This window comes from Streptomyces sp. NBC_01465 (genome assembly GCF_036227325.1).
Taxonomy (GTDB): Bacteria; Actinomycetota; Actinomycetes; order Streptomycetales; family Streptomycetaceae; genus Streptomyces.
This window is the reverse complement of the sequence record NZ_CP109467.1, coordinates 5,087,976-5,201,929: the sequence shown is the minus strand read 5'-3', so window position 1 is coordinate 5,201,929 and position 113,954 is coordinate 5,087,976. Positions and strand designations below refer to the sequence as shown.

Below are 113,954 nucleotides of genomic sequence, written 5' to 3'. Positions count from 1 at the left end.
CTACGACACCTGGGACGGACTCTCCGCCGGGCTCTTCGCCCCGCTGGCCGCGGGCGCGTCCGTCGTCCTCTGCCGCCACCTCGGCGAGCTCGGCGCGGACGGACTGGCGAAGCGGACCGAGAGCGAGCGGGTCACGCACACCGCCGCGTAGGCGATTCCGGCCGTACGGGCTTCCGTCCACCCGTACGGCCCACCCTGAGCGGGCTCCCCGGGCCCGCTCGCCCACTCCGCTGCATGATCGGAAGCAGGGGGCAGCCGCTCCGCCGCCGAGACCGCCGACGCAGCGAGGGATGGACGCAGACGTGACCGACAGCGCGGGGACGCCCGGGGACGACGAGACGCCGCAGGCCGAAGAGGCGGACACCGCCTCCGAGACGCCCGCCGTCGCGCCATCCGCTCCCCCGGCCCGGCGCAAGAAGCGGCACTGGCTGCGCTGGACGGCGGCCGGGGTCTCGCTCGTCGTGCTGGCGGGGGCCGGGGCCGGCTGGTGGTACTACGACAAGCTCGACGCGAACATCAAGACCGACCTCACCGCCGCCGAGGAGCTCCGCGCGTACGAGAAGGAGCGGCCGACCCCGCTCGTCGTCAACGCGCAGAACATCCTGCTCATCGGCTCCGACTCGCGCTCCGGCAGCAACAAGAAGTACGGCAGGGACGAGGGCACCCAGCGCTCGGACACCACGATCCTGCTGCATCTGTCGGCGGACCGGCAGCGGGCGACGGCCATGTCGATCCCGCGCGACCTGATGGTGCAGATCCCCGCCTGCCACAAAGCGGACAACACGCTCAGTGAGCCTCAATTCGCCCAGTTCAACTGGGCGTTCGAGTTCGGCGGCACCGCCTGCACCATCCGTACGGTCGAGAAGCTCACCGGAATCCGCATCGACCACCAGATGGTCATCGACTTCAACGGCTTCAAGGACATGGTGGACGCCGTCGACGGCGTCGAGATCTGCCTCACCAAGCCCATCAACGACACCGAGGCGCATCTGAAGCTCCCGGCCGGGCGCCAGACGCTGCGCGGGGAGCAGGCGCTCGGTTTCGTACGGGCACGGCACAGCATCGGCAACGGCAGCGACACCGAACGCATGGGGCGCCAGCAGCAGTTCCTCGGCGCTCTGGTGAAGAAGGTGCAGTCCAGCGGCGTACTCCTGAACCCGACACGGCTGCTGCCCGTCCTCGACGCGGCCACCAAGTCGCTCACCACCGACCCGGGCCTGGACTCCCTGAAGGACCTCTACGACCTGACGCGCAGGGTGCGCGACATCCCCACTGACCAGGTGCAGTTCCTGACGCTGCCCCGGGAGTCGTACGCCTACGACGCGAACCGCGACCAGCTCGTCGAGCCCGACGCGGAGAACCTCTTCGCGCAGCTGCGTACGGACGTCCCCATCAAGGTGAGCCCCACTCCCCCGGCCACCGACGCGGCCTCCGGCGACGACTCCGCGGACTACTCCTCGGACGACGGCTCGTCGGACGGCGAATACAGCGAGGACGAATACGCGTACGACGGCGACTGGTCGGGCGACGAAAAGCCGGGCCGCAGGGCCCCCCGACCAGGGCCCACTTTCCACGGAACGAGTGCCGCGGTCGGCATGTGCGGGTAAAGCGGACCCCAAGGTAAACCCACCCCGGCAAGGGAATTGGGCGTATTGCCCGGTTGTAAGCGACGTGGAATATCTCACGGCCGTCGCCCGATCTGCGAGCGGGCAGATAGTGTGACGCGATCCGGTGCATGCGACCGACAAGGCCGTGCACCGCTGGACCGATTGCCAGGCGCCTGGGGGGAGGCGCTTCAGGTGGCACCCGACGGAGGACTCAAGCAACCGTGGATGCGCAAGGCCGTGGGCGGGCGGACGACATCGACCCCGCAGACCAGTGGGTGCTCAACCCGAATACCGGCAATTACGAACTGCGACTGAACCCCTCCGCACCGCAATCGGCGCGTGTTCCGAGGCCATCGGCCCCGCGGACCCCGACGGCGAATCCGGCGGCTCCGTCGGACCGCCGCGATGTGCCTCCGCAGCGCAGCCGGCGTGCCGGGCAGCGCGGTTCGGGCGGCAGCGGCAATGGCGGTCCGCCGCAGAACTCCGGGCGCCGCAAGGCCAAGCCGAAGAAGTCGGGCAAGAAGAAGGCTCTGCTGTGGATCGGCGGGGTGATGGCCTTCGTCGTCGTCGCCGGATCCGTCGGTGTCTATCTGGTCTACAAGCACCTCGCCGGCAATATCTCCAGCGTCGACGTCGGCAACGCCGGCACCGGCAGCCTGAAGAAGGACGAGGCGCTCAACATCCTGGTGATCGGCACGGACAAGCGGACCGGTTCGGGCAACGGCGGTTACGGGGACAAGGGGAGCGTCGGCCACGCCGACACGAATATCCTCTTCCACCTTTCCAAGGACCGTACGAACGCCACCGCGATGTCCATCCCGCGCGACCTGATCACGGACGTCCCCGACTGCCCCACCAAGCAGGAGGACGGCTCCACCAAGACCATCCCGGGCACGAAGAACGTCCGGTTCAACACCAGTCTCGGCCAGGACGGCCGCGACCCCGGCTGCACCATGCGCACGGTCAAGGCCATAACGGGCATCCAGGTCGACCACTTCATGATGGCCGACTTCAACGCGGTCAAGACGCTCTCCACCGCGGTCGGCGGAGTCGACATCTGCCTGGCCAAGAACATCAACGACCCGGACTCGCACCTCAATCTCACGGCGGGCCCCCACAACGTGAAGGGCGAGCAGGCACTCGCGTTCGTCCGTACCCGCCACTCGGTCGGCTTCGGCGGCGACCTCAGCCGCATCGAGCTCCAGCAGCAGTTCCTGAGCTCGCTGATCCGCAAGATGAAGTCCGACAACATACTCACCAACCCCACCAAGCTGTACGGCCTGGCGGACGCCGCGACGAAGGCCCTGACGGTCGACTCCGCGATCAAGAGTGTCGGCAAGCTCAAGGACCTCGGCATGGAGCTGAAGAAGGTCGACACCAAGAACATCACCTTCACCACGCTCCCCGTCCTGGACAACCCCGCCGACGGTAAGATCCACAAGACGGTCATCGTCAAGCCGGCCCAGGCCGATCCGCTGTTCGCGATGATGCGCGAGGACGTCTCGCTCACCGAGGTCAAGCAGAAGGCGAGCGCCTCCAAGAAGGCCCAGGACGCGCTCCTCAAGGGGACGCAGGCCAAGGCCTCCGACGTACGGGTGCGGATCCTCAACAGCACCGCGCCTCCCGGATCGGCGTCCGCGACGCTGACCTGGCTGCAGAACACCGAGGGCGTGCTGAAGTCGAGCAACGACGGCAACTCGCCGTCGAAGGTCACCAAGACGACGCTGACGTACGGACCGAACCAGGCCGACCAGGCCCGCAAGCTGGCGGACATCATGGGTCTGCCCGCCTCGGCGCTCAAGCCGGACACCAAGGACTCGGTCGGCCGTACGCCGATGACGCTCACGCTCGGCGCGGACTTCAAGACCGCGGGAACACCGATCGCTGCTCCGACGAAGGCGCCGGAGGACATTCAGCGAGTAGAAGCAGACAAGTCGGTGTGCGCCAAGTGACACTTCGTCACTTTCCTTTGCGCGCACCGGAATAACAGGGGGGACCTGGGGTGGGGCAGAACAGTGTGCGTGGGGAGGAGGCACGGGGCGCCCGTGCCTCGCGCGCCGATCAACTCGGCTGGGACGAGAGCCTGTACGCGAACGGCGGCCGGCCGCCGGCCGTGGACGCGTCCGCGGGCGCGGGTGGCGACGGCGGTGGACATCGCCGCGGAGGCTCGCGCAAACGCGCGAAACGGGGCAAGTACCGAATACTGAAGTGGGTGGCGGCCGTGGTGTCGCTGCTCATACTCGGCACGGCCGGCGCCGGTTACGCGTACTACCGCCACCTCAACGGCAACATCAAGAAGGACGCCCTCAACCTGGGCGAGAGCAAGGCCCCGAAGGCGAAGGCCAACGCGGCCGGGCAGACCCCGATGAACATCCTGCTGATCGGGTCGGACGCGCGGGACAGCAAGGAGAACCAGAAGCTCGGCGGGGCGAAGAGCACCTTCGGGGGTGTGCCGCTCGCCGACGTACAGATGCTGCTCCATGTCTCCGCCGACCGCAGCAACATGTCGGTGGTCAGCATGCCGCGCGACACCCTGGTGAAGATCCCCAAGTGCACCGACAAGAAGGGGAAGGTGTACCCGGCGTCGACGCAGTTCCACCTGACCAACGAGTCGCTCGGACGCGGGGGGCCCGGCTGCACGGTCGCGACCTGGGAGTCGATCACCAACATCCACATCGATCACTTCATGATGATCGACTTCTCGGGTGTGGTCTCCATGGCGGACGCCATCGGCGGTGTGCCGGTCTGTGTCGACGCCAATGTCTACTCGCACACCCGTGACGGTCACGGCTCGGGGCTGCGGCTGGAGGAGGGCACGACCTCCATCAAGGGCAAGCAGGCCCTGCAGTGGCTGCGTACCCGCTACGGCTTCAAGGACGGCACCGACCTGGCGCGCGCCGAAGCCCAGCACCAGTACATGAGCTCGATGGTCCGCCAGCTGCGCAAGGGCACCAAGCTGACCAACCCCGGTCAGCTGATGGACCTCGCCGAGGCGGCCACGGACGCGCTCACCGTGGATGACGGCCTCGGTACGGTGAAGAAGCTCTACGACCTCGGGGAGGACCTCAAGAAGGTCCCGACCAAGCGCATCTCGATGACCACGATGCCGAACATGTACTCCCAGGACCCGAACTTCAAGGGCAAGGTCGTGCCCATCCCGGGCGACGCCGAGAAGCTGTGGTCGATGGTCCGTGACGACGTCCCGCTCGACGGGAAGCCCGCGGCGAAGAAGAAGGTCGAGCAGGTCTCCAAGGACCCGGCGGCCCCGGTCGCCGACACCGGAGTCCTGGTGCGCAACGGCACCGGGACGGACTCCGAGGCGCCGGCCGAGGGGCGGGCGACCGCGGTGGCGTCGGTGCTGCAGGCGGCGGGCTACACGCGGGCGAAGGCCGACCACACGCTGAACCCGCAGGCGAAGACCGTCATCAACTTCCCCAGCGCCGATCTGGAGGGGGACGCACAGGCCCTCGCCAAGGCCCTTGGCATTCCGCTGAGTTCGGTGAAGAAGTCGACCGATGTCTCGGGTGTCACGCTGACCGTGGGCGCGGACTGGCGCAAGGGGGACGCGTACCCCAAGGCGGACGACAAGACGCCCTCCACCGCGAGCTTGCTCAACGGCGAGAAGGTCTCGTGCATGCACGTACAGCCCGGCTACAGCTTCTAGTTCCGGCGCGGTGAGTACGACGAAGGGCCCCTCCGCCGGTGCGGAGGGGCCCTTCGCGTGATGTCAGACCGTCGCCCGCACCGCGGGTCGGCGGCTCGCGATGACCTTGCGCGCCAGCGCGCGGGGGCTCGTCAGGAAGCCGTAGCCCCAGGACATGTGCATCGTGGCCAGGGCGACGGGGATCTGGGCGCGCGCCTTCAGCGAGAGGCCCTTGCCGGCCGGGAGCGAGCCCGCGACGATCGCCGCGGCGTAGCCGGCCGGGATCACGAACGCCCAGGGGGTGACCGCCGCGCCCACCACGATGCCTGCCGCGATCGCGCAGACCGCGGTCGGCGGGGCGAGGTAGCGGAGGTTGATCGAGCCCTCGTGGTAGCGGGCCACGACGTGGCGCCAGCGGCCGTACTCCTTGTACTGCTTGGAGAGCGCGCGCACCGACGGCCTCGGGCGGTACTGGACCTTCAGCTCCGGCGAGAACCAGATCAGGCCGCCCGCCTCGCGGATGCGGAAGTTCAGCTCCCAGTCCTGGGCGCGGATGAACTCCTCGTTGTAGCCGCCCTGTTGCTCCAGAGCCTCGCGGCGGAAGACACCCAGGTACACGGTGTCCGCCGGGCCCGCCTCGCCGCCCGTGTGGAAGGCCGCGTTGCCGACGCCGATCTTGGAGGTCATGGCGGCCGCGACCGCGTCCTCCCAGGCGTTCTCGCCCTCGGCGTGCATGATGCCGCCGACGTTCATCGCGCCGGTCTCGCCGAGGAGGCGGACGGCGGTGGCGATGTAGTTCGGGGAGAGCATGCCGTGGCCGTCGACCCGCACCACGATGGGGTGCCGGGAGGCCTTGATCGCGGCGTTCAGCGCTGCGGGGGTGCGGCCCGTGGGGTTCGGGACGGTGTGGACGCGGGGGTCTTCGCGTACGAGCTCGGCGGCGATCTCCTCCGTACGGTCGGAGGACGGGCCGATGGCGATCACCACCTCCATCTCGCCGTCGTAATCCTGCTCGAGGATGTGCCGGACCGAGCTGCGCAGATGCCGTTCCTCATTGAGGACCGGCATGATCACGGAGACGGCTGGATGCGGGGCGGGAGTGGCGTTCATCGGAGTTCACGTTACAGCGAACGGGGGAACCGGGCGCGCGGCGGCCGGTCCATTGCCCAGCTCATCCGATCTTGTCCGCCTACGGTGCTCGCGTCCCCTGCCCCGGAGGAGTCCGCCGTGCCCCAGCCCCGTCGCCGAACGCAGGACGCACGCCCCCGCTGGGGGCTTCGTGTGGCCACTTCGCTCTCCGTACTGGTCCTGGGCGCATCCGGCGTCGGCCATGCGGTCGTCAACAGCGTGGACTCCGGGATCGACCGGGTCGACCCCTTCAAGGACATGAAGGACCGGCCCGAGGAGAGCCGCGGGATGAACCTGCTGCTCGTCGGCACCGACGGCCGCGACAAGATCACTCCGGAGCAGAAGCGCCTCTACCACCTGGGCGGCGCCCCCTGTCACTGCACCGACACGATCATGATCGTGCACCTCTCGGAGGACCGGTCGCGGGCGAGTGTGGTGAGCCTGCCGCGCGACAGTTACGCGGAGGCGCCCGAGCACACGGACGAGTCGACGGGGCAGCACCACCACATGCACCCGATCAAGATCAACGCGGCGTACGCGGAGGGCGGCCCGAACTTGGCCGTGCGCACCGTCGAGCACATGACCGGCGTGAAGATCGACCACTATCTGGAGGTCGACTTCACCAGCTTCATGAAGACGGTCGACGTCCTGGGCGGGGTCGACGTCTGCACGGCCCGTCCGCTCAAGGACTCCTACACCGGCCTCGACCTGCCCGTGGGGACCACCGCTCTCACCGGCGGGCAGGCCCTTCAGTACGTACGCTCCCGCCATATCGACGGGGCCGCCGACCTCGGCCGGATGCAGCGCCAGCAGCGCTTCCTGGCCTCCCTGATCGCCAAGGCCAGCAGCAGCGGGGTGCTGCTCAACCCGATCAGGTTCCGTGAGGTGACCGGCGCGATGCTCGGCTCGGTCCGGGCCGACAAGGGCTTCGGGGCCGAGCAGATGCTCGCCCTCGGCCAGGCGATGCACAGCTTCACACCCGCGTCGTCGGAGTTCACGTCCGTGCCGATCGGGCAGATCAGCTTCCCCGTGAAGGGCATCGGATCGACCGTGAAGTGGGACGACGCCAAGTCCAAGAAGCTCTTCCAGCTGCTGCGCGACGACAAGCCGCTCGCCCCGCACCGGCCGAAGCAGCCGAAGGCGACGCCCGTGGACGTCTCGCCGCAGCAGATCAGGGTGAAGGTCTACAACGGGACGGCGTCGGACGGCCTCGGCGCCCGCGTCGACAAGGGGCTGCGCGCCACCGGTTTCCGTACGACCGGGGCCTCGGCCGCCTCGCTCGCGCACGACGTACGGAAGACCTTCATCGAGTACGACCCGGGCTGGGACCGCTCGGCGCAGTCCCTGGCGACCGCCCTGCCGGGCGCGGAGCTGCGGCCGGTGAAGGGGCTCGGGCGGACGCTGAAGGTGACGGCGGGGTCGGACTTCAAGAAGGTCGTGCGGGTGCGGGCCGAGGACCAGTACCAGGGTGAGTTCGGGGCGGTCACCGGGGATCAGGTCGTCTGTCCGTAGGACCTGGGGCGGTCAGTCGTCGAAGCCGTCCGCCGCGCGCTGCTCGCGCAGCTCCTTGATCGCGCGCCGCCGTGCGAGGCGGTGCGTGCGGCGGATCTGGGCCTCCTGGTAGCGGCGCTTGTCCTGCTCGGTCTCGGGCTCCACGGGCGGGACCGTGCGGGGCTTGCCGTCCTCGTCGACCGCCGCGAAGACCAGATAGGCGGAGCCGACCTGCGTCGCGGGGGTGGACTCGTTCCACCGCTCGGCCAGGACCCGTACGCCGACCTCCATGGAGGACCGGCCCGTCCAGTTGACCTGCGCCTTCACATGGACGAGGTCGCCGACGCGGACCGGCTCCAGGAACGCCATCTCGTCCATGGACGCGGTGACGGCGGGCCCGCCGGAGTGCCGGCCGGCGACCGCACCCGCGGCGTCGTCCACCAGCTTCATGATCACGCCGCCGTGCACCGTGCCGAGGAGGTTGGTGTCATTGCCGGTCATGATGTGGGAGAGGGTGGTTCGCGAGGCTGAGGTGGGCTTGCCCGGAAGATCGGTCATACGTTCCAGATTAAGCGCTGGCCGATTGCATCAGCTCTGCAACAGCCCTGCTCCGGTTTCCCACCCTCCCTGTCAAGCACACAGCCGGTGACTGCACACTGGCTTCCATGAGCGACAGGGACAGGTACGGACGCGGCAGCTACGACGCGCAGCCGGAAGGCGCGCGGTCGATGCCGCACGTGCAGCGCCGGCCGTCCGTGCCCGCGCAGCAGCCGCAGGGGTACCAGGGGTACGACGACCCGGCTCCGTACGACAGCGGCTACAGCTCCGGCCAGGTCTACGGCGGCAACAACTCCGGAGGCGGCGGCCAGGGCGGTCAGCCCCCGGCCCCGCGCCGCAGCCCGTCCGCCGCCCCGAACTGGCGCAAGCGGATCAAGATCGGCGCGCTGGTGCTGGTCGTGGGCTTCCTGTGCGTCTCGATCGGCACGTACTTCTGGGCCGACTCCAAGCTCAAGCGCGAAGTCGACCTGTCGAAGGTCATCGAGCGCCCGGACACCGGTAAGGGCACCAACTACCTGATCGTCGGCTCCGACAGCCGCGCGGGCATGAGCGCCGCCGACAAGAAGAAGCTGCACACCGGGTCCGCCGAGGGCAAGCGCACGGACTCGATGATGATCCTGCACACCGGCGACAACGGTGACTCCCTGATCTCGCTGCCGCGCGACTCGAACGTGACGATCCCCTCCTTCAAGGGCTCGGAGTCCGGGAAGCTCTACCCGAACACCGGCCGCACGACGAAGCTGAACGCCGCGTACGCCATGGACGGCCCCGAGCTGCTGGTGCGCACCGTGGAGTACAACACCGGACTGCACATCGACCACTACGCGGAGATCGGCTTCGGCGGCTTCGCCAACCTGGTCGACGCGGTCGGCGGCGTCGAGATGAACCTGCCGCAGGGCTTCAAGGACAAGGACGCGGGCGCCGACTTCAAGGCGGGCAAGCAGACGCTCAACGGGCAGCAGGCGCTCGCCTACGTCCGTACGCGCCACGCCTTCGCCGCCAGCGACCTGCAGCGCACCAAGAACCAGCAGAAGTTCCTGTCGGCGCTCGCCTCGAAGGTGGCCAGCCCGACGACGGTGATGAACCCGTTCGCGATCTACCCGGCGATGAGCGCGGGCCTGGACACGGTGACGGTCGACAAGGACATGAGCCTGTGGAACCTGGGCTCGATGTTCCTGGCGCTGAAGGGCGTGACGGGCGGCGACGGGAAGTCGATGAACATCCCGCTCACGGGGCAGTCGGTCAACGGCAACCTGATCTGGGACAAGACCAAGGTCAAGCAGCTGGTGGACGAGCTGAAGAACGACGACGAGGTCACCGTCACCGGGAACTGAGGACGGCATACGGCACCATCCGGCGCGGTACGACGCAGCAGTGCGTCGTACCGCGCCGCGCTGCGTTCACCGGACGTTGCCCCGGCCGCAAGCCGCAGGTACCTGCACCACACATCTTCCGCACCGAAGCTCAATTGCGTTCGAAACAACGGCACTTACGACAGAAAGTTGCATGCCGATGGCTCCTCTCGATCGCCGCCGCCTCCTCCAGCTCGGTGGGGTCTCCGCCGTCGCCGCAGCCGGGCTCGACGCCCTGCCCGGCGCGATAGGCCAGGCCATGGCCCTCCCCGCGATCTCCCGCCACCGCTCGATCAAGGACGTCGAGCACGTCGTGATCCTGATGCAGGAGAACCGCTCCTTCGACCACTACTTCGGCACCCTCCGCGGGGTACGCGGTTTCGGCGACCCCCGCCCCGCCCTGCTGCCGAACGGCAAGCCGGTCTGGCACCAGCCCGCCGCGACCACCAAGGTCCCCGGCCGCTTCAACGCCCGCGGCCTGCCGGACAGCGAGAGCGAGGTGCTGCCCTGGTACATCGACCCGCGGGCGACGACCGAGTACACCGACGGCACCGATCACGGGTGGGCCAGCGGCCACCAGGCCTGGCGGGAGGGGCGCTGGGACTCCTGGGTGACGCAGAAGCAGGACGTCCTGACCATGGGCCACCTCAAGCGGCAGGACCTGGCGTACCACTTCGCGCTCGCCGAGTCCTTCACCCTCTGCGACTCCTACTTCTGCTCCGTGCACGCCGACACCGCGCCCAACCGGCTCTACCTCTGGTCGGGCACCATGGACCCGCGCAACGCCCTGGGCCGCAAGCCCAACGGGCCCGGCACCGACGAGCGCAACGACACCAACGGCTACACCTGGACCACCTACGCTGAGCGTCTGGAGGCGGCCGGGGTCAGCTGGAAGCTGTACCAGGGCGGCACCGGCGACCCCGGCAGTCCGACGGACAACTTCACCGACAACTCCCTGATGTTCTTCGAGAACTTCCAGCCGGCGATGGGCGCGAGCGGACCGCTGGTCGACAAGGGCGCGAGCAACCACACGCTGCGGGAGTTCGCCGCCGACGTGAAGGCCGGGACGCTGCCGCAGGTCACCTGGATCGTGCCGCCGTACAAGTACTCCGAGCACCCCTCCGCGTCGCCGACGGACGGCGCCTTCTACATCAACCGGGTCATCGAGTCGCTGACCGCCAACCCCGAGGTGTGGGGCCGTACCGTCCTGATCGTCAACTACGACGAGAACGACGGCCTGTTCGACCACGTCGTGCCCCCGGTGCCGCCGATCAGCAGCGCCCCCGGCAGCGCGGGCATGGTCTCCGACGACCTGCTCGCCTCGCTCCCCGACGAGATGCTCGACATGACCTCGCGCCCCGGCTGGAAGAGCCCCGCGGGCACGACTGGGCCGGGCGGACCGCAGCCCGTCGGTCTCGGACCGCGCGTCCCGGCGATGGTCATCTCGCCCTGGTCCAGGGGTGGTTGGGTCTGCTCGGAGACCTTCGACCACAGCTCGGTGGTGCGCTTCCTGGAGGCGAGATTCGGCGTACGGGAACCCAACATCTCCGCCTGGCGCCGCTCGGTCTGCGGCGACCTCACCTCGGCGCTCGACTTCAGGTCCACCGACCCGGCGCCACCCGTCTTCCAGGTGCCCGCCCCGGTCGTCTCCGCGCACAAGCCGTACCAGGTGCCGCTGCCGCAGACCATGCCCGCCCAGGAGCCGGGAGTGCGGCGTGCGCGCCCACTGCCGTACGACGTGACCGTCAATGAACACCCGGGCCGCAAGGGCAGGTTCGAGCTCGCCCTCGCCAACCGGGGCCGGGCCGGAGCCGCGTTCGCCGTCCACGACCGTACGCAGCCCGACGCCGCGCCCCGCCGCTACACGGTCTCCGCCCACGACACGCTCACCGACCACTGGGAGCTGCCGGCCGGCGGGGCGTACCACCTGGCCGCGTACGGGCCCAACGGCGGCCTCTTCGAGTTCGAGGGCGACGGCGTCGGCGGGCTGCGCGCCACCGCCGCCCACCACCGCTCCGGCGGCTCCGTGAGCGTGCGGGTCACCAACCACGACCGTCGCGCCACGCACACCGTCCGGCTCACGGACGCCTACGGCTCGACCGGCGCGAAGCAGCACCGCCTGCGCCCGGGCGCTTCCTTCACCGTCGAGGTGCCGGTGCACCGGCGCGACGGCTGGTACGACATCACCGTGACCGCCGAGGACGCGGGCGCCTTCCGCCGCCGCTGGGCCGGTCACCTGGAGAACGGCCGCCCGAGCACGACGGACCCGGGTCCGCGCGGCTGATCAGCGCGGAGGGGGCCCGGGTTTCATCGTCCGGGCCCTTTCCGTTACGGCAGGTTGCGCGCCATGACGATGCGCTGGACCTGGTTCGTGCCTTCGTAGATCTGCGTGATTTTGGCGTCGCGCATCATGCGCTCCACCGGGTAGTCACGCGTGTAGCCGTAGCCGCCGAGCAGCTGGATCGCGTCGATCGTGACCTCCATGGCCACGTCCGAGGCGAAGCACTTGGCTGCCGCGCCCGCGAACGTCAGGTCGCTGTCGCCGCGCTCGGACTTCGCCGCTGCGGAGTACGTCAGCTGGCGGGCGGCCTCGATCTTCATCGCCATGTCGGCGAGCATGAACTGGACGCCCTGGAAGTCGGCGATCGGCTTGCCGAACTGCTTGCGCTCCTGGACGTAGCCCTTGGCGTAGTCGAAGGCTCCCTGGGCGATGCCGAGCGCCTGGGCCGCGATGGTGATGCGGGTGTGGTCCAGGGTCTTCATCGCCGTGGCGAAGCCGGTGCCCTCCTCGCCGATCATGCGGTCGGCGGGGATGCGGACGTTGTCGAGATAGACCTCGCGGGTCGGGGAGCCCTTGATGCCGAGCTTCTTCTCGGGGGCGCCGAAGGAGACGCCCTCGTCGGACTTCTCGACGACGAAGGCGGAGATGCCCTTCGAGCGCTTGGTGGGGTCGGTGACCGCCATGACCGTGTAGTACTCGGACTCGCCGGCGTTGGTGATCCAGCGCTTCACGCCGTTGAGCACCCAGAAGTCGCCGTCGCGGACCGCGCGGGTCTTCATGCCGGCCGCGTCGGAGCCCGCGTCGGGCTCGGAGAGGCAGTACGAGAACATGCCCTCGCCCTTGGCCAGGGGGCCCATGTACTTCTTCTTCAGCTCCTCGGAGCCGGAGAGGATCACGGGGAGCGAGCCGAGCTTGTTGACGGCGGGGATGAGGGAGGAGGAGGCGCAGACGCGGGCCACCTCCTCGATCACGATGACCGTGGCGAGCGCGTCGGCGCCCGCGCCGCCGTACTCCTCGGGGACGTGGACCGCGTGCAGGTCGTTGGCGGTGAGGGCGTCGAGCGCCTCCTGCGGGAAGCGGGCCTCCTCGTCGACCGCGGCCGCGAAGGGAGCGATCTTGGCCTCCGCGAGGGAGCGGATCGCGTCGCGGAGCATGTCGTGCTCCTCGGCCGGGCGGTACAGGTCGAATTCGGGCGAACCTGCCAAGGTTGTTCACTCCCCAAAAGATGTTAACTACCGTTTAGTAACTTCATTTTAATGCGGACGCAAGAGGGAGGTATACGTGAGCTTGGATACAGGGGGAAACGTGTCCGGTGAGGCGCCCGGATATGCTCGGGCCCGCACTCTTGTCCGTACGTCCCAGGAGCACCGCATGGCCCTCAAGATCACCGTGATCGGCACCGGATACCTCGGCGCCACGCACGCCGCGGCCATGGCCGAGCTGGGATTCGAGGTGCTCGGGCTCGATGTCGTACCCGAGAAGATCGAGATGCTGTCGCAGGGGCGCGTGCCCATGTACGAGCCCGGCCTCGAGGAGATCCTGCAGCGGCACGTCGCCGGGATCGAGGGGTCGAGCGGTCGGCTGCGGTTCACGACCTCGTGGGAAGAGGTCGGGGAGTTCGGGGACGTTCATTTTGTCTGCGTGAACACGCCGCAGAAGCACGGCGAGTACGCGTGCGACATGAGTTTTGTGGATTCTGCTTTTGCTTCGCTCGTGCCGCATCTGCGGGCGGGCGCGCTGGTCGTCGGCAAGTCCACCGTGCCCGTCGGGTCCGCGGCGCGGCTGGCGAAGACGCTCGGCGAGGGGGTCGAGCTCGCCTGGAACCCGGAGTTCCTGCGGGAAGGGTTCGCCGTCAAGGACACCCTGCACCCCGACCGGATCGTGGTCGGGGTGGAGAGCGAGCGGGCCGAGAAGCTGCTGCGCGAGGTGTACGCGGGGCCGGTGGGGGAAGGGTCGCCGTTCGTGGTGACGGACTTCCCCACCGCTGAGCTCGTGAAGACCTCTGCCAATTCGTTCCTGGCGACGAAGATCTCGTTCATCAACGCCATGGCCGAGGTGTGCGAGGCGGCTGACGGTGACGTCGTGAAGCTGGCCGAGGCCATCGGGCACGACGAGCGCATCGGGAAGAAGTTCCTGCGGGCCGGTATCGGCTTCGGGGGCGGGTGCCTGCCGAAGGACATCCGGGCCTTCATGGCGCGGGCCGGCGAGCTGGGTGCCGATCAGGCGCTGACCTTCCTGCGGGAGGTCGACTCGATCAACATGCGGCGGCGCGGGCACATGGTGGAGCTGGCGCGGGAGGCCGTGGGCGGCGACTCCTTCCTGGGGAAGCGGGTCGCGGTGCTGGGCGCCACGTTCAAGCCGGACTCGGACGACGTACGGGACTCGCCCGCGCTGAACGTGGCGGGGCAGATCCATCTCCAGGGCGGTCAGGTGACCGTGTACGACCCGAAGGGGATGGAGAACGCCCGCCGCCTCTTCCCGACGCTGGCGTACGCGGAGAGCGCGCTCGAGGCGGTGCGCGGGGCGGACGTGGTGCTGCACCTGACGGAGTGGCAGGAGTTCCGGGAGCTGGACGCGGTGGCGCTGGGTGAGGTCGCCGGGGAGCGGATCATTCTGGACGGCCGCAATGCGCTGGACGCTGTGGCGTGGCGGGATGCGGGCTGGACGTTTCGGGCCATGGGGCGGCCGCGGGCGTAGGTGGGTGGGCACGCGACCTTCGGCCGCGTTGTCCTCAATCGCCGGACGGGCTTGATGTGCCCGTCGGGCTTGAAACGCCCTTCCGCGCCCGGTAGGCGCGCATCTTGGCTCGGCTGCCGCAGACCGACATCGTGCACCAGCGGCTGCGGCCCGCCGGGCTGCGGTCGTAGTACGCCCAGTGGCAGTCCTCCGCCTCGCATGCCTTGAGGCGCGGCCAGGTGCCGTCCGCCGCCGCCGTCGCTATCGCCGCCGCGATACGGGACGGGAGTGCGGCCGGGTCGGCGGGGGTCAGCGTTGCCGTGCCCTCCGCGTCGATCGTCAGGAGCAGCGGGGCCTTCGACAGCAGGCGTGTCAGGGCGGCTCCGGTGTCCGGGGCGCCGTGGCCGGCGTGGGCGCGGCAGACCGCCCGTAGCGCTTCGCGCAGCTCCGTCGCCTCTGCGAGGGCGGGGCCGGTCAGGGAGAACTCCGCGGCGAGGCGGTCTTCGCCGGTGTCGAGGCTGAGCGTGTTCACCAGCGTCTCGATCAGGGCGAGGCCGCCGGGTGCGGGAGCTCTGTCATTCATATTGCGACGTTACCTCTTGTGCGGGAGTATGCAGTAACGGTTACCGGTGAACGGCAAGCACTGGTAACACTCTCGGAGAGGCGGAATCATGGCTGTCGCCAGGCTCGGCACGATCGCACTGGACTGTCCCGACCCGCGCGCGCTCGCCGCGTTCTACATGGCGGTGCTCGGCGGCACGGTCAAGGACGGGGACGGGGACGACGACGAGTGGGTCGAGACCGCGGGGTACGAGGGGACGCCGCTCGCGTTCCAGCGGGTGGAGGGGCACGTACCGCCGGAGTGGCCCTCGTCCGAGAAGTCCCAGCAGTTCCACCTGGACCTGACCGTCGAGGACCAGGACGCAGCGGAGACCGAGGTGCTCGCGCTCGGCGCGACGCTGCTCGACAAGGGCGAGGCGGGGCGCACGTGGCGGGTGTACGCGGACCCGGCTGGGCATCCGTTCTGCCTGTGCGCCTGCTGACCCCTCCACCGTCACCCACCACAACCGACGGACGGAGTCCGGCGCAGCCGCACGAAGCCCGAGAGGCCCCCAAGGGCCGAACGGCGCGAGCGCGGCGTCGAAAAGCAGTCCCCGCGGGGCATCCGTTCTGCCTGTGCGCCTGCTGAAAAGCAGCGGCGGGGGTACGGAACCCGGTTCCGTACCCCCGCCGCCAACTGCCGTGCTCAGCCGTCCAGTTGGTCCAGCGTCGCGTTCGAGGGGCCGCGCTGCGACTGCAGGTCGCGGGACACGTCCTCGGCCGCGCGCAGGGTGCGGACCGCGTTCTGCCAGGTGAGCTTCGCCAGGTCGGGCTTGGACCAGCCGCGGCCGATGAGCTCCGCGATCAGGTTCGGGTAGCCCGCGACGTCCTCGAGTCCGGCCGGGGTGAAGGCCGTTCCGTCGTAGTCGCCGCCGATGCCGATGTGGTCGACGCCCGCGACCTCGCGCATGTGGTCGAGGTGGTCGGCGATCGTGGAGACCGTCGCCATCGGGCGGGGGTTCGCCGCCTCGAACTCGGCGTGGATCTTCATCGCCTCGGGGGTCGTGTCGAGGTGGTGCAGACCGTGCGCGCGCATGTTGTCGTCCGCACGGTTCGTCCAGGCCACCGCCTCGGGGAGCACGAACTTCGGGACGAAAGTCGCCATCGCCGTACCGCCGTTGGCGGGCAGCAGCGCCAGGACGTCGTCCGGGATGTTGCGCGGGTGGTCGCAGATCGCCCGCGACGAGGAGTGCGAGAAGATCACCGGCGCCACGGAGGTGGCGATCGCGTCGCGCATCGTCGTCGCCGCCACGTGCGAGAGGTCCACCAGCATGCCGCTGCGGTTCATCTCCCGTACGACCTCGTGGCCGAAGGCCGTCAGCCCGCCGGCCTTCGGCTCGTCCGTCGCCGAGTCCGCCCACGGGGTGTTGTCGTTGTGCGTGAGCGTCATGTAGCGGACGCCCAGCGCGTGGAAGGCGCGGAGCGTGGCGAGGGAGTTGTTGATCGAGTGGCCGCCCTCGGCGCCCATGAGGGACGCGATACGGCCCCCCGCCCGTGCCGTCTCCATGTCGTCGGCGGTCCATGCACGGACCAGGTCGCTCGGGTAGCGGGTGAGCAACTGGTCGACGCAGTCGATCTGTTCGAGCGTCGCGCTGACCGCCTCGTCGCCGGTCAGGTCGGTCTGTACGTACACCGACCAGAACTGCGCCCCGACCCCGCCCTTGCGCAGCCGGTGGATGTCGGTGTGCAGGGAGCCCTGCTGGTCGCGGGCGATGTCGAGCTTGTCGAGGTCGTAGCGGACCAGCTTGCGCAGCGCCCAGGGGAGGTCGTTGTGGCCGTCGACGACCGGGTACTCGGAGAGGAGGTCGAGGGCTTCGGTGAGGTGCGGGGGCAGGGTCGTCATCGCGGGTCGCCTACTTTCCGAATCCGAAGGAGCCCGCGCCTTCGACCTTCGTACGCAGCCGCTTGCCCTTCTCCGTCGCCTGGTCGTTCAGCTCCTGCTGGAACTCCCGCATCTTCACCATGAGTTCGGGGTCCTGCGTGGCGAGGATCCGCGCCGCGAGCAGACCCGCGTTGCGTGCGCCGCCGACCGAGACCGTGGCGACCGGGACGCCCGCCGGCATCTGCACGATGGAGAGCAGGGAGTCCATGCCGTCGAGGTACTTCAGCGGGACGGGGACGCCGATCACCGGCAGCGGGGTGACGGAGGCCAGCATGCCCGGGAGGTGGGCCGCTCCCCCGGCGCCCGCGATGATCGCCTTGAGGCCGCGCCCGGCGGCCTCCTCGCCGTACGCGATCATCTCGCGCGGCATGCGGTGCGCCGAGACGACGTCGACCTCGTACGGGATCTCGAACTCTGCGAGGGCCTGGGCCGCGGCCTCCATCACGGGCCAGTCGGAGTCCGAGCCCATGACGATGCCGATGAGGGGGTTGCTCATTCTGTGATCGTTCCTCGCAGGTAGCCGGCTGCGTGACGGGCGCGCTCCAGCACGTCGTCCAGGTCGTCGCCGTAGGTGTTGACGTGCCCGACCTTGCGGCCCGGCTTCACGTCCTTGCCGTACATGTGGATCTTGAGCTGTGGATCGCGGGCCATGCAGTGCAGATACGCCTGGTACATGTCCGGGAAGTCGCCGCCCAGGACATTGGCCATGACCGTCCAGGTCGACCTCGGGCGCGGATCGCCCAGCGGGAGGTCGAGGACGGCGCGGACGTGGTTGGCGAACTGCGAGGTGATCGCGCCGTCCATCGTCCAGTGGCCGGAGTTGTGCGGGCGCATCGCCAGCTCGTTGACGAGGATGCGCCCGTCGCGGGTCTCGAAGAGCTCGACCGCGAGGTGGCCGACGACACCGAGCTCGTCCGCGATGCGCAGCGCCAGCTGCTGGGCTTCGCCGGAGAGGGTCTCGTCGAGATCGGGCGCGGGGGCGATGACCGTGTCGCAGACACCGTCGACCTGCTGGGACTCCACGACGGGGTACGCGACCGCCTGGCCGTGCGGCGAGCGGACGACATTGGCCGCCAGCTCCCGTACGAAGTCCACCTTCTCCTCCGCGAGGACGGGCACGCCCGCCCGGAAGGGGTCCTGTGCGTCGGCGGCCGTGCGGACGAACCACACGCCCTTGCCGTCGTAGCCGCCCGTGACCGTCTTGAGGATCACCGGGAAGCCGCCCACCTCCTCCGCGAAGGCCGCCACGTCCGCCGGATCGCGCACGATCCGGTGGCGGGGGCAGGGCGCGCCGATCTCGCTGAGCTTCGCGCGCATCACCCCCTTGTCGTGGGCGTGCACCAGCGCGTCGGGCCCCGGGCGGACGACGACGCCGTCCGCTTCCAGGGCCCGCAGGTGCTCGGTGGGTACGTGCTCGTGATCAAAAGTGATCACGTCGCAGCCGCGCGCGAAGGCGCGCAGCGTGTCCAGGTCGCGATAGTCGCCGATGACGACTTCGCTCACCACCTGGGCCGCCGAGTCCTGGGGGGTGTCACTGAGGAGCTTGAATCTGATGCCGAGGGGGATGCCCGCCTCGTGGGTCATTCGGGCGAGCTGACCGCCACCGACCATGCCGACTACCGGGAACGTCACGTACTCCAGGGTATCCGCCGTGCGGACAGCTCCCCGACTCGGTCGCTGGTTACAGTGGAAGGGCTGACCACATACATCTGCCTATCCGGACGGGGCCCCCACCATGAGCGAACGCGGCGCCCTGCGGACGCGGCTGGACCTGCTCGCCCGCGAGATCGCCAAGTTCGGGGCGGTCGGCGCGATCGGGTTTGTGGTCAACCTGATCGTTTTCAATATCTGCGTGCACGCTTTTGACCTGGCGGTTGTCCGTTCCGGGGTCATCGCCACGATCGTCGCCATCGCCACGAACTACATCGGCAACCGCTACTGGACGTACCGGCACACCGACAAGAACAAGCGCAGCCGCGAGCTGATGCTCTTCCTGCTCTTCAGCGGCATCGGCCTGGTCATCGAGAACGGCATCCTCGCCCTTTCGCACTACGGCTTCGGCTTTACCTCGACGCTCGCCGACAACATGGCGAAGAACGTCGTCGGGCTCGGCATCGGCACGGTGTTCCGCTTCTGGTCGTACCGCACCTGGGTCTTCAAGGCGCTGCCCGCCCGGGACGCCGTACAGACTGCTGAATCCTTTCTGGAGAGCCCTGAGGCCCAGGCCCACCAGGCTCAGGTGAACAGCTCCACTACCTGATCGTCGGCTCCGGCTCGGAGTCGTTCAGAGGGCGTACGACCTTGCCGTCCCGGCTCAGGAAGAGCGCGAAGACCGGCGGCTGCTGCTGCAGCATCTCCAGCCTCCCGCCGTCCGCCTCCGCCAGGTCGCGGGCCACGGCGAGACCGATGCCGGTGGAGTTCCGGCCGCTGATGGTCCGCTCGAAGATCCGGGCGCCGAGGTCGGGCGGGACACCGGGGCCCTCGTCCGTGACCTCGATCACGGCCTGGTTGCCGGTGACGCGGGTGCGGACCGCGACCGTTCCCCCGCCGTGCATCAGCGAGTTCTCGATCAGCGCGGCCATCACCTGGGCGACCGCGCCCGGCGTTCCGACCGCCCGCAGATTTGTCTTCCCCGACCGTACGATCGCCCGCCCCGAGCTCCGGTAGGCAGGCCGCCACTCCTCCAGCTGCTGCTTGACGACCTCGTCGAGGTCGAAGGTGACGGCCGAGCCCGTACGCGGGTCGCGGGAGTTGGTGAGCAGGCGCTCCACGACGTCGGTGAGCCGCTCGACCTGCGTGAGCGCGATCGTCGCCTCCTCCTTCACCGTGTCGAGGTCCTCGGTGAGGGTGATCTCCTCCAGGCGCATGGAGAGGGCCGTGAGCGGCGTACGGAGCTGGTGCGAGGCATCGGCCGCGAGCCGGCGCTCGGCGGTCAGCATGCGGGCGATGCGCTCGGCGGAGGAGTCGAGGACGTCGGCGACGCGGTCCAGCTCGGGGACCGCGTACCGCTTGTGGCGGGGACGCGGGTCGCCCGAGCCGAGGCGCTCGGCGGTCTCGGCGAGGTCGGTCAGCGGGGCGGCGAGCTTGTTGGCCTGCCGTACGGCGAGGAGCGTCGCGGCCACGATGGCGAGCAGCGCGACCGCGCCGATGATCAGCAGGGTCTTGCCGACCTCGCGGGTGACCGAGGAGCGGGACTCCTCGACCGAGACCTTCTCGCCGCTCTCCCCGTCGGCGGTGCCCCGGATGACACCGCCCTCGGGCTTGGTGCCGATGCGGATGGTGTCGCGGCCGGGGATCTCGATGACCGCGTACCGGGTGGAGACGTCGATCTGGCCCTGCAGTATCTCCGTGGAGACCTTCTCGTGGCCGACCAGACGGCTGTCCACGATGGAGGCGAGGCGCTGCGCCTCGGAGTCCACGCTCTCCTGGGCGCTGCTGCTGATGGTGCGCGTCTCGACGATGACGAGCGATACGCCGAAGACCGCGATGACGACGAGGACAACGGCGAGCGTGGAATTGATCAGTCGGCGGCGCATGGCTGTGGGTCTACGTCAGCTCTTCTCGAAGCGGAAGCCGACGCCCCGGACCGTGGCGATGTAGCGCGGATTGGCCGCGTCGTCGCCGAGCTTCTTGCGCAGCCAGGAGATGTGCATGTCGAGGGTCTTGGTCGACGACCACCAGGTGGTGTCCCAGACCTCGCGCATCAGCTGGTCGCGGGTGACGACCCGTCCTGCGTCGCGCACGAGCACGCGCAGGAGGTCGAACTCCTTTGCCGTGAGCTGGAGTTCCTCGTCGCCCATCCAGGCGCGGTGCGACTCGACGTCGATCCGCACGCCGTGCGTGGCGGGTGCGGGGGCCGGGTCGCTGGAGCCGCGCCGCAGGAGGGCGCGGACGCGGGCGAGGAGTTCGGCCAGGCGGAAGGGCTTGGTGACGTAGTCGTCGGCGCCGGCGTCCAGGCCGACGACCGTGTCGACCTCGTCGGCGCGGGCGGTGAGCACCAGGATGGGCACGGTGTGCCCTTCGGAGCGCAGCCTCCGGGCCACCTCCAGGCCGTCCATGCCGGGAAGGCCCAGGTCGAGGACGACCAGGTCGACGCCTCCCTGGAGGCCGGCGTCGAGCGCGGTGGGACCGTCTTCCCGCACCTCGACCTCGTAACCCTCCCGACGCAAGGCGCGGGCCAGGGGCTCCGAGATGGATGCGTCGTCCTCGGCGAGCAGTACACGGGTCATGAGTGTGATGGTAGACCGCGCAGGGGCCGGGCCGGGAGGTGATCGACAGACCCTGCGGGTCAGGGATGAGATCCTGGTTCCCGCCTTCGAATGTGGGCTGTTGGTTCCGTACGGGCCTGTGATCGATGTCTCAAGCTCTTCCATATGCCGCTTAGATGCTCTTAAGGTGTCCGGACGCCTATAGCACTACTCAGGGGACTTTCGGCGGTTATGACTCGCCAAAGGTCCCTTTTTCTGTACGAGGTCGGCTTGCCGACCTACTGCACTGTGAATGACCTATCGGCCGGGCCCCGCGTTCGATGTTGAACGCGGAGCGTGGATCCCGGTGTGGTCTTCCCCCTCGGTACGGAGTCATTCCGACTGAACCCTCAGGGCGTGAGGAGGGGACGAACGCACGCCGGTGCCGGCCACCCCCCACAGGGCGCGTCCCCGCTTACCCAGCGGCGCGTCCCTAGCAAGCAAGGATTGACCCATGGCGACCAGCCTGACGAAGGACTCCACCGGGGCACCCTCGGCCGACACGTCCTTCTTCGGCCACCCCCGCGGTCTGGCCACTCTGTTCATGACCGAGATGTGGGAGCGTTTCTCCTACTACGGCATGCGAGCACTTCTGGTGCTCTATCTCGTCTCCGGCGGCGCGGACGCGGCGACCGGCAGCCAGGGCGGCGGGCTCGCGTACACCGCGGCGGCCGCCACGGCCATCTACTCCGTCTACGTGGCCATGGTCTACCTCATGGCCATGCCCGGTGGCTGGTTCGGCGACCGTGTCTGGGGCGCCCGCAAGACCGTGGCCATCGCGAGCTTCGTGATCGTCGCCGGTCACCTGTGCCTGGCCGTCCCGAGCTCGGCGATGTTCTTCGTCGGTCTGGTACTGGTAGCAGTCGGCTCGGGTCTGCTGAAGGCCAACATCTCCACGATGGTCGGTCAGCTCTACAAGGACCCGAAGGACCTCCGTCGCGACGGAGGCTTCACGATCTTCTACATGGGCATCAACCTCGGTGCCTTCGCCGCCCCCTTCGCCATCGGCATCCTCGGTGAGAAGGTCAACTGGCACCTGGGCTTCGGCCTGGCCGCGGTCGGCATGGCGCTGGGCGCGATCCAGTTCATGGTCGGCTCCCGCCACCTGTCCGAGGAGAGCAACCGGGTCCCGAACCCGCTGACGTCCCCGGAGAAGCGCGCCGTCATCACCAAGGTGCTCGTGGCCGTCGCCGTGATCGCGGCGTTCTACCTCGTCGTGGCCTTCACCGACGTCTACCGCCTCACCCTGAACTGGGCGCTGCTCCCGATCACTGTCGCCGGTCTGGTGATCCCGGTCGCCGTGCTGGTCAAGATCAAGCGGGACAAGGACCTCGACAGCAACGAGCAGACCAAGATGACGGCGTTCATCTACTTCTTCGTCGCCGCCGCCATCTTCTGGATGATCTACGACCAGGGTGCGTCCACGCTGTCGCTCTTCGGTGACACCAGCACCGAGCGGTCCATCTTCGGCTGGGAGATGCCGAACACCCTGTTCCAGGCGCTGAACCCCGGCTTCATCATGCTGCTCGCGCCGGTCTTCGCCGCCATCTGGATCTCGCTGGCCCGTAAGGGCCGCGAGCCCAGCACGATCGTGAAGTTCTCCCTCGGTCTGCTCGGTATCGGCGCCTCGTTCTTCGTCTTCCTCATCCCGATGGGCATGGCGGACGACGGCACGAAGGTCACCATGTGGTGGCTGGTGCTGATCTTCCTGATGCACACCGTGGCGGAACTGTGCCTCTCCCCGGTGGGTCTTTCGCTGACCACGAAGATGGCGCCGGCGAAGTACGGCTCCCAGATGATGGGTGTCTTCTTCCTCGCCGTCACCGCCGGTGACAGCGTGACGGGCCTGCTCGCCATCGCCGGTGTCGACCTCAACGGTCAGGGCGTCGTCGCCCTGGAGGCCGCGTCCGCCGTGATCGCCGCGATCGCGGTCTACATGTACCGCAACAAGGTCCAGTCGCTCATGGGCGACGTCCGCTGACGTCTCCCCCGCACGACGGAGGGCCCCGCACCGTTTCCGGTGCGGGGCTCTTTCCGTACGTGAGGAAGCCGTGCCTCAGCGCGTCCCGCGCAGCCTCCGCCACGGGGTGAAGGTGAACACCGCGCCGCCCAGCAGGATCACCGTGCCGGCCACCAGGCCCAGCGCCTGCAGGGCGCCGTGGTCCTCGGCGCCCGTTGCCGCGAGGCCGCCGTCCGTGCCCGCCGAGCCTCCGGCGGCGCCCGACGTGGTCGCGCCGGAGACTCCGCCCGCCTGCTTCTTGACGTCGAGCGTCAGGGAGACCGCCGTCTTCGTCGCCTTGCAGGGGATGGTGATCGGGTCGGCACCGGCGCTCAGCTTCACGACGATCGTCAGATCACCGGGGCTGAGCGTGGCCTTGCCGTCCGCTCCGGGCTTGTACGTGCCCTTCATGTCGTTGAGCGAGACCGGGTCGCCCGCGTTGAGCGCTGTCGTGTTGGCAGCACCCACCACCTTGACCGAGCCGTTGTCCGCGCCGCCGACCTTGATCACCATGGAGGGTGTCAGGGCGCCCGCGGGAAGCGGTGCGGGGCTGTTCATGACGCCCTTGCCCGTCTTCACCGTCAGGTCGTAACCGCCGCCGTTCGCCTTGGCGTTGATGGTCGCCGTGCCGTCGATCTTGGCGGGGCCGGGTGACGTGCAGGCGAAGCCGGTGGTGACGGTCTTGCCCGCGAAGTCGGTCTGGCCACCGGTACCGCCGGTCGTGCCCCCGGTCGTGGTGCCGGTGGTCGTGCCGCCCGTGGTGGTCCCGGTCGTCGTGCCGCCGGTGGTCGTGCCCGTGGTGGTACCGCCGGTCGTGGTGCCGGTGGTCGTGCCCCCGGTGGTGGTGCCGGTCGTCGTACCGCCGGTGGTCGTCCCGCCCGTGGTCGTGCCGCCCGTCGTCGTACCGCCGCCGCCGTCCGTGACCTTGATGGTCAGCGAGGGCGTCACCGCCGCCTTGGGCGAGCACTTGGTGTCCGTCGAGATCGGCTTCGAGACGTTGATGTTGTACTTGTCTGCGGTGAGCGTGACATCGCCCGCCTTCGTCAGCTTCAGCTTGCCCTTCATGTCGGAGAGCACCATCGGGCTCTTCTTGGGGATCGCCGGATTGGTACGGGTGCCCGTCACCGCGAGATCCGCCGTCTGGGCCCCGGCCACCTTGACCGTGCCGGTCGGCAGGACGGTGTCCTTGTCCAGGTCGAGGACGTCGGGGTTGCTGGACGCGGCCTGGGTGGTCTTCCAGACCACGTCGACCTCGTCACCCACCTTCGCCGTCGTGGGCGCGGTGATCTCCACCTTGGTCGTGCCCTCCACGGGCGGCAGACCGGAGATCGACGGCGGTATGCACTCGGTTGCGTACGAGACTTCTGCGGCCTGAGCGGGACTGGCGGCCAGCAGGATCCCCGCGCCGCCGAGCATCAGCGCAACTCCCGCCGCGCTCATCCTCCGTTGGCGTATCACGTGTTTCCCTTCGTCGTCGGATGGGTCTCAGACGGTGCGGTGTCCGGGGTGAACCACGGCAGGACCGTGGTGGTACGCGTCGCCTCCGGTGTCGGGGCGGAGGGCGGCGGCGGCTGCTGCCGGTCCCTCGGGCCCGTCTTCCCCGGAGTGCGGAACTTGGGGAGTTTTACGGTCAGTTCGGAGATCCGTACGGTCCGGTGGCGGCCCGCGCCGCCGCCCTGGGGTCGTACGCGGTCGACGATCGCCATGCCGATGCGGAAGATCGCCGCGGGCACGACCAGACAGAGCAGGATCCAGAAGAAGGTGACGCCCCAGGGGCGGCCGACCCCCCACGGCTCCTTGATGACCACGGTGGAGCCGTACTTCATCGCGATCTCGTAGTCGCCGTGCGCGCCGGCGGCGAGCTGGACGTCCAGCTTGATCTCCGCCTTCTTGCCCGGCTCGATGGTGCCGTGCCACTGCTGCTCCTCCCACTGGGGCGCGAACACGCCGTGGGAGGTGCCGAGTTGGAAGACCGGGTCCTTGACGGGGGCCGAGCCCATATTGCCCACCGTGAAGACGAGCTTGCGGCTGGGCGGGGCGCCGAACCAGGTCAGGATCCCGCTGGAGCCCTCAAGACGGGCGGCCGCGAGGACCCCCAGCTTCCCTCCTGCGGTGGCGGAGGGCAGAGGCGCGGTGGGGTGTCCCGCGACCGTGAACACGGCGTCCTTGGTGACCGACTGGCCGGTGACCGTCGCCACGTGCACCACGCAGGGGCAGGGCTTCGGAGGCTCGGTGACCGGCATCTTCCGGGAGAAGGAGCCCTTGGCGTCGGTGGTGACCGCGCGGCCGTCGGAGTTGGCGCAGGAGTTGGTGCCGCCGATCACGCCCCGGGTGAGGTCTGACTGGCCGCAGATGAGCATGGCGAGCAGGGTGTTGGGCCGCCAGCCCTTGCCGGTGACGGTGATGTCCCCGCCCTTGCCCGCCTGTTGGGCGGAGAGGGAGACGGTGGGGCCTTCGGCGGCGGTGGCTGTCGCGGGCGTCAGCAGGGCGCCGGCCAGGGCGGCCAGCAGGATCAGCACCAGGGTGCGGTGGATGGTGCCCGGGGTGGACCGGCGGGGCCCAGGGGTCTTCACGTTGCTGCTCCCGTCTCTGCCAATTCCCGTTCGGCTGCGTCCGGTTCACCCGGCGCACGCCTCCGTCGTACGAACCAGAACGCACCGCCCGCCGCTCCGGCCACCCCAAGACCCGCCCCCGCCAGCAGCCCCCACGGCACGAACGTCGCCGAGGTGGTGCCGCTCGCCGGGGTCGCGCCCTCCGCGGTCGCCGTCAGACGGACGTCCACCGAGTCGAGCAGCGGCGTCCCCGGCCACTTCTCGGTGAGCGCCACCCGCTGGGCCGGGAGGAGTTCCAGCGGGAGGGTGCGGGCCGGGCGGTTCAGTACGCGGCCGAGCACGCCGTCCGCCCGGACCGCCAGACGCGGGGTGAGCGTGGTGTTGCCCCGGTTGACCAGGGTGTAGCGGATGAGGCCCGCCCCCTTGTCCACCGAGACGTCCTCCACGGTCAGCGCCGACAACGTCGGGCCGCTGACGCGGAGTTGGATCCGTACGCCCACCTCACGCCCGCCCGCCGTCGCCACGATCGCCGCCGGATGGTCGCCCGGCTCCGCCCCCGACGGGACGGTCACGGAGAAGGGGATGTCCGCGCGGGTGTGCGCGGGGACCTTCGCCGAGGTGACCAGCGGGGTGATCCAGCTGTCGGAGGACGGGCGCACGGCGAAGGAGCCGCCCGCCGTGTTGTACGCCTGGGCGCCGCGCAGCCGTACCGTCACCGGTTTCGCCCCCGGGTTCGTCAGGGACAGCGTGTCCTGCAGTACGGTCCCGGGCGCGCCCTCCAGATAGAAGTACGGCCTGCCGTCGGTGCTGGGCCTGGACCCGCCGCCCGAGGCGGGAGCCAGCGTCCACTGCGGGTCCGCGGCGAAGGCGGGGGTGACGGCGAGCGCGAGGAACAGGGACAACGCCAGGAGCACGGCACGACGCACAGCGACAACTCCCCGGTCAGACCCGCTGGTTGCGGCGCGTCAGCCAGAGCACACCCGCCGCGCCCGTCAGCAGGACCGTGCCGCCGAGCGTGCCGAGTGCCACGGCGGAGTCCAGCGGACCGGTCTTCGGGAGGGAGCCGCCGGAGTCGGAGGAGGTGTTCGTGGTGCCGCCACTGGACGACCCGCCGCCCGATCCGGTCACCGTGAGCTCCAGTGACGGCTTCGGGCTGTTGGTCGGGGTGCAGGTGGTGGTCGTGCCCATCGCCTTGATGGTCAGGATCGAGGCGGTGAAGGTGACCTTGCCGCTGGCCTTCGGCGTGTACGTACCCGACAAGTCACTGATCTGGATGGGGGTGTTGGCGGGTATCTCCGCCGAGTTCGACGGCCCGGAGACCGCGACCGTACCGCTGTCGGCTCCGCCCACCTTCAGCACCGCGCTCGGGTTCATCGCACCCTTGCCGAGCGCCAGCGGGCTGGAGGAGACGCCCTTCTTGAAGGACATGGTGAGTTTGTAGCCGCTGCCGCTCTTCACACTCGTGATGTCGATGGGCGACACCGCGGCTTTCTTTCCGATGGGGGTCTTGCAGCTGTAGTTGACATCCACGACGGCGGCGTGGGCTGCCGGGGCGGCCATCAGCACCACCGAGCCCGCGACCGCAGCTGCCAGCGACATTGCTGTCCGCTTCTGGTACGACACCTCGAGTTCCCCTCATAAGTTACTGACGACACATCAGATTGGGCGCTCAAGGTACGCCGGACGCCTTGGGAGGGGAAGACAAAGAGCGCACCGGATCGGCGCGCTCTCCATACCTTCAAAAAGTGTGCGATTGCGTTACGCGGGTGCGGCGAGCTCCGCCCACACCGTCTTGCCCGGCCGGCCGGGAGTCCGTACAACTCCCCAGTCCAGACAGAGCCGTTCCACGATGAACATGCCGTGGCCGCCGGGGCGTCCCGCCCGGTGCGGGGTGCGCGGGGCGGGCTGGCCCGCGCCGCGGTCCGTGACCTCGAGGCGGAGCATCTTGGGACCGCAGACGACGCGCAGCTCCTCGGGGCCCTCCGCATGGAGGCAGGCGTTGGTGACCAGCTCGGAGACGACCAGCAGTACGTCCTCCGCGGCGGCGCGGCGGTCGGCGGTGGCCGCGGGCAGCCACCCCCAGTCGTGCAGCGCCTGGCGGGTGAAGTCGCGTGCGAGCGGCACGATGCCGCTGGCGCTCTCCAGCGAGAGCGTGCGCACGGTGGAAGCCGCACTGACACCGGCGCCGTCCGGCTCGGGGCCGAGGTCGCCCGGCGGATGCTGCCGGGTGGTGCTCATCAGCGATTCACCTCACCGATTCACGGGTCATTTCGGGGGCTCCTGCCCCGCCGAATGGTGACAACACTCATTTCACTCGTCGAGTGCGTCGCTGAGGGCGTCTTCGAGGGAGTCGTGCACGGTGAAGACCGCTTCGGCTCCGGTGATCTCGAACACCCTGGCCACCACCGGAAGCATCCCGGCAAGATGGACCCCGCCCCCGGCCGCCTCGGCCCGCAGACGGGCGCCGAGCAGCACGTTCAGGCCGGTGGAGTCGCAGAATTCCAGCTGTGAGCAGTCGACCACGAGCCGTGTGCGGCCCGCGTCGAGCGCCGCGGACAGCGGTTCGCTGAGCAGATCGGCCGTGTGGTGATCCAGCTCACCTGCCGGTGTCACGATCTCGCTCAGACCCTCGGTCCGGCTCTCGACGTGAAGCCGGCCCCGGTTCGCGCTGCCGACCGTGCCGCGGTCCATGCCCGTCCTCTTCGCCGTGTCTTAACTGCTCTTGACGTGCGAAGAACTCTACGCCTTCCGTACGCACTCCGGTAGCCGATCAACTCCAATAAGCCTCGCAATTCGGACAATTGACACTTGCAACTGTCTGAGTAAAGCGGGTAGGGGTAGTAGAGACACAAACGCATCGACCGGCTTTGGAGGCGCCGCACCACCCACGGACCACGGATGAGGCACCGGCTGCCATATGCCGAGAACGATGGAGGAGACCCATGTCACCCCGGCTCGACGAATCCCGCAGTGAGACGTCGACACACCAGACCCCCCTGCCCAGCCAGATCGAGAACGGCCTGGAGGATCTCGCGGAGATCCTGCCGAACCAGCCGTACGACGAGGTGGGCCCGCTGGATGCCAGGGCCCTGTCGAAGACGCTCTTCGCGCGTCTCGGCTCCCTCGAAGAGGGAACGCACGAATACGCATACGTACGCAACACCCTGGTCGAACTGAACCTGGCACTGGTGAAGTTCGCCGCATCGCGCTTCCGCTCCCGCAGCGAGCCGATGGAGGACATCATCCAGGTCGGCACCATCGGCCTGATCAAGGCGATCGACCGCTTCGACCTCAGCAGGGGCGTCGAGTTCCCGACCTTCGCCATGCCGACCATCGTCGGCGAGATCAAGCGCTTCTTCCGCGACACCTCCTGGTCGGTGCGCGTACCCCGCCGCCTCCAGGAACTGCGCCTCGACCTCGCCAAGGCAGGTGACGAACTCGCGCAGAAGCTCGACCGCGCCCCCACAGTGGCCGAACTCGCCGAGCGCCTGGACCTGTCGAAGGAAGAGATCGTCGAGGGCATGTCGGCGAGCAACGCGTACACCGCGAGCTCGCTGGACGCCCAGCCCGAGGAGGACGACTCCGAAGGCGCGCTGGCCGACCGCATCGGCTACGAGGACCACGACCTCGAAGGCGTCGAGAACATCGAGTCGCTCAAGCCGCTGATCGCCGAACTCCCTGCGCGCGACCGGCAGATCCTCTCTCTGCGCTTCGTCGCCAACATGACGCAGTCGGAGATCGGCGAGGAGCTGGGCATCTCGCAGATGCATGTGTCGCGACTGCTGTCGCGCACGCTGGTGAAGCTCCGCAGGGGACTGACCCTGGAGGAATGACCGGCCCGCTGCGACAAGGCCCGTCCCGGCGTGTGGGACGGGCCTTGTCACGCTTTCCGCCCAGTTATCCACAGGCCTGTTCGCATCATTGACGAATCACCCCAACTTGAGCCATCTTGACCCAAGGGGCTCAGGGGGGATCAGTCATGGCGCTCGGGGTTGTCAACACGGGGGGCCGGGCAGCGGGGATCGAGCAGTCGATGCGCCGCAGACTCGGCCGGGAATGTCTCTACGTACCGTCGTGCCGCATCGGGCTGTACCTGGCGTTACGCCAGTGGTGCCGGCCCGGGGCACGGGTGCTGATGTCGCCGGTCAACGACGACGTGATCTTCTTCGTGGTGCTGGCCGCGGGCCTCAGACCCGTCCAGGCGCCGCTCAGAGCGCGCGACGGCTCCCTCGACCTGGACGCCGTGCCCGACGAGGTGTGGTCCTCGCTCGGCTGCGTACTGACCACCAATCTCTACGGGAATCCCGATCCCGCTCCCGAACTGCGCGCCCGCTGCGACCAGTTGGGCATTCCCCTCATCGAGGACGCGGCCCACGCGATCGGCTCCACCGTCGGCGGCCGCCCGGTCGGCTCCTTCGGCGAGGCGTCCGTCTTCTCCCTCTCCAAGCATGTGCACGCGAAGGCCGGCGGCATCCTCGCCGTCGCCGATCCGGCGCTGCGGGGCGAGTTGGAGCGGGCCAGGGACGAGCTCCTCGCGCCGGTGCGGGTGACGGCCGAGGCGGCGTACACGATCCGTCCGTACGCGGAAGCGCTCGTACGCGGACTGCGGCTCACCTCCGCCGCGCACGCCACCCTGCGGATCCTGGGGATGCAGGAGCGCGAGTCGATCCGGATGCCGCTGCTGCCCGACGCGCTGAAGCAGGCCGTCGCCACCGCGCCCTCGCTGACCGACTTCGACCCCTGGGTGCGGGTCGACATGCACGACTACCGCGTCGCGTCGGGCGGGGTGCGGCTCGGCCGGATCGCCCGGCTCACGGGGCGCCTCGACGCCAAGCTCGCCGCCCATCTCGCCGGTACGAAGCGGCTGTTGGAGACACGGTGGGCGCAGCCGGGGCCGGGACCCGTGCAGCCGCTCTTCCGGGTGCCGCTCCTTGTCGCCGACCGGGACGCGGCCATCGCGGCGCTCGCCCGCCACCGGATCACGGTGGGGTACCTCTACGATCCGCCGCTCGACGAGTACGCGGGCGCGGACTTCACCGATGTGTCCCCCGCGCCCGACCGGGCCCGCTGGTTCGCCCAGCACGCGCTGCCCGTTGACCCGCTGCGGGCGGAGAAGGTCATATCCGTGCTGAACGCGATCGGCGCCGAACCGGCCCGGGGTCCGGACGGTGTCTGACTCGACCCGGACCAGGGAGCAGTCCGGCACCGAGGTCGAGCCGCCCGCCCAGGCCGCGCCCGCGGCACCCAGTGGCGACTCGATGTTCCGCAACGCCTATGCGCTGATGCTCTCCACCGGCGTCTCCGCCGCCCTCGGCCTGGGCTTCTGGCTGGTCGCCGCGCGGTACTACACGGAGGCGGCCGTCGGGCAGGGCTCCGCCGCGATCGCCGCGATGCGGCTGCTCGCCTCCATCACAGCGACGACGATGATCGGGGCGGTCGTCCGGTACGTACCGAGGGCGGGCCGGTCCACCGGCATGCTCGTCCGGCGTGCGTACGCGGGGAGTTCGGTCGTCGTCTGCGTCGGCTGCGGCATCTTCTTCCTGACGCTGGACCTGTGGGGGCCCTCGTACGCCCCGCTCGGCACGCTCACCGCCGGGCTGATCTTCACGGGGTCGTGCGTCGCCTGGGCGATCCTCACCCTTCAGGACGGGGTGCTCACCGGTCTGCGCAAAGCCGTCTGGGTGCCGGTCGGCAACGCGGTCTTCTCCATCGGCAAGCTGCTGCTGCTCGCCGTCTTCGCCACCGCCATGCCCGTCCTCGGCATCTTCGTCTCCTGGGCGGCGGCGATCGGCATCTCGGTGCTCCCGCTCGGCTGGCTGATCTTCCGCAAGCTCATCCCGCGCCAGGAGAAGGCGGAGGCCGACCGCGAACCGCCCGCGTTGCGGGAGATCGGGCGCTTCCTGGCGGGCGACTCGGTCGGGGCGCTCTTCTCGCTCGCGATGATCAACCTGGTGCCGGTGGTCGTCGCGGTCCGCTTCGAAGCCGCGCAGAACGGCTACTTCTACATCGCGTACACGGTCGGCGGGACGATGGAGTACATGGCCATCAACATGGCCTCGTCCCTCACCGCGCACGCCTCGCACAGCCCGGGCCAACTGGCGGAAGGGGTAAGGGGAGCGCTCCGGCGGATGGCGTATCTGCTCATCCCCGTCGTCGTCTTCCTGATCGTCTTCGCCCCGCAGATCCTGCAGCCCTTCGGCGACCACTACGCCTCGCACGGCACCACGGTGCTGCGGCTGCTCGCGGCCGCCGCGCTCCCCCGCGTGGTCGTCGAGCTGTACATCGGCGTCCTGCGGGTGCAGGGGCGGACGGGTGCGCTCGCCGTCGTCCAGGGTGTGATGTGCACGCTGGTGCTCGGCTCGACGATGGTCCTGCTCGGGCAGGTCGGCATCAACGGGGCCGGGTGGGCGGTCCTGACGTCGATGACGGGGATGGCGCTGGCCTGCGCGGTCGGGCTGCGGCGGGCGCTCGCCCCGGGTGCGTCCTCGTCGCGTACCGTACGGGACTCCAAGTCGCCCGCGTACGGCACCCGTTGGGCCCGCGACAGCGCGGAGGGCCGGCCCTCCGAGTTCGGCACGCAGTGGGCGAGGGACACGCTGGTGCTGCGCGGGGTGCACGACACGGCGACTCCCGCGCTGGGCATACCGATATTCGTCCCCGACGAACCGCGCGCCGGGTCGGCTGCTCCCCCGGCCCCCGAGGAGTCGAACGAGTCCCTGCTCACGGACACCCTCTGGCTCCTGCTCGGCCTGGCCGCGGGCCTGTTCTGGGTCCCGCTCTCGCGCGCCACGGACCTGCACCACAAGCATCTGACGGGCCCGGAGCTGATCGACGCACTGCCCCCGGTGACGCTCACGGCGGCGGTGCTGCTGATCGTGGTCTACAGCGCGGCCGTGTCCCTGTACCGGTCACGCCCGGCACTGCTCGTCTCGGGCCTGCTGGTGACGATGGCGGCCCTGCACACGGCCCCGCTCTTCGTGGGCATCCGTCCGCATCCGGCGCCCGAGCGCTGGCACGGGACTCTGGCGTCGTTCTTCGCGGACGTGGCCGGCCTGGACAGCTCCGCCGGGGTGCTGCGGGTCATGCCGGTGGCGCTGCAGCTGCTCTGCCTGGGCCTGGTCGCGGTGCTGATGGGGGCGCTGGGCGCGCACTGGCGGATCACCGCGAGTGCCGTCTGGGCGCTGGCCGTTGTGGGCTGGGCGGCACAGGACGTCTTCGCGGTGGCGGGCATGCCGGTGTTCCTGGCGCTGGGGGCGGTGACGGCGGTGGTGCTGGCCGTGAAGCACTACGTACCGGGCTTCTCCCAGACGAGGGAGTAGCGCCAGAGGAGGTGGCGGCGGTAGCGGCGGCCGGGGAGCAGGCGCTGGGATTCTGTTCGGATCTGCTGCCAGTCCATGCCGGGGGACTCGATGCGCATGCCGGCGGGTTCCGACTCGTTGCGCAGGCGGCGGAGGATGCGGTTGGCGGGGACGCCAGCTCCGCTGATCAGCCAGTCCAGCCAGGTGCGGTTGTTGGCCAGGCCCACGATCACCAGGCGTCCGCCGGGGGCCAGGAGGCGCTGCATCGCGCGTACCGCCTGCTCGAAATCGACGTGGTGGACGACGGCGACCGCGCTGACGAAGTCGTACGTTCCCTCGGCGAGCAGGTCGTGGGCGGGGTCCAGGAAGTCGGCCTCGGCGAAGGTCGTCGTGGGGAAGTCGGTGCTCCGGGCGCGAGCAGTTGTGATCATTTCCGTGTGGCGGTCCACGCCTGTTGCGGTCTTGGCCAGGGCCGACAGCTTGCGGGTCAGCAGGCCGTCCCCGCAGCCGATGTCGAGGGCAGCGCCACACCCCTCGGGCACGGCGGCGAGCACGAGGGGGTGGTAGTGGACGTTGTGGTTCCAGTACGTCTCGGCGTTCATCGGGGCACGGTAGCCGCTGTCAGCGCGTGGGCACCTGCTGGTTGAAGTAGCTGTCCTTGCCTGCTTGCTTGTAACCGGCCAGACCCTCGCCCGCGTTGACCGTCAGATCGCAGGCCTCGCCGGGGACCGACCGGTTCCACATCACCAGTGCCTTCGCGTCGGGAAGGGTGCGGGCCACCGACGGGATCTCGGTGTACCAGTCGCGCTGGCGGGACGGGTCCGAGGGGTCGGGCACTGTGGCGAACTCCGCGAACATGATGGGCTTGGACGAGGAGATCTCCGACTTCAGCCAGTCGTACGTGGGGCGCTGGCTGCGGTCGAAGTCCTTCCAGTCCGAGGTGTTGTGACAGGCGAAGTAGTTGTACTGGTCCATGCCCAGCCAGTCCACGTAGGCGTCGCCGGGATAGAGGGACTTGATCGTCTTGTCGTTGCCCTGGTCCAGGTAGCCGGAGACCGTCCAGACCCAGACCACGTTCGTGACGCCCAGCTCCTTGAAGCGGTCGTGGATGTGGCGGTACGCCGCGACGTATTCGGCCGGTGTCCCTGCGCCCTCCTTGATGCGGGCGTCGACCTCCTGGTCGAAGGAGAAGAAGACGCGCTTGCCGTACGCCTTGATGCGTTCCGCGCCCTTGTCGATGATCGACGCGTCGTACTTGCCCGCCGCCACGTTCTTCCAGCCGAGCTGGTCCTCCGTGTAGTTGGCGTGGTGCGGCTCGCGCCAGACCGTCGACTCCCAGGCCAGCATCAGGAGCCGGTCCTTGCCGAGCTCCTGCTCGTCGGGGGTGAGGAGCTGGCCGTCCAGCTGGGTGTTGGACATGTCGTGGTACGTGTAGAGGAGGTCCAGCTTGCGGCCGATCTTTGACTCGAAGCCGTGCACCGCGTCCTTGAGCGAGCCGTTCGCCGCATAGGGGACGTACGCGCCCCACCATGCCCCGCACGCCGGGACCAGTTTCGCCGAGGGGGCGCAACGGCCGGTGGGGGCCGGGCCCGAAGCCGCGTTCTTGGGCAGGCTGTTCGCGGTGGGGGTGGTGCGCTTGCCGTCGCCGTTCGCATCCGGCTGGGACAGCCATACGCCCAGGCCGGCGAGGAGCGCCGCCACCCCCAGCAGCGTCAGCACGGAGTACATCCGGGGGCGGCGGCCGCGTAGGAGCGCGTGGCGGCCCGTCATCGGCGCTTGACCGGTTTACGGCTTCGCTCGATGGCGCCTCTGGTCGCCGCCGGCAGAGGCAGGCCCGGGAGGAGCGCGGCGATGGTCGTGAACGCCGCGAGGGAGACCATGAAAGACGTGCCCGAGAAGCCCTTCACCAGGAAGAGGCTGGTGGAGACCAGGGCCGCGAGCGAGAGGCTGACCGGGGCCGTCAGCGCCAGGGCCTCCAGTCTCGCCGCCGGGCGGAGGTTGCCGGGCTGGGGGAACAGCAGGGCGAAGCCCGGACCGAAGCAGACGAAGAGCAGGACCGGGATCCAGCGGAGCGGGGAGGCGGCAGGGGCGGCCGTCGCCGCCACCGCCAGCCAGCCGGAGATCGCCATCGCCACCCGTGCGTGGGTCGTCGTGAAGGTCATGGTCATGGTCATGGCTCGGCAACTCCCGTGATCAGGCGTGGTATTCGAGGACGACGCCGTACTGGTTGCGGTCGATCACGTGGTACTTCGGCGACGCCTCGAGCTTGCTGCGCAGCTCGGCGAAGCCGCCCGCGGGCAGCAGCCCCTCGGCCGCCGTGAAGGTCTCCTGGGTACGGGTGAGGATGACGATGGCCGTCGTGCCCTTGGATATCTGCTTGCCGAGGTACCCCGCCGGGTCCTTCAGCATCTTGATGTTCTCCGGCTCCTCCTGCTCGACGAAGAACCAGTGCTCCAGCTCGTCGTAGCGGTCCAGCGCCATCGGGTAGGACCCCGTCGCGGAGAGGATCAGCGCGTCCTTCGGGGCGTTGTTGATGGCCTTGGTGACCATCGCCGTCTCGGCGGGCGGCGTGTAGTAGCTCTGCTCCTTGCCGTAGTACGACGGGAAGAAGCCCGCTACCAGCGCGATCAGTGCGAGAGGCAGCGCGACGGCGGTGATGCGGCGGTACGCGACCTTGTGCTTGCCGGTGTTCGCCGCCGCCGGGACCAGGGCGGCCGCCGCGAAGAAGGCGGCGCCCGGGAGGCCGAAGAGGTAGACGCGGAAGAGCATTTCGCCGCCGTAGTCGTTGACGGCGAACATCGGGACCGGGGCGGCGGAGACCAGGAGCAGCGGCAGTGCGCTCTTCACCAGTCGGCGGCGCAGCAGCAGGGCCGCCGCCGCGAGGACGACGACCGCGAGCACCATGACCACGTTGGCCTCGCCCTGGAGGACCGGTCCTGCGCCGGTGAGCTGGCCCGCGTACCCCGGGCGCGAGTTGTTGAGGAGGTTGCCCGCCGACTCCTTGAGCGACTCGACCGTCTCGACGAAGAGCGGGCGGCCCATCGTCAGGTCCCAGATCAGCATGATGATGCCGGTGACGACGAGCAGTCCCCAGTTGCGGTACCGCTTGGTGAGGCTGAGGGCGACCAGCGCCACGCAGAGCATCACCGGGGTGAGCTGGTGCGAGAAGTTGATGGCGGCGATCAGCGGGGCGATGATCGCGACGCAGACGGCGCGCTGGCGGACCGTCGTGGGCGGCGGGACAGCTGCTGCCGCCGGGTCGAGGTTGTGGCGCGAGCGCAGGGCGCCGGCCGATCCGGGGCGTACGAAGTGGCGCAGGACGACGGCCAGGATCGCGAGGTAGAGGATGTACGACATGCCCTGCGGCGAGAAGTAGTCCTGGCCCACCCAGTTGGCGAGCTCGAAGATCCATACGCCGGTCCAGACGAGCCGCCAGTCCTCGGTGAAGGTGCGGTAGATGAGGACGAGCACCGGGATGAGGAGGACGCCGTAGACGATCGAGGCCCAGTTGAGGTACGAGGCGGTCGAGGTCACGCCGAAGGCCTTCACCAGGCCCGCGTTGAGCGTGAAGAAGCCGGGCCACTGGTCGTACGCCGACATGTTCCCCGACAGCGCCTCGTGCGGGTGGAGTTCGCCGAGGCGCAGCATGTGGTGGACGACCGCGTCGTGCTTGGACGCCCAGGGGTAGCGCACCGAGTCGTACAGGATCGCCGTCGGCGCCTTGATCGCCATCAGCAGCGCGATGCAGTAGGCCGCCGGCCACCAGGGGGCCGTCCCGGCGCGGCGCAGGCTGATGACGAAGCCCGCGGTCAGCGGGACGAAGGAGAAGTAGAAGAGCGGGGAGAACTTGTCGAGCAGGCCGTAGGTGCCCATGTGCCGGAAGTCGGTCATCGGCAGCGAGACCGACCACAGGACGGCGGCCAGGACCAACAGGCCGTAGGTCAGCCACTGTTGGAGCTCGATGTCGGCGATGCGGCGGGACAGCGGGACCCTCGGCTCGTCGTCCTGTCCCTGTCTCGCCCGGGTGTCCTGCGTCTCCGGTGTCCCGGCGGGCGGTGATTCGGCGCTCCCCGTGACCGGTGTGGGCATGCGTTGCTGCACCGTGCGACTCCCCCCACAGATGTGGTCGCGGCCGTCACGCCGCTGTCCCCTTCGACGAAGTATAGGAACAACCTTCGCCTTTGTGTGCCTCTCCAACCCCCTTGTTGCACAAGGGTTTTTCCGTCCTATTCGTACACGATCTACCCCGCGAAGACCGGGCCGCGCAGCGCCGCCCGCCCGCGCCGGTAGAGCCGCCAGCCCACCGTGGGCAGCGAGTCCGGATAGGGCGCGACGCGTGCGCCGCCCCCGGCCATCCAGGCCTCGATGTCCTGCACCGTGTGCGTACGGCGCAGGATCAGACGGGCGATGCGGTACGTCTCGTCGCCGGCGGAGCTGAGCGCGTGACGGACCGCGACCGCGCTGTCGTACCCGGCCCGGGCGGCGGCCCTGCGGACGGCGCGGCTGTTGTAACCGTGCGGGTAGGCGAGGTGGCCGACACGGTGTCCCAGTACCTCTTCCAACGCACGCTTGGACTCCGTGAGTTCCCGGTCCAGGTCGGCAGCCGTGAGCGTGTCCAGCTGGGGGTGGGAGACGGTGTGCGCGCCCACCTCCATCCCGTACTGCTCCAGGAGCGGCGCCTGGGCGAGGTCCATCATGGGCGCGGGCGGCAGCAGGCTCCGGCCGCCCGCCGTGATGGCCCCGGTCGTGAGGTACGCGGTCGCCGGAATGTCCCGCCCGGCCAGGGCCTCGGCGGTCGGGCCCGGCAGGTCGGCGAAGCCGTCGTCGAAGGTGATGGCGACGGGGCGGGGCGGCAGCGAGGCACGCCCCGCGAGGTGTTCGGCGATCGCGCCGATCCGCACCGGGGTGCGGCCGCTGGCGACGATCGCATCCAGCTGGGCACCCAACTGCCGGGGCGTGACGGTGAATTCGGCGATCCAGGACGGCGGGTCGTCCATCACCGCGTGGTAGAGGAGGACAGGGATGCGCTCGTCGGTGCGGCTCACCGGTCCTCCTCCCACGGCAGCGGGTTCCCGCGGACGCTGCGGCGGGCCCGGAGATAGCCGATCGGTCCGTACAGCATCCCCCTGCGCTCCAGGCGCGAGAGGCTGCGCGGCCACGGGTAGTCCTGGGTGCCGTGCTCGCCCGGCACCGATTCGCCTGTGGTGGACGCCCTGGCCGCCGTGATCGACAGCGCGTGCGCGAGGCCGCGCGGGAGGCGGGCGAGGAGTCCGGGGAGCAGTCCGGGGCGGCGGACGATGATCGCGGTGAGGTACGCGGTGAGGCCCGCCCCGTAGCCGTACGCCTGGTTCTCCAGGTCCTTCCACGTCTCGCGGTGGTGGTGCCAGACGACCGCCTGCGGTGTGTAGCGCAGCCGGTGTCCGCCGACCACGATCCGGGCGAAGGCGTAGAGGTCGTCACCGCCCTTGGCGAGGGTGCCGACTCCCGTGCCGGGGTCGAATCCGCCGACCGCGCGCAGCGGTGCCGCGCGGAACGCCATGTTCGCCCCGGAGCCGAACTCCCCTGCGGTGAAAGGGAAGAGCGGCTCGTCGGCGGGCGGCGCCGCCGGGTCGAAGAGCCGCGGCGCGAAGCCCTTGGCGAAGCCGCCGTGGCTCTCCAGGAGGATCTGCGCGGGGGTGTTGAGCAGCGCGGGGAGGATCAGTCCGGTGACGCAGGCGAGCCGTTCGTCGGCCGCGAAGGGTGCGGCGAGCGCGGTGAGCCAGTGCGGGTCGGCGACGACGTCGTCGTCGGTGAAGGCGAGGACCTCGCCCTCGGCGGCGGCGACGCCCCTGTTGTGCGCGGAGGCCAGACCGGGGACCGGTTCGAGGACGTAACGGACGCCCTTGGGCGCGTAGTTCTCCTCGACGAGGTCGCGGGTCGCGGTGGTGGCGGGTGCGTTGTCGACGACGACGATCTCGTAGTCCGGGTGGTCCTGGACGAGCAGCGAGTCGAGGGCGCGGGCCAGCTGGCCGGCGCGCTCGCGGGAGGCCACGATGATCGACGCCCTGGGTAAGTCGCCCGGCTTCACGGGCGGCGCGGGCCCGTCCTGCCCGAACGGCGCCAGCTGCCTGCGGGCCGCCGCGGCGAGCACCCCGGCGGGCTGCTCCCCCGGTGCGACATGTGCCAGGACGGCACCGACAGGGGTGCCCCACAGCCGTACGAGTGCGTAGATGTCGCCGGACGTCAGGGGCGCCCCGCCGGGCGCGGGCCGCAGTGAGATCACCTCCCCGTCGAGTCCGGCGAGGTCCAGCTCTGCGATTCTGATCGCGCTGAGCTGGTGCGGTGTCTGCGGCATACGACTCCCCCGTCTCTGCCTGCTGCCGTCGGGCGGTCTCACCCCTGCGTCATCGGTCACGGAGACGCCCCGCCCTCTCCAGGGCGGACTGCGCGAAGGCGGCGAGCTTCGGCCTTGCCCTTACGAAACTGTGCGCGCGCCGGGCCGGCTCCCGTCCGGCCCAGTGCAGCACCGCCCCCGCCCCCGGTCGTAGGGACGCCCCCTCGTACACGGGCAGTTCCCCGGTCTTCAGCGAGTCCTTGTACTCGGCGGCCCCGCGCCCCATGTCGAGCATCCCGATGCCGGCCGCCGCGGCCCCCTCGGCCATCCGCAGGTGGAGGATGAGCCCGGGCGAGTACTTGGCGAACTCCGGCGCGTACGCCGGAAACCAGCACGCCAGCACGGTCCGCGAGCGCAGCCCGAAGTGCGCGGCGACGGGCTGGTCGTTCGCGTACAGGACGGAGAGGATCCCCGAGCAGCCGGGCGAGCGCAGATGCGCCAGGTACTGGACGAGGCTGCTGATCCACTCCTTGGCGAAGCGGTCACCGCGCCCCGTCCTGCGGTACTGCGCCGACTTCCACGCCATCAGCTGCCGCAGCGCGGCCGGATCGCGCTCGTCGAAGACGAAGCGCAGCTCGCCGATCTGGCGCCCCATGCGGCGCTCCTTGGCGAGGGTGGTCTTGAGGAATTTGGGCGACTGGGTGCGCAGGACGTTCTCGTACGCCTCGTAGCCGTGCCCGATATCAATGACGTACGAGGAATACGTCTCGGCGGCGTCGGGCACGAACAGCCCCTGCTGCGCCTCCAGGTTGTCGAACTCCCAGGAGGAGATCCCGCACGCCTTCATCAACTCCCGGGCGCCTAGCGCGATCCCGGGCCTGAGCACGGCGCCCTGGCTGTCGGAGACCCCGAAGCCGATGGCCCTCCCCCGCCCCAGCAGCCCCTTCTCGTACGGGAAGAACCCGGCGGCCTCCCCGTCCTCCCGCAGCACCGCGACGCGCGCCCCCGACCGCTCGCGGGCCACGGCGAGGGTGAACTCGGGCTCCATGAAGGGGTTTGCGGGCGCCCCCGATTTGGCCCGTAACTCGCGCCAGCTCTCGATCTCTCCGGCGTTCAGCTCACCCGGTTTGACGACACGGATCCGTACATCGCTCAACTCGACCCCCCGGTCTCCCCCTGAGCAACCCTGGAAGGGACGGTACCGGTCGCATTCGCCGCACGGTAGGGACTATCGCCGTTCTTGTGACCGATCAGTGAAACTGGTGACAACTACGACACATCCGTTACCCGCCCAGCGCGGCGGCGACGGCTGCCTCGGCGTGCAGGCGAGTGGTCGGGAAGACCGGAACGGGGCTGTCCTTCTCGCCGATCAGCAGCTCGATCTCGGTGCAGCCGAGGACGACGCCCTGAGCGCCCGCGTCGACGAGGCCCCGGATCACGTCCTGGTAGGCGGCCCTGGACTCGTCGCGTACGACGCCGAGGCAGAGCTCCTCGTAGATGACACGGTGGACGAGCGCGCGCCCCTCAGGGTCGGGTGTGAGGACGTCGAGGCCGTGGGCGGCCAGGCGGTCCTTGTAGAACGCCTGCTCCATGGTGAAGGCCGTGCCGAGCAGGCCGATGCGCGTCAGGCCCTGCGCGCGTACCGCGTCGGCGGTCGCGTCCGCGAGGTGCAGCAGGGGCACGGAGACCGCCTGCTGCACCTGGTCGGCGACCTTGTGCATGGTGTTGGTGCAGATCAGCAGGAGGTCGGCCCCGGCGGCTTCGAGGCCTCGGGCGGCCCCGGCGAGGACCTCGCCGGCCTGCTCCCACTCGCCCGCGACCTGCAGCTGCTCGATCTCGGCGAAGTCGACGGAGTGCAGGACGCAGCGGGTGGAGTGGAGGCCGCCGAGGCGTTCCCGTACGAGCTCATTGAGCAGCCGGTAGTACTCCGCGCTGGATTCCCAGCTCATGCCGCCGATGAGGCCGATCGTCTTCATCGCAGCACCTTCGCACATGCCGGAGGGTGCGGAGCAGGCCATAGGGTGCGTACTCGAACAGAGGAGCGCGCGCCATGAGCCTGACGGTACGGACGATCACCACCGAGGAGCACCTCGGTCACCTCGCCCTGTACCCGTCCGCCAGTCCGCTGCAGACGCCGGCCTGGGGCCGGGTCAAGCAGGGGTGGGACGCGGAGAGCGTCGGGTGGTTCGACGCGGGCGGTGTGCAGCGGGACGCGGCGCTGGTGCTGTACCGGCAGGCGCCGGGGACGCGGCGGTCCCTCGCGTATGTGCCGGAGGGGCCCGCGGTGGACTGGTTCCTGCCGCATCTGGTGGAGGGGCGGCTGCGGCCGCTGCTGAACCATGCGCGCGAGCGGGGCGCTTTTGCGGTGCGGATGGGGCCGCCGGTCGTCGTACGGCACTGGGAGGCGTCCACCGTCGAGGCGGCGCTGGCCGATCCTGCGGTGGGGCGGGCGCGGCGGCTCGGCGAGGTGCCGGCCGACTGGACCGATCCGCGGGCGCTGGCGCTGACCGAGCGGCTGCGGGCGCTGGGGTGGCGGCCTGTGGAGGACGGGGTGGGGCAGCCGGGGTTCGTGGTGCGGGTGGGGCTTGCGGGGCGCGAGGTGGAGGAACTCCGGGCGGGGCTCGGTGCGTTCTGGAGGAAAGGCATCGAGGTCGCGGACGAGAGCGGGGTGCGGGTCGGGTGGGGAACCGAGGCTGATCTGGGTGATTTCCATGCCCTGTACGCGCGCGACGCCGCCCGCGGAGGCCGCTCGGCCCGCCCGGTGGAGTACTTCCGGCGGATGTGGGAGGCGCTGAACGCGGACGGGGCCGACGGGCTGCGGTTGTATCTCGCCGAGTACGAGGGCGAGGTGGTGGCGGCCGCGCTGATGACCCTCTCCGGGCCGGTGGTCCGGCATGCGTACACCGGTCCCGCCGTACGCCACCGGGAGCTGCGGCCCAGCTGCGCGCTGCACTGGCGGATGCTGTGCGACGCGCATGCGATGGGGGCCGAGTTCTATGAACTGGGCGGCGTGACGGACGGGTTGGAGGAGGGGTCGGTCGCAGGCGGTCCCGGGCTCGGGCGGCTGCGCTTCAAGGTGGGGTCGGGCGGGCGGGTGGAGGAACTGCTCGGCGAGTGGGAGTTCTCGCTGGGGCGGATGCTGCACAAGGCGCTGGACGTGTATCTCGCGCGGCGTTGAGCTGCTTTACAGCTGGGCTGCGCCCGCGCGCCAGACCTGTGAGACCAGGGGTACGCCGGGTCGGTACGCGAGGTGGACGTGCGAGGGGGCGTCGAGGAGCGTGAGGTCGGCGCGGGCTCCTTCGCGTACGACACCGATGTCGGTGCGGCGCAGGGCCTGGGCCCCGCCGGCCGTGGCGGACCAGATCGCCTCGTCGGGGGTCATGCCCATGTCCCGTACCGCCAGGGCGATGCAGAACGGCATCGAGGACGTGAAGGACGAGCCCGGGTTGCAGTCCGTGGAGAGCGCGACGGTCGCGCCGGCGTCGAGGAGGCGGCGGGCGTCGGGCCAGGTGGCGCGGGTGGAGAACTCTGCGCCGGGGAGCAGCGTGGCGACGGTGTTTCCCTGGGCGAGGGCTTCCACGTCGGCGTCCGTGAGGTGGGTGCAGTGGTCGGCGCTCGCCGCGTCGAGTTCGACCGCGAGCTGGACGCCGGGGCCGTAGGAGAGCTGGTTGGCGTGGATGCGCGGGAGGAGGCCCTTGGCCTTGCCGGCGGTGAGGACGGCGCGGGCCTGGTCGCCGTCGAAGGCGCCCTTCTCGCAGAAGACGTCGATCCAGCGGGCGTGGGGGGCGCAGGCTTCGAGCATCTCGCCGGTGACGAGGTCCACGTAGGCGGCCGGATCGTCGGCGTAGTCGGGCGAGACGATGTGGGCGCCGAGGTAGGTGACTTCGTCGGTGTGGGTGGCGGCGATGCGCAGGGCGCGGGCCTCGTCCTCGACCGTGAGGCCGTAGCCGGACTTGGTCTCCAGGGTGGTGGTGCCCTGGCGGAGCGCCTCGTGGAGGTACTTCGCCACGTTGGCGGAGAGCTGGTCGTCGGTGGCGGCGCGGGTGGCGGCGACGGTGGTGCGGATGCCGCCGGCCGAATAACTCTGGCCCGACATGCGGGCGTTGAACTCGGCGGTGCGGTCGCCTGCGAAGACCAGGTGGGAGTGGGAGTCGACGAAGCCCGGAATCACGGCCTTTCCGGCTGCGTCGACGGCATTGTCAGTGGCGGGTGCTTTGCTTGATTCACCGACCCAGACGATGCGGTCGCCGTCGATGACGACGGCCGCGTCCTGGATCAGGCCGATGGGGGAACCGTCACCGAGGGAGGGGTCGTTGGTGACCAGACTGGCGATGTGGGTGATGGCGGTGGTGGTCATCGCAGTGGTGATCTCTTTCAGCCGTGTCAGGCGTGCAGGGCGGCGATGGACTCGGCCAGGGCGCGGGGGACGTCCTGGACCAGGGCGTGCACTCCGTCGCGTACGACATGACGGCCGCCCACGATCGTGTGGCGCACGTCCGCCGCGGAGGCGGCGAATACGGCGGTCTCCGCGCCGAGTCGGGGCACCGGGCCTGCTGTCCTGACGGAGTCCAGCGCGATCGTCGTGAAGTCGGCGAGCGCTCCGGGCTCGATGGCGCCCGCGTCGTCCCAGCCGAGGGCCGCGTGGCCGTCGGTGGTCGCGGCCCGCAGGAGGGCTGCCGCCGTCCAGTGACCGCGGGTGCGCGAGCGGAGGCGCTCGTTGAGCTCCATCGCGCGCGCCTCTTCGAGGATGTCGATGACGGCGTGGCTGTCGCTGCCGAGCGACAACGGGGATCCGGCGCGCTGGAGTTGGAGGGCAGGTCCGATGCCGTCGGCGAGGTCGCGCTCGGTGGTGGGGCACATGCAGGTGCCGGTGGAGGACGTCCCGAGGAGGGAGATGTCCTCGGCGGTGAGGTGCGTGTTGTGGACGCCGGTCGTGCGCGGGCCGAGCACCCCGTGGTCGGCGAGGAGCCGGGTGGGGGTGCGGCCGTGGGCGGCCAGGCAGGCCTCGTTCTCGGCGGTCTGCTCCGAAAGGTGCACATGGAGCGGGGCCCGCCGCTCCTCGGCCCACTGCGCCACGGTCTCCAACTGGTCCGCGGGCACGGCCCGTACGGAGTGGATGGCCGCACCGATCCGCGCGTGATCCCGGTCCTTGAGAACTGAAGAGCGAGTGGCCCACGCCTCCGCGGTCCCGTCGGAGAACCGCTGCTGGTGACGGTCGGGGGCAGCCCCGAAGCCGGAGGAGAGGTAGACGGTATCGAGGAGGGTGATCCGGATCCCCGCCTCCGCTGCCGCCGCGATGAGCGCCTCGCCCATGGCGTTCGGGTCGTCGTAGGGCGTGCCGCCGGGCGCGTGGTGGAGGTAGTGGAACTCGCCCACGGCGGTGATGCCGGCGAGCGCCATCTCCGCGTACACGGCGCGCGCGAGGGTGAAGTACGAATCCGGGGTGAGGCGGGAGGCCACCCCGTACATCACCTCGCGCCAGGTCCAGAAGGTGCCCGACCCCACCTGGACGGTGGAGCGCAGGGCGCGGTGGAACGCATGGCTGTGGGCGTTGGCGAGCCCGGGGACGGTCAGCCCGCGCAGGACGGTCGCGCCCGGGGGCGGGGTGGCGACCTCCGTGCGCAGCGTGGTGATCCGGCCCTCGTCCGACACGTCCAGGGCGACGCCCGGCTCGACATGAGTGCCGAGCCAGGCGTGCTCCAGCCAGTACGTCACCTGCACGCCAGTCCCTCCAGAACATCGGCCAGTGCGCTGACCCCGGCGACGCAGTCGTCCTCGCCGGCGTTCTCCGCCGGGGAGTGCGAGACGCCCGTGGGGTTGCGTACGAACAGCATGGCGGTCGGGACGGACGCGGAGAGGATTCCGGCGTCGTGTCCCGCTCCCGTACCGAGGACGGGCACGTCCGCCCCGTCCCGGCCGAGGATCTTGGCGAGCTCGTCGCGCAGGGCGTGCTCGAACTCGACCACGGGAGTGAAGGACTCCCGGGTGACCCGGACGTCCACACCGTCGCGCTCGCCGCGCTCCTTGGCCGCCTGCTCGATCCCGGCGATGACGGTGTCGAGGGTGGACTGGTCGGCGGCGCGGGAGTCGAGCCAGCCGCGGACCAGCGAGGGGATCGCGTTGACGCCGTTGGGCTCGACGGAGATCTTCCCGAAGGTGGCGACCGCACCGGCGAGTTCGGCCTCGCGGCGGGCGGCGAGCACGGTCTCCGCGTAGGTCAGCATCGGGTCGCGCCGGTCCACGAGCCGGGTCGTGCCGGCGTGGTTGGCCTCACCGTGGAAGTCGTACCGCCAGCGGCCGTGCGGCCAGATCGCCGAGGCGATGCCGACCGCGTCGCCGCTCAGGTCGAGGGCGCGGCCCTGCTCCACATGGAGCTCGACGAACGCTCCGATGCGGGCGAGGCGCTCCGGGTCGGCCCCGATGGTCTCGGGGTCGTACCCGGCCTTCTCCATGGCCTGCGGGAGCGAGATGCCGTCCCCGTCGCGCAGCTGGTGCGCCTTGTCCACGGTCAGCTGGCCGGCGGCCAGCCGTGAGCCCACACAGGCGAGCCCGAAGCGGGCGCCCTCCTCGTCGCCGAAGTTGCTGATGGCCAGCGGTCGGCTGAACTCCACTCCCCTCCGGAGGAGTTCGTCCAGGGCGGCGAAGGAGGACACCACGCCCAGCGGCCCGTCGAACGCGCCGCCGTCCGGTACGGAGTCCAGGTGCGACCCGGTGACCACGGCGTCCCCCGCGAGGGGGTCGCCGAGCCAGGCCCACTGGTTTCCGTTCCGGTCGATCTCGTACGTCAGCCCGCGCGCGGCGGCCTGCGCCTTGAACCACTCCCGGCAGTCGGCGTCGGCGGCGGTCCAGGCGTACCGCCGATACCCGCCGGAGCCGGAGTCGCGCCCGATGGGCAGGAGTTCCCGCCACATCTCCTGGAAGGAGGGCTGCTCCAGCGTCACGCGTCGTCACCCTCGCGCATCGGGACGCGTACGCCCTTCTCGTCCGCGACGCGCTCGGCGATGTCGTAGCCGGCGTCGACGTGGCGGATGACGCCCATCCCGGGGTCGTTGGTGAGCACACGGCGGATCTTCTCGCCCGCGAGCTTCGTGCCGTCGGCGACGGACACCTGACCGGCGTGGATGGAGCGGCCCATGCCGACGCCGCCGCCGTGGTGGATGGAGACCCAGGAGGCGCCCGAGGCGACGTTGACCATGGCGTTGAGCAGCGGCCAGTCGGCGATCGCGTCGGAGCCGTCGAGCATGGCCTCGGTCTCGCGGTACGGGGAGGCGACGGAGCCGCAGTCGAGGTGGTCGCGCCCGATGGCGAGCGGCGCCGCGAGGGTGCCGTCGGCCACCATGTTGTTGAAGAGCTCACCGGCCTTGTCGCGCTCGCCCTGGCCGAGCCAGCAGATGCGTGCGGGCAGACCCTGGAAGTGGACGCGCTCGCCGGCCATCTTGATCCAGCGGTGCAGCGACTCGTTCTCCGGGAAGAGCTTCAGCAGCTCGCGGTCCGTCTTGTGGATGTCCGAGGCCTCGCCGGACAGGGCGGCCCAGCGGAACGGGCCCTTGCCCTCGCAGAAGAGGGGGCGGATGTAGGCGGGCACGAAGCCGGGGAAGTCGAACGCGCGGGAGTATCCGGCCAGTTGGGCCTCGCCGCGGATCGAGTTGCCGTAGTCGAAGACCTCGGAGCCTGCGTCCATGAAGCCGACCATGGCCTCGACGTGCCGGGCCATGGACTCGCGCGCGCGGACGGTGAAGCCCGCCGGGTCCTTGGCGGCCGCGTCGGCCATGTCGTCGAAGTCGATGCCGACGGGCAGGTAGGCGAGCGGGTCGTGGGCCGAGGTCTGGTCGGTCACGATGTCGATCGGGGCGCCCTCGGCAAGCATCTGCGGAAGGAGCTCGGCGGCGTTGCCGAGGAGGCCGATCGAGAGCGGGCGGCGGGCGTCGCGGGCCTCGACGGCGAGCTGCAGCGCGTGCTCCAGGCTGTCGGCCTTCACGTCCAGGTAGCGGTGCTCGATGCGGCGCTCGATGGCGCGCGGGTCGACGTCGATGCAGATCGCGACGCCGTCGTTCATCGTCACGGCGAGCGGCTGGGCGCCGCCCATACCGCCGAGGCCGGCGGTGAGGGTGATGGTCCCGGCGAGGGTGCCGTTGAACTTCTTCTGCGCGACGGCCGCAAAGGTCTCGTACGTGCCCTGGAGGATGCCCTGGGTTCCGATGTAGATCCAGGAGCCGGCCGTCATCTGGCCGTACATGGTGAGTCCGAGGGCCTCGAGCCGCCGGAACTCCTCCCAGTTCGCCCAGTCGCCGACCAGGTTGGAGTTGGCGATGAGGACGCGCGGCGCCCACTCGTGGGTCTGCATCACGCCGACGGGGCGGCCGGACTGGACGAGCATCGTCTCGTCCTGCTTCAGCGTCTTGAGCGTGCGCACCATGGCGTCGAAGGAGCGCCAGTCACGGGCGGCCTTGCCCGTGCCGCCGTAGACGACGAGCTTGTCGGGGTGCTCGGCGACCTCGGGGTCGAGGTTGTTCTGCAGCATGCGGAGGGCGGCTTCCTGCTGCCATCCCAGGGCGCTCAGCTCCGTACCGCGCGGTGCCCGTACCGGCCGGGGTCCTGACATGGTCTGCCTCCTCGTGAATGTTGCATGGACTATTCACATCCTGACCAGCTGAATAGAACTAGTCAATACGTCGAGGGTCCCCACTGTGTCCGACCTGATGGTTGTCTGGACCACATGGCTTCGGACATGGACGCCGCGACACGGCGTGAGCAGGCAATACAGGCTGCGGTGGAAGCGGGGCTCGCGGGCCCCGAGACCCCCATCATCGGTCTGCTGGACATCACCGGCATCCGCAGCAGCGCGGCCGCGCTGCGCAGTGCGTTCGCCGACGTCACCCCGCCGGACACACCCGTCCTGCACGCCTTCGCCGTCAAGGCGTCCCCGCTGGTCCCGGTCCTGCGGCTGCTGCGCGACGAGGGGATCGGCGCGGAGGTGGCCAGCCCCGGCGAGCTGGCCCTGGCCCGCGCGGCGGGCATGCGCCCCGGCGACACGGTCCTCGACTCCCCCGCCAAGACCCCGGCCGAGCTGCGCGAGGCCCTGGCCCTGGGGATCGCGGTGAACGCGGACAACCCGCAGGAGCTGGCGCGCATCGACGCCCTGGTCGCCTCTGCGCCCACCGCGTCACCTCTCGGGCTGCGCGTGAACCCGCAGATCGGCGGCGGCTCGATCGGCGCCCTCTCCACCGCCACCGCGACGTCCAAGTTCGGCATCGCGCTCCGCGACGAGGGCGCGCGCGAGTGGGTCGTCCGCGCGTACCTGGACCGCCCGTGGCTGAACCGGCTGCACACCCACTCGGGCTCCCAGGGCGTTCCCCTCGCACTCATGGCCGAGGGCGTCAGGGCCGCCTACGAACTGGCCGAGGAGATCAACAAGGCTGCGAGGCGGCAGCAGATCGACACCGTCGACATCGGCGGCGGCCTCCCCGTCAACTTCTCCTCCGACGAGGAGACGCCGACGTACGCGGAGTACGCCCGGCTCCTGAAGTCCACCGTCCCCGGTCTGCTCGACGGCCGCTACGGCCTGGTCACCGAATTCGGGCGCTCCCTGCTCGCCAAGCACGGAACGATTCTGGCCAGGGTCGAGTACACGAAAACGTCGGGCGGACGCCCCATCGCGGTCACCCACGCCGGTGTCCAAGTGGCGACCAGGACCGTCTACGCACCCGCTTCCTGGCCTCTGCGGATCGCCGCATATGACACGAAGGGCCGGCCCAAGACGGGCGCCGAAGTCCCCCAGGACGTGGCGGGACCTGCCTGTTTCGCCGGTGATCTCCTGGCCGAGAACAGAGAGTTGCCGCTGCTGGAGCCGGGCGACTACGCGGCGGTGCTCGACACCGGTGCGTACTACTTCGCGCACCACTACGCGTACAACAGCCTGGCCAGGCCAGGTGTCCACGGCTTCACGGCGGACAGTGAGGGCACCGCCTTCGCCACGGTCCGCACCCCGCAGACGCTCCAGGAGATCGTGGCCGAATCCGGTGGGATCCACCGGGACGCGCTCCTCTGAACCCGCCCTGAATCTCCCCCTCCGCAAAGGCTGCACGGACCCTACCCAAGTCCCGCATGTTCCGCTGGAAAATGCCAGAACTCCACCCGGCGAACAGAACTCTGCGTAACTTGACGGTCACAGCCGCACCACCGGGGAGGGGGGTTCAGCGTGGCCGGAATAGACGAGTGCCTGCTCGAAGCAATGCAGGTGCCGGGTGCCCTCGGGGCCTCGGTGGTGGACTGGACGAGCGGGCTCTCGCTGGGCAGCGTCGGTGACGCACCGCACCAGGACCCGGAAGCCACCGCGGCCGAGACCGCGGAGCTGGCCCGGATGGCCGCCGAGCACCCCGCGTTCGTCCCCGACGAACCTGCGGACAGCGCCACGGGCAAGGAACTGCCCGTGGAGGACGTCATCGTCACCACGCGCACCGCCTATCACGTGCTGCGTTTCGTCGAGACGACCTTCGACAGCAGCGTCTTCTTCCACCTCTGGCTCGACCGCGAACTGGGCAATCTCGCGATGGCCCGGCTCCGCCTGCGCGACCTGGCGGATCGGCTGGTCCTGGGATGAGCGTCACCTCGCCCATGCTGGAGCGGCTGGCCGCGGAGCATGCCACCGGCGCACTGCTCCGCGACCGGGGCACCCTGTACCTCGTCGACGGCCAGGTCGTGCACGCCGAGAGCCCCTCGTCACCCGGGCTCGAGGTGCTGCTCACGGCGACCGGCAGACTGCGCCCCGAGGGGTGGCAGGAGGCCGTCGACCGGGCGGGCGCCCGCGGGCGGGTCGGCAGCTTCCTCGTCGACAGCGGTCAACTGGCCGGCGGCGAGCTGGAGATAGTCCATCTGAGCGCCCTCCACGACGCCGCGTTCTTCGCGCTGGCGCCCGGGACCGGACCCACCCGCTTCCGCCACGGCGTCGTGCACTGGATGGGCCCGGTGCACCCCGTCCCCACCGACCGGGTGGAGCGGGAGGCGGTGCGCCGCCGCGAACTGCTCGACCAGATATGGCCGTACGAAGCGGTCGACAGTGCTCCGGTCGTACGGGCACCCCGCACCACCGACTCCCCGGTCACGCCCCGCCAGCGTGCCGTGCTGGCGCTGGCGGACGGGGCCAGGGCCCCGCAGGACATCGCCCGGCTCCTCGGCCGTCCCGCGTTCCACACCCTGATCGACGTCCGCAGGCTGGCGGCCGCAGGCGCCGTCGAGACTCCCCGCGCGCCCGCGCCGCCGCCCACCGTGCCCGCCTGGGTCGCCGACGTCGCGGCCGACCCGGACATCGCCCTGCTCACCCGACTGCGCGACGCATTGGAGGCCACGCTGTGATCCGCGCCCTGCGGCAGCGCGCCGAGAGGAGACAGCTCATGACCGCAGAGGCCGAAGTCCTGGAAGAACTCGGCCGGTTGAGGGCCCGGGTGCCCCTGGTCAGCGGCGCGCTGGCCGCCAGCGCCGACGGTCTGGTGCTGGCCCAGGACACCGCGGCCGCGGAGGCGGAGACCATCGCCGCCCTCACCGCCGCCGCACTCGGAGTGGCCCAGCGGCTCACCGACACCACGGGCCAGGGCGACTTCCGTGAACTTCTCGTACGGGGCGAGCACGGCTATGTCGCGACCTACGCGGCGGGCTCGTCGGCCGTACTCACCATCCTCGCCCAGCCACGGATCAACGTGGGCCGGCTGCATCTCGAAGCCCGGCGGGCGAGTGCTCGTATCGGCGCGCTCGTCGACAGCGCCCTCGAACGGCTGGAGAGCTCGTGACCGACCCACCCACGACCCGGGCCACCAGGGCCCGGACCGTCTCGGCCAACATCCGAAAGAAAGGCAGTGCGAACACCATGGCGAACGCAGAAACCGCGCTCAAGGAAGCGATGACGTCCATCGAGGGCACGATCGGCGTGGCCCTCGTCGACTACACCAGCGGCATGGCCCTCGGCACGCTCGGCGGGGGCAAGGACCTCGACCTGTCCGTCGCCGCCGCCGGCAACACCGATGTGGTGCGCGCCAAGGTGCGGACCATGGAACTCCTGGGCCTCAAGGACGAGATCGAGGACATCCTGATCACCCTGGGCGGCCAGTACCACCTGCTGCGGCTCCTCAAGGGGCGCGGCACCGACGGCCTGTTCCTCTACATCGCGCTCGACAAGAGCCGGTCGAACCTGGCGATGGCCCGCCACCAGCTGAAGAAGATCGAGAAGGAGCTGGAGGTCTGACCGGGCGGCCCTGCGGCGGGCGGCCCCTGCCCGCCGCAGCGGTTCGTGCCCCACAGGCACCTACTCGGCGAAGAGCCCCCGCGCACTCGCCCGTGCGTCGAACTCCTCCAGCCGCGCCTGCGCATCGGGCAGGTCGTCGCACATCGCCTCGATCAGCACCCGCCCCAGGAGCATCGGCGCGCACGCGGTGTCGAAGGCGAGGCCCGTGCCGACAGCGGCCGGGATCAGTACGTCGCTGTGCTTGGCCACCGGTGCGAAGGCCGAGTCCGCGACCGTGACCACCGTCAGGCCCGCCGACTGCGCGTAGGCGAGCGCCTCGATCACCTCGCGCGGGTGGCGCGGCAGCGCGAAGCAGAGCAGCGCGGTCGCCCCGGCGCGTACGGAGGCGTCGATCCGGTCGGCGAGCATCGTGCCGCCCTCGTCGAGCAGCCGGACGTCCGGGTGGACCTTGGCCGCGAAGTACGCGAAGCCACGGGCCTGCGAGGAGGCGGCGCGCAGCCCGAGTACGGGCAGCGCCGGGGAGGCGGCGAGCAGCCGTCCCGCCCGCTCGACCGCGGACGGGTCGGCGAGCAGCTCGGCGAGATGGCGCAGGTTCTCGATCTCCGCCTGTACGGCCTGCTGGTACTCGTTGTACGTGTCCGCCGCCCCGCTCCCGGCCGCCGGGGCGACCTCGCGCAGGTGCTTGCGCAGCGCCGGATAGCCGTCGAAGCCCAGCGCGACGGCGAAGCGGGTGACGGAGGGCTGGCTCACCCCGGCCAGTTCCGCCAGCTCCACGGAGGAGAGGAAGGGGGCGTCGGCGGCCCGGCGCACCATGCAGTGCGCGATACGGCGTTGCGTCGGCGTGAGCCGGTGCCCTTCGAAGAGCTGCTGCAGCCGTGCGGCGGGGCTGTCACTCATCTGATGTCCCCTGGTCCCTCAGAGTTCGTTGAACTGGTCGAGCAGTGCGGCCGCGGCCGCCACGTCGTCGGTCAGCGGCCGGTCCGCGGTGTCGTCGCCGAGCACCGACGCCGCCAGGTCGAAGGCCTTCCCGACCGGCAGCTCCGGATCGATCCGCAGATCGCGCTGGCGCAGCGCCCGTACGACGGCGACCAGTTCGCAGCCGACGACGTACCGGTAGGCACGGACCGCCCGCAGTGACTGGCGCGCCGCCAGCGAGGCGAAGCTGGCCTGCTCCTCGACTCCGCGCGACAGCACAGCATGCCCCAGGGAGGCGGGTGCGGAGAAGGCCCGGAGATCACCGAGGGCCGCTCCGGCCGCGTACTCCAGGATCATGACGCCCGACGAGGCGGCCTCGTTGTCGGCGAGGAAGGGCTTGAGGCGGGTGAAGGCGGGCTCGTTCAGGGCGGAGAGCCGGGAGGTCGAGAGCCGGGCGACCTGGGTGATCGCAAGCCTGAAGTGGTCGAGCGCCAGGGCGAGTTGGGCCATGTAGAAGCCGCCGTGGTGGTACGCGGCCATGTCATCGGCGCGGATCAGCGGGTTCTCGGCGGCCGCGTTGATCTCGACGGCGAGGGTCCGCTCCAGGAGGTCGGCGGCGTCGTGCGCGGGTCCGTGGATCTGGGGGACGCAGCGCAGTCCGTACGGATCCTGGATGCGGCCCAGCGGAGGGGTGGGCCGCTCGGGGGCGCCGAGGAGGTAGCGGCTGCGGGCGGCGACGGCCTGGGAGCCGGGGTGCGGGCGGGCGGCGTGGACCGGCTCCGCGTACGCCTCGAAGGAGCCGTCCATCGCGAGCAGCGAGAGCGCTGCGACCACCTGGGTGGCGCTCACCAGGCGGCGCAGTTCGTCCAGGGCGAGGGCGGCCTGGCCGAGGGTGAGGGCGTTGCTGCTGATCAGGGCGAGGGCGTCGTTGTTGTCCAGGGGCTGCGCCTCGGGGGCCTCGCCCGCGCCCAGCCAGGGGTGCTCGCCCGCGAGCGCGAGGCCGACCTGGGCGAGGGCGGCGATGTCTCCGGTGCCGACGGACCCGAATTCGTTGACGACGGGGTACGCCCCGGCTTCGAGGGCCTCGCAGAGTGCGGTGACGACGGTCGGGCGCAGGCCCGCCCCGCCGGCCAGGAGCTGGTTGGCGCGGACCGCGAGCATCGCCCGTACCTCGCGCTCGGGCAGCGGGTCGCCGATCGCTCCGGCGTGCGAGCGCAGCAGCCGCAGCCCGTGGTCGGCGGCCGCCTCGGAGGGCACGGCCTCATTCCGGTTGGCGCCCACGCCGGTGGACCGCCCGTAGACGCGTCCCGACGCGGCGAGCTCGCGGGCGGCGTCCCACGACAATTCGACACGCTTCATCGCCTCGGTTCCGGGTACGGGCCTGGCCGTACCGCGCGCGAGGCGGACCACATCGGACACCGGGAGGGACTCACCGTCCAGGACGACGATGCCGGTCGGAGAGTCCACCATGCGGGACGACATCATGCGCGAACGCCTCCATTCAGGACAGAACGTCTTACCCGTCGGACACATGTAACCAGTGATTTACCGCGGGCCATTGACAACTTATTCAGACAACAAGAACTCTGCATGACCATATGCAGCCGGGCAAGGGATGACCGATGATCAAATTCGACGAAGTCCACAAGCGTTTCCCGAACGGCACCACCGCGGTGCACGACCTCTCGCTGGAGATGCCGGAGGGACAGATCACGGTCCTCGTCGGGTCCTCCGGTTGTGGCAAGACGACCACCCTCCGCATGATCAACCGGATGGTCGACCCGACCTCGGGAACGATCCGCCTCGCGGGCAAGGACATCCTGGAGTCGGACGCCGCGGACCTGAGACGCGGCATCGGCTACGTCATCCAGCAGTCCGGCCTCTTCCCGCACCGCACGGTCCTCGACAACATCGCCACCGTCCCGCTGCTCCTCGGCTGGGGCCGCAAGAAGGCCCGTACCCGCGCCGCCGAACTCCTGGAGACCGTCGGTCTCGCCGCCGACGCCGGCAAGCGCTACCCGCACCAGCTCTCCGGCGGCCAGCAGCAGCGCGTCGGGGTCGCCCGCGCGCTGGCGGCCGATCCACCCGTCCTGCTCATGGACGAACCCTTCGGCGCCGTGGACCCCGTCGTCCGCACCCAGCTCCAGGACGAGCTGCTCAGGCTCCAGAAGGATCTGGCCAAGACCATCGTCTTCGTCACCCATGACATCGACGAGGCCGTACGCCTCGGAGACCGAATAGCCGTCTTCCGCACTGGCGGCCACCTGGTCCAGTGCGCGGAACCCGCCGAGCTCCTCGCCCGCCCCGCCGACGACTTCGTGGCGGACTTCCTGGGTGCGGAACGCGGCCTGAAGCTCCTGTCGCTGAGCACCCTCGCCGGTCTGCCGCAGGCCCCGGCCCCCGAAGGCGGCCGCTGGACGCTCGCCCTCGACGGCGCCCGCAAGCCGCTGGGCTGGCGCGACCAGGACGCGGGCGATGACGCCCCGCTGCTCCCTGTCCGCGCCCTGCGCGACAGCGACTCCCTGCTCTCCGCCCTGAACGAGTCGATCGCCTCCCCCGCCGGACTCGTCGCCCGCGTCGACGCCGACGGCACACTGACCGGCGTCACCGCCCGCGCCGAGATCCACGACCACGCGGGCGAGGCCCACATCAGCGCGGGTGCGGCCGCCTGATGACCATCGTGTGGGGCTGGTTCCCCGACCACATCGACGAGATGACCCGGCTCACCACCGACCATCTCTCCACCGCGCTCTCCGCCGTCTTCTTCGGACTGCTGATCGCACTCCCCCTCGCGGTGATCGCCCACCGCGTCCGCCCCTTGCGCGGCTTCGTGCTCGGGCTCTCCAACATCCTCTACACGATCCCCTCCATCGCGCTGTTCGTGCTGCTGCTCCCGGTCACCGGGCTGACGCGCACCACCGCGGTCGTCGGCATCACCGCGTACACCCTGGTCGTCCTGGTGCGTAACACCGTCGAAGGCCTGGACGCCGTCCCCGCCAGAGCCCGCGAGGCCTCCACCGCCATGGGCGCGAAGCCCCTGCGCACCCTGCTCACCGTCGAGCTCCCCCTCGCGCTCCCCGTCATCATGGCGGGCGTACGGGTCGCCACCGTCATGTCCATCTCCCTGGTCAGCGTGGCCAGTTACATCGGCCAGGGCGGCCTCGGTCAGCTCTTCACCGACGGCTTCCAGCGCAACTTCCCGACCCCCGTGATCGCGGGCGTCGCCCTGACCCTGCTGCTCGCCCTGGTCGCCGACGCGGCCCTGGTCACCGTCCAGTGGCTGGCCACCCCGTGGACCCACAAGCGAGGTGCCTGACCCGCCATGCTCGAACTCCTCAAGAACCTCGGCTCCTGGCTGACCAGCGGCTCCCAGTGGTCCGGCAACGCGGGCATCGCGCACCGCCTCGCCGAGCACCTCGAGTACTCGCTGCTCGCCACCCTCGTCGCCGCCGCGATCGCGCTCCCCATCGGGATGCTGATCGGCCACACGGGCCGCGGCGCGTTCGTCGCCGTCAACCTCGCCTCCTTCGGCCGCGCGCTGCCCACTGTCGGCCTGGTCACCCTGGTCTTCCTCGCGGGCGGTCTCTCCATGTGGCCGGTGTACATCTCGCTGGTGGCGCTCGCCGTCCCCGTGATCATCACCAACACGTACGCGGGCATGGCCGCCGTCGACCCGGACGTCAAGGACGCCGCCAAGGGCGTGGGCCTGCGCGGCCACCAGGTCCTGTGGCAGGTCGAACTCCCCCTCGCCCTCCCCCTGATCATGACCGGCATCCGCCTCGCGACCGTGCAGGTCATCGCCACCGCCACGATCGCCGCGTACGTCAGCTTCGGCGGTCTGGGCCGCTACGTCTTCGACGGACTGGCCCAGCGCGACCTGGTGCAGGTCCTGGGCGGGGCCGCGCTCGTCGCCGTACTCGCCGTCCTCGCCGACCTGGCCCTGGGCGGGCTGCAGCGGCTGCTGCTCCGCGGCCGCCCCGCCAACGCCCGCTGACCCCAAGGGACTTGACGACCATGAAGAAGAAGATCCCCATGACGAAGAAGCTCCCCATGAACCGCCGTACCGCCCTCACCGCGCTGCTCGCCGGAGCCTCCGCACCCCTGCTCGCCGCCTGCTCCTCCGGCATCACCTCGCTGGACGGCGACGGCTCGGGCGGCGACACCGGGTCCAGCGCGGGCGGCCTGATCATCGGCACCGCCAACTACACCGAGAACCAGATACTCGGCTACCTCTACGCGGGTGTCCTCAAGGCCGCAGGCATCAAGACCACCGTCAAGCCCAACCTCGGCTCCCGCGAGATCATCGTCCCCGCGCTCAAGGGCGGCGACATCGACCTGCTCCCCGAGTACCAGGGCAGCCTGCTCCTCTACCTGAACCCGAAGGCCACCGAGACGGAGGCGGGCGCCCTGCAGAACGCCCTCGCGGCGGTGCTCCCCGCCTCCCTCGAAGTCCTCCCGTACGCGACGGCCGCGGACAGCGACAGCTTCGCCGTCACCCGGGAGACCGCCGACAAGTACGGCCTCAAGACCCTCGCCGACCTCACCAAGGCCAACGGCAAGCTGGTGTTCGGGGCGGCCGCGGAGATGCAGAAGCGGGTCGTCGGGGTCGTCGGCCTGAAGGACGTGTACGGCGTGGAGTTCAAGGAGTTCAAGGCGCTGGACTCCTCCGGGCCGCTGGTGAAGGGCGCCCTGAAGAAGGGTGACGTGGACGTCGCGAACGTCTTCACGACGGATGTGGACGTCGCCGCCAACAAGTGGGTCGTGCTCCAGGACCCCAAGAATCTGGTCCCCGCCCAGCACATCGTCCCGCTGATCGCCGCCCGCAAGGCGGACGGCAAGGTGCGCAAGGCCCTGGCCCGGCTCGGCAACGTACTGACGACGGCCGAACTGACCCAGCTCAACCGCCTGGTCGACCAGGACAAGAAGGACCCGGACCGCGTGGCCGACGCCTGGCTGAAGAAGAACGGCCTGGCCTAACGGGAACCGGCCCGGCTGGCCGACCCCCGCTCGATGAGCTCGGGTGCGCACAGGATCCGCTTGCGCCGCACCCGGCGCCCCTCGATCGCGGCGACGGCCAGCCGGGCCGCCTCCTTGGCGATCTCCGCAAGGCCCCAGTCGAGTGTGGTCAGCGGCGGGGTCAGCACCCGGGAGACCGGGTGGTCGTCGAAGCCGACGACCGACAGATCGCGCCCTACGGTCACACCGGCCTCGGCGGCGGCCGCGTACACGCCGTACGCGATCGAGTCCGAGAAGCAGAACACGGCGGTCACCGGCCCTCGCAGCACCCCGCGCGCAACCTCCGTGGCGACGCCCAACTCCAGCCCGCACGGCACCACTTCGACCGCGAGCCCGATGCGGTCGGCGGCCTCCCGCACATACACATCCGCGGGCCGGTCGGGCGTTGCACGCCCCGTCGGCGTCAGTACGGTCACGCGCCGGTGCCCGAGCCCGGCCAGATATCCCAGTACGGCGTCGATCCCGGCCCGGTTGTCGAAGAGCACCTCCCCGGCGCTGCGGGCGTGCTCCAGCGAGTCCCCGATCGACACCACGGGCACCTGCTCGGCGATCTTCACCCACCCCTGTGCGGAGGGGTCGACGGGCGACACGAGCATCCCGTCCACGCGCTGGTCCCGCAGCTGCTTGGCCAGCACCAGCTCGCGCTCCGGGTCGCCGCCGGCGTCGAGGATCAGCGCGTACCGGTCGCCCGCGAGGAGCTCGCGCCCTATCGCGGCCATCAGCTGCTGCTGCCAGAGGTCCTGCAGGTCCCCCGCGATGACGCCGACCATGCTGGTGCGCCCGCTGGCCAGGGCGCGGGCGATGGGGTCGGCCTCGTAGCCGAGTTCGGCTGCGGCCTTGCGCACCCGCTCCTCGGTCTCCTTGGAGACATGCTTGCCGCGCAGCGCGTACGAGACGGCTGCGGTGGAGAGGCCGGTGGCCTCGGCCACCTCTCGGAGGGTGGTGCGCTTCGTGGGCCTGGCCATGCGGCGAAGCCTACCGGCCCCCCTTGACACCCACCTTTGTTAACCGCTTCACTTAACCGCATCAGTGAAGCGTTTAACAAAAGGATGTCTCCTTGCCCACCGACGTCCACCAACACCTCTGGCCGAAGGCCTTCATCGACCTCCTGCGCACCCGCACCACCGCACCCCGCCTCGACGGCTGGACGCTCCACCTCCCCGGTGAGCCGCCGTACGAGGTGAACCCGGCCGACCACGACATCGCGGCCCGCACCCGACTCGCCCGCGCCGAGGACGGCCTGGACCTGGCGCTCGTCTCGCTCTCCAGCCCGCTCGGCATCGAGTACCTCCCGCCCGCCGAGGCGCAGCCCCTGATCGACGCCTTCCACGACGGCGCCCTCGCCCTCCCCGCCCCCTTCGGCGTCTGGGCGTCGGCGCCCCTGCTCGCCCCGGACCCCGAAGCCCTCGCCCGCACCCTCGACCGGGGCTGCGCGGGCCTCCAACTCCCCGCCACAGCACTCCTGGACGAGGCCGGCTGGACCCACTGCGCCCCACTCCTCCAAGCGCTCGCCGCAGCGGACAAGCCCCTCTTCATCCACCCGGGAGCCGCCCCGCCCGCACCCCCCGGCACCCCGCCGTGGTGGCCCGCCCTGGTCCCGTACGTCCACCAGATGCACGCCTCCTGGTACGCCTTCCGCGCCTTCGGCCGCCCCCGCCACCCACACCTCCGCGTCTGCTTCGCGGCGCTCGCGGGCCTGGCCCCGCTCCACACCGAGCGCCTGGCGGCCCGGGGCGGCGGCCGCGGCGAGATCGACTTCAACGCCTTCTACGAGACGTCCTCGTACGGCACCCGGGCGGTGGACGCCCTGGCCCGCACGACCGGCATCGACGTACTGGTCTCTGGCAGCGACCGCCCCTATGCCGCACCCACCACCCCCGACCTGGGCGCGGAAGCCGCCACGCACGCGCTGCGCACCACCAACCCGTCCCGCCTCCTGAAGGGAGCCACCTCATGACGTCGTACACGTCCGCCCTCCCCGCCCGCACCCTCGACAAGCTCGAACTCCACACCCTGGTGGACGAGTTGGCGGCAACCCCCGAACTCTGGCGCCCGCACGTCGCCTTCTCCGACACCGAGCGCCACTACGCCTCGCTCCACCGCGACGAGTACGTGGACATCTGGCTGCTCTGCTGGACCCGCCAGAACGACACCGGCTGGCACGACCACGACATCTCCTCGGGCGCGGTCCGCGTGGTCCAGGGCGTACTCACCGAATCGAACCCCCGCATCGGCGGCCGCCACCTCGCGACAGCGGTCTCCGCGGGCGAGTCCTTCCACTTCGGCCCGGACCACATCCACCGCCTCACGGGCGCGACGGACGACGCGGTGTCGATCCACGCGTACTCCCCGCCGCTCTGGCGCCTGGGCCAGTACGACATCACCTCCGACGGCCTGATGCGCCGCATCTCGGTCAGTTACGCGGACGAACTGCGCCCTCTGGACATTCCGGCGGCCTGAACCGACCCGAAGTAACAGGCATTTCACCTGCGCCTATTGACCTTCCATTCATCAGACCCGAGTCTGCATAGATCAATGCAAACACGGGGAGAGGGAGGCCGCACATGCCCGGCAGCTTGGTGGAGCAGCGCTCGATCGACGTAGTACCCGATGCCGAGCGCCACGGCACGGCCTTCTCCCAGTTCACACTCTGGCTCGGCGCGAACCTCCAGATCACCGCGGTCGTCACCGGCGCGCTCGCCGTGGTCTTCGGCGGCAACGCCTTCTGGTCGATCTTCGGCCTGCTCCTCGGCAACCTGCTGGGCGGCGCGGTGATGTCGCTCCACTCGGCGCAGGGCCCACGCCTCGGCCTGCCCCAAATGATCAGCTCCCGGGCCCAGTTCGGGGTGAAGGGGGCGGTCGTTCCCCTCCTCCTGGTCATCGTCATGTACGTGGGCTTCTTCGCCAGCGGAAGCGTCCTCGCAGGCCAGGCGGTAGCGAAACTCACGCACCTCAACGACACCACCGGCATCATCATCTTCGCCGTGATCACAGCGGTCACAGCGGCGATCGGCTACCGCGTCATCCACATCCTCGGCCGCGCGGCCAGCATCATCTGCGCCCTCGCCTTCATCTACCTCGGCATACGCCTCCTGGACCGCATCGACCTCTCCGCGACGCTCCACGACCACACGTTCTCCTTCCCGGTCTTCCTCCTCGCGGTCTCCCTCTCCGCCTCCTGGCAGCTGGCGTTCGGCCCGTACGTCGCGGACTACTCCCGCTATCTCCCCCGTACGACCTCGGCCCGCGCCACGTTCTGGTGGACGCTCGGCGGGACGACCCTCGGCTCGCAGTGGTCGATGACGTTCGGTGTCCTGGTCGCGGCGACGGCGGGCGACGCGTTCATGGACAGCCAGGTCGGCTACGTGGTGGCACTCGGCGGCACCGGCCTGATCGCCTCCGCGCTCTACTTCGTGATCGCCCTGGGCAAGCTGACGATCAACGTCCTGAACACCTACGGCGGCTTCATGTCGATGGTGACGAGCATCGGCGGCTTCCGCGCGCAGAAGACCCTCTCCGCGCGCGGCCGTTCGGCGTACATCACCCTGATCATGGTCGCCGGAACAGCGGTGGCCCTGGCCGGCAAGGACAGCTTCCTGTCCTCCTTCAAGGACTTCCTGCTCTTCCTGCTGACCTTCTTCACACCGTGGTCGGCGATCAACCTGGTCGACTACTACCTGATCTCGCGCGAGCGCTACGACATCCCGGCGCTCTCGGACCCCAACGGCCGCTACGGCGCCTGGCGCTGGGACGCGCTCCTGGTCTACGGAATCGGCCTCCTGGCCCAATTCCCGTTCCTGGCAACGTCGTTCTACACGGGCCCCCTGGTCGACCCCCTGGGCGGCGCGGACATCTCCTGGCTCGTAGGCCTGGTGATCCCCGCAGCGCTCTACTGGCTCCTGGCCCGCCGCAACACGTCGCACGTCCCGCCGGAGACGATCCTCACCCCGGTACCGGCCGGAGCAGCCGTCTAGGAGCGGCCGACGACTGTGTCCACGACCTTGCGGACGGCATCGGCCTCCGGCGGGTCACCCGAACGGTCGGCGAACAGCAGGTGCCCGGCCCCGATCAGCGTGGGAGCGAGCGTGTCGATCGCGGCATCCGCATCGATGCGACCCAGTTCGCGCTCGGCGACGAGGTACGAGGCGATCATGGCCGTGGCCTCCGCCAGGATCGGGATCCCGGCCACCTGCGCCTGACGCAGCCGGGTGCGCAGGCCGTCGCGGGAGGTGACGAGCGCGACGATCGCCACCGCGACCGGCCCGAACACCTCCGTCAGCGCGCCCGCGAGGTTGCCCCCGACGGTGCCGGTCCCGGCGGAGTCGCGCAGGGTGTCGGCCTGATCCTCGATCCGGGCGATGCGGTCGAGCACCAGCTCGGCGAGAAAGGCATCGAAGTCGGCGAAGTGCCGGTGCAGGACGCCCTTGGCGCAGGCGGCCTCCGTGGTAACAGCCCGGCTGGTCAGCGCACTTGGCCCGTCCCGGAGCAGGACACGCTCGGCGGCGTCGAACAGCTGCTCACGCACATCGCGCAGGGCCACCCCTGTCGGCATACCGCGCTCCCGCCCTTCCGTTGACGAGTGGGCATGTGCCCACCATAGTGGGCACATGCCCACTCTACCGCCGGAGCCGCATCAACACCGAGCGGTGGCCGAGTCGTTCGGCTCGGACGCCGACCGCTACGACCGCGCACGCCCCCGCTACCCCGAAGCCATGGTGGCCCGGATCAGAGCCGCCAGCCCCGGCCCCGACGTCCTGGACGTCGGCTGCGGCACCGGAATCGCCGCCCGCCAGTTCCAGGCATCCGGCTGCAAGGTCCTCGGGGTAGAGCCCGACGCCCGGATGGCCGACCTGGCGCGGCAGCTCGGCGTCGAGGTGGACGTAGCCACGTTCGAGGCGTGGGACCCGGCCGGCAGACAATTCGACGCGGTGGTCTCCGGCCAGGCCTGGCACTGGATCGACCCGGCCGCGGGAGCCGCCAAGGCCGCGCGGGTACTGCGCCCCGGCGGCCGGCTGGCAGCGTTCTGGAATGTCTTCCAGCTACCGCCCGACCTGGCGGAAGCCGTCGCCGAAATCTGCCAACGGGTCATGCCCGACTCACCGTTCGACTTCCGATCGATGACGAAGCCGCCCCTGGACGCGTATCAGGCCCTGTTCGCCAAACCCACAGAGGAAATCAGGCAGACGGCCGGATTCAACGAACCGGAGCAGTGGAGCTTCGACTGGAAGTGGACCTACACCCGCGAAGCCTGGCTGGACCAAATGCCCACCCAGGGCGCCTTCACCCGCCTCCCGCCGGACAAACTGGCAGAGGTCCTGCAGAGCGTCGGGACGGCCATCGACGCAATGGGCGGCACCTTCACGATGCGCTACACCACGGTGGTGCTCACCGCGGCACTCAGCAGTACGGCGCCTGGCCGGTGAGCGAGGCAGCCACCCTCATCCAGACGCCGAACTGCCGGTAGAGGTCGGGCATCGTGCCGGTGGCCCGGACCGTGCGGCTGTCTACCGAAGTGACGCCCGGGATGCCCAGCAGCACCGAGGCCACCGACGCCGACTGCCAGCGGACGGCAAGCGTTGCCGTACGGGAATGAGGCGCGGCGGTGCCGTGGGCCGCGACAGCGGCGGCCGCCGCACTCTCGATGGCCTCGCGCGCCTCCGCGACCGGGCGCAGTTCGGCCGCGAAGCGGTCGTGCGCGTGCTTGACCGCGACACCCGCGACGGCAGGATCCCAGGCGGCCATCTCCGCGACCGCGGTGTCGTCGCCTGTCAGCATCACCACCGGGACGCCGAGCGACGCGGCGGTGGCGTGGGCGAGGCCGATCTCGCCGACCGGGCGTTCGTCGAGCCGGATATCCTCGATCTCATGGCCCATGAAGCTGTGGCTCATCACGCCCAGGACCCCGGCCCTGGAGTGGAATCCGACGCAGAGCATCGCGTCGTACGTGGCGTCCAGTCCCTCCAGCATCCCCATGGTCTTGGGTTTGCCGCGCATCAGTCGGGCGGCCGGGTGCAGCGTCTCGGACAGCAGGTTGCGCATCGGGCCGTGCGCGTCGTTCACGAGGATGTCGGTCGCACCGGACGTGAGGGCGCCTCGTACGGCCGCGTTGACGTCCTCCGTCATCATCACGCGCCCGCGCTCGTAGTCCCTGCCGGAGGGCTGGACATCGGCGGCGTCCACGAGTCCCGTGACGCCCTCCATGTCGGCGCTGATGTAGATCCGCATGCTGCACGCTCCTTGAGAGTTGATCAATGGGGGGACTCTCCGGCGGCCCGTCGCGGTTCCGTAGGTTGATCCCATGCTTGCGAATGACGAGGTGAACGACCCGAGTTGGTCCGGCACGCGTGCCTGGGTGGAGGAGCAGGCCGGTGGCGACTGTCGCGTCGAGGGTGCCGAACGGCTGCGTGGGGGCTGGAGTTCGGAGATGCGGAAGCTGTCCGTCGCCGGAGAGGGCGAGCCCCGGCCCCTCGTGCTGCGCTCCTTCGTGAAGCCCTTCTACGCCCAGCACGCGGAGGGCCTGCTCACCCGCGAGGCGGACATCCTGCGCCTGCTCGGCCCGACCGGGATACCGGTGGCCGCCCTCAAGGGAGTCGACGCCACGGCGACGTACTGCGATCACCCGTCCCTCCTGATGTCCCTGCTGCCCGGGCGCGTACGGCTGGACACGGAGGGGGCCGGCGCGCGCAACGAGCTCCTCGCCCGCCAGCTCGTCTCCATCCACCGGGTCGGCGTCCCCGCCGAGTCCCGGCCCCGCGCCTATCAGGCCTGGGCCTCCGCCGATGCCGTACGCGTGCCCGCGTCCACCGCGCGGCCCGAGCTGTGGCAGCGCGCCGCGGACGTCATCCGCCGCGATCCCCCGGCCCACCGGCCCGTCTTCCTGCACCGCGACTTCCACCCCGGCAACGTCCTCTTCGACGGGCAGGGCGAGCGCCTGGAGATCACCGGGGTCGTCGACTGGGTCGAGACGTCCTGGGGGCCGGCCGATCTGGACGTGGCCCACTGCTCCACCGCTCTCGCGCTCCTGTACGGGGTCCCCGAGGGCATGCGGTTCGCCGACCGCTATGCGGCGTACGGAGGCGAGCTCAGCCAGGAGCCCGCCGACCACCTCTACTGGCGTGTCCTGGACGCCCTCGCCTACGCCCCAGACGCCGAAAAGGTCGGCGTCCCCTGGCGCGAGCTCGGGCGCCACGACCTGACGCCAGCCCTCCTCGCCGACAGGCTCGAGGCGTACCTCCTGGAGCTCTTCCGCCGTTACGGGTGAACCTCCGCCGGCTCCGCGTCCCCCGGGATCCTCCGCCGCCTGCGGTGCTTGAGCAGGGCCCAGGGTGCACGGGCGCCCGTGACCTCCGTGCCCGCCTCGGAGGCCGCCGCCGACGCCGCCTTCGCGACCGGGAGGATGTCCTCGTCGCGCGAGGCGTCCAGGTGGTCCGTCTCCGGCCACAGGCCCATCACCGCGCAGAGCGTCGGCAGGACCGCCATCGCCGCCGTCGCGTAGCCCTCCGCCGAGGGGTGGTAGTTGTCGGGGCCGAAGAGTTCGCGCGGGTTCGCGGCGAATTCGGGGCCCAGGAGCTCGCCGAGCGAGACCGTACGGCCGCCCTGCTCGATCACGCCGATCGTCTGCGCCGCCGCCAGCTGGCGCGACACGCGACGGGCCAGCCAGCGCAGCGGCTGGTAGACCGGCTCGACCGTGCCCAGGTCCGGGCAGGTGCCGACCACGACTTCCGCCCCGGCCGTGCGCAGACGGCGTACCGCCGTGGCCAGATGGCGTACGGACTGGGTGGCCGGCATCCGGTGCGTGACGTCATTGGCGCCGATCATGATCACGCAGACGTCGGGGATACGGGAAGAATCCGCGAGCAGCACCGTCACCTGGCGGTCGAGGTCGTCCGACATGGCCCCCGGGAGCGCCACATTCCGCAGGTCGACGGGGCGCTCGGCCACCGCCGCGAGCCCCGAGGCGAGCAGCGCCGCCGGGGTCTGGCCCGCTCTGCGCACGCCCTGCCCCGCCGCCGTCGAGTCGCCGAGCATCGCGAACCTCACCGGCTCCAGATGCGCGCCGCGGCCCGCGAAGGCCGTCCCGTACCGCCCGTCGGCGATCGGCGCGTGCGGTGCCGTCCCGCCGCCCACGGACCGCTTCGCCAGCTGTACCTCGGCGAGCACCACGCCCACCGCGGCCGCCCCGATCAGCCCGACGGAGCCGCCCCCGTACGCCGCGCCCGCGGCGATCCTCCGTGCCACCCTCGCCCTCGACAACTGCCACCTCCTCGTAGCCGTGCAGCCCTGGAGCCGTACAAGACCTACTTGCCCTCAGACCGGTGCAGCCCAATCTTGTCCAATACTCTGACCACATGGCGCACTTCCACGACTCGATGATCAGCCTCGTAGGCAACACCCCGCTGGTGAGGCTCAACAGCGTGACCGAAGGTCTCAGGGCAACCGTCCTGGCCAAGGTCGAGTACTTCAACCCGGGCGGCTCCGTGAAGGACCGGATCGCCGTCCGCATGATCGAGGCGGCCGAGGCGAGCGGCGAGCTCAAGCCCGGCGGCACGATCGTCGAGCCGACCAGTGGAAACACCGGTGTCGGCCTCGCGATCGTGGCCCAGCAGAAGGGCTACAAGTGCATCTTCGTCTGCCCGGACAAGGTGTCGATGGACAAGATCAATGTGCTGCGGGCGTACGGCGCGGAGGTCGTCGTCTGCCCGACGGCCGTCGACCCCGAGCACCCGGACTCCTACTACAACGTCTCCGACCGGCTGGTGAAGGAGACACCCGGCGCCTGGAAGCCCGACCAGTACTCCAACCCGAACAACCCCCGCTCGCACTACGAGACGACCGGTCCCGAGCTCTGGGAGCAGACCGAGGGGCAGATCACCCACTTCGTCGCGGGCGTCGGCACGGGCGGCACCATCACCGGGACCGGCCGCTATCTGAAGGACATCAGCGAGGGCAAGGTCCGGGTCGTCGGCGCGGACCCCGAGGGGTCGGTGTACTCGGGCGGGTCCGGGCGGCCGTACCTCGTCGAGGGCGTCGGTGAGGACTTCTGGCCGACCGCGTACGACCGTACGGTGACGGACGAGATCGTCGCGGTCTCCGACAAGGACTCCTTCCAGATGACCCGCCGCCTCGCCAAGGAGGAGGGGCTGCTCGTCGGCGGCTCCTGCGGCATGGCGGTCGTGGCGGCGCTGCGCGTCGCGGAGGGGCTCGGGGAGGACGACATCGTGGTCGTGCTGCTGCCGGACAGCGGGCGCGGCTACCTCAGCAAGATCTTCAACGACGACTGGATGAACGACTACGGCTTCCTCGACCACACCGGCGACCAGCCGAGCGTCGTCGACGTGCTCGACCACAAGACGCACGGCACCATCCCCAGCCTGGTGCACATGCACCCGGAGGAGACGGTCGGCCAGGCGATCGAGGTGCTGCGCGAGTACGGCGTCTCGCAGATGCCGATCGTGAAGCCGGGCGCCGGTCACCCCGACGTCATGGCGGCGGAGGTCATCGGCTCGGTCGTCGAGCGCGAGCTGCTCGACGCGCTGTTCACGCAGCGCGCGACGCTGACCGACCCGCTGGAGAAGCACATGAGCGCGCCGCTTCCCGTGGTCGGCTCGGGCGAGCCGGTCGGCGACCTGATGTCCGTACTGGAGAAGGCGGACGCGGCGATCGTGCTGGTGGAGGGGAAGCCGAAGGGGGTCGTGAGCCGGCAGGACCTGCTCGCGTTCCTCGCGAAGGACGCCCACTAGAGGGGTTCGGCTTCGTCAAAACGGTACGAGCGCGTCACGTCCGCGCAGCACCGCCTTAACACGGCTCCGGCAGAGTAATGGGTGTCGGGAGGGAAACCCCCAGGGGGATCCGCCCGGCACCACGAACTGGCGTCAAGGACCTCCGGAGCGGCTCCCGGGCCTCCAGCGACGCCATGGATGCGGAAACCGGCCCTGACCCGGGACCGCGTCCCTCGCGGGGACCGCCGTCGTCCCGCCCCCCTGGGCAACCGGGGGGTGCGGCGGTCCCCGCGCCAACGTGCGTTCAGCGCACCGGTGCCGCCCAACTCGCCAGCAGGCCCACTCGTTCCGCCGTCGGCGACCCCGGTTCCGGGGTGTAGACCACCAGGACCTGGTCCGGGTCGCCGTGGACGGTCAGGGACTCGTACGGGAGCGACAGCTCGCCCACCAGCGGGTGCTGCACCCGCTTCACCCCGTACGTCTTCTCCTTCACCAGATGGTCCGCCCACAGCCGCCGGAACTCCTCGCTCTTGAGCGACAACTCCCCCACCAGCGCCGCCAGTTGCTTGTCGTCCGGGTGCCGCCCCGCGTCCAGCCGCAGATACGCGACGGTCTCCGCGGCCACCGCCTCCCAATCCGGGTACATCTCGCGGCCCTCCACACTGAGGAACACCTGCCGCAGTACGTTGCGCTCCGCCGGCTCCATCCGCGTGTAGCCGCTCATCGCGTCGCCCAGCGCGTTCCAGGCCAGCACGTCCAGCCTGCGGCCGAAGATGAAGGCGGGCGCCTTGTCGATGGTGTCGAGCAGCAACTGCAGCCCCGGGCGCACCCGTTGGCGCACAGGAGCGGACCCCCGCCGCGGTCGCGCGACCTCCCGCAGATAGCCGCGCTCCGTCTCGTCGAGCCGCAGCACCCGCGCGATCGCGTCCAGTACGGCATCCGAGACGCTCGGCCCGCGCCCCTGTTCCAGCCGGATGTAGTAGTCGACGCTGACGCCCGCCAGCTGCGCCACCTCCTCGCGCCGCAGCCCCGGCACCCGGCGCCGGCCGTGCGCGGGCAGGCCCACGTCGTCGGGCTGTATGCGTGCGCGCCGTGAGCGCAGGAAATCTCCGAGGTCACCGTCCATGGGCCCGAGCCTAGGCCAGACCTGCTGCGCCAGCCTGGTACTGCCGGACCCAGGAAAAGCTCTGCCCTGGGTAAGCCGCCGCGATCCGCGCAGAGTTGTCCCTGTCAGCAGGACAACACCGCAAGGAGACAACGGACATGAGCTACACCAGCCTCGCAGGCCGTACCGCCGTCATCACCGGAGCCGCGAGCGGCATGGGTGCCGCGACCGCCGTACTGCTCGCCGCACAGGGTGCGAACGTGGCGCTCCTCGCCCGCCGGGCCGACCGGCTCGACGAGCTGGCCGCGAAGATCGAGGCGAACGGCGGCCGGGCGATCGCGGTCACCGCCGATGTCACCGACGCGGACTCCGTGGACGCCGCCGTCGCCCGCGTCCACGACGCCTTCGGACCGGCCGACCTCCTGGTCAACTCCGCCGGCGTGATGCTCCCCAACCCCGTCGACAACGGTCGCGTCGACGAGTGGCAGCGCATGATCGACACGAACGTGACAGGCGCCCTGCGCATGATCCGCGCCTTCGTCCCCGACCTGCTGGCCGCCGCGGCCGAGGGACGGACCGCCGACCTGGTCAACATCTCCTCGATCGGCGCGCACGTCACGTTCCCCAACTACGCGGTGTACGGGGCGACCAAGGCCGCGCTCACGTACCTCTCGGAGTCGCTCCGCGGCGAGCTGGGCCCGCGCGACGTACGAGTGACCAACATCGAGCCGGGCCTGACCGACACCGAGCTCGCCGGCCACATCGACAACGCGGACCTGTCCGGCCAGTTGGACGGCATGTTCGACGCGATCGGCACGCTCTCCTCGGAGGAGATCGCCGACCTGATCGCGTACATCACGAGCCGCCCCCGCCACGTGAACCTGCGCCAGGTGATGGTGCTCCCCACGCGCCAGGCGTGAGGTCAGTCGTCCCAGTCGGACGAGGACGAGGGCTTCCCGCGGCGCCGCGGGAAGAGCCCGCCGTCGCGCGCGGCGTGGACGACATTGACGCCCACGATCCCCGCCCAGGTGACGAAGAGCCCCGAGAGGCCGGCGTTGACCGCGCCGATCGCCGAGAGCGGGACCGCCAGGATCAGCGAGACGATGCCGAAGCCGTACCGCTCCCCGAAACCGGAGTCGGACTGCGGCGCCCGCGCTCCTCTGGCGACCGTCATCTGCTGTTCGGCCACTTGGCGCCGCACCCGGCGGTCGACCGTACCGTCGAGCCGCTGCTCGACCTTCTCCAGGAACGAGTCGACGAGGGCGGACTCGTAGTCCTCACCCAGCTCCTTGCGCGCGTGCAGCGTCGCGTCGAGTTCCTTCTTCAGCTCGGGATCGCTCGCAGTCATACGGACACGGTACGAAGCCGGGCCGGGCCGGGTCAGTGGGGCTAACCCCCCAATTCACGACCCCTCCCCCTGAGCAAGCGCTTAGAAAAGAGGCCCGCATCACACGCGCTATCCGGTGACCTGGACGATACGTACGGGTAACTTCCCTCACAGTCCTGCCTTCTCCACCCCTCATGGAGCTGTGATGCCCGAAGCCGTGATCGTCTCCACCGCCCGCTCCCCGATCGGTCGCGCCTTCAAGGGCTCGCTGAAGGATCTGCGCGCCGACGACCTGACCGCCACGATCATCCAGGCCGCCCTGGCCAAGGTCCCCGAGCTGGACCCGCGCGACATCGACGACCTGATGCTCGGCTGCGGTCTGCCCGGCGGCGAGCAGGGTCACAACCTGGGCCGCATCGTCGCCGTACAGATGGGAATGGACCACCTCCCCGGCTGTACGGTCACCCGCTACTGCTCCTCCTCCCTCCAGACGAGCCGCATGGCGCTGCACGCCATCAAGGCCGGCGAGGGCGACGTCTTCATCTCGGCCGGTGTCGAGATGGTGTCCCGCTTCGTCAAGGGCAACTCCGACTCGCTCCCGGACACGAAGAACCCGCTCTTCGCCGACGCCGAGGCCCGCACCGCGGCCACCGCCGCGACCGAGGGCGCCCCGGTCTGGCACGACCCGCGTGAGGACGGCCTCGCCCCCGACGCGTACATCGCGATGGGCCAGACCGCCGAGAACCTCGCCGGGATCAAGAACATCAGCCGCGCCGAGATGGACGAGTTCGGCGTGCGCTCGCAGAACCTCGCCGAGCAGGCCATCAAGAACGGCTTCTGGGAGCGGGAGATCACCCCGGTCACCACCCCCGACGGCACGGTCGTCTCGCAGGACGACGGCCCGCGCGCGGGCGTCACCCTCGAAGGCGTCCAGGGCCTCAAGCCCGTCTTCCGCCCCGACGGCAAGATCACGGCTGCCAACTGCTGCCCGCTCAACGACGGCGCCGCGGCGCTCGTCATCATGAGCGACACCAAGGCGCGTGACCTCGGTCTCACCCCGCTCGCCCGGATCGTCTCCACCGGAGTCTCCGGCCTCTCTCCCGAGATCATGGGTTACGGTCCCGTCGAGGCGTCGAAGCAGGCGCTGAAGCGGGCCGGACTCACCATCGGCGACATCGACTTGGCCGAGATCAACGAGGCGTTCGCCGCACAGGTCATCCCCTCCTACCAGGACCTCGGCCTGGACCTGGACAAGGTGAACGTCAACGGCGGTGCCATCGCGGTGGGCCACCCCTTCGGCATGACAGGCGCCCGGATCACCGGCACACTCATCAACAGCCTTCAGTTCCACGACAAGCAGTTCGGTCTGGAGACGATGTGCGTGGGTGGCGGCCAGGGCATGGCCATGGTGATCGAGCGTCTCAGCTGATCAACTCTCAGTAATCTCCGGCGGTCCCCCGCGTCACAGTCGTGACCGAATCTCCCCCAGGATGTGACCTATCTCCTGGGGGAGGTTCATTCCCGCAGGTCACGGCCGTTTCGGGACTAAACACCAGGCACAAAGACCTGTCCAATTCGTGACGTAATGCACTGACAGCGGGCGCAGGTACACGGGAAGCTGATGTAGGAAGTCCGGGGGATCGATTGAAACCGGGAGTAAGTCAGTGAGCGCCATGTCTCTTGCCCTGCTGCTGACGACGGCCGCTGCCACGGCCGTCGGCGCTGCTGTGCTGTACGCCGTCCACGGCCTGCGCAAGCAGCTCACCCAGCTGACCGCCGCATCGGCCCAGGCCCGTGCGGCCGCCGGCAGCACCGCGACCGTCCCCGGAGCGCGCGAAACGCCCGCCGCGGAGAACTGGTCGTCCGAAATACGTACCGCGGTCGCCGAGGCCCTCGCCGAGGAGCGGGAGCGCGAGCTGGCCGAGGCGCGCGCCTTCTGGGCCGCCCAGGAGTCCCGCGACGCGGCCGACGCCCCGTCGCTGCTCGGCGGACTGGCCGGACTCGGCGACGACGCCGCGTTCTTCGTGCCCCGCCAGGCCGACTTCGCGGGCTTCGAGCCCGGCTTCGACGCGGTCCTCGACTCCGTACTGGACGGCGACGACGACATCGCAGCGGCCACGGTGGAGAGCCTCGCCGAGGAGTTCCCCGAGGACTCCCCCGAGCTGGCCGCGGCCCGCCGACGCCACCCCTCGCACCCCGAGTTCGTCCCCGTACAGACACCCGTAGTCGCCGACCATGAGCGCACGGTGACGCGCCTCGAGGAGCTCGCCGAGTCCCGTACGGCGCTCTCGGACGTACGCCCGGGACCGCTCGGCACGCTCGATGTGTACGTCTTCGCCGACGGCACGACCCTGTGCATGACGCCGGGCCACCGCGAGACCGCGGAGCGCCTCGCCGAGTCGCTGCGCGAGGGCGACGCCCCGGTGCTGCTCGGCGGATCCGGAGTCGCGGGCGCGTACGCGCTGACCTTCTCCTGCGGCGAGGAGAACGTCTACATCCTCGCCGACCGCGTCATAGCGTCGCTCTAGCCGCCGCCGCTGCCACCAGCTCCACGGCCTCGTCCAGCTCCCGGGACGGGGCCGCAGCCATGTCCGCGTTGTCCGCTGTCGTACGGAGAATCTCGGCCAAGTCATGGCCGGCGACCGCGACTTGGTCCGCAACAGCGAACACACCCGCATCGGGCATCACGCGCGGCTCCCCGCCCGGCTCCTCGATACGCTGCGCCCGCAGCGCCAATTCCCTGGCCAGAGCCAGTCCTTCGGCGGCGGCACCCTGCTGCAGACGGCTCTGGGGGGCGGACCGTAGCCGGTCGGCGAAGCGGTCGACGGCGGTGAGGAGCGGTGTCGTATCAAGCACAGCGCGACCCTACGCGCCTCCACGGGACGGTTGCCAACAGGCCAACAGTCAGGCACGGTGCAATGAAGGACCAGCTCTCGTGCAATGCGTCCGGAGGCGCCGATGTCCCAAGTCTTCTCCGAAGAGACCCATCGCAATCTGCTCTCCCGAATCCCCCACTGCACCGGTCGTGAAGTGTCCGACTGGCTGCGAGCCGTTGATGAAGGCCCCGCTTTCTTCCGCTTCGAGGAGAAGGTCAGCTGGCTCAGGACCGAACACAATCTGGCTTACGGCCACGCCAAGGCGATCATCCATGAGTACGACCTGAGGCGAGCTGCGCGGAGGCTGCTCTAAGGCGTACGCACCCGACAACGCGGAAGGGCCCGCCCCCCGACCGGGGAACGGGCCCTTCCGTACGCGGTGCGTCAGTCGTTCCCCTGCAAGATCGCCACGAGCCGCAGCATCTCCAGGTAGATCCAGACCAGCGACATCGTCAGACCGAACGCCGCCAGCCACGACTCCTCGCGCGGAGCGCCGTAGGTGATGCCGTCCTCGATCTGCTTGAAGTCCAGCGTCAGGAAGAAGCAGCCGAGCAGGATCGCCAGCACACCGACCGCGAAGCCGAGCGGCCCGAAGCTGCGCAGCCCGCCGCCGTCGGCACCGCCGAAGGCGACCACCAGCAGGTTGACGGCCATGACCAGCACGAACGCGATCGCGATGGTCATGCCGATCCGGGCATAGCGCGCGGTGACACGGATCCACCGCTGCTTGTACGCGATGAGCGTGGCGGCCGAGACCGCCATCGTGCCCAGCACAGCCTGGAAGGGAGCACCCGACCACGCCTCGTTGTACATCTCGCTGATCACGCCGAGGAAGACACCCTCGAACGCGGCGTAACCGATGATCAGCGCCGGCACGGGCTTGCGCTTGAAGGACTGGATGATCGCCAGCACGAAGGCGACGAGCGCCGCACCGATGGCCAGCCCGTAGCTCGTCGTGGAGACCGGCAGAACCACCCAGGCCAGGACGGCACCGACGACCACGGTGCCGAGCGTCATGGCCGTACGCGAGACGACGTCGTCCATCGTCATGGCGCCGGAGCGCGGAGGCGCGGGCGTCTGCGTGGCGTACGGATTCGTCGCGTATTGGTCGGCGGTCGGGGCCTGCGCGTACGGGTTGCCCCCGGCCTGCGGCTGCTGCTGCGCGTTGAACCCCGCGTAGCCGCCGCTGTCGCGGCTGAACCCCCGTCGCGAGAAGACCGGGTTGCTGCTCCTCATCTCACTCCTTTGTGGCCACCGTGCGTGGCCTCACGTCAAGAGTAATGGGAAAGCAAAGCGAAGACTCTACTGCCTGAGAAGGATCTTTTCGCGATCATGACGGTGACCGGGGCCGCAGCGGCAGGCGAGGTGCCCGGAACCGGACTCGAACCGGTACGCCCCCGAGGGGCAGCGAGGTTTAAGCTCGCCGTGTCTGCATTCCACCATCCGGGCAAGGCGCGGGCTCCCCCTTGTGCGGTCCGAGCCTATCGGGGCCCGTCCCCCGAACAGCGGAACAACAGCCCGATGTTGTCTTATTTTATTGACGCCTGAGGGTGCGTCAGCCCACTTCGCGCCGATCGGCACATGCCGGAGGCGGTATCCGGCTGACCGTCCGGTTGTACGGCGACCGCCGGAATGACGCAAAGTCGCCTGCCGCGTCTCAGGGGCCGTGTCATACCGGAGGAGGAGACGGAGGGGTCCCGGTCAGACTCAAGAGGGCCCCGGGAACGGGCATCGGGAGGGACGTTCCTGCTGCCGGGCGCGGACAGGATGAAGGAGTCCCCGCGGTCCCCCGCACAGCAGCCCCGACAGGAGACCCTCCTCGTGACCACCACCCCCTTCGCCGCCCGCACCACCGCGGTGGCCGCCCGCGCCACGGAACTGTCCAAGGTGTACGGACTGGGCGAGACGCAGGTGGTCGCCCTGGACCAGGTCTCCGTCGACTTCCGGCAGGGCGAGTTCACCGCGATCATGGGCCCCTCGGGCTCCGGCAAGTCCACGCTGATGCACTGCGTGGCCGGTCTGGACACCTTCTCGGCCGGATCCGTACGGATCGGTGAGACCGAGCTCGGCTCGCTCAAGGACAAGCAGCTCACGCAGCTCCGCCGCGACAAGATCGGCTTCATCTTCCAGGCCTTCAACCTGCTGCCGACGCTGACCGCGCTGGAGAACATCACGCTCCCGATGGACATCGCGGGCCGCAAGCCCGACAAGGCCTGGCTGCAGAACGTCATCGACATGGTGGGCCTCAGGGACCGCCTCGGCCACCGCCCCACCCAGCTCTCCGGCGGCCAGCAGCAGCGCGTCGCCGTGGCACGCGCCCTGGCCTCGCAGCCCGAGATCATCTTCGGCGACGAGCCGACGGGGAACCTGGACTCGCGCTCGGGCGCCGAGGTCCTGGGCTTCCTCCGCAATTCCGTACGGGAGCTGGGCCAGACCGTGGTGATGGTGACGCACGACCCGGTCGCCGCCGCCTATGCGGACCGGGTGATCTTCCTCGCCGACGGCCGGATCGTCGACGAGATGCTCTCCCCCACCGCCGACGGCGTGCTGGACCGCATGAAGGAGTTCGACGCCAGGGGCCGTACGAGCTGATCCGCCCGGACCCCTGCCACTCCACACCCCAGGACTGACACACCATGTTCCGTACCGCCTTGCGCAACGTGCTCGCGCACAAGGCCAGGCTGCTGATGACCGTGCTCGCCGTCATGCTCGGCGTCGCCTTCGTCTCCGGCACCCTGGTCTTCACCGACACCCTCGGCTCCGCCTACAAGAACCAGTCGGCGAAGAGCTACGACAACGTCGCCGTCTCGGTCGGCTACGACGGCGACGGCAAGGGCCTGCCCCAGTCCGACGTCGACAAGATCCAGGCGCTGAACGGCGTCGACAAGGCCGCCGGCCAGATCGACGGCTTCGCCGGGGTCGCCGACAAGAAGGGCAAGCTGATCGGCCAGGGCTGGTCCTCCACCGGCGCCAACTACACGCCCACCGGCGACTACGCCTTCACGACCGGCGCCGCACCCACCGGGAACGGCCAGGTGGCGCTGGACAAGGAGACCGCCGACAAGGCCGGGGTCAAGGTCGGGAGCAGCGTACGGATCGCGGGCAACGGCCCAGTGAAGTCGTACACCCTCTCCGGGATCTTCACCACCGACGACGGCGCGGTCAGCGCGGGCGGCACGCTCAGCCTCTTCTCCACCGCCGAGGCGCAGACGCTCTACGGCACGCCCGGGTACTTCGACACGGTCACCGTCACCGCCAAGGACGGCGCGAACGACGCCCAGCTGCTCGACTCGGTCGTGAGCGTCCTGCCCAAGGACGCCCACGCCCAGACCGGCACCCAGCTCGCCGCGAACCAGGCCAAGTCGATCGAGTCCAACTTCTCCTCGATGAAGACGGGCCTGCTCGCCTTCGCCGGCATCGCGCTCTTCGTCGGCATCTTCCTGATCTACAACACCTTCGCCATGCTGGTCGCCCAGCGCACCAGGGAGCTCGCCCTGATGCGCGCCGTCGGCGCCTCCCGCAAGCAGGTCACCCGCTCCGTGCTCGGCGAGGCGGTCCTGGTCGGCCTGCTGGCGTCGGCGATCGGTTTCGGCCTGGGCATCGGTCTCGCGGCGGGGCTGCGCCCGCTGATGGGGTCCTTCGGGATGAAGGTGCCGGGCGGGCCGCTGCTGATCTCGCCCGTGACCGTCGCCGCCGCCTTCGGGGTCGGTGTCCTGGTCACGCTGATCTCCGCGTACCTGCCCGCCCGCCGCGCCGCGAAGATCCCGCCGGTCGCCGCGATGAGCAGCGTCCACGCGGTCGCCACGGGCCGCTCGCTGGTCGTACGGAACACCATCGGCTCCCTCCTCACCCTCGGCGGCGCCGGGCTGATCGTGGCCGGCGCGGGTCAGACCACCGACAGCGGCCGCATGATCATCGCGGCGGGTGCGTTCCTCGCGCTGATCGGCGTGATCGTGCTCATCCCGTTCCTGTCGCGTCCGGTCATCGCCCTCGTACGCCCGCTGCTGGTCGGCGTCTGGGGCGTCTCCGGGAAGCTCGCCGGGCAGAACGCGGTCCGCAATCCTCGCCGTACGGGAGCCACGGCCGCGGCCCTCGCCATCGGCCTCACCCTGGTCACCGGCATCACCACGCTCGGCGTCACGCTCGGCCAGGCCGTCGACAAGATGACGACCGACAACATCAAGGCCGACTACCTGGTCGCGATGGCCGGCGACGGACAGCACATGTCGCCCGACGCAGTGAAGGCACTCGCGGCCGCCCCGGGCGTCACCGCGTACTCCCCCGACCAGTCCGCCTGGCTGGAGCTCTCCAACAAGGGCCACGGCACGACCGGCCAGGGCGTCACCGGTGTGAACGCCGCCGACATCGACCAGCTGCTCAACCTCGACATCGTCTCGGGCTCGTCGTCCGGCCTCGCCAAGGGCTCCATCCTGATCTCCGACAAGCTGGCGAAGCAGGAGAACTGGAAGGCCGGGGAGACCGTCACCGCGGGCTTCCCCGACAAGTCGAAGTCCACGCTGACCATCGGCGGCATCTACGACGACAACGAGTTCACCAACGGCATCGTCATGGACACCGCCGCCCTCGACCGGCACCTGAGCGACAAGCCCGAGATCAACGCCGTCTACGTCGACATCGACGGCGGCGCCACCTCCGCCAACGAGCAGAAGCTGGTCGACGCCCTCGGCGCCAACCCCGCCATCGAGGTCATGGACCAGCAGGACATCCGTGACATGTTCGGCGGCATCGTCAACACCATGCTCAACCTGATGTACGGCCTGCTCGGCATGGCCCTGCTCATCGCCGTCCTGGGCGTCGTCAACACCCTGGCCATGTCGGTCTTCGAGCGCCAGCAGGAGATCGGCATGCTGCGCGCGATCGGTCTCGACCGCCGCCGCATCAAGCGGATGGTCCGGCTCGAAGCAGTCGTCATCTCGATCTACGGCGCGGTGATCGGCGTCGGCCTGGGCGCCTTCCTGGCCTGGGCGCTCGGCGAGACCCTGAAGGACTCGATCCCCGGGTACGCGCTGGTCCTGCCCTGGGAGCGGATCGGCATCTTCATCCTGCTCGCAGGCGTGGTCGGCATCCTCGCCGCCCTGTGGCCCGCCCGCAGCGCGGCCCGGCTGAACATGCTGACCGCGATCAAGACCGAGTAGCAGTACGGCAGTTGAGCGTACGGCGACGGGCCCCGGACATGCTGATGATGTCCGGGGCCCGTCGCGTGCGCACGCCTCAGTTCCAGCTGCGCGGCCGCAGCCGTACGCCCGAAGCCCCGCCCTCCGGGGTCTTCACGGCCAGGATCTGGTTGACGCCGATCCGGTTGCGTTCGAAGGAGAGCGCGGACGCGGCCATGTAGAGCCGCCAGACCCTCGCCCGGCCGGGACTCGTCATCCGTACCGCCTCGGGCCACCGCGCTTCCAGGTTGGCGACCCACCGGCGCAGGGTGAGCGCGTAGTGCTCGCGGAGGACCTGGACGTCGCGAGCCTCGAAGCCCGCCTCCTCCAGGGTGGCCAGGGTGCGGCCGACCGGAGCGAGTTCGCCGTCGGGGAAGACGTAGGCGTCGATGAAGTCGTCGACGTGGTACGCCGATTCGTCCCGTTCGGGGCGGCGCGCGATCTGGTGGTTGAGCAGCCGGCCGCCCGGCTTCAGGAGTGCGTAGAGGTCGTCCGCGTACTCCCGGTAGCGCACCGAGCCGACGTGCTCGGCCATCCCGATCGAGGAGATCGCGTCGTACGGACCGCCCCTGACGTCCCGGTAGTCCTGGACCCGGATCTCGATGCGGTCGGTGAGACCTTCCTCGGCGATGCGCTTGCGGGCGTACGCGGCCTGTTCGGTGGAGAGCGTCACACCGGTCACCTGGACGCCGTACTCGCGTGCCGCGTGGATGGCCATCGAGCCCCAGCCACAGCCGACGTCGAGCAGGCGCATGCCCTCCTTGAGGTCGAGCTTGCGGCAGACCAGGTCGAGCTTGTCGCGCTGGGCCTCTTCGAGGGTGGAGTCCTCGCCGAAGAAGGCGCAGGAGTAGACCATGGACGGGCCGAGGACGAGCTCGTAGAAGTCGTTGCCGACGTCGTAGTGGTGGCTGATGGCCTTCTTGTCGCGGCGCTTGGTGTGCACCATGCCGCGGCGGTGGCGGAGTTCCTCGGGCGGTGGCGGCGGTGGCGGATACGGTCCCGCGATGGCCAGCAGTTGGCGGGCGGCGGTGCGCAGTGCGGGGTTGCGTATCGGATGGACGGCGTCCTTGGCGTCGGCCCCGCGCTCCCAGAGCAGACCGGCCAGCAGGTCGAGCGCCTCGTACAGGTCGCCCTCGATGTCCAGTTCACCGGCCACCCAGGCGCGGGCGAGGCCGAGTTCGCCGGGTTTCCACAGCAGACGGCGCAGGGCGCGACGGTGGCGAAGGACAACTACGGGAGCGCCGGGGGGCCCTGACTCACTGCCGTCCCAGGTCCGGATGCGGACCGGGAGCGGCGTCCCCAGCAGTTCCTCGGCAAGAGCGGTCAGCCGCAGCGCGGCGTCGGCCATGGCGCACACCTCCGTAACGATGGGAAATGCTCAGCAATACGTAAACACCGAAGTCCCCTGTGCGCAGTCCCAGTACCGCGTAACGGGAACGTAAAATCCATGGCCCGTACATGTATATCCGTCGCGAAACGCCGAAGGGACCGCCCGCACCACGGATGGCGGACGGTCCCTTCGGGACGTTCGGTACTACGGGAGCGCTAGGAGGCCTTGGCCTTCTCGCCCTCGCTCTTCACCGCGGCGGCCGGAGCCGGAGCGGGCTTGGCTGCCTCGTAGAACTCCTCGCGGGGAGTCTCCATGGCGCCGAGCGAGACGACCTCGCGCTTGAGGAACATCGCGAGGGTCCAGTCGGCGAAGACGCGGATCTTGCGGTTCCAGGTGGGCACGGCCAGACCGTGGTAGCCACGGTGCATGTACCAGGCGAGACGGCCCTTGAGCCTGATCTTCATCTTGCCCATGACGATCATCGCGACGCCCTTGTGGAGGCCGAGACCGGCCACAGCACCCTTGTTGGCGTGGCTGTACTCCTTCTGCGGGAAGCCCCGCATGCCGGAGATCACGTTGTCGCCGAGGACCTTGGCCTGACGCAGCGCGTGCTGGGCGTTCGGCGGGCACCAGGCGCGCTCGGGCGGCGTACCGGCCTTGATCGCGGCGAGGTCCGGGACCTGGGCGTTGTCGCCTGCGGCCCAGATGTAGTCGGTGCCGGTGACCTGGAGCGTCGGCTGGGCGTCCACGTGGCCGCGGGGGCCGAGCGGGAGGCCGAAGCGCGACAGCGCCGGGTTGGGCTTGACGCCCGCGGTCCACACCAGGGTGTTGGAGTCGACCTCGAGGCCGTTGTTGAGGACAACGTGGCCGTCGACGCAGGAGTCCATGCCGGTCTTGAGGTAGACCTCGATGCCGCGGCCCTCGAGGTGCTCCTTGCCCCAGGTGCCGAGCTCGGGCCCGACCTCGGGAAGGATCTTGTCGGCGACGTCGACGAGGATGAAACGCATGTCCTCGCGCTTGACGTTGGTGTAGTACTTGGCCGCGTCGCGCGCCATGTCCTCCACCTCGCCCACGGTCTCGGCGCCGGCGAAGCCGCCACCCACGAAGACGAAGGTCAGCGCCTTGCGGCGGACGTCCTCGTCGGTCGTGGAGTCGGCCTTGTCCAGCTGCTCCAGGACGTGGTTGCGGAGACCGATGGCCTCCTCCACGCCCTTCATGCCGATGCCCTGCTCGGCCAGGCCGGGGATCGGGAAGGTGCGGGAGACCGCACCCATCGCGATCACCAGGTAGTCGAAGGGCAGCTCGTACGCCTCGCCGACGAGCGGCGCGACGGTGGCGACCTTGCGGTCCTGGTCGATGGTCGTGACGCGGCCGGTGAGCACCTCGGCCCCACGGACGACGCGTCGCAGCGGGACGACGACGTGACGCGGGGAGATGCTGCCTGCGGCGGCTTCGGGGAGGAAGGGCTGGTACGTCATGTACGAGCGCGGGTCGACGACCGTGACGGTCGCTTCCGCGTAACGCATCTTCTTGAGGATGCGTCGAGCTGCGTACAGGCCTACGTACCCGCCACCTACTACGAGGATCCTGGGACGCTCCGTGGTGCTCATGCCATCGAGTATCCACCCCCTCGGCAGGGGGTGCTCGTGCGCCCCTTCACAAGCTTCGAGGGGGCCTCTGCTACACTGCGCGGCTCACGTGACACACGTCATGGTCGCGCAAGGGAACCAAGGGGTACGTGGGCACGTTGAACACCCCCGCTGAACTGGCCCTCACGGCTTACCGGCGGGTAGACCACTGGTCCTATTAACACCGCTGTAACGCATCAGCGGCCGCCCGAAATGCACGCACTCAGGCCCTGCGGGCCGCGTATGAGGGCCATAAGTCCCCCCGCGTCGGCCAACAGGCCCCTTTTCCTTGTGAAGAACTTCACGAACTTGGTTCCGTCTGATCGATCAGACGAGGGACCAGAGGATCCCGTCGAGGATGTCGTGCTCCGAAACCAGCAGATCGCGCGTGCCGGTGCGCTCCATGATCGCGAGGACGATGAGGGCCCCCGCGCAGATCACGTCCACCCGGCCCGGGTGCATCACCGGGATCGCCGCGCGCTCGTCGTGCGTCGCACGGAGCAGGCGATGGGTGACCGACTTCACCTGGTGGTACGAGAGAACGGAACGGTGGATGGCCGCCGAGTCGTAGGCCGGCAGCTGGAGCGCGATCCCGGCAAGGGTGGTCACCGTGCCGGCCAGCCCGACGACCGTGTGCGCCTCGGTGAGCGGGACGGTCTCGGCCACCTGGTCGAGGGCCTTGTCGATGTCCGCACGCACGGCGGCGATCTGTTCGGGGGTGAGCGGGTCGCCGGTGAGGCCGTGGCGCTCGGTGAGCCGGACACAGCCGATGTCGACGGAGCGGGCCGCCTCCACGGTTGCGGACTCCATGGTCTCGGTGCCGATGACGAACTCCGTGGAGCCACCGCCGACGTCGACGACGAGGGAGCGCACAGGGTGGGCATCCCCGCGCTCGTACAGCGCGCTCAGCGCGCCCGCGAAGGAGAGCCGGGCCTCCTCGTCGCCGCTGATCACCTCGGGCTCGACGCCCAGAATGTCGCGGACGCCGCTAACGAACTCGTCGCGGTTCTCGGCGTCGCGCGAGGCGGACGTCGCAACGAAGCGGATCTTGTCCGCGCCGTGGGCCTTGATGGCCTCCGCGTACTCGCGGCACGCGGCGAAGGTCCGTTCCAGGGCCTCGGGGGCCAGACGCCCGGTCTTGTCCACGCCCTGGCCGAGGCGGACGATCGTCATCCGGCGGTCCAGCTCGACGAGCTCGCCCGTGGCAGGGTCTGCGTCCGCGATCAGGAGGCGGATCGAGTTCGTACCGCAGTCGATGGCAGCGGCGCGGGTCACTCCGAAGCCTCCGCGCAGGGCGTGACGCACGGGCCCTTCGCCCACCACTCCGGCAGCATCGCGATCGCCTCGTCGCCCAGCGGGTTCACGCCGGGACCGGCGGCCAGCGAGTGGCCGACCAGCACGTGCAGGCACTTCACCCGGTCCGGCATGCCGCCCGCGCTCGGGAAGCCCTCCAGGACCTCGATCGCGTCGCGGCGGGCGATGTAGTCCTCGTGCGCCTTGCGGTACGCGGCCGCCAGCTCGGGGTCGGTCGCCAGGCGCTCCGTCATCTCCTTCATGACGCCGTTCGCCTCAAGGGTGCCGATCGCGGAGGCCGCGCGCGGGCACGTGAGGTAGAAGGTCGTCGGGAAGGGCGTGCCGTCGGGCAGCTTCGGGGCCGTCTCGACCACGTCCGGGTTGCCGCACGGGCAGCGGTGGGCGATCGCGCGCAGTCCGCGCGGCGGGCGGCCCAGCTGCTCCTGGAAGGCGGCGATGTCCGCATCCGTGGGCGCGGTGGACTCGGTCTGCGGAGGGGGCGTCTGCATCTTCGTTCCGTAAGTGGTGGTGATCAGTGGCGGTCGGCGTTGTCCACGCCGTCCCAGAGGTTGGAGTACCAGGGGCGGTCTGCGGCGCCCCGGTCGTCGGTGCTGGTGGCACGCGCGTCCGGGTCGACGATCGTGAAACCGGTCTCCCCGGGCCGTACGTAATGAAGGTGCTCGCGGGCCAGGCGCTCGATGTACGCCGGGTCCTGGAGCCTGGCCTTCTCGTCCCGCAGCTCCTCGACCCGCTTGCGCGCGTCCTCGGACTGCTTGCGCTGCTCGGCGATGTCCGCGCGCTGGGACACGTACTGACGCATCGGGTACGCGAGCGCCACGATCAGCGTGCACACGACCATGACGAGGAGCGCGGCCCGGCCGGTGAGGCGCGAGCGGCGGGCCTGGCGGCGGGTCTGCGAGCGGTAGACGCGGGCGGCGGTCTGCTCGCCGAGGATGCGGATCCTGGTCGCGGTGGAGAACCGGTCCCGTTTGTCCGCTGCCATGTCGCTCTCCGCCTCCCCGTTACGCACCTACGTCCCCGCACACGGTACGGGACCGTGTGCGGGGACGCGGGTAACTACAGGCTCAGCCCTTGAAGCGCGGGAACGCGCTGCGGCCGGCGTAGACCGCGGCGTCGTCGAGGATCTCCTCGATGCGCAGCAGCTGGTTGTACTTGGCGACACGGTCCGAGCGGGCCGGGGCGCCGGTCTTGATCTGACCGCAGTTCACCGCGACCGCGAGGTCGGCGATGGTGACGTCCTCGGTCTCGCCGGAACGGTGGGACATCATGCACTTGAAGCCGTTGCGCTGGGCCAGCTCGACGGCGTCCAGGGTCTCGGTCAGCGAACCGATCTGGTTGACCTTGACGAGCAGGGCGTTGGCGATGCCCTCGTCGATGCCGCGGGCGAGGCGCTCCGGGTTGGTGACGAAGAGGTCGTCGCCGACGATCTGGACCTTGGCGCCCAGCTTGTCGGTGAGGACCTTCCAGCCCGCCCAGTCGTCCTCGTACAGCGGGTCCTCGATGGAGACCATCGGGTACGCGGAGACGAGCTCCTCGTAGTACTCGGTCATCTCGGCGGCCGAGCGGGACTTGCCCTCGAACTCGTACTTGCCGTCCTTGTAGAACTCGGACGCGGCGACGTCGAGCGCCAGACCGATGTCCTTGCCGGGGACGTAGCCGGCCTCCTTGATGGCCTCGATGATGAGGTCCAGGGCGGCGCGGTTGGACTCGAGGTTCGGGGCGAAGCCGCCCTCGTCGCCGAGACCGGTGGAGAGGCCCTTGGTCTTCAGGACCTTCTTCAGCGTGTGGTAGATCTCCGCACCCCAGCGAAGGGCCTCGGAGAAGGACTCCGCGCCGATCGGGGCGATCATGAACTCCTGGATGTCGACGTTGGAGTCGGCGTGCGACCCACCGTTGAGGATGTTCATCATCGGGACGGGCAGCAGGTGCGCGTTCGGGCCACCGAGGTAGCGGAACAGCGGCAGGTCCGAGGCCTCGGAAGCGGCGTGGGCCACGGCCAGGGAGACACCGAGGATGGCGTTCGCGCCGAGCGAACCCTTGTTCTCGGTGGCGTCGAGGTCGAACATGGCCTGGTCGATCAGGCGCTGCTCGGTGGCGTCGTAGCCGACGAGCTCCGGGCCGATCTGCTCGATGACGGCGAGGACGGCCTTCTCGACACCCTTGCCCTGGTAGCGGTTGGGGTCGCCGTCACGAAGCTCGATGGCCTCGAAGGCACCGGTGGAGGCGCCGGACGGAACGGCAGCACGACCCGTGCTGCCGTCGTCGAGGCCGACCTCGACCTCGACCGTGGGGTTGCCTCGGGAGTCCAGGATTTCCCGGGCTACGACGACGTCGATGGACGGCACGAGCATCTCCTTATGGGATGTGACGCTAGGTGGTGCAAGTTCGCTTTGGCCTTGCGACAAGAGCCTAACCGGCTGGCGGGGTTCGGCCAGCCGTGCGACCGGCTACTGGACAGTAGTAACGCAAAAAGCCCCGACCCGGCGCAAACGGGGGGAGTCGCGCCGGGCCGGGGAGCTCTGAGGAGCGGGGATCAGCTCAGGTGGAGCTGCTGACCCGGGTAGATCAGGTCGGCGTCCTTGACGATGTCGCCGTTGAGCTTGAACAGCTTCTGCCAGGTCGTGTCGTGAGCCTCGGCGATCTTGCTGAGGGTGTCGCCGGACTTGACCTTGTACTCGCCGTCGCCCTTCTCGTACGAGGACGAGGCGGAGGAGGAGGTCGAGGGCGCCGGGGTCTCCGCGGCGGGGGCCTGGGCGGCCTCGTCCGAGGAAGAGTCGTCCGACGTGCTCGCGGAGGAGCCGGAGTCGGTCGAGTAGGAGTTGTCGGACGAGGACGAGTCGCTGGAGGACTGGTCGCTCGAGGACGAGCTGCCGGAGTCGGTGCTGACGCCCGGGTCGACACCGTCGTTGCTCAGGTTGCCGGCGCCGGCACAGGCCCAGGCACCCGGGCCCTGCAGGGCGAGCAGCTTCTCGGCGGTGGCGATCTGCTGGTCCTTGGTGGCGAGGTCGGCGCGCTCGGCGTACTGCGTACCACCGGCGGCGGCCCAGCTGGACTGGGAGAACTGCAGGCCACCGTAGTAGCCGTTGCCCGTGTTGATGGACCAGTCGCCACCGGACTCGCACTGGGCGACGGCGTCCCAGGTGGAGACGGAGGCGGCGGAGGCCGAGGTGGCGCCGATCAGGGGAGCGGCGATCGCGGCACCGGTGATGCCGGCGAGCGTGGCGAAACGGACGGCCTTCGACGGGCGACGGTGCTTGGACTTGCTGGAAAGCAGCATGCGGAAATCTCCTCACCGACGCCTACGAGGTGAGCTGTCGGGTTCGGGCCAATGAGTTGCCCGGCCGAGCGTCCTAGCGCTCGGCTTAACCCCAAGCCGGTCTCCCGGCACTTACCTGGGTCCCCCGCTCCTGCCTACGGCGCTTTACGCGTCGAGTAATCCCAGCGACCGACGGCAGGATTCGGCGTGACGGTCGTTGGTGCTCGCTTTGACGAGCGGCTTAGACCGTAAACACACGTCGCCCCGATGTTCAAAGACGAACATCGGGGCGAAACTCCACCTGTTGCACACAGGGAACACACATTTACGCAGGTGGGGGACGGCGTGATCGGGTGGGGAGAACGAGGCGCGCGCGAAGAGTGACGAGACCCTTGTCTCACTTGGATAAAAGCGGACAGAAGGGGGTCAAGTACCCCTACTTTTCGCCCAGAACAAGGCTCTGGCCAGGAACGATGAGGTCCGGGTCCGCTCCGACCGTCTTCTGGTTGGCGGCGTAGAGCGCCGGCCAGCCGCCCTGAATGTCGTGTGCGTCCGCAATGGCCCAGAGGTTGTCGCCGGAGCGGACCGTGTAGCTGCCCTCGGTGGCGTCGGAGCGCTCCGGGGTCTCGCCGCGGGAGGCCTTGGAGCTGTCCGTACGGCCGCTGGTGTCCTCGCTGCCGCGGTGCTTGCCCGTACCGGCGCCGGTGTCCTTGCCCGCGTCCTCGCTCTTGTCCGCACCCGTACCGGCGTCGTCGCTCGCGCTCGCCGAGGGGGTGGGCGAGGCCGTGTCCGACGGGGTCGCCGAGGGCGAGGGGGTCGCGGAGGGGGTCGCCGTGTCCGAGGGGGTCTCGGTCGCCGAGGGCGTCGGGGTCGCGGTGTCCTCCGCGCCGGGGTCGACCGACGGTGTGGCCGAGGAGCCGGAGTTGTACTCCTTCGCGAGGCCGGAGATGCCCGCGCAGCTCGCCCAGGGCTTCGTGCCCTCCGCGGCGAGGATCTTCTCGGCCACCGCGATCTGCTGGGCGCGGCTGGCGAGGTCGGCGCGCTCGGCGTACTCCGCGCCGCCGTAGTTCTCCCACTTCTCCTGCGAGAACTGCAGACCGCCGTAGTAGCCGTTGCCGAGATCGGCGCTCCACATGCCGCCGCTCTCGCAGAGCGCGACCCGGTCCCAGGTGGTGGAGTCCGCGGCGTGGGCGCCGGTGGCGGCCAGCAGCGGAATCGCGATGGCCGAACCCGTCACTCCTGCCGCTACGACGATTGCGGGAGCCTGACGAGGGCGGCGATGCCGACCGTTCCCGGAGCGCATGCGAGGGCCTTCCGTGTGACGGATGAGTCGAACGGTGAACGTAGCCGGAATCGAACGTCGGTCACAAGTCGATGCAGCGCAGATCACGTGAAAGTCACAGGTTTGACGATCCGTCAGCTTTCTTCGGGGGTGAACTCCACGGGCAGCGTGCGCAGTCCACGCATGATGAGCCCGCCACGCCACCGCAAATCGGTCGATTCCCCGGCAAGTCGCAGGTCCGGGAGGCGAGTCAGGAGGGTCGCGAGCGCCGTCTGGCCCTCCAGGCGGGCGAGCGGTGCACCCAGGCAGTAGTGGATGCCGTGGCCGTATCCGAGGTGTTGGTTGTCACTTCGGGAGAGGTCGAGGGTGTCGGGTGCGGTGAAGCGCTCCGGGTCGCGGTCGGCGGCCGCGAGCACGACGAGCACGGGGTCGCCCTCGGCGATGTCCTGGCCGCCGATCGTCAGCGGTTCGGTGGCGAAGCGCCAGGTCGCGAGCTCGACCGGGCCGTCGTAGCGCAGCAGTTCCTCGACTCCGGTGGCCAGCAGGTCGCTCTCGCCCGCCGCGAGGGAGGTCTGGAGGCGCTCGCGCTGGTCCGGGTTCCGGAGGAGGGAGTGGACGCCGTTGCCGATCAGGTTCACGGTCGTCTCGAAGCCGGCGAAGAGGAGGATGAACGCCATCGCGGCGGCCTCGTTCTCGGTGAGGTGATCGCCGTGGTCGCTGGCGCTGACGAGGTGGGAGATCAGGTCGTCGCCGGGGTTCTCGCGTTTGCGGTGGATGAGTTCGGCGAGGTAGTTGCGCATCTTCTTGACCGAGCGGGCCACACCGCCGCGCGGGCCGCCGCCGTGCCGGATCATCATCCCGGCCCAGTCGCGGAAGTCGTCCTGGTCCTCGCGCGGGACGCCGAGCAGGTCGCAGATCGCATAGATGGGGAGCGGGAAGGCGAAGTCGTGGATCAGGTCCGCCTCGCCCTTGGCCGCGAACTTGTCGATGAGGTCGTCCGTCAGCTCCTGCACGCGCGGGGCGAACTCGGCCACCGTGCGCGGCGTGAACGCCTTGGAGACCAGGCGGCGCAGGCGCGTGTGGTCCGGTGGGTCGATGTTGAGGAGATGGGTCATCAGCTCGGCCTTGCGCTCGCCGGGGATGCCCGTCTTGCCCTTCGCGTGGGCGGGCTCGGCGTGGTGCGCGGGGTTCTTGGAGAGCCGCTGGTCCGCCAGGGCCTGGCGGGCGTCCGCGTACCGCGTGACCAGCCAGGCCTCCACGCCGCTGGGGAGCGACGTCCTGTGGACCGGGGAGTTCTCGCGCAGCCAGGCGTAGGCGGGGTACGGGTCGGTCGCGAACTCCCAGGTGAAGAGCTCGGGTTGGGGATCGACGGTCACTTGCGTACGCCCTCTGCCGCCACGATCGCGTCACGGTACGCACGGGCCGCCGCCCGCAGCGCCGCCTCGGGGTCCGTGCCCGCCGCCTCCGCCTCGGCTGCCAGCGCGAGGAGTTGGTAGCCGACGCCGGTGCCCGTGGGGAGGGGGACGTCGAGGGACGCCGTACGGACGCGGGAGGTGAGCTTGGCCGCGAGGGCGAGGGCGGGCTGGCCGAGCGGGACGCCCTCGGTCACCGAGTCGCGCTGCTTCTCGATCGCCTTGGTGCGCAGCCAGTGGGCCTTGACGTCCTCGGGGGTCTCGGCCGTCTCGTCGCCGAAGACATGGGGGTGGCGGTGGATCAGCTTCTCGACGATGGTGCCGGCGACGTCGTCGATCGAGAAGGGCTCGTCCCCTTCTTCCCCGGTGGCTTCCTGCGCGATGCGCGCGTGGAAGACGACCTGAAGGAGTACGTCGCCGAGTTCCTCGCGCAGTTCGGTGCGGTCGCCGTCCTCGATGGCCTCGACGAGTTCGTACGCCTCCTCGATGCCGTACTTGGCGAGCCCCTTGTGCGTCTGCTGCGACGACCACGGGCACTCGCGGCGGATCCGGTCCATGACCTGGACGAGGTCGAGGAGGCGGGCGCCGGGAAGGTCGTAGGAGCCGGGGAGCAGTTCGAGGTCGGGCATCTGCACGCGGCCGCTGCCCGCGAGGCGGGCGAGCGAGTCGGTGAGCCGCCGGTCGCCCTCGTCCCCGCCCGCACCGGAGGGGATGACGACCAGGGTGCGGCCGCCGGCGCAGTCGTCCACCAGGTCCTGGGCGTCCGCCGCGGTGTGCTCGACCTCGATGCCCGCCTCGCGGAGGTACGGCAGCTGGGGGTGCGCGGTGTCGGCGCAGAGCACGCGGTCGGCGGAGTGCAGGGTCTGCCAGGCCGGCCAGGAGAGGATGCCCGGCGCGACACGGTGTGTCGTGGTGAGCAGAACGATGCGGCCGGGGGCGGCGGAGTCTTCAGGGGTCACCCGTCGACGTTACCCCCGGCCGGGCGGGGAGAGCCGGGCCGCTGCGCGGAGCAGGGCCCCGGGGCTCCGCCCCGGACCCCGCTCCTCAATCGCCGGAGGGGCTTGATTTGGCCTGGCGTCGTCCGAAAGAGCAGCCGGTCAGGCGCCCGTCTGGGCCGGCTGGGCCTCCTTGGTCACCTGCGTGATCCACGGGGTCTTGTAGTCGGCCAGCGCCACCTTCTGGTTGTCCCAGGTTCCGTAGCGCGGATTGACGTCGATCTTCAGCTGCTTGGAGGCCTCGGCGAGCGCGTCCGTCAGCGCCTTGTTGCCCTCCTGCGAGGTGGGGTCCACGCCCAGCGAGCTCGACAGCTTGCCCACAAGGACCTGCTCCCGCGCGAAGTCGTCGACCTGCGAGGGGGCGATGCCGTTCTGCTGGAGCAGCGTCTGCTCCACCTTCGCCTCGCTGCCCGCCTGCTGCACCCACGACTTGCGGACGTCCTGGATCTCCTTGCGGGAGACCGTGATCCCCGCTTCGGACGCGGCGCGGTCGAGCACCCGGTCGAGGATCAGGGTGTGCAGCTTGGCGCGGCCGAGCTGGCCGGTGTTCTTCACCAGGTCCGCGGCGTTCGCGGACTCCGACTGCGCCGTCCGTACGTCCTTGACCTGGGCCTGCACCGAGGAGACCTCGATCCGCTGCCCTCCGACCACGGCCGCGGCTCCCGGATGGGCGTCGCTGCCGCAGGCGGCGAGGAATGGGGCCGCGCAGAGGAGCGCGGCGGAGACGGAGAGCGCAGTGCGACGGCGGCGGTGCAAAGGAGCCTCCCGAGCGGCGAGATTGTGCGGCGGTGCACAAAGTCTTGCGGTGATCGATGTTAGGCAGTCGGCGTGGTCTGGGCCACTGATTCGCCCAACGATTCGGAGGCTTGACGGTTGTCGGGGCGGAGCATGATCGTCCGCGAAACGACAAAAGTAATGGGAATGGCGGCAACCGCGGCGGCCAGAGGGGCCCAAGTGCTGCTGAAATGGGCCAGATCGACCAGGGCGTACACACCGAAGGTCGTGATCACGAAGTTGGCCGCGTTGGTGAGCGGGAAGAGCAGGAACTTCCGCCAGGTCGGACGGATGCGGTACGTGAAGTACGCGTTGAGGAAGAACGAGCCGACCATCGCGAGGCAGAACGCCAGAATGTGCGCCGCGAGATACGGGAGCTCCTTCAGCAGGAGCAGGTAGCAGACGTAGTACGTGCCGGTGTTGACCGCGCCGACCATGGCGAAGCGGACCATCTGCACTATCGGTGCGGTGGCGGTCAGGGTCATGGGCGCACGGACTCCGGGGGCTGCGGGGGCTCTCGTCCTGATTCCTGCAGGGATTCCTGCAGGGATTCCTACGGGGATACCGCCCCATCCTCCCCGACCGTGCCCTCCGGCACCATCACCGGGCCCCGGCCCGGATGACCGCGCGGCGACCATTGGATGAACTGCGTTCCGCACCCGCGGTTTTGTCCGCATCGGTCCGGCATATTCGGCGTCGTCGCCCCGCAGAAGGATTCCGATGCCCACGCTCCAGGCCACCCGTCGCCTCCCCCGCCCCCGCCGGTCCGACGCCCCGGCCGCGCCCTCGCCCCGCACGCGGCCGCGCGCCCGTGCGGCCGGCCTGGCCGCACTGATCACGGTCGTCGCCGTCTGCGGCGCCGACGCCGTCGCGCGGGTCGCTCCGTTCGGGCACCACCGGCGCAGTGTGAACGACCTGGGCAATGAGTACGTTCCCTTCCACGCGCACCTCTGGGACCTCCTCCACGGCCGCGCGGACGGCGGGCTGCTGTTCAACTGGCAGTCCGGGTACGGCACTTCCTTCCTGCCCGACCTCGGTACGTATCTCAGCAGCCCCTTCGCCCTCCTGGTCGGGCTCTTCCCGCGCGACCGCATCGACCTCGCCGTCTATGTGGTCACCGTGCTGAAGATGGCCTCCGCCGCAGCCGCGATGACCGTGCTGCTGCTCGCCCTGCACGACCGCGGCCGGCACCGGTGGCTCGCGGGGGTGCTCGGAGCGTCGTACGCGCTCTGCGGGTGGTCGATCCTGGAGGGCACGTACAACACGATGTGGCTGGACGGGCTCATCGCCTTCCCGCTGCTCTGCCTGGTCGGGGAGTGGGCGCGGACGGGGCGGCACCGGGTGGTGGGGCCGCTGGTCGTCGCGCTCGCCTGGACGGCGAACTTCTACACCGCGTACATGGCGACCATCGGCGCCGGGTTGGTGCTGGTGGTGCGGCTGGTGCTGGAGGAGCCGGAGATACGGAACCGGATGCGCGCACTCCTGCGCGCCGCCCGGTCCGTGGTCATCGGCATCGCGCTCTCCGCTCCCCTCCTCTTCACCGTCTACCTCGGCACGAAGAACGCCTACCCCGGTCGGACCACGGAGTTCCGCCCCGTCGGTCTCCCCGGCTTCCTCGCCCGGCTGCTCCCGGCCACGTACGCCTTCTCCTCCCCCGCCCTCTTCGTCGGTTCGGGCACGCTGCTGCTCGCCTGCGCGCTGGCCTTCCACCGGGCCGTGCCCGTCCGCGAGCGGTACGCCTGGCCCGCGCTCGCCGTCCTCGTCGCGCTCTCGCTGCAGTGGAAGCCGACCCATCTCATGTGGCACGCCTTCGTCACCCCGAACGGCAGCCCGTACCGCGAGACCTTCGTCCTCTGCGGCATTCTGGTGATCACCGCCTGGAGCTGTGTGTCGTACGAACTCCCCGGCCGGCGTGCGCTGTTCGGCGGCGGCGGGGTGCTGCTGCTGGCCGCTGCCGGAGCCGCCTTCAGCGAGAAGCTCGTCTCGCACTGGACGTATCCGGTCTTCGCGGCGGGCCTCGCGGCCTCGGCGGCGGGACTGCTGATCGGGCGCCGCCGCGGTTTCGGGCGGATCTCCGCGCTGCTGCTCGTGGCCGCCCTGGTCGGGCAGGCGGCGGTGACGGTCGCGTACGGGGACCGGGAGCGGCTGGCGCGGCTGGACGACTACCCCGTCTGGGGCGCGGAGCACACGGCCCGCGCCCGGGCGGTGAGCGGTACGGACGGCTGGCCCGGCTACCGCAGCGACCCCGGACGCACCCAACTCACCGGAAACGACCCGCTGTTGGTGGGCGGGCAGGGCGGCGCGTACTACAGCAGCATGACCCCTGACGTCCTCACCCGGACCCTGGCGGCGCTCGGCGGCGGCTGGACCTCGCGCGGGCGCAATCTGCAGAGCCTCGACAACCCGGTCACCGACGCGATCTTCGCGGTCGGGGCGCGGGCGCACTGGGAGAAGGGCGGGCCCACGACGGTGAGCCGGGAGACGGTGCCGCCGCTGGTGACCGTACGGCCGCCGGGGCCGCGGCCCCACTTCACGCCTTCGCCCTTCCGCAACCAGGAGGCGCTGCTCGGCGCGAAGGTGTACGTACAGAGCGGCCGCGGGGTGAAGTGCCCGGCCGGCACCCAGGTCTTCCTGTGGGCGCCGAACTACTTCGGCGAGGCAGGCCTGGGCACCGACTCGGCCGGTATGCGCGGCGGCCTCCCCGCCCGCCGCGCCGCACTCCAGCCGCTGGGCACCGCGCCCGGCAAAGTGGCGGTCCACGGCCCGCGCGACGGGCTGACCGGCTGCCTGGATCCGGCCGCGCTCACCACGGCCGTTGACCGTCTGAGGGCGACGGGCGCCACCTCCGTCCACGTCACGGACACCTCGATACGGGCCGAACTGCCGCCCGGGTCCCGGGGCACGGCGGTCTTCGCGATGCCGGCCGTCGAGGGCTGGAGCTGCCGCGCCGGTGACGGACCCGACCGCCCGGCCGCGGGCTACCTGGGTCTGGTCTCCGTACCCCTGGACGGTTCCGCCGCCTCGGTCGGCTGCACCTTCCGGCCGCCGGGGCTGACGGCGGGGCTGTGGACCGGCGCGCTCGCGCTCCTCGGGCTGCTCGCGACCGGTCTTGTCCCGGTCGCGCTCGCCCGCCGCCGGACGGTCACGAAGAGTTCATCCGCGTAGTGCGCACAGGTGGCCCACAGCGCGGACACACGGCGTACGGTCGCCGATCAGCCACCCGTCGGAGCCCCCAACTCCCCTTTGCCGGAAGCGATTTCACTCATGCCTGCACCCCTGCGTTCCCGGCTGGTCCGGCGCGCACAGAAGGCCCTCACCGGCGACGTCCGGCGCGAGCTCACCACCCTCCGGGGCGAGCTGACCGCAGCCCAGAGCGAGCTGAAGGCCATGCGCCGCAGCAGCTACGCCCTGAAGCTGCTGGTCGACTCGACCGGCCGCGGAATCCACCGGATGCCCGACGCCGCACAGATGAACTCCCTCGTGGCGGAGATCGCCGCGGTCGTCGAGAACGAGGCGCTCGCCCGCCGCAACGCCACCGTCGCCTACCGCAATGTGGTCGCCCTGGAGGCGCTCGGCGTCGGCCGCCTCGCGGGCGGCACCTCCAACATCTGCGGAAAGCTCGCCACCGTCCCGCTCCTGAAGCCGCCGAACGCCGACATCCTGGAGATCGGCACGCTGTACGGAATGTTCTCGGCCGCGCTCAGCCGCATGATGCACCGCTCGGGCGTCGAGGCGCGCCTCACGATCGTCGACCCGCTGGCCGGCTCCCAGCTCCAGCCGGGCACCACGGAGCGCGCCGATGTGACCGGGACCCCGGTGCGCGAGGACGTCGTACGCGCCAACCTCCTGCTCGGCGGCGGCCGTACGGGTGCGGAGGCGCGCATCGTCCAGGGCTTCTCCGGCGACCCGGACGTACGGGCGCAGGCGGCCGACCGCGAGTACGGCGTGATCATCGTGGACGGCGACCACTCGTTCGAGGGCGTCCTCGCCGACCTGGAATGGGTCGAGGAGATCGTGGCACCGGGCGGCATCGTCGTACTCGACGACTGCGGGGACCCGAACTGGGCGGGCGTCGGCGAGGCGATGGAGAAGCACCTGGCGGGCGACACCCGGCTGAAGAAGGTCGGCCAGGTCGCCACGTCCGCGTTCCTGCGGGCGCGCTGAGCGGGCGCCCGCAGGAGGGGCTTCGGACAGCCCGCGTTACTTCGCGATGATCGCGACCGGCGCGTCCCACGCGTCGCGGTCGAGGGTGATCGTGTAACCGCCGTGGCTCACCTTCGCGTTGACCGCGTACTGGTGACCGCGGCGGTGGCCCGTCCAGCGCGTGGCGTCGAAGGGGAAGCCCGTCGTCGTCGAGTTGACGTTGTCGTACTTGGCGTACCAGAGGACGTCGGGGATCTCGCTGTGGTTCGTCGTGTTGACGACGGCCTTGGCGCTGGTGGTCGAGAAGCCGTAGAAGCCGGCCCAGTAGCCCTTGGCGTGCAGGGCGTGGTCCCAGGCCTTGACGTAGGCGATCACCGCGGTGTTGCAGGCGGTGTTGGTGATGTCGTACGACTCCATGTCGAGGTAGAGCGCACTGCCCGGCTTCATGTTGAGCGCGGCCGCCTTGGCGATCGCGTCGTTGCCGTCGGTGGCGCCGAGCGACGCGGCGTTGGTGGTCGTCATCTTCTCGTTGAGGGTGCTGGTCTGGCACGGCGGCTGGGCGCCGACGTACAGCGGGATGAGCTTCCAGCCCACCGCGTCCACGGACTTGACCCAGGACGCGGTCAGGTTGGGCTGGGCGCAGCCGCGGTTCTTGCCGCCGATGTAGACGGCGGCGCCCCGGTAGGTGGAGCTCGTGCGCCAGGCCTTCATCGCGGCGAGCGACGGGGCGGTGCAGGCGTCGAACGCGTTGCCGGTGAAGACGGCCGGCTTGGGGCGGGCCGCCGCCGAGGTGTTGGAGAGGGTGGGCGTCGACACGGTGGCGTACGCGGTCACCCCGGCGCCCGCGAGGACGGTCACGCCGCCGGCCGCCCAGGCTATGTAGCGGCGTCTCTTCGACATGCGGTGCAGGGACAAGGGGGCTCCAGACAGGGGCAGGGCAGGGAATCGAACCGATGGTGCCGGTGGGGAGGTTGTGAAGAACAGGGGCCGGAGGCGATCTTGAGGGCTTCTTGTACGGACCTTTACGCCCGCCGCATCTCGCGGTGCCGCTCCAGCGACCGGCGCAGATCGACGGGGAGCGGGTGGTGCGGCCCGTACGCCCGCTCGGTGTCGTACAGCAGGGCCTGCAGCTGGTGGTGCGCCGCCGTGTGGTCGCCGAGCGCGAGCAGCAAGTGGCCGATGCGGTGGCGGATTTCGAAGGCGCGGGCGGGATCGTTTCCGGTCGCGTACGCGTTCTCGTAGTACGGCAGGACCGCACGGTACTCGGCCAGTGCAGCGGCAGCTTCCCCCAGCTGCTCCAGGCACTGGGCGGCGTCGAAGCGGAACTGCAGCGCCTGCGGGTCCGCGATGCCCGACTCCGCCGCGCGGTCCTCGGCGAGGCGGCGCAGCTCGGGCAGGGCGCGGCGGTACTGGCCGTCGTCCATCAGCGTCGCCGCGTACTGCTTGCGCAGGATGCGGACCACCGGGGACTTCTCGCCGTGCTCCTCGGCGGCGGCCGGGAGGATCGAGCCGAGGATGTCCACGGCCTGGGTGATGCGGCCCTCGCCGAGCAGCTGCTTCACCTCGTCGACGGCGGCCGCGACATCGGGCCTGCCGTCGCCCGGCACGGCCGGCGGCTGCGCGGGGGGCGGCGGGGTCGCGGCGCGGTCCGGCCAGGGGGCGTGCGGGCGCAGGAAGGGGCGTGTGGGGTCGAGCGGGCCGGACGAAGGGCCGGGCGGGACGGTGCGGGCGGGCAGCAGCGGGGCCAGCAGTTCGTACACCTCCTGGGCGGAGGCGGGCCGGTGCTGGGGGTCCTTGGCGAGCAGCCGCAGGACGAGGGCTTCGAGCGGCGGGGGCACCTCGGGCCTGATCTGGCGGACCGGCTGCGGCGGCTCGTAGAGATGGCGGTGGAGGACGCCGAGCACGGTCGATCCCGAGAACGGCACGTCCCCGCTGAGGAGTTCGTGCAGGAGCACACCGAGGGCGTAGAGGTCGGTGTACGGGCCCACCGCACCGCCCATCGCCTGCTCGGGCGCCATGTAGGCGGGGCTGCCGATCGGTGATCCGGTGTGGGTGAGGCGGGTGGTGTCGGTGTCCAGGACGGAGGCGACGCCGAGGTCGAGGACGGTGACGGTGCCGTCGGGCTTCACCATCACATTGCGCGGCTTGAGGTCGCGGTGGACGATCGGCACCGCGTGCACGGCGGAGAGCACCGCGCACAGCTGGGCGGCGACCGCGGCAGCCCACGGCCAGGGGTACGGCTCGTGCTCGGCGAGGTGGTCGGCGAGGTCGGCGCCCTCGACGTACTGCATGACGAGGTAGAGGTCGTCTCCGTCGCTGCCCGCGTCATGGACGGTGACGAGGCCGGGGTGGTCGACCTGGGCGGTGACCCGGCACTCGCGGACGAAGCGGCGGCGCAGCTCTTCGGCGTCGGCCGCGCCCGCGACCCGGTCGGGGCGCAGCAGTTTGACGGCGACCCTGCGGTCGAGCCGCTGGTCGTACGCCGTCCAGACCTGGCCCATGCCGCCCTGGCCGATGACGGTGGCCAGTTCGTAGCGCCCCGCGATGACGCGGCCGCCGGTCAACGGCCCTGCCCCTCGCGGCCGTCGGGCTTCTTGCGGAGGAGATCGCTGAGTTCGTCGAGCTCGGCGCGCACCTGGTCTATTCGGGGCGGTGGCACGGGCTGCTGGGGCTGGGTCTGGGGCTGGGGGGCCGGCACGACGGGCACGGTGTCCGCGTACGGCTGGTAGGGGCCGTACTGGCCGAGCGTGGTCTGCGGGCTGAAGTACGGTCCGGGGACCGGCTGTTGGCGCGGAGCGGCATAGGGAAGGCGTACGTCCATGGCGAGGTAGTACGCCACGCTGGCCACGGCCAGCACCAGCGCCGCACCCAGGGCCCAGTCGCCCCGGTGGTCCGTCTCGGGCACCGAGCCGACCACCGCGATGCAGCCGACGCCCAGCGGCACGCTCAGCCCGGCCAGCGCCCAGTCCCACCAGCGGCGGCGCAGGAAGGCGATCCTGAACAGCGGGACGCAGGAGAGCATTCCGCACGTGAGCACGGCGCAGGCGCTCAGGAGCACACGCACGGTGATGCGCACACCGTTGTTGCCGTTGTCGATGGACGGCGCCGGGCCGTACATGGCTGCTCCTGGGGGACGTTCTGAACTGAGGCCTACGAGCGTATACACCGACACCGACAACGGGCCCAGGGTTGTACGGAACCGTTGTGCAACTGGTTACCGCGGTGCCACGGTGCCGTCCGTCAGTCCGTCGTAGAGCCCCTGCACCAGCTGTTCGCCGAGCCTTCCCGCCGTCCTCAGCGCGTCCTCGAAGCGGGCCAGATCGCGGAAGCGCTCGCCGTAGTGCCGCTGTTCGGCGAGCGGGATGCGCGGCAGCTCCAGGCGGCGGACGTCGAGCCGGGTGGAGGTCGACGCATAGCTGCTGGCGCGGCGGTGGTTGGCGGTGCCGCGCAGGAATCCGGCGAGGAACCAGGGGTCGAGCGTCGACGGATCGGGCCGCAGCAGATGCAGATTGCGGCCGAGCGCGGCGCCGGCGGTGGCCTCGTCGACGACGCGGGCCACGGAGCCGCCGCCGAGCACGGGCACCACCACGTCGCCCGCCTCGGTGCGCACCGGTTCCTCGGCGGGGCCCTCGGGCAGCGTGCCGGAAGGCCCCGTACCGGCGAGGACGTCGTGCTCGGTGAGGACGGGTGCGCCGCCGCCGTCGGGCGAGGCGCCGGTGCCTCCCGCGCGCAGCAACAGGGCGCCCGCGCGCGCGAGTTCACCGACGGTGGTGAGCGTACGGTGCTCGGGCTGCGCCACCGGGTCGGCGGGCCGCGGGGTGAGCTCGGTGGTGCGCCGCAGGGTGTCGGCCAGCTGTTCGCGTACGGCATCGAGCGCGGCGGCGCCCCGGTCGCCGGCCGGGGGCGGGAGGTGGCGGGCCGGGGCCAGGTCCACGTCGTCGTCGAGGAGTTCGATGACGGGCAGCACCCGGCTCACCCCGGGCCGCTCCTCGGCGGTGCCGGTGCGGTCGAAGGGGCCCCAGGCGTCCAGGACCGTGCTCTGCACGGCGGGCCAGGACAGCTTCTCGCGGCCGGTCTCGCTGCCGCCCGCCGCGTCGACGAGCAGCACCTGGGGTGCGGGCGGCTGACCGGCGCCGGGGCGGCGCAGCACCCAGAGGTGGAGCGGGATGCCGTACGGGGGCGCGGCGCCGGCGGGCAGGGCGACGACGGCGCGCAGGGCGCCGCGGCGCAGCAGGTCGGCGCGGATGCGGCGGCCCGAGCGGCGGGAGGCGACGGCCGGGGGCATCAGGAGGACGGCGGTGCCGCCCTCGCGCAGGTGGGCCAACGCGTGCTGGACCCAGGCCAGTTCGGACTCCGTACGGGCCGGGAAGCCGTACGCCCAGCGCGGGTCGTAGGCCAGTTCGTCGTGGCCCCAGTTGCGCTCGTTGAACGGCGGGTGGCAGAGCACCGCGTCGACCGCGAGCTGCCCGAAGGCATCCGCGCGCAGGGTGTCGCCGGTCCTGACGTGGACCTCGGCGCCGGAGTGCAGGGCGAGGCGCAGCGCGGTGAGGGCGGCGAGTTCGCCGTCGGCCTCCTGGGCGTGGAGCGCGGTGGGCTCTCGTACGGCGCGGAGCAGGGAGCCGGTGCCGGATGCGGGGTCGAGGACGGTCCTGGCCGCGGGGCCTGCGGCGGGCGAGGCCAGGGCGGCCATCAGCTCGGCGGGCCCCTGCGGGGTGAGCGTGTACTGCCGGGGGTTGGCGTCGAGGTGGCGGCCGAGGAGGAACTCGAAGGCCTCGGACGCCCCGGTCTCGGCGGCCAGTTCGGCGGCGGCGCGCAGGAGGGGGACGGAGGGGAGCAGGTCCTCGGCGGTGGGGGTGTTCACAGGGGACGGGGCGCCGAAGCGGGCGGCGAGCACCTCGGTGAGGGCGGTCGGCAGGACCCGGGCGAGCTGTTCGTCGGAGACGGCGGCGACCTTCAGCCAGGCGCGCGGCCGTTCCCGTACGAGAAGGAGCGCGCAGCCCGCGTGACGCAGGGCGGTGACGGCGCCCGCGGGGTCGCCCGCCAGCTCCTGCCAGACGCGCTCGCGGAGCGGGACTTCGGCCAGTTTCCCCTGGTCGCGGAGCCACTGCTCGACCTCGGGGAGCGCGAAGGAGGGGCTGGTCTCGGTGCCGCCGACCGGCTTGGGGAAGTCGGCGTGCCGGCGCCGCCAGTTGCTGACGGCCGCCCTGCCCACTCCCGCGAGCCGGGCGATCCCGGCGGCGGTCACCTCTGCCGTGCTCTCCGGCATGCGGCTGCTCCCCTCGTACGTCTGTGGCGCCAAGCATAGCCGTACGTCGAGCAGAACCCCCTTCACAGCGTGAACCCAAGAAAACCCGTGAACCGTGTTGACTCGGTTCACAGTCACTGCTTCTATTGACCCATCGGTTCACACGGAGCCGGTTCACAAGCGGGGGAGAACAGCCATGGGCATCAAGGCCAAGGTCGCACTGGGCGTCGTCGCGGGCATCGTCGTCATCAGCGCCTGCTCGGCGGCGACCGACGACAAGGGCAGCAACAGCTCCTCCGACAAGGGCACTTCGGTCTCCGACACCGCCGGCAAGAAGGCGGACAAGAAGACCTCGAAGCAGCCCGAGAAGAAGGCGGCAGGCTCCCAGGCCGACCAGTTCAAGGCGTTCGTGAACAAGAACGGCTCCGCCAAGGAGAAGGCCGCCGTCACCCACATCACCAAGGTCCAGGGTGCCGACAAGCAGAACGACATCATGGACACCGCCGACATCTACACCGACTTCACCGGCGGACTGATGGGCGAGGGCGCAGCCCCCTCCGAGCTGATCACTTCGGCCTTCAAGGACTGGAAGCACAGCAAGAACGGTCTCGTCACCGTCTACGACGCCACCGGCGAGACGATCACCAACAGCGAATTCTGATCACCCCGACACCACCGACACACCTTTCCCTTGGGGGGAAATCCACCATGCGCCGCACCCTCGCCACGACCGCCCTCTGCCTCACCGCCGCAGCGGCCCTCACCGCCTGCAACCCCTTCTCGGGCGAGGGCGACGGCGGCGACCTCGCCACCAAGGCGATCAAGGCCAACAGGGCCGCCACCTCCTTCACCGTGAAGGGCAACGTCAGCGACCCCAAGGAAGGCGACATCACCGTCGACCTGGCCATCGACCGCAAGGGCGACTGCAAGGGCTCCATAGGGCTCGACGGCCAGGGCTCCATGGGCCTCATCAAGACGGGAAAGACCGTCTACATGAGCTACGACGAGAAGCTGCTGCGTTCACAGAGCAAGGGCGAGGCGAAGGCCGACACCGACGCGGCGGTGAAGATGCTCGTCGGCCACTGGGTGAAGACGACCTCGTCCGACGCGGACATCAAGGACCTCGCCTCCATGTGCAGCATCGACGAGCTGCTCGGCACCTTCGACCCCACCGACACGGCGGCCGAGAAGGGCAAGGACACCACGGTCGACGGCCAGAAGGCGGCCACGCTCACGGAGAAGGACGGCAAGGAGACGTACACGATGCACGTCGCCACCGAGGGCACGCCCTATCTCCTGAAGCTCACCGTCGCCGGCGGCGACCAGCCGTCCACGCTCGCCTTCTCCGGCTTCGACAAGCCGGTCGGCGCCAAGGCCCCGGCCAAGAAGGACATCGTGGACCTGGGGAACTAGCGGAACCAGCACCACCACAAGCCAGGGGGGACCTGGGAAGGTGCGGGGGCTGAGGGGATCAGCCCCCGCACTGGGTGAGCATCGTCGCCTTGTCGGGAGCCGTCACCGGCAGCCCGTACTTCAGCGAGACCTGCGCGAAGCGCACCGCGTAGGAGCAGCGGATCGGCTTGTACGGGGGCAGCCAGGACGCCGGACCCGAGTCGCTCTTGGAACCGTTCGAAGGCCCGTCCACCGGGATCAGGTTGAGCGGATCGTTGGCGATCTGCTTGCGCTTGGCGGTGTCCCAGCGGGCGGCGCCCATCTGCCAGTCGTAGGACAGCGGCATCACATGGTCGATCTGGACGATCGACGCCTTCGCCTTCTTCCAGTCGATCGGCTTGCCGGTGTACGGGTCGTTCAGCGTCATCGACATCACGACGCACTTCTTCGTCCCGCGGTACGTGAGGTCCTTGCCGTCCCGCTTCAGCAGATCGTTCCTGGTGTCGCACCCGTTGCGGGCCAGCGGCACTCCGTCGGCCGTGTCCAGCCAGGCGCTGCCGAACTTGTCCCGGTCGTAACCGGTCTTGGGACCGCGCCCCTTGGTGGCCACCTTCTCGATGATCTTCCGGGCCGCCGCCTTGTCGGCCGCGGAGGTCAGCGGGGCCAGACCCGGCTTCGTACCGTCCGGATTGTCGAGCGGACTGGTGCCGTACGTTCCGGCCGGGGCCCCCGTGCCCGGAGCCCCGCCGGTGGTCCCGCCCACCGTCGTGGACTCGCACCCCGCGATGAGGGCAACCGAACTGACGGTGCAGAAGACAAGTGCGGTACGTATCCCGAGTCGACGCATGTCCGACACCCTATGCGGGTCAACGGCCGCTGCCATCCTTCCGGAGGTACTGCGACAGTTCGTCCAGCTCGGCGCGCCGGAGCTCGATGGACTGCCCGGTGCGCGCCGGTGGCGGAATGTACAACCCCGGCGCCCACACCGGGTTCCGGTGGAAGCGGGTGTCGGCGACGACGTAGTGGACGGCGACCGCGGCCATCTGCACCAGGAGCACGATCATCCCGGTGTTGGAGACCCAGCTGTCCTTGAAGCGCTCCTCCAGCATCGCCACGCACACCACGGTCACCACCGCCGAGGCCCAGAACAGCAGCCAGTCCCGCCGCGTCCGGCGCAGGATCGCCAGCCGCAGCATCGCCGCCCAGGACAGGAACCCGATGGTGAGCACCAGCACCGCGGCGACCGCGATGCGCACCACGATCGTCTTCGGCCCGTCGCGTCCCTGCATCGTCCGCCCCTCCCCCATGCCCGCTCCCCCGCGCCCGGTTACGACCCCAGGATCGTCGCCAGGAACTCCCCCGTCCAGGCCAGGAGTTCACGGCCGACGACCGGCTTCCCGCCGATCTTCCCCGCCGTCGGACGCGGCACCAGGATCTGGTGGACGGTCGGCTTGATGACGGTCCGCGGATAGAGCCGCTTGAGCCGCAGCTCCTGCGACTCCCTCAACTCCACCGGTGCGAAGCGGATGTTGGGACCCTGCAGCACGATCTCGCCGACCCCGCACGCACGCGCCAGCATCCGCAGACCCGCGACCAGGAGGAGGTTCTCGACCGGCTCGGGCAGCTTGCCGTAGCGGTCGGTGAGCTCTTCGCGTACGGCCTTGACGTCGTCCTCGGTGGTGGCCGACGCGATGGCCCGGTAGGCCTGGAGGCGCAGCCGCTCGCCGGGCGCGTAGTCGTGCGGGACGTGTGCGTCGACCGGCAGCTCGATCTTGACCTCGAGGGGCGCTTCCTCCTCCTCGGTCCCGTCGACGGCCGAGCGGTAGTCGGCCACGGCCTCGCCCACCATGCGGATGTACAGGTCGAAGCCGACGCCCGCGATGTGCCCGGACTGCTCGCCGCCGAGCAGGTTTCCCGCGCCGCGGATCTCCAGGTCCTTCATCGCCACGTACATGCCCGCGCCCATCTCGGTGTGCTGGGCGATCGTCGCGAGCCGCTCGTGCGCGGTCTCGGTCAGCGGCTTCTCCGGCGGGTACAGGAAGTAGGAGTAGCCGCGCTCGCGGCCACGGCCCACGCGTCCGCGCAGCTGGTGGAGTTGCGAAAGCCCGAAGTTGTCGCCGCGCTCGACGATGAGGGTGTTGGCGTTGGAGATGTCGATGCCCGACTCGACGATCGTCGTCGAGACCAGCACGTCGAACTTCTTCTCCCAGAAGTCGACGACGACCTGCTCCAGGGCCGTCTCGCCCATCTGTCCGTGCGCGGTCTGGATGCGCGCCTCCGGCACGATCTCGCGCAGCCTCGCCGCGGCCCGGTCGATCGACTCGACCCGGTTGTGGATGTAGAAGACCTGGCCCTCGCGCAGCAGTTCACGCCGGATGGCGGCGCCGATCTGCTTCTCCTCGTACGGACCGACGAAGGTCAGCACCGGGTGGCGCTCCTCCGGCGGCGTGGTGATCGTCGACATCTCGCGGATGCCGGTGACCGCCATCTCCAGGGTCCTGGGGATCGGGGTCGCGGACATCGTCAGGACGTCCACATTGGCGCGGAGCTTCTTCAGCTGCTCCTTGTGCTCGACGCCGAAGCGCTGCTCCTCGTCGACGATGACGAGCCCGAGGTCCTTGAACTTCGTCTCGGAGGAGAAGAGCCGATGCGTGCCGATGACGAGGTCGATCGACCCGTCCTTCAGCCCCTCAAGGACGGCCTTCGCCTCACTGTCGGTCTGGAATCGGCTCAACGCCCGCACGACAACCGGGAATTGGGAGTAGCGCTCGGTGAACGTACCGAAGTGCTGCTGCACGAGCAGCGTCGTCGGTACGAGAACAGCGACCTGCTTCCCGTCCTGCACGGCCTTGAACGCGGCCCGCACCGCGATCTCCGTCTTGCCGTACCCGACGTCGCCGCAGACCAGGCGGTCCATCGGGACCGTCTTCTCCATGTCCTCCTTGACCTCGGCGATCGTGGAGAGCTGGTCGGGCGTCTCCGCGTACGGGAAGGCGTCCTCCAGCTCCCGCTGCCAGGGCGTGTCGGGACCGAAGGCGTGCCCGGGGGCCGCCATCCGCGCCGAGTACAGCTTGATCAGGTCGGCGGCGATCTCCTTGACGGCCTTCTTGGCGCGCGCCTTGGTCTTGGTCCAGTCCGCGCCGCCGAGCCGGTGCAGGGTCGGGGCCTCGCCGCCGACGTACTTGGTGACCTGCTCCAGCTGATCGGTGGGGATGTAGAGCCGGTCACCGGGCTGCCCGCGCTTGGCAGGCGCGTACTCGACGAGCAGGTACTCGCGCGTCGCGTCCTGCACGGTGCGCTGGACCATCTCGACGTAGCGGCCGACGCCGTGCTGCTCGTGGACGATGTAGTCCCCGGCCTCCAGCGTCAGCGGGTCGATGGTCTTGCGCCGGCGCGTGGGCATCCGGCCCAGGTCCTTGGTGGCGGTGCGCTGGCCGGTGAGGTCGGTCTCGGTCAGTACGGCGACCTTCAGGTCCGGGTCGATGAACCCGAAGTCGATCGCACCGCACGCCACATGCACCACAGAGGGCGTCAACTCCCCCAGTTCTGCGTCGAGTCGGGCCGCGATGCCCTCTCCGCCGAGGACTTCGACGGTACGGGCGGCCGGCCCGTGCCCCTCGGTGACGTACACGACCCGCCAGCCGTCGGCCAGCCACCCCTTGGTGTCGGCGAGCGCCCGCGCGGTGTCCCCGCGGTACGTCTCCGGAGCGTGCATCCCCAGCTTGAGGGTGTCTTCGTCCAGGTCCGCGTCATCGGCGGCGAACGGCGATACGGACCACCACATCATCCCCAGCTCGCGCGCCCGGTCCCGTACGTCCGCGATCGACCAGAGCGAGGCCGCGCCCACGTCGATCGGCGCCTCGCCGCCGCCCGCGCTCGCCGCCCACGACGCCTGCAGGAACTCCTGCGACGTCGCCACCAGGTCAGCGCCCCGGGTCCGCACCCGCTCCGGGTCGCAGACGACGGACATGGACCCGGCCGGAAGCACATCGATGAGCAGCTCCATGTCGTCGACGAGCACCGGAGCCAGCGACTCCATGCCCTCGACGGCGATCCCCTCGGCGATCTTCCCGAGCAGTTCCCCGAGCTCCGGGTGGGCCTCCGCCAGCGCGGCGGCCCGCTCCTTCACCTGATCCGTCAGCAGCAGCTCCCGGCAGGGCGGCGCCCAGAGCCCGTGCTCGGCGACCTCCAGGGACCGCTGGTCGGCGACCTTGAAGTAGCGGATCTCCTCGACCTCGTCGCCCCAGAACTCCACGCGCAGCGGGTGCTCCTCGGTGGGCGGGAAGACGTCAAGAATCCCACCGCGTACGGCGAACTCCCCGCGTTTCTCGACGAGTTCGACCCGGGCGTACGCGGCCGCCGCGAGCGCCGCCGTGATCTCGCCCAGGTCGGCGCTCTGCCCGGAGCGCAGCGCCACCGGCTCCAGGTCGCCGAGCCCCTGCACCTGCGGCTGCAGCACGGAACGCACCGGAGCCACGATCACGCTGATCGGCCCCGCGGCCGGGTCGTCCTTGCTGGGGTGCGCGAGGCGCCGCAGGATCGCGATGCGCCGCCCGACGGTGTCACTGCGCGGGGAGAGCCGCTCGTGCGGGAGCGTCTCCCACGACGGGTACTCGGCGACGCCGTCCTCGGGCAGCAGCGAGCGCAGAGCCGCGGCCAGGTCCTCGGCCTCGCGCCCGGTCGCGGTGACGGCGAGCACGGTCCGCCCGGTCTCGCGCGCGAGCGCGGCCACGGCGAAGGGCCGGGCGGCGGGCGGCCCGACCAGGTCGACGTGCATCCGGTGCCCGTCGGTGGCGGCCTTCACCGCTTCGGCGAGCGCGGGGTCCTTGGCAGTGGCGTCGAGCAGACCGTGCAGGCTCATGGGGGAAGGCTTTCCGTCCGGTTTCGTGACTCTGGATGCAACGCGAAGGACCCGACACGTCGAACGGGCCGGGGTGCCTCCAGCGTACGACGCACGACTGACACCCGCCGCCCGATCACCCCCGCGCAACGCGGCCCGGCCCCGGCGAGCATCGAGGATGCTTGCCGGGGCCGGGCCCGTGCGACGTACAGCTACGTACAGCTCTGCCTGCCGCTAGTCCGTCGCGATCGCGTTCAGCACGTTCATCCGCCCGGCCCGGAAGGCCGGCACCAGTGCCGCGAACAGTCCCACGAAGGCCGATCCCACGAAGACCGTGATGATCGTGGGCCACGGGATCTCCAGGACCTTGAGCCCCTCCAGCGCGAGCAGCTTCTGGGCGGTGGTGCCCCAGCCCATCCCCAGCCCGAGGCCGAGCAGCGCACCGAAGAGCGCGATCACGACCGACTCGAGACGGATCATCCGGCGCAGCTGCCGCCGCGACATTCCGATCGCCCGCATCAGCCCGATCTCCCTGGTCCGCTCGACGACCGACAGGGCGAGGGTGTTCACGACACCCAGCACCGCGACGATGATCGCCAGTGCGAGCAGCCCGTAGACGATGTTGAGCAGCTGGCCGATCTGGTCCTTCAGGTCCTGCTTGAAGTCGGTCTGGTCCTGCACCTTGTACTGCGGGTACTCGGCCAGCGACTTCTTCAGCGCGGCGTAGGCGGCGTCCTCCTGGCCGGCCTTCGCCTTGCCGAACATGATCATGTTCTTCGGCATCTTGTCGGCCGGCACGTACTGCGCCAGCGTCGTGATGCTGGTGTACATCGCGCCCTTGTCGACGTTGGAGTCGTCCGACGTGATGGCCGCGACCTTCAGCTTCGCCGTCTGCCCGCCCTTGAAGGCGACGGACAGGGTGTCGCCCACCTTGACGTGGTGCTTGCCGGCGTAGTCGTCACCGACCGACATGGCGTTCTTGCCGTACGCCGCCGAGAGCTCACCGGAGACCGTCTCGCGCCGCAGGTCCTCCAGGTACGAGGGGTCCGTCGCGGAGAGGCCCTGGTGCTCCGTCTTGCCGTCGGGCGAAGTGACCTTGGCGTCCGGGTACTTGTAGCTGGTGATGTGCTCGACGCCCGGAGCGGCACGCAGCGCCTTCTCCGCCTGAGGGACGATCGGCTGGCCGTTGCTGGCCTGGATGATGAAGTCCGCACCGACCGTACGGTCGAGCTCGTCGGTGGCCGAGGCCACCATCGAGGATCCGACGACCGCCAGGCAGGCGACCAGCGCGAGGCCGATCATCAGCGCGGAGCCGGTCGCTCCCGTACGCCGCGGGTTGCGCAGCGCGTTGCGCTCTGCCATCCGCCCGACGGGGCCGAACAGCCGCAGCACGACCGAGCTGATCACCCGTACGACCACACCGGCGAGCAGCGGGCCGATCACGACGAAGCCGATCAGTGTGAAGAACACACCCGCGGCCAGGTACATCGAGCCGGGACCCGACTTGTCCGCGTTGGCGGCCGCGACGAGCGCCGCACCGCCCGCACCGGTGACCAGCAGACCCAGGGTGGCCCGGATCCAGCCGGCCTTGCCGTCGGCCGGCGTACCGGCGTCGCGCAGGGCTGCCATCGGGGAGATCTTCCCGGCACGCCGCGCCGGGACGTACGCGGCGACGACCGTCACCACGATCCCAAGGAGCAGACCGATGGCGGGAGTTGTCCACTTGATGGTGAGGTCGTCCATCGACAGGTCCATCCCGATGGACCCCATGAGCTTCATCAGCCCGACGGCCAGACCCACACCGGCGCCGACTCCCAGCACGGAGCCGAAGATCCCGAGCAGGAGGGCTTCCAGCAGCACGGACCGGTTGATCTGCTTGCGGCTCGACCCGATGGCGCGCATCAGGCCGATCTCCCTCGTCCGCTGGGCGACCAGCATCGAGAAGGTGTTGATGATCAGGAAGATGCCGACGAGGAAAGCAATGCCCGCGAAACCGAGCATCGCGTACTTCATGACGTCCAGGAAGCCGACGCTGGACTTGTTGGCGTCCTGGCTCTCCTTCTGCGTCTGCAGCTTGTACGTGCCGCCGAGCTCACCGGCGACGTTCTGCTTGACCTGGGTGTCGCTGAAACCGCTCTTGGCGGTGACGGAGACGTGTGTGAAGAGACCGGGGGCGCCGAGCAGCTTCTGCTGCGCGGTGGCGGTGTCGAAGTAGACGATCGCCGCACCGGGGTTGGTCACCTTGAAGGTGGAGATGCCGACGATCCGCGCCCTGATGTCGCCGGTGACGGCGATGGTGCGCAGCTCGTCGCCGAGCTTGAGGTGATTCCTCTTTACGGTGTCCGCATCGACCATGACCTCGGTCGGCCCGCGCGGGGCGTGACCGGAGGTGATCTCCATCGAACGGAGGTCGTTGTGGCCCCAGTTGCCGGCGATCGTCGGGGCGCCGCTGTCGGCGCCCATGTTCTTGTTGTTCTTGTCGACGACCGTGACGCTGGTGCTGGAGACACCGCCCTCGGCGGTCTGCACGCCCTGGGCCTTCATCACCTGCTGCACGACGGAGGCCGGCAGCGAGTCGGGCTTTCCGCTCTGCGGACCGTCACCGCCGTTGTCGTCGGCGTCCTTGGGGCTCACCGTCACATCGGACGCGGTGGCCGCGAAGAGCTTGTCGAAGGTGGTGTTCATGGTGTCGGTGAAGACGAGCGTCCCGCAGACGAAGGCCACCGAGAGCAGCACGGCGACGGCCGAGAGCGCCATCCGCCCCTTGTGCGCAAAGAAGTTGCGCATCGAGGTCTTCCATACGGTCATGACGTCCGCCCGCGCGCGTCGAAGTCCTTCATACGGTCAAGAACCTGGTCCGCGGTCGGCGCGTGCATCTCGTCGACGATGCGCCCGTCCGCGAGGTAGAGCACGCGGTCGGCATAGCTGGCCGCGACCGGGTCGTGCGTGACCATCACGATGGTCTGCCCAAGATCGGTGACGGACCGCCGCAGGAACCCCAACACCTCAGCTCCCGCACGGGAGTCGAGGTTTCCGGTCGGCTCGTCACCGAAGATGATCTCGGGCTGCGCGGCAAGCGCACGCGCCACGGCGACACGCTGCTGCTGGCCGCCCGAGAGCTGGGTCGGCCGGTGCTTCAGCCGGTCGGAGAGACCCACGGTCTCCACGACCTGCCGCAGCCACGCCGCATCGGGCTTGCGCCCGGCGATGTCCATGGGCAGCGTGATGTTCTCCAGCGCGTTCAGCGTCGGAAGGAGGTTGAAGGCCTGGAAGATGAAGCCGATCCGGTCCCGGCGAAGCTGGGTGAGCTTCTTGTCCTTCAGCCCGGTGATCTCGGTCTCGTCCAGATAGATCTGCCCGCCGGTGACGGTGTCGAGCCCGGCGAGGCAGTGCATCAACGTGGACTTGCCGGACCCCGAGGGGCCCATGATCGCGGTGAACTGGCCGCGGGCGATGTCGACATCGACATGGTCGAGCGCGACGACCCGGGTCTCCCCGGTTCCGTACGCCTTGACGACCTGCCGCGCTCGCGCGGCAACGGCCGTACGCCCTCCAGTGCCCCCGTGCCTGGGAATGGTCACAGCCGTTGTCACGGTAAGTCTCCTATGTCGGTCAAGCGAAGTTCGCGGTCGCTTACTTGCATTTCAAGTCTGTCGATTCAGGGGGTACGGACGCACTGGTGCACGTCTCCCACTTCCCCTGGGGTTTTCCCCACCCCGGCCCCTGCGGTCTGCCGTAAGACCAACCTAAAGAACGTCCCCGCACCCCCTCGTCCTCCGCCGGGACGAACATCCCCTCGACCAAAGTAGGGAGATCCCCTTAGGGGTCTGGACCCGCAGGTGGACCTTCGTCTCGGGGGAGCCTCCACCCTCCCGCGGCGTGAGACGCAAGTGAGAAGCTGTCCCAGCCCCTGTAGATGCACGGTGAAAGGATCTCGGTGAGCGGGAGCGGAAGCGGTGCCGGCGGCGGCAGCAGCACGGGAGCCAGCGACACAGGCGCCGAGGACACCGGAAGCGGAATCGGCACCGGCGCCGAGAACGCCGTCAGCGGTACGGCAGCGATACCCGGCGGGGGTCCCGCCCCGGCCTCCACCTCAGGGTCTACGTCCTCCCAGGCCCCAACAGCCGCACACCGGGGCCCGGTTGTAGCCGCCCTCATGCTCTCGATGGCGGTGGCCGCGCTCGACTCCACGATCATCTCGACGGCCGTCCCGCAGATCGTCGGCGACCTCGGCGGCTTCTCGGTCTTCTCCTGGCTCTTCTCCGGCTATCTCCTCGCCGTCACGGTCACGCTCCCCGTCTACGGCAAACTCTCCGACACCTTCGGCCGCAAGCCCGTCCTGGTCACCGGGGTCGTCCTCTTCCTCCTCGGCTCGGTCCTCTGCGCCACCGCCTGGAACATGTGGGCGCTGATCGCCTTCCGCATCGTCCAGGGCCTGGGCGGCGGCGCGATCCAGGGCACCGTCCAGACGATCGCCGCCGACCTCTACCCGCTCAAGGAACGCCCCAAGATCCAGGCGAAGTTGTCGACGGTCTGGGCGGTCTCGGCGGTGGCGGGCCCCGGCCTTGGCGGCATGCTCGTGACGTACACGGACTGGCGCTGGATCTTCCTCATCAACGTCCCCATCGGCCTGGTCGCGCTGCTGCTGATCACGCGCCACCTCACCGAACCGTCGCGTACGCAGCGGCCCGCGGCCCGTCCCCGTATCGACTGGCCGGGAGCCCTGGCGGTCTTCGCGACGGGAACTCTCCTCCTCACCGCGCTGGTCCAGGGCGGCGTCGCCTGGGACTGGCTCTCCGCCCCGTCCCTCGCCCTCTTCGCGGCCAGCGCCGCCCTCGGCGCCCTCACCGTCTGGATCGAACGCCGGGCCGCGGAGCCGATCATCCCCGGCTGGGTCTGGCGCCGCCGTACGATCTCGGCCGTCAACCTCGCCCTGGGCGCACTGGGCCTGCTGATGGTGGCCCCGACGGTCTTCCTGCCCACGTACGCGCAGTCAGTCCTGGGCCTCGGCCCCACGGCGGCAGGCTTCGTGCTCTCGGTCATGACGCTGAGCTGGCCGGTGTCCGCGGCGCTCTCGAACCGCGTCTACAACCGCATCGGCTTCCGCAACACGGCGATCGTCGGCATCACGGCGGCGATGCTGATCCTCCTGGCCTTCCCCCTGCTCCCCTTCCCCGGGGAGCCCTGGCAGCCGGCCCTGATCATGCTCCTGCTGGGCGCCGCGCTCGGACTCTTCCAACTCCCCCTGATCGTGGGCGTGCAGTCCACGGTCGGCTGGTCGGAGCGCGGTACGGCCACCGCGTCGATCCTCTTCTGCCGCCAGGTCGGCCAGTCCATCGGCGCGGCCCTCTTCGGCGCGGTGGCCAACGCGACGCTCGCCTCCCGGCTGGGCGGCGCGGGCGACCTGGACTCGGTCGCCCACGCACTCCAGAACCCGTCGGCCCTCACCGCACCAGCAGCAGACCACCTGCGCCGAGCGGTAGCGGCAGCGGTCGACCACGTCTACATAGGAGCGGCGGTCGCGGCAGCCCTCGCACTCCTCGTTCTCCTCCTCGTGGCCCCGCGCCGCTTCCCGGTCCTCACCGACGAGGACTGATCCGCCCCGAGAGCCCGTCGAGCACCAACTGCAGCCCGTAGTCGAACTTCTCCTCCCGGGCCTTCTCCGGATCGCCGAGCGCGGCGGCCTCCCCCTCGGGCACGACGCTCTTCACGAACTCGCGCTCGGTCATCCCGCTGCGCGCGATCAGCGACAGATACGCGCCCTCGCTGACCGCCATCCCGACGACGTACGACGTGAGCGCACTGATCGCGAGACCCGCCTCCTCCGAGGCGAGACCCGCCCCCTCGAACAGCGCCTGCATCCGCTCCGCCATGCGCATCACGTTCGGCCCGAGCCCCGCGAGCCCGACCTGCCCGAGCACGGAGGCGACCCACGGGTGCCGCAGGACCATGGCACGCAGGCTGTACGCACTGACGGCGGCGGCGTCCCGCCACTCGCCCGCGCCCCCCGGTACCTCGATCTCCCCGTACACAAGATCGACGACAAGCTCGATCAGCTCGTCCTTGTTGGCGACATGCGTATAGAGGGAGGTCGCGCCGGCGTTCAGCCGCGTCCCCAGCTTCCGCATGCTCAGCGCCTCGATGCCCGCGTCGTCGAGCAGCGCCAGCGCCTCGCTCACGATCTGCTCCTGGCTCAGCGCGGGCTGCTCGCGCACGCGCCGCTGCGGACGAGTCCAGACGGACGGGACCTGCTTCTTCTCCGCTGACATGCGGCCTCCTCTGCGTCGCTCCCCAGCCTAGCCCGGCTTCGTACGACGTACGGCCTTGTGCACACTGTTCGGTGACCGTACAGTGTGCGGAGAAGCGAACGCCGTACGAACCCCTTCGGGAAAGGCCCAGCCATGGATTCGACGTCAGCACCGACGACAGCACCGGCAGCAGCCCCCGCCGCCCCGCGGGACCCGCGCCGCTGGCTCATCCTGATCGTGCTCTGCCTCAGCACCCTGGTCCTCGTCATCGACAACATGGTCCTGACGGTGTCGGTCCCCCCGATCGCCTCGGACCTGAAGGCGGACGCCCAGGACATCCAGTGGATCATCGAGTCGTACATGCTGGTCTTCGCCGGCTTCCTGCTCACCGCCGGCTCGATCTCGGACCGCTTCGGCCGCCGCCGCACGATGGTCATCGGCCTGGCGATCTTCGGCGCGGCCTCACTGCTCGCAGCCCTGGCCACCAGCCCGGCCGAACTGATCGCGGGCCGCGTGGCGATGGGAGTCGGCGGAGCGCTGATCATGCCGAGCACCCTGTCGATCCTGATCACGGTCTTCGACGACGAGGAGCGCCGGAAGGCGATCGCGGCCTGGAGCGCGGTGGCGATGGTCGGACTGGTCGGAGGCCCGGTCTTCGGCGGCGTACTCCTCAACCACTTCTGGTGGGGCGCGGTCTTCATCATCAACATCCCGATCGCGGTCGTGGCGATCGCCGCAGCACTGCTCCTGATGCCCGAGTCGAAGGGCCCCTGGACCAAGGCGGACCCGCTGGGCATGGCGCTGTCGATGGTCGGCATGACGGCGCTGGTCTACACGATCATCGAGTTCCCGACGAAGGGCCTGTCCACAGCCTCAACCCAACTCTCCCTGACAACAGCCCTGTTGACGCTCACAGCCTTCATCACCTGGGAACTCCGCACCGCGTCCCCCATGATCCCGCTGGCCCTCTTCCGCAACCGCGACTTCACCGGCGCGAGCTTCTCCCTGGTCCTCTTCACCTTCGCCAACGGCGGCCTGATGCTGGTCCTGACCCAGTACCTCCAGTACGTCCTCGGCTACTCCCCCACCAAGACCGCCCTGGCCTTCGCCCCCTTGGCCGTCGCGTCCCTCCTCTTCAACGGCCTGGGCGCCACCCTCGGCAACAAGCTCGGCAACCGCCCGATGACGGCGGCCGGCATGACGGTCATCGCCGCCGGCTTCGCAGCCCTGGCTCTCCTCCCCTCCGACGCGTCCTTCCTGATGCTCGCCGCCGTCATGGTGCTGATCGGCATGGGCGGCGGCCTGGCGATGCCCGCAGCAACGGCAGCCCTGATGGGCGCGGTCCCCGCCGAACACGCAGGAGTCGGCTCGGCCCTGAACGACACGGTGCAGCAGGCGGGAGCGGCGCTGGGGGTGGCGATCCTGGGAACGGTGCTCTCCTCGACCTTCACGAACTCCATGCCGGCCAACGCCCCCGAGCAGGCAAAGCAGTCGATCACCTCAGCCCTGACCGACCCTTCCGTCCGATCGGCGGCCCGAGAGGCCTTCACCACCGCGATGTCGACCACATTCCTGGCCTCGGCGGCAGCAGTCCTCGCAGCAGCAGCCCTCTCGCTCATCCTGATCCGCGACAAGAAGCCGGCACAGCCGGAGTCCCTGGAGACCCCCACCCCCGAACTGACGACAGCAGCCTGACCCCTTGGCCCCTCGGCCACGCACACAAAAGGCCCGCCGCGAGAGACGCGGCGGGCCTTCTGCCAGAACTTTGAACGTCAGCGCTGCGCGGCGCCGACCTTGGTGGCGGCGTCGGTGTTGTTGGTGGCCTTCACCTTGTCGGCGACCTTGCTGACCGCACCGACCAGGGCCTCGACCTTGAGGGTCTTCAGGGGGTTCTTCACCACGTTCTTCGACACGGTGCTGGAGTCCACCAGGTTCCCGTCGTCGGCAAGAGCCGGGCTGGCCATACCCAGAGCGAGAACCGTTCCGGCAACAGCAGCGGCGACCTTGGTGTACTTCATCAGGAGACCCTTTCGATTGCGGCGGCGGATGTGCCCGCCGCAGAATGAAACGCCCCAAACCCACCATTGGATACAGGTATCCA

102 protein-coding genes, 1 tRNA gene and 1 riboswitch (1 of these 104 only partly in view) are annotated in these 113,954 nt (G+C 70.1%); of the genes, 42 read left to right on the top strand and 61 right to left on the bottom strand.

Annotation, left to right across the window (positions count from 1 at the left end):
- From OG707_RS24655 to OG707_RS24640, 4 genes are all read left to right on the top strand, one after another.
- On the top strand, positions 1-151 hold the 3' end of the coding sequence (locus tag OG707_RS24655) for a TIGR03089 family protein (protein WP_329121838.1). 602 nt of this gene lie to the left of the window's left edge; only the last 151 of its 753 coding nucleotides appear in the window; its start codon lies off the left edge, out of view; the stop codon is at positions 149-151.
- Between the two features lie 139 nt (positions 152-290).
- Complete coding sequence (locus OG707_RS24650; RefSeq protein ID WP_329121836.1) at positions 291-1,607, top strand: LCP family protein; 1,317 nt, start codon at positions 291-293, stop codon at positions 1,605-1,607.
- 221 nt (positions 1,608-1,828) lie between these two features.
- Positions 1,829-3,559 carry an LCP family protein gene (locus OG707_RS24645; RefSeq protein WP_329121834.1) on the top strand — a complete coding sequence of 577 codons (1,731 nt, stop codon included), beginning with the start codon at positions 1,829-1,831 and terminating at the stop codon, positions 3,557-3,559.
- A 50-nt stretch (positions 3,560-3,609) separates the two neighbouring features.
- Entirely contained in the window at positions 3,610-5,271 is a 1,662-nt protein-coding gene (locus tag OG707_RS24640) for an LCP family protein (RefSeq protein WP_329121832.1), read from the top strand.
- A 63-nt stretch (positions 5,272-5,334) separates the two neighbouring features.
- On the opposite strand, the gene OG707_RS24635 is transcribed toward OG707_RS24640, so the two are convergent.
- Positions 5,335-6,360 carry a glycosyltransferase family 2 protein gene (locus tag OG707_RS24635; RefSeq protein ID WP_329121830.1) on the bottom strand — a complete coding sequence of 342 codons (1,026 nt, stop codon included), beginning with the start codon at positions 6,358-6,360 and terminating at the stop codon, positions 5,335-5,337.
- Here OG707_RS24635 and OG707_RS24630 point away from each other — a divergent pair.
- Positions 6,337-7,890 carry an LCP family glycopolymer transferase gene (locus OG707_RS24630; RefSeq protein ID WP_443071383.1) on the top strand — a complete coding sequence of 518 codons (1,554 nt, stop codon included), beginning with the start codon at positions 6,337-6,339 and terminating at the stop codon, positions 7,888-7,890. The genes OG707_RS24635 and OG707_RS24630 overlap by 24 nt on opposite strands.
- A 12-nt stretch (positions 7,891-7,902) precedes the next feature.
- Here OG707_RS24630 and OG707_RS24625 read toward each other — a convergent pair whose 3' ends face one another.
- Positions 7,903-8,427 carry an acyl-CoA thioesterase gene (locus OG707_RS24625; protein WP_329121826.1) on the bottom strand — a complete coding sequence of 175 codons (525 nt, stop codon included), beginning with the start codon at positions 8,425-8,427 and terminating at the stop codon, positions 7,903-7,905.
- A gap of 107 nt (positions 8,428-8,534) precedes the next feature.
- On the opposite strand from OG707_RS24625, the gene OG707_RS24620 reads away from it, so the two are divergent.
- Together OG707_RS24620 and OG707_RS24615 are read left to right on the top strand one after the other, a co-directional pair.
- Positions 8,535-9,761, top strand: a complete 1,227-nt coding sequence (locus OG707_RS24620; protein WP_329121824.1) for an LCP family protein — start codon at positions 8,535-8,537, stop codon at positions 9,759-9,761.
- A gap of 178 nt (positions 9,762-9,939) precedes the next feature.
- Positions 9,940-12,063, top strand: a complete 2,124-nt coding sequence (locus tag OG707_RS24615; protein WP_329121822.1) for a phosphocholine-specific phospholipase C — start codon at positions 9,940-9,942, stop codon at positions 12,061-12,063.
- Positions 12,064-12,107: 44 nt separating this feature from the next.
- On the opposite strand, the gene OG707_RS24610 is transcribed toward OG707_RS24615, so the two are convergent.
- A complete protein-coding gene (locus tag OG707_RS24610) occupies positions 12,108-13,265 on the bottom strand; it encodes an acyl-CoA dehydrogenase (protein WP_329121820.1) in 1,158 nt (385 codons plus the stop codon).
- 166 nt (positions 13,266-13,431) lie between these two features.
- Between OG707_RS24610 and OG707_RS24605 the strand changes: the two genes are divergently transcribed.
- Positions 13,432-14,757 (top strand): UDP-glucose dehydrogenase family protein, encoded by a 1,326-nt coding sequence (locus OG707_RS24605; protein ID WP_329121818.1) that lies wholly within the window; start codon positions 13,432-13,434, stop codon positions 14,755-14,757.
- A gap of 34 nt (positions 14,758-14,791) precedes the next feature.
- On the opposite strand, the gene OG707_RS24600 is transcribed toward OG707_RS24605, so the two are convergent.
- On the bottom strand, positions 14,792-15,319 hold the full coding sequence (locus OG707_RS24600; protein WP_329121816.1) for a CGNR zinc finger domain-containing protein: 528 nt from the start codon (positions 15,317-15,319) through the stop codon (positions 14,792-14,794).
- Between the two features lie 88 nt (positions 15,320-15,407).
- Between OG707_RS24600 and OG707_RS24595 the strand changes: the two genes are divergently transcribed.
- Positions 15,408-15,779, top strand: coding sequence for a VOC family protein (locus OG707_RS24595; RefSeq protein WP_329121814.1), 372 nt, complete (start codon positions 15,408-15,410; stop codon positions 15,777-15,779).
- Positions 15,780-15,982: 203 nt separating this feature from the next.
- On the opposite strand, the gene OG707_RS24590 is transcribed toward OG707_RS24595, so the two are convergent.
- Genes OG707_RS24590 through OG707_RS24580 form a run of 3 tightly spaced genes read right to left on the bottom strand, consistent with a single transcriptional unit; the run spans position 15,983 to position 18,850 of the window.
- Positions 15,983-17,179: a dipeptidase gene (locus tag OG707_RS24590; RefSeq protein WP_329121812.1), complete on the bottom strand. Its 1,197-nt coding sequence runs from the start codon at positions 17,177-17,179 to the stop codon at positions 15,983-15,985.
- Positions 17,180-17,189: 10 nt separating this feature from the next.
- Positions 17,190-17,714: a 5-(carboxyamino)imidazole ribonucleotide mutase gene (purE, locus tag OG707_RS24585; RefSeq protein ID WP_329121810.1), complete on the bottom strand. Its 525-nt coding sequence runs from the start codon at positions 17,712-17,714 to the stop codon at positions 17,190-17,192.
- Positions 17,711-18,850 carry a 5-(carboxyamino)imidazole ribonucleotide synthase gene (locus OG707_RS24580; RefSeq protein WP_329121808.1) on the bottom strand — a complete coding sequence of 380 codons (1,140 nt, stop codon included), beginning with the start codon at positions 18,848-18,850 and terminating at the stop codon, positions 17,711-17,713. The genes purE and OG707_RS24580 overlap by 4 nt, the downstream gene beginning before the upstream one ends.
- Before the next feature lie 103 nt (positions 18,851-18,953).
- On the opposite strand from OG707_RS24580, the gene OG707_RS24575 reads away from it, so the two are divergent.
- A complete protein-coding gene (locus OG707_RS24575; RefSeq protein WP_329121806.1) occupies positions 18,954-19,478 on the top strand; it encodes a GtrA family protein in 525 nt (174 codons plus the stop codon).
- Here the strand turns inward: OG707_RS24575 and OG707_RS24570 are convergent.
- Together OG707_RS24570 and OG707_RS24565 are read right to left on the bottom strand one after the other, a co-directional pair.
- A complete protein-coding gene (locus OG707_RS24570) occupies positions 19,471-20,754 on the bottom strand; it encodes an ATP-binding protein (protein ID WP_329121804.1) in 1,284 nt (427 codons plus the stop codon). The two genes, OG707_RS24575 and OG707_RS24570, sit on opposite strands and share 8 nt — an antisense overlap.
- 15 nt (positions 20,755-20,769) lie before the next feature.
- Positions 20,770-21,447, bottom strand: a complete 678-nt coding sequence (locus OG707_RS24565) for a response regulator transcription factor (protein ID WP_329121802.1) — start codon at positions 21,445-21,447, stop codon at positions 20,770-20,772.
- A gap of 472 nt (positions 21,448-21,919) precedes the next feature.
- On the opposite strand from OG707_RS24565, the gene OG707_RS24560 reads away from it, so the two are divergent.
- Positions 21,920-23,446 (top strand): peptide MFS transporter, encoded by a 1,527-nt coding sequence (locus OG707_RS24560; RefSeq protein ID WP_329121800.1) that lies wholly within the window; start codon positions 21,920-21,922, stop codon positions 23,444-23,446.
- 75 nt (positions 23,447-23,521) lie between these two features.
- Here the strand turns inward: OG707_RS24560 and OG707_RS24555 are convergent, their stop codons facing one another.
- From OG707_RS24555 to OG707_RS24530, 6 genes are all read right to left on the bottom strand, one after another.
- Positions 23,522-24,904 (bottom strand): hypothetical protein, encoded by a 1,383-nt coding sequence (locus OG707_RS24555; RefSeq protein ID WP_329121798.1) that lies wholly within the window; start codon positions 24,902-24,904, stop codon positions 23,522-23,524.
- 14 nt (positions 24,905-24,918) lie between these two features.
- Entirely contained in the window at positions 24,919-26,037 is a 1,119-nt protein-coding gene (locus OG707_RS24550; protein WP_443071382.1) for a hypothetical protein, read from the bottom strand.
- Positions 26,034-26,942, bottom strand: coding sequence for a COG1470 family protein (locus tag OG707_RS24545; protein WP_329121796.1), 909 nt, complete (start codon positions 26,940-26,942; stop codon positions 26,034-26,036). Before OG707_RS24545 ends, OG707_RS24550 begins: the two co-directional genes overlap by 4 nt.
- A 16-nt stretch (positions 26,943-26,958) precedes the next feature.
- Positions 26,959-27,639: a peptidase gene (locus OG707_RS24540; RefSeq protein ID WP_329121794.1), complete on the bottom strand. Its 681-nt coding sequence runs from the start codon at positions 27,637-27,639 to the stop codon at positions 26,959-26,961.
- Between the two features lie 135 nt (positions 27,640-27,774).
- The gene (locus tag OG707_RS24535) at positions 27,775-28,254 is read right to left on the bottom strand and encodes an ATP-binding protein (RefSeq protein WP_329121792.1); all 480 of its coding nucleotides are present in this window, start codon (positions 28,252-28,254) and stop codon (positions 27,775-27,777) included.
- Between the two features lie 72 nt (positions 28,255-28,326).
- On the bottom strand, positions 28,327-28,707 hold the full coding sequence (locus OG707_RS24530; RefSeq protein WP_329121790.1) for an STAS domain-containing protein: 381 nt from the start codon (positions 28,705-28,707) through the stop codon (positions 28,327-28,329).
- 251 nt (positions 28,708-28,958) lie between these two features.
- Here OG707_RS24530 and OG707_RS24525 point away from each other — a divergent pair, with 251 nt between their 5' ends.
- From OG707_RS24525 to OG707_RS24515, 3 genes are all read left to right on the top strand, one after another.
- Positions 28,959-29,849, top strand: a complete 891-nt coding sequence (locus OG707_RS24525) for an RNA polymerase sigma factor SigF (RefSeq protein WP_329121788.1) — start codon at positions 28,959-28,961, stop codon at positions 29,847-29,849.
- A gap of 200 nt (positions 29,850-30,049) precedes the next feature.
- Positions 30,050-31,192: a DegT/DnrJ/EryC1/StrS family aminotransferase gene (locus OG707_RS24520; protein ID WP_443071496.1), complete on the top strand. Its 1,143-nt coding sequence runs from the start codon at positions 30,050-30,052 to the stop codon at positions 31,190-31,192.
- Positions 31,185-33,335: a lipopolysaccharide biosynthesis protein gene (locus tag OG707_RS24515; protein ID WP_329121784.1), complete on the top strand. Its 2,151-nt coding sequence runs from the start codon at positions 31,185-31,187 to the stop codon at positions 33,333-33,335. The genes OG707_RS24520 and OG707_RS24515 overlap by 8 nt, the downstream gene beginning before the upstream one ends.
- Here the strand turns inward: OG707_RS24515 and OG707_RS24510 are convergent.
- The 8 genes from OG707_RS24510 to OG707_RS24475 all read right to left on the bottom strand — a co-directional run bounded on the left by OG707_RS24510 (position 33,302) and on the right by OG707_RS24475 (position 41,603).
- Entirely contained in the window at positions 33,302-33,916 is a 615-nt protein-coding gene (locus OG707_RS24510) for a class I SAM-dependent methyltransferase (protein ID WP_329121782.1), read from the bottom strand. The two genes, OG707_RS24515 and OG707_RS24510, sit on opposite strands and share 34 nt — an antisense overlap.
- 19 nt (positions 33,917-33,935) lie before the next feature.
- On the bottom strand, positions 33,936-35,084 hold the full coding sequence (locus tag OG707_RS24505; protein WP_329121780.1) for a glycoside hydrolase family 26 protein: 1,149 nt from the start codon (positions 35,082-35,084) through the stop codon (positions 33,936-33,938).
- A complete protein-coding gene (locus tag OG707_RS24500; RefSeq protein WP_329121778.1) occupies positions 35,081-35,488 on the bottom strand; it encodes a hypothetical protein in 408 nt (135 codons plus the stop codon). Before OG707_RS24500 ends, OG707_RS24505 begins: the two co-directional genes overlap by 4 nt.
- 19 nt (positions 35,489-35,507) lie before the next feature.
- Entirely contained in the window at positions 35,508-37,403 is a 1,896-nt protein-coding gene (locus OG707_RS24495) for a hypothetical protein (protein WP_329121776.1), read from the bottom strand.
- Between the two features lie 152 nt (positions 37,404-37,555).
- Positions 37,556-38,311, bottom strand: a complete 756-nt coding sequence (locus OG707_RS24490) for a polysaccharide deacetylase family protein (protein WP_329127952.1) — start codon at positions 38,309-38,311, stop codon at positions 37,556-37,558.
- 44 nt (positions 38,312-38,355) lie between these two features.
- Positions 38,356-39,648 carry a glycosyltransferase gene (locus tag OG707_RS24485; protein ID WP_329121774.1) on the bottom strand — a complete coding sequence of 431 codons (1,293 nt, stop codon included), beginning with the start codon at positions 39,646-39,648 and terminating at the stop codon, positions 38,356-38,358.
- A gap of 49 nt (positions 39,649-39,697) precedes the next feature.
- Entirely contained in the window at positions 39,698-40,783 is a 1,086-nt protein-coding gene (locus OG707_RS24480) for a GNAT family N-acetyltransferase (RefSeq protein WP_329121772.1), read from the bottom strand.
- Between the two features lie 127 nt (positions 40,784-40,910).
- A complete protein-coding gene (locus OG707_RS24475) occupies positions 40,911-41,603 on the bottom strand; it encodes an aspartate/glutamate racemase family protein (RefSeq protein ID WP_329121771.1) in 693 nt (230 codons plus the stop codon).
- A 74-nt stretch (positions 41,604-41,677) separates the two neighbouring features.
- Between OG707_RS24475 and OG707_RS24470 the strand changes: the two genes are divergently transcribed.
- Positions 41,678-42,805, top strand: a complete 1,128-nt coding sequence (locus OG707_RS24470; protein ID WP_329121769.1) for a lipid II:glycine glycyltransferase FemX — start codon at positions 41,678-41,680, stop codon at positions 42,803-42,805.
- A gap of 6 nt (positions 42,806-42,811) precedes the next feature.
- On the opposite strand, the gene hutI is transcribed toward OG707_RS24470, so the two are convergent.
- From hutI to hutU, 4 genes are read right to left on the bottom strand one after another with little or no spacing between them, the layout of a single operon-like run.
- Entirely contained in the window at positions 42,812-43,984 is a 1,173-nt protein-coding gene (gene hutI, locus OG707_RS24465) for an imidazolonepropionase (RefSeq protein ID WP_329121767.1), read from the bottom strand.
- 26 nt (positions 43,985-44,010) lie between these two features.
- Entirely contained in the window at positions 44,011-45,348 is a 1,338-nt protein-coding gene (locus OG707_RS24460) for a formimidoylglutamate deiminase (protein WP_329121765.1), read from the bottom strand.
- Positions 45,339-46,538: an allantoate amidohydrolase gene (locus tag OG707_RS24455; protein ID WP_329127951.1), complete on the bottom strand. Its 1,200-nt coding sequence runs from the start codon at positions 46,536-46,538 to the stop codon at positions 45,339-45,341. The genes OG707_RS24460 and OG707_RS24455 overlap by 10 nt, the downstream gene beginning before the upstream one ends.
- Positions 46,539-46,564: 26 nt before the next feature.
- The gene (gene hutU, locus OG707_RS24450) at positions 46,565-48,229 is read right to left on the bottom strand and encodes a urocanate hydratase (protein ID WP_329121763.1); all 1,665 of its coding nucleotides are present in this window, start codon (positions 48,227-48,229) and stop codon (positions 46,565-46,567) included.
- Between the two features lie 114 nt (positions 48,230-48,343).
- Between hutU and OG707_RS24445 the strand changes: the two genes are divergently transcribed.
- From OG707_RS24445 to OG707_RS24425, 5 genes are all read left to right on the top strand, one after another.
- The gene (locus tag OG707_RS24445; protein ID WP_329121761.1) at positions 48,344-49,675 is read left to right on the top strand and encodes a diaminopimelate decarboxylase; all 1,332 of its coding nucleotides are present in this window, start codon (positions 48,344-48,346) and stop codon (positions 49,673-49,675) included.
- Positions 49,676-49,825: 150 nt separating this feature from the next.
- On the top strand, positions 49,826-50,227 hold the full coding sequence (locus tag OG707_RS24440) for a hypothetical protein (RefSeq protein ID WP_329121759.1): 402 nt from the start codon (positions 49,826-49,828) through the stop codon (positions 50,225-50,227).
- Positions 50,224-50,979 carry a transcriptional regulator gene (locus OG707_RS24435; protein WP_329121757.1) on the top strand — a complete coding sequence of 252 codons (756 nt, stop codon included), beginning with the start codon at positions 50,224-50,226 and terminating at the stop codon, positions 50,977-50,979. Before OG707_RS24440 ends, OG707_RS24435 begins: the two co-directional genes overlap by 4 nt.
- 38 nt (positions 50,980-51,017) lie before the next feature.
- A complete protein-coding gene (locus tag OG707_RS24430) occupies positions 51,018-51,410 on the top strand; it encodes a roadblock/LC7 domain-containing protein (RefSeq protein WP_329121755.1) in 393 nt (130 codons plus the stop codon).
- A gap of 77 nt (positions 51,411-51,487) precedes the next feature.
- Positions 51,488-51,862, top strand: coding sequence for a hypothetical protein (locus OG707_RS24425; protein WP_329121753.1), 375 nt, complete (start codon positions 51,488-51,490; stop codon positions 51,860-51,862).
- A gap of 60 nt (positions 51,863-51,922) precedes the next feature.
- Here the strand turns inward: OG707_RS24425 and OG707_RS24420 are convergent, their stop codons facing one another.
- Both OG707_RS24420 and OG707_RS24415 read right to left on the bottom strand, forming a co-directional pair.
- Positions 51,923-52,759 carry a MurR/RpiR family transcriptional regulator gene (locus tag OG707_RS24420; protein ID WP_329121751.1) on the bottom strand — a complete coding sequence of 279 codons (837 nt, stop codon included), beginning with the start codon at positions 52,757-52,759 and terminating at the stop codon, positions 51,923-51,925.
- An 18-nt stretch (positions 52,760-52,777) separates the two neighbouring features.
- Positions 52,778-54,259: an aromatic amino acid ammonia-lyase gene (locus tag OG707_RS24415; RefSeq protein WP_329127948.1), complete on the bottom strand. Its 1,482-nt coding sequence runs from the start codon at positions 54,257-54,259 to the stop codon at positions 52,778-52,780.
- 140 nt (positions 54,260-54,399) lie between these two features.
- Here OG707_RS24415 and OG707_RS24410 point away from each other — a divergent pair, with 140 nt between their 5' ends.
- Genes OG707_RS24410 through OG707_RS24395 form a run of 4 tightly spaced genes read left to right on the top strand, consistent with a single transcriptional unit; the run spans position 54,400 to position 57,754 of the window.
- On the top strand, positions 54,400-55,449 hold the full coding sequence (locus OG707_RS24410; protein WP_329121749.1) for an ABC transporter ATP-binding protein: 1,050 nt from the start codon (positions 54,400-54,402) through the stop codon (positions 55,447-55,449).
- Positions 55,449-56,093: an ABC transporter permease gene (locus OG707_RS24405; protein ID WP_329121746.1), complete on the top strand. Its 645-nt coding sequence runs from the start codon at positions 55,449-55,451 to the stop codon at positions 56,091-56,093. The genes OG707_RS24410 and OG707_RS24405 overlap by 1 nt, the downstream gene beginning before the upstream one ends.
- 6 nt (positions 56,094-56,099) lie before the next feature.
- Positions 56,100-56,771 (top strand): ABC transporter permease, encoded by a 672-nt coding sequence (locus OG707_RS24400; RefSeq protein ID WP_329121744.1) that lies wholly within the window; start codon positions 56,100-56,102, stop codon positions 56,769-56,771.
- Between the two features lie 56 nt (positions 56,772-56,827).
- Positions 56,828-57,754 carry an ABC transporter substrate-binding protein gene (locus OG707_RS24395; RefSeq protein WP_329127946.1) on the top strand — a complete coding sequence of 309 codons (927 nt, stop codon included), beginning with the start codon at positions 56,828-56,830 and terminating at the stop codon, positions 57,752-57,754.
- Here OG707_RS24395 and OG707_RS24390 read toward each other — a convergent pair.
- Positions 57,751-58,758, bottom strand: coding sequence for a LacI family DNA-binding transcriptional regulator (locus OG707_RS24390; protein WP_329121742.1), 1,008 nt, complete (start codon positions 58,756-58,758; stop codon positions 57,751-57,753). The two genes, OG707_RS24395 and OG707_RS24390, sit on opposite strands and share 4 nt — an antisense overlap.
- 92 nt (positions 58,759-58,850) lie before the next feature.
- Here OG707_RS24390 and OG707_RS24385 point away from each other — a divergent pair, with 92 nt between their 5' ends.
- From OG707_RS24385 to OG707_RS24375, 3 genes are all read left to right on the top strand, one after another.
- Entirely contained in the window at positions 58,851-59,750 is a 900-nt protein-coding gene (locus OG707_RS24385; protein WP_329121740.1) for an amidohydrolase, read from the top strand.
- Positions 59,747-60,253, top strand: coding sequence for a cysteine dioxygenase (locus tag OG707_RS24380; RefSeq protein WP_329121738.1), 507 nt, complete (start codon positions 59,747-59,749; stop codon positions 60,251-60,253). The genes OG707_RS24385 and OG707_RS24380 overlap by 4 nt, the downstream gene beginning before the upstream one ends.
- Before the next feature lie 104 nt (positions 60,254-60,357).
- Complete coding sequence (locus tag OG707_RS24375) at positions 60,358-61,767, top strand: purine-cytosine permease family protein (protein ID WP_329121736.1); 1,410 nt, start codon at positions 60,358-60,360, stop codon at positions 61,765-61,767.
- Here the strand turns inward: OG707_RS24375 and OG707_RS24370 are convergent.
- Entirely contained in the window at positions 61,764-62,345 is a 582-nt protein-coding gene (locus tag OG707_RS24370) for a TetR/AcrR family transcriptional regulator (RefSeq protein ID WP_329121735.1), read from the bottom strand. The genes OG707_RS24375 and OG707_RS24370 overlap by 4 nt on opposite strands.
- Positions 62,346-62,400: 55 nt before the next feature.
- On the opposite strand from OG707_RS24370, the gene OG707_RS24365 reads away from it, so the two are divergent.
- Positions 62,401-63,216: a class I SAM-dependent methyltransferase gene (locus OG707_RS24365; protein WP_329121734.1), complete on the top strand. Its 816-nt coding sequence runs from the start codon at positions 62,401-62,403 to the stop codon at positions 63,214-63,216.
- Here the strand turns inward: OG707_RS24365 and OG707_RS24360 are convergent.
- Positions 63,191-64,018 carry a M55 family metallopeptidase gene (locus OG707_RS24360; protein WP_329121733.1) on the bottom strand — a complete coding sequence of 276 codons (828 nt, stop codon included), beginning with the start codon at positions 64,016-64,018 and terminating at the stop codon, positions 63,191-63,193. The two genes, OG707_RS24365 and OG707_RS24360, sit on opposite strands and share 26 nt — an antisense overlap.
- A gap of 73 nt (positions 64,019-64,091) precedes the next feature.
- On the opposite strand from OG707_RS24360, the gene OG707_RS24355 reads away from it, so the two are divergent.
- Positions 64,092-65,054, top strand: a complete 963-nt coding sequence (locus OG707_RS24355) for a phosphotransferase family protein (protein WP_329121732.1) — start codon at positions 64,092-64,094, stop codon at positions 65,052-65,054.
- Here OG707_RS24355 and OG707_RS24350 read toward each other — a convergent pair.
- Positions 65,045-66,031 (bottom strand): SGNH/GDSL hydrolase family protein, encoded by a 987-nt coding sequence (locus tag OG707_RS24350; RefSeq protein WP_329127945.1) that lies wholly within the window; start codon positions 66,029-66,031, stop codon positions 65,045-65,047. The genes OG707_RS24355 and OG707_RS24350 overlap by 10 nt on opposite strands.
- A 110-nt stretch (positions 66,032-66,141) precedes the next feature.
- On the opposite strand from OG707_RS24350, the gene OG707_RS24345 reads away from it, so the two are divergent.
- Positions 66,142-67,533, top strand: coding sequence for a cystathionine beta-synthase (locus OG707_RS24345; protein WP_329121729.1), 1,392 nt, complete (start codon positions 66,142-66,144; stop codon positions 67,531-67,533).
- A 283-nt stretch (positions 67,534-67,816) separates the two neighbouring features.
- Here the strand turns inward: OG707_RS24345 and OG707_RS24340 are convergent, their stop codons facing one another.
- A complete protein-coding gene (locus OG707_RS24340; RefSeq protein ID WP_329121728.1) occupies positions 67,817-68,638 on the bottom strand; it encodes a helix-turn-helix transcriptional regulator in 822 nt (273 codons plus the stop codon).
- Positions 68,639-68,775: 137 nt separating this feature from the next.
- Between OG707_RS24340 and OG707_RS24335 the strand changes: the two genes are divergently transcribed.
- Complete coding sequence (locus tag OG707_RS24335; RefSeq protein WP_329121726.1) at positions 68,776-69,537, top strand: SDR family oxidoreductase; 762 nt, start codon at positions 68,776-68,778, stop codon at positions 69,535-69,537.
- Positions 69,538-69,539: 2 nt separating this feature from the next.
- Here OG707_RS24335 and OG707_RS24330 read toward each other — a convergent pair whose 3' ends face one another.
- The gene (locus OG707_RS24330; protein WP_329121724.1) at positions 69,540-69,965 is read right to left on the bottom strand and encodes a hypothetical protein; all 426 of its coding nucleotides are present in this window, start codon (positions 69,963-69,965) and stop codon (positions 69,540-69,542) included.
- A gap of 184 nt (positions 69,966-70,149) precedes the next feature.
- On the opposite strand from OG707_RS24330, the gene OG707_RS24325 reads away from it, so the two are divergent.
- Both OG707_RS24325 and OG707_RS24320 read left to right on the top strand, forming a co-directional pair.
- A complete protein-coding gene (locus OG707_RS24325; RefSeq protein WP_329121722.1) occupies positions 70,150-71,373 on the top strand; it encodes an acetyl-CoA C-acetyltransferase in 1,224 nt (407 codons plus the stop codon).
- Positions 71,374-71,632: 259 nt separating this feature from the next.
- Positions 71,633-72,472: a hypothetical protein gene (locus OG707_RS24320; protein ID WP_443071495.1), complete on the top strand. Its 840-nt coding sequence runs from the start codon at positions 71,633-71,635 to the stop codon at positions 72,470-72,472.
- On the opposite strand, the gene OG707_RS24315 is transcribed toward OG707_RS24320, so the two are convergent.
- Positions 72,456-72,800: a hypothetical protein gene (locus OG707_RS24315; RefSeq protein WP_329121718.1), complete on the bottom strand. Its 345-nt coding sequence runs from the start codon at positions 72,798-72,800 to the stop codon at positions 72,456-72,458. The genes OG707_RS24320 and OG707_RS24315 overlap by 17 nt on opposite strands.
- Positions 72,801-72,902: 102 nt before the next feature.
- On the opposite strand from OG707_RS24315, the gene OG707_RS24310 reads away from it, so the two are divergent.
- Positions 72,903-73,133, top strand: a complete 231-nt coding sequence (locus OG707_RS24310) for a DUF4287 domain-containing protein (RefSeq protein WP_329121716.1) — start codon at positions 72,903-72,905, stop codon at positions 73,131-73,133.
- A 71-nt stretch (positions 73,134-73,204) separates the two neighbouring features.
- Here OG707_RS24310 and OG707_RS24305 read toward each other — a convergent pair whose 3' ends face one another.
- The gene (locus OG707_RS24305; RefSeq protein ID WP_329121714.1) at positions 73,205-74,056 is read right to left on the bottom strand and encodes a Bax inhibitor-1/YccA family protein; all 852 of its coding nucleotides are present in this window, start codon (positions 74,054-74,056) and stop codon (positions 73,205-73,207) included.
- Between the two features lie 130 nt (positions 74,057-74,186).
- Positions 74,187-74,269, bottom strand: a tRNA-Leu gene (locus OG707_RS24300).
- Between the two features lie 372 nt (positions 74,270-74,641).
- Here OG707_RS24300 and OG707_RS24295 point away from each other — a divergent pair.
- The gene (locus OG707_RS24295) at positions 74,642-75,412 is read left to right on the top strand and encodes an ABC transporter ATP-binding protein (protein ID WP_329121712.1); all 771 of its coding nucleotides are present in this window, start codon (positions 74,642-74,644) and stop codon (positions 75,410-75,412) included.
- A gap of 44 nt (positions 75,413-75,456) precedes the next feature.
- Positions 75,457-77,976, top strand: a complete 2,520-nt coding sequence (locus OG707_RS24290; protein ID WP_329121710.1) for an ABC transporter permease — start codon at positions 75,457-75,459, stop codon at positions 77,974-77,976.
- 76 nt (positions 77,977-78,052) lie between these two features.
- Here OG707_RS24290 and OG707_RS24285 read toward each other — a convergent pair whose 3' ends face one another.
- From OG707_RS24285 to OG707_RS24230, 12 genes are all read right to left on the bottom strand, one after another.
- The gene (locus OG707_RS24285) at positions 78,053-79,342 is read right to left on the bottom strand and encodes a cyclopropane-fatty-acyl-phospholipid synthase family protein (protein WP_329121708.1); all 1,290 of its coding nucleotides are present in this window, start codon (positions 79,340-79,342) and stop codon (positions 78,053-78,055) included.
- A gap of 197 nt (positions 79,343-79,539) precedes the next feature.
- A complete protein-coding gene (locus OG707_RS24280; protein ID WP_329121706.1) occupies positions 79,540-80,934 on the bottom strand; it encodes an NAD(P)/FAD-dependent oxidoreductase in 1,395 nt (464 codons plus the stop codon).
- Positions 80,935-81,279: 345 nt separating this feature from the next.
- On the bottom strand, positions 81,280-82,227 hold the full coding sequence (locus OG707_RS24275; RefSeq protein WP_329121704.1) for a Ppx/GppA phosphatase family protein: 948 nt from the start codon (positions 82,225-82,227) through the stop codon (positions 81,280-81,282).
- A complete protein-coding gene (locus OG707_RS24270; protein ID WP_329121702.1) occupies positions 82,224-82,754 on the bottom strand; it encodes a DUF501 domain-containing protein in 531 nt (176 codons plus the stop codon). The genes OG707_RS24275 and OG707_RS24270 overlap by 4 nt, the downstream gene beginning before the upstream one ends.
- A 23-nt stretch (positions 82,755-82,777) precedes the next feature.
- Complete coding sequence (locus tag OG707_RS24265) at positions 82,778-83,248, bottom strand: FtsB family cell division protein (RefSeq protein WP_329121700.1); 471 nt, start codon at positions 83,246-83,248, stop codon at positions 82,778-82,780.
- An 82-nt stretch (positions 83,249-83,330) separates the two neighbouring features.
- Positions 83,331-84,617: a phosphopyruvate hydratase gene (gene eno / locus OG707_RS24260; protein ID WP_329121699.1), complete on the bottom strand. Its 1,287-nt coding sequence runs from the start codon at positions 84,615-84,617 to the stop codon at positions 83,331-83,333.
- A 182-nt stretch (positions 84,618-84,799) separates the two neighbouring features.
- The gene (locus OG707_RS24255) at positions 84,800-85,543 is read right to left on the bottom strand and encodes a transglycosylase family protein (protein ID WP_329121697.1); all 744 of its coding nucleotides are present in this window, start codon (positions 85,541-85,543) and stop codon (positions 84,800-84,802) included.
- A 4-nt stretch (positions 85,544-85,547) separates the two neighbouring features.
- A riboswitch (cyclic di-AMP (ydaO/yuaA leader) is annotated at positions 85,548-85,695 on the bottom strand.
- A gap of 263 nt (positions 85,696-85,958) precedes the next feature.
- Positions 85,959-86,825, bottom strand: a complete 867-nt coding sequence (locus OG707_RS24250) for a transglycosylase family protein (RefSeq protein WP_329121694.1) — start codon at positions 86,823-86,825, stop codon at positions 85,959-85,961.
- A gap of 113 nt (positions 86,826-86,938) precedes the next feature.
- Entirely contained in the window at positions 86,939-88,180 is a 1,242-nt protein-coding gene (locus OG707_RS24245) for a cytochrome P450 family protein (RefSeq protein ID WP_329121693.1), read from the bottom strand.
- Complete coding sequence (locus OG707_RS24240; RefSeq protein ID WP_329121691.1) at positions 88,177-89,175, bottom strand: nucleoside triphosphate pyrophosphohydrolase; 999 nt, start codon at positions 89,173-89,175, stop codon at positions 88,177-88,179. Before OG707_RS24240 ends, OG707_RS24245 begins: the two co-directional genes overlap by 4 nt.
- A gap of 138 nt (positions 89,176-89,313) precedes the next feature.
- Positions 89,314-89,967 (bottom strand): SurA N-terminal domain-containing protein, encoded by a 654-nt coding sequence (locus OG707_RS24235; protein WP_329121689.1) that lies wholly within the window; start codon positions 89,965-89,967, stop codon positions 89,314-89,316.
- A gap of 59 nt (positions 89,968-90,026) precedes the next feature.
- Positions 90,027-90,470 carry a GtrA family protein gene (locus OG707_RS24230; RefSeq protein WP_329121687.1) on the bottom strand — a complete coding sequence of 148 codons (444 nt, stop codon included), beginning with the start codon at positions 90,468-90,470 and terminating at the stop codon, positions 90,027-90,029.
- Positions 90,471-90,705: 235 nt separating this feature from the next.
- Here OG707_RS24230 and OG707_RS24225 point away from each other — a divergent pair, with 235 nt between their 5' ends.
- Positions 90,706-93,150, top strand: a complete 2,445-nt coding sequence (locus OG707_RS24225; RefSeq protein ID WP_329121685.1) for a YfhO family protein — start codon at positions 90,706-90,708, stop codon at positions 93,148-93,150.
- 99 nt (positions 93,151-93,249) lie between these two features.
- Complete coding sequence (locus OG707_RS24220) at positions 93,250-94,149, top strand: class I SAM-dependent methyltransferase (RefSeq protein WP_329121682.1); 900 nt, start codon at positions 93,250-93,252, stop codon at positions 94,147-94,149.
- A 36-nt stretch (positions 94,150-94,185) separates the two neighbouring features.
- Here the strand turns inward: OG707_RS24220 and OG707_RS24215 are convergent, their stop codons facing one another.
- The 4 genes from OG707_RS24215 to OG707_RS24200 all read right to left on the bottom strand — a co-directional run bounded on the left by OG707_RS24215 (position 94,186) and on the right by OG707_RS24200 (position 99,394).
- Positions 94,186-95,028 carry a glycoside hydrolase domain-containing protein gene (locus OG707_RS24215; RefSeq protein ID WP_329121680.1) on the bottom strand — a complete coding sequence of 281 codons (843 nt, stop codon included), beginning with the start codon at positions 95,026-95,028 and terminating at the stop codon, positions 94,186-94,188.
- A 122-nt stretch (positions 95,029-95,150) separates the two neighbouring features.
- Positions 95,151-96,692: a serine/threonine-protein kinase gene (locus tag OG707_RS24210; protein WP_329121678.1), complete on the bottom strand. Its 1,542-nt coding sequence runs from the start codon at positions 96,690-96,692 to the stop codon at positions 95,151-95,153.
- The gene (locus tag OG707_RS24205) at positions 96,689-97,246 is read right to left on the bottom strand and encodes a hypothetical protein (protein WP_329121677.1); all 558 of its coding nucleotides are present in this window, start codon (positions 97,244-97,246) and stop codon (positions 96,689-96,691) included. Before OG707_RS24205 ends, OG707_RS24210 begins: the two co-directional genes overlap by 4 nt.
- 96 nt (positions 97,247-97,342) lie before the next feature.
- Positions 97,343-99,394 (bottom strand): N-6 DNA methylase, encoded by a 2,052-nt coding sequence (locus OG707_RS24200; RefSeq protein WP_329121676.1) that lies wholly within the window; start codon positions 99,392-99,394, stop codon positions 97,343-97,345.
- A gap of 175 nt (positions 99,395-99,569) precedes the next feature.
- Between OG707_RS24200 and OG707_RS24195 the strand changes: the two genes are divergently transcribed.
- A complete protein-coding gene (locus tag OG707_RS24195) occupies positions 99,570-100,034 on the top strand; it encodes a hypothetical protein (RefSeq protein WP_329121674.1) in 465 nt (154 codons plus the stop codon).
- 47 nt (positions 100,035-100,081) lie between these two features.
- Entirely contained in the window at positions 100,082-100,786 is a 705-nt protein-coding gene (locus OG707_RS24190) for a hypothetical protein (protein WP_329121671.1), read from the top strand.
- Positions 100,787-100,844: 58 nt separating this feature from the next.
- Here OG707_RS24190 and OG707_RS24185 read toward each other — a convergent pair whose 3' ends face one another.
- The 5 genes from OG707_RS24185 to OG707_RS24165 all read right to left on the bottom strand — a co-directional run bounded on the left by OG707_RS24185 (position 100,845) and on the right by OG707_RS24165 (position 109,198).
- Positions 100,845-101,612 (bottom strand): HNH endonuclease family protein, encoded by a 768-nt coding sequence (locus OG707_RS24185; protein WP_329121669.1) that lies wholly within the window; start codon positions 101,610-101,612, stop codon positions 100,845-100,847.
- A 19-nt stretch (positions 101,613-101,631) separates the two neighbouring features.
- Entirely contained in the window at positions 101,632-102,054 is a 423-nt protein-coding gene (locus OG707_RS24180; protein WP_329121667.1) for a hypothetical protein, read from the bottom strand.
- A gap of 38 nt (positions 102,055-102,092) precedes the next feature.
- On the bottom strand, positions 102,093-105,626 hold the full coding sequence (gene mfd, locus OG707_RS24175) for a transcription-repair coupling factor (protein WP_329121666.1): 3,534 nt from the start codon (positions 105,624-105,626) through the stop codon (positions 102,093-102,095).
- Positions 105,627-105,839: 213 nt separating this feature from the next.
- Positions 105,840-108,413: an ABC transporter permease gene (locus OG707_RS24170; protein ID WP_329121665.1), complete on the bottom strand. Its 2,574-nt coding sequence runs from the start codon at positions 108,411-108,413 to the stop codon at positions 105,840-105,842.
- Positions 108,410-109,198 carry an ABC transporter ATP-binding protein gene (locus OG707_RS24165; RefSeq protein WP_329121664.1) on the bottom strand — a complete coding sequence of 263 codons (789 nt, stop codon included), beginning with the start codon at positions 109,196-109,198 and terminating at the stop codon, positions 108,410-108,412. The genes OG707_RS24170 and OG707_RS24165 overlap by 4 nt, the downstream gene beginning before the upstream one ends.
- A gap of 344 nt (positions 109,199-109,542) precedes the next feature.
- On the opposite strand from OG707_RS24165, the gene OG707_RS24160 reads away from it, so the two are divergent.
- Entirely contained in the window at positions 109,543-111,201 is a 1,659-nt protein-coding gene (locus OG707_RS24160) for an MDR family MFS transporter (RefSeq protein WP_443071380.1), read from the top strand.
- Here OG707_RS24160 and OG707_RS24155 read toward each other — a convergent pair.
- Positions 111,185-111,874: a TetR/AcrR family transcriptional regulator gene (locus tag OG707_RS24155; RefSeq protein ID WP_329121662.1), complete on the bottom strand. Its 690-nt coding sequence runs from the start codon at positions 111,872-111,874 to the stop codon at positions 111,185-111,187. The genes OG707_RS24160 and OG707_RS24155 overlap by 17 nt on opposite strands.
- Positions 111,875-112,006: 132 nt before the next feature.
- Here OG707_RS24155 and OG707_RS24150 point away from each other — a divergent pair, with 132 nt between their 5' ends.
- The gene (locus OG707_RS24150; protein WP_329121660.1) at positions 112,007-113,548 is read left to right on the top strand and encodes an MFS transporter; all 1,542 of its coding nucleotides are present in this window, start codon (positions 112,007-112,009) and stop codon (positions 113,546-113,548) included.
- Positions 113,549-113,625: 77 nt separating this feature from the next.
- On the opposite strand, the gene OG707_RS24145 is transcribed toward OG707_RS24150, so the two are convergent.
- The gene (locus tag OG707_RS24145; protein WP_329121658.1) at positions 113,626-113,871 is read right to left on the bottom strand and encodes a hypothetical protein; all 246 of its coding nucleotides are present in this window, start codon (positions 113,869-113,871) and stop codon (positions 113,626-113,628) included.
- Between the last annotated feature and the right edge of the window lie 83 nt (positions 113,872-113,954).

Excerpts from the sequence above, each read along its gene's own strand:
- OG707_RS24650 (WP_329121836.1), top strand. The coding sequence starts at position 291 with ATGGACGCAGACGTGACCGACAGCGCGGGGACGCCCGGGGACGACGAG.
- OG707_RS24630 (WP_443071383.1), top strand. The coding sequence starts at position 6,337 with ATGCGGGGCGGGAGTGGCGTTCATCGGAGTTCACGTTACAGCGAACGG.
- OG707_RS24635 (WP_329121830.1), bottom strand. The coding sequence starts at position 6,360 with ATGAACGCCACTCCCGCCCCGCATCCAGCCGTCTCCGTGATCATGCCG.
- OG707_RS24625 (WP_329121826.1), bottom strand. The coding sequence starts at position 8,427 with ATGACCGATCTTCCGGGCAAGCCCACCTCAGCCTCGCGAACCACCCTC.
- OG707_RS24620 (WP_329121824.1), top strand. The coding sequence starts at position 8,535 with ATGAGCGACAGGGACAGGTACGGACGCGGCAGCTACGACGCGCAGCCG.
- OG707_RS24615 (WP_329121822.1), top strand. The coding sequence starts at position 9,940 with ATGGCTCCTCTCGATCGCCGCCGCCTCCTCCAGCTCGGTGGGGTCTCC.
- OG707_RS24605 (WP_329121818.1), top strand. The coding sequence starts at position 13,432 with ATGGCCCTCAAGATCACCGTGATCGGCACCGGATACCTCGGCGCCACG.
- OG707_RS24600 (WP_329121816.1), bottom strand. The coding sequence starts at position 15,319 with ATGAATGACAGAGCTCCCGCACCCGGCGGCCTCGCCCTGATCGAGACG.
- OG707_RS24595 (WP_329121814.1), top strand. The coding sequence starts at position 15,408 with ATGGCTGTCGCCAGGCTCGGCACGATCGCACTGGACTGTCCCGACCCG.
- OG707_RS24590 (WP_329121812.1), bottom strand. The coding sequence starts at position 17,179 with ATGACGACCCTGCCCCCGCACCTCACCGAAGCCCTCGACCTCCTCTCC.
- purE (WP_329121810.1), bottom strand. The coding sequence starts at position 17,714 with ATGAGCAACCCCCTCATCGGCATCGTCATGGGCTCGGACTCCGACTGG.
- OG707_RS24575 (WP_329121806.1), top strand. The coding sequence starts at position 18,954 with ATGAGCGAACGCGGCGCCCTGCGGACGCGGCTGGACCTGCTCGCCCGC.
- OG707_RS24570 (WP_329121804.1), bottom strand. The coding sequence starts at position 20,754 with ATGCGCCGCCGACTGATCAATTCCACGCTCGCCGTTGTCCTCGTCGTC.
- OG707_RS24565 (WP_329121802.1), bottom strand. The coding sequence starts at position 21,447 with ATGACCCGTGTACTGCTCGCCGAGGACGACGCATCCATCTCGGAGCCC.
- OG707_RS24560 (WP_329121800.1), top strand. The coding sequence starts at position 21,920 with ATGGCGACCAGCCTGACGAAGGACTCCACCGGGGCACCCTCGGCCGAC.
- OG707_RS24555 (WP_329121798.1), bottom strand. The coding sequence starts at position 24,904 with ATGAGCGCGGCGGGAGTTGCGCTGATGCTCGGCGGCGCGGGGATCCTG.
- OG707_RS24535 (WP_329121792.1), bottom strand. The coding sequence starts at position 28,254 with ATGAGCACCACCCGGCAGCATCCGCCGGGCGACCTCGGCCCCGAGCCG.
- OG707_RS24530 (WP_329121790.1), bottom strand. The coding sequence starts at position 28,707 with ATGGACCGCGGCACGGTCGGCAGCGCGAACCGGGGCCGGCTTCACGTC.
- OG707_RS24525 (WP_329121788.1), top strand. The coding sequence starts at position 28,959 with ATGTCACCCCGGCTCGACGAATCCCGCAGTGAGACGTCGACACACCAG.
- OG707_RS24520 (WP_443071496.1), top strand. The coding sequence starts at position 30,050 with ATGCGCCGCAGACTCGGCCGGGAATGTCTCTACGTACCGTCGTGCCGC.
- OG707_RS24510 (WP_329121782.1), bottom strand. The coding sequence starts at position 33,916 with ATGAACGCCGAGACGTACTGGAACCACAACGTCCACTACCACCCCCTC.
- OG707_RS24505 (WP_329121780.1), bottom strand. The coding sequence starts at position 35,084 with ATGACGGGCCGCCACGCGCTCCTACGCGGCCGCCGCCCCCGGATGTAC.
- OG707_RS24500 (WP_329121778.1), bottom strand. The coding sequence starts at position 35,488 with ATGACCATGACCATGACCTTCACGACGACCCACGCACGGGTGGCGATG.
- OG707_RS24495 (WP_329121776.1), bottom strand. The coding sequence starts at position 37,403 with ATGCCCACACCGGTCACGGGGAGCGCCGAATCACCGCCCGCCGGGACA.
- OG707_RS24490 (WP_329127952.1), bottom strand. The coding sequence starts at position 38,311 with ATGGACGACCCGCCGTCCTGGATCGCCGAATTCACCGTCACGCCCCGG.
- OG707_RS24485 (WP_329121774.1), bottom strand. The coding sequence starts at position 39,648 with ATGCCGCAGACACCGCACCAGCTCAGCGCGATCAGAATCGCAGAGCTG.
- OG707_RS24475 (WP_329121771.1), bottom strand. The coding sequence starts at position 41,603 with ATGAAGACGATCGGCCTCATCGGCGGCATGAGCTGGGAATCCAGCGCG.
- OG707_RS24470 (WP_329121769.1), top strand. The coding sequence starts at position 41,678 with ATGAGCCTGACGGTACGGACGATCACCACCGAGGAGCACCTCGGTCAC.
- hutI (WP_329121767.1), bottom strand. The coding sequence starts at position 43,984 with ATGACCACCACCGCCATCACCCACATCGCCAGTCTGGTCACCAACGAC.
- OG707_RS24455 (WP_329127951.1), bottom strand. The coding sequence starts at position 46,538 with ATGTGGCGGGAACTCCTGCCCATCGGGCGCGACTCCGGCTCCGGCGGG.
- hutU (WP_329121763.1), bottom strand. The coding sequence starts at position 48,229 with ATGTCAGGACCCCGGCCGGTACGGGCACCGCGCGGTACGGAGCTGAGC.
- OG707_RS24445 (WP_329121761.1), top strand. The coding sequence starts at position 48,344 with ATGGCTTCGGACATGGACGCCGCGACACGGCGTGAGCAGGCAATACAG.
- OG707_RS24435 (WP_329121757.1), top strand. The coding sequence starts at position 50,224 with ATGAGCGTCACCTCGCCCATGCTGGAGCGGCTGGCCGCGGAGCATGCC.
- OG707_RS24430 (WP_329121755.1), top strand. The coding sequence starts at position 51,018 with ATGACCGCAGAGGCCGAAGTCCTGGAAGAACTCGGCCGGTTGAGGGCC.
- OG707_RS24425 (WP_329121753.1), top strand. The coding sequence starts at position 51,488 with ATGGCGAACGCAGAAACCGCGCTCAAGGAAGCGATGACGTCCATCGAG.
- OG707_RS24420 (WP_329121751.1), bottom strand. The coding sequence starts at position 52,759 with ATGAGTGACAGCCCCGCCGCACGGCTGCAGCAGCTCTTCGAAGGGCAC.
- OG707_RS24415 (WP_329127948.1), bottom strand. The coding sequence starts at position 54,259 with ATGTCGTCCCGCATGGTGGACTCTCCGACCGGCATCGTCGTCCTGGAC.
- OG707_RS24410 (WP_329121749.1), top strand. The coding sequence starts at position 54,400 with ATGATCAAATTCGACGAAGTCCACAAGCGTTTCCCGAACGGCACCACC.
- OG707_RS24405 (WP_329121746.1), top strand. The coding sequence starts at position 55,449 with ATGACCATCGTGTGGGGCTGGTTCCCCGACCACATCGACGAGATGACC.
- OG707_RS24400 (WP_329121744.1), top strand. The coding sequence starts at position 56,100 with ATGCTCGAACTCCTCAAGAACCTCGGCTCCTGGCTGACCAGCGGCTCC.
- OG707_RS24395 (WP_329127946.1), top strand. The coding sequence starts at position 56,828 with ATGAACCGCCGTACCGCCCTCACCGCGCTGCTCGCCGGAGCCTCCGCA.
- OG707_RS24390 (WP_329121742.1), bottom strand. The coding sequence starts at position 58,758 with ATGGCCAGGCCCACGAAGCGCACCACCCTCCGAGAGGTGGCCGAGGCC.
- OG707_RS24380 (WP_329121738.1), top strand. The coding sequence starts at position 59,747 with ATGACGTCGTACACGTCCGCCCTCCCCGCCCGCACCCTCGACAAGCTC.
- OG707_RS24375 (WP_329121736.1), top strand. The coding sequence starts at position 60,358 with ATGCCCGGCAGCTTGGTGGAGCAGCGCTCGATCGACGTAGTACCCGAT.
- OG707_RS24370 (WP_329121735.1), bottom strand. The coding sequence starts at position 62,345 with ATGCCGACAGGGGTGGCCCTGCGCGATGTGCGTGAGCAGCTGTTCGAC.
- OG707_RS24365 (WP_329121734.1), top strand. The coding sequence starts at position 62,401 with ATGCCCACTCTACCGCCGGAGCCGCATCAACACCGAGCGGTGGCCGAG.
- OG707_RS24360 (WP_329121733.1), bottom strand. The coding sequence starts at position 64,018 with ATGCGGATCTACATCAGCGCCGACATGGAGGGCGTCACGGGACTCGTG.
- OG707_RS24355 (WP_329121732.1), top strand. The coding sequence starts at position 64,092 with ATGCTTGCGAATGACGAGGTGAACGACCCGAGTTGGTCCGGCACGCGT.
- OG707_RS24345 (WP_329121729.1), top strand. The coding sequence starts at position 66,142 with ATGGCGCACTTCCACGACTCGATGATCAGCCTCGTAGGCAACACCCCG.
- OG707_RS24340 (WP_329121728.1), bottom strand. The coding sequence starts at position 68,638 with ATGGACGGTGACCTCGGAGATTTCCTGCGCTCACGGCGCGCACGCATA.
- OG707_RS24335 (WP_329121726.1), top strand. The coding sequence starts at position 68,776 with ATGAGCTACACCAGCCTCGCAGGCCGTACCGCCGTCATCACCGGAGCC.
- OG707_RS24330 (WP_329121724.1), bottom strand. The coding sequence starts at position 69,965 with ATGACTGCGAGCGATCCCGAGCTGAAGAAGGAACTCGACGCGACGCTG.
- OG707_RS24325 (WP_329121722.1), top strand. The coding sequence starts at position 70,150 with ATGCCCGAAGCCGTGATCGTCTCCACCGCCCGCTCCCCGATCGGTCGC.
- OG707_RS24310 (WP_329121716.1), top strand. The coding sequence starts at position 72,903 with ATGTCCCAAGTCTTCTCCGAAGAGACCCATCGCAATCTGCTCTCCCGA.
- OG707_RS24305 (WP_329121714.1), bottom strand. The coding sequence starts at position 74,056 with ATGAGGAGCAGCAACCCGGTCTTCTCGCGACGGGGGTTCAGCCGCGAC.
- OG707_RS24290 (WP_329121710.1), top strand. The coding sequence starts at position 75,457 with ATGTTCCGTACCGCCTTGCGCAACGTGCTCGCGCACAAGGCCAGGCTG.
- OG707_RS24285 (WP_329121708.1), bottom strand. The coding sequence starts at position 79,342 with ATGGCCGACGCCGCGCTGCGGCTGACCGCTCTTGCCGAGGAACTGCTG.
- OG707_RS24280 (WP_329121706.1), bottom strand. The coding sequence starts at position 80,934 with ATGAGCACCACGGAGCGTCCCAGGATCCTCGTAGTAGGTGGCGGGTAC.
- OG707_RS24270 (WP_329121702.1), bottom strand. The coding sequence starts at position 82,754 with ATGCAGACGCCCCCTCCGCAGACCGAGTCCACCGCGCCCACGGATGCG.
- OG707_RS24265 (WP_329121700.1), bottom strand. The coding sequence starts at position 83,248 with ATGGCAGCGGACAAACGGGACCGGTTCTCCACCGCGACCAGGATCCGC.
- eno (WP_329121699.1), bottom strand. The coding sequence starts at position 84,617 with ATGCTCGTGCCGTCCATCGACGTCGTCGTAGCCCGGGAAATCCTGGAC.
- OG707_RS24255 (WP_329121697.1), bottom strand. The coding sequence starts at position 85,543 with ATGCTGCTTTCCAGCAAGTCCAAGCACCGTCGCCCGTCGAAGGCCGTC.
- OG707_RS24250 (WP_329121694.1), bottom strand. The coding sequence starts at position 86,825 with ATGCGCTCCGGGAACGGTCGGCATCGCCGCCCTCGTCAGGCTCCCGCA.
- OG707_RS24230 (WP_329121687.1), bottom strand. The coding sequence starts at position 90,470 with ATGACCCTGACCGCCACCGCACCGATAGTGCAGATGGTCCGCTTCGCC.
- OG707_RS24225 (WP_329121685.1), top strand. The coding sequence starts at position 90,706 with ATGCCCACGCTCCAGGCCACCCGTCGCCTCCCCCGCCCCCGCCGGTCC.
- OG707_RS24220 (WP_329121682.1), top strand. The coding sequence starts at position 93,250 with ATGCCTGCACCCCTGCGTTCCCGGCTGGTCCGGCGCGCACAGAAGGCC.
- OG707_RS24215 (WP_329121680.1), bottom strand. The coding sequence starts at position 95,028 with ATGTCGAAGAGACGCCGCTACATAGCCTGGGCGGCCGGCGGCGTGACC.
- OG707_RS24205 (WP_329121677.1), bottom strand. The coding sequence starts at position 97,246 with ATGTACGGCCCGGCGCCGTCCATCGACAACGGCAACAACGGTGTGCGC.
- OG707_RS24200 (WP_329121676.1), bottom strand. The coding sequence starts at position 99,394 with ATGCCGGAGAGCACGGCAGAGGTGACCGCCGCCGGGATCGCCCGGCTC.
- OG707_RS24195 (WP_329121674.1), top strand. The coding sequence starts at position 99,570 with ATGGGCATCAAGGCCAAGGTCGCACTGGGCGTCGTCGCGGGCATCGTC.
- OG707_RS24190 (WP_329121671.1), top strand. The coding sequence starts at position 100,082 with ATGCGCCGCACCCTCGCCACGACCGCCCTCTGCCTCACCGCCGCAGCG.
- OG707_RS24185 (WP_329121669.1), bottom strand. The coding sequence starts at position 101,612 with ATGCGTCGACTCGGGATACGTACCGCACTTGTCTTCTGCACCGTCAGT.
- OG707_RS24180 (WP_329121667.1), bottom strand. The coding sequence starts at position 102,054 with ATGCAGGGACGCGACGGGCCGAAGACGATCGTGGTGCGCATCGCGGTC.
- mfd (WP_329121666.1), bottom strand. The coding sequence starts at position 105,626 with ATGAGCCTGCACGGTCTGCTCGACGCCACTGCCAAGGACCCCGCGCTC.
- OG707_RS24170 (WP_329121665.1), bottom strand. The coding sequence starts at position 108,413 with ATGACCGTATGGAAGACCTCGATGCGCAACTTCTTTGCGCACAAGGGG.
- OG707_RS24155 (WP_329121662.1), bottom strand. The coding sequence starts at position 111,874 with ATGTCAGCGGAGAAGAAGCAGGTCCCGTCCGTCTGGACTCGTCCGCAG.
- OG707_RS24150 (WP_329121660.1), top strand. The coding sequence starts at position 112,007 with ATGGATTCGACGTCAGCACCGACGACAGCACCGGCAGCAGCCCCCGCC.
- OG707_RS24145 (WP_329121658.1), bottom strand. The coding sequence starts at position 113,871 with ATGAAGTACACCAAGGTCGCCGCTGCTGTTGCCGGAACGGTTCTCGCT.